Source organism: Nocardia sp. NPDC059691 (genome assembly GCF_042733915.1).
GTDB lineage: Bacteria > Actinomycetota > Actinomycetes > Mycobacteriales > Mycobacteriaceae > Nocardia > Nocardia sichangensis.
In genome coordinates this window covers 673,477-788,819 of record NZ_JBHWFB010000001.1, presented here as the reverse complement: position 1 = coordinate 788,819, position 115,343 = coordinate 673,477, and the positions used below count along the sequence as shown (strand labels likewise).

Below are 115,343 nucleotides of genomic sequence, written 5' to 3'. Positions count from 1 at the left end.
CAATGGGTAGTAGTTACCCGAAAGTGCGTTAGAGGCAGCGAGGTGCTCCCGGTGGCGACGAAGACCGCGGCGCAGCGCCGTGAGCTGGCAAAACAGCGGTACGACGCGTACATCGCCGAGTGCCCGACCCGGCAACTCCTGGACCGGATCAGCGACAAATGGGTGAGCCTCGTATTGGCCGCCCTCGCCGACGGGCCGTTGCGCTACGGCGAACTGAACCGGATCATCGCGGGCGTGAGTCCCAAGATGCTCACGCAAACGCTGCGCGGACTGGAACGCGACGGCCTGGTGGAGCGACGGATCACCGCGGAAGTCCCGGTCCGCGTCGACTACGAACTCACCCCGCTCGGCCACAGTCTTCAGCCGGTCATGAGCGCGGTCAAAGCATGGGCGGAGACACGCATGGACGACGTGATCGCCGCGCGGGCGCGCTACGACCGCACCGTCCAATAAACCGGTTGTCCGGTCTGAAAAATATGCTCCCACCTGTGGCTATGCATCGCAGGACGAATCGGGCCGCTGGCCTTAATCTGAATGCCATGACAACGGCATTCGATGAAATGGATCTGCGCGATCTTGTCGGACTGCTCAACGAAGAGGAACAACGGGAGCTGCGGCCTGCGGTGCTGCGCGTGCTCGGCCGCCTCCCTTCGCAAGAGGTGCTCCGGCGCGAGCTCGGCCTTCGGCTGAAGGTCTGAGCGCCCGGTAACGCACCGGCGACATACGGCAGGGCCGCCGCGCAGGATTCACCTGCGCGGCGGCCCTGTGTTCTGGGCACCTAGCCCGTGGCCAGCTCGCTGAACGCGACGTCGACGGGTATCGGCACGTCCACAGCCAGACGGCGAGTATGCAGACAGACCAGGTGGTAGCGACCTTCGGAGAGCCGGTACTCCTCGATCTGCTCGATTCCATCGCCGGGCTCGGTGAGGAAGACGATGAGGTAGACCGGGATACCGACCGCCGCGTATGCGGCCTTTTTCTCCACCGTATCGGTGTGGTGTGAACTGTCGGGAGAGACGATCTCGACCACGAGCACGGTGTCATCGGCATACAGTCGCGCATCGTCGTCCAGACAGCGATACACGACGACGTCCGGTCGGCGGAGGCTGAGCGGAACGTCGCTGAGCCGGACGTCCACGTCGGTCTCGACCATCAAGCACGGTTCCGGCTTGCGCGCTGCTTCCATATGCGCGGCCATGCGCCGCGCCACCCGATTATGCAGCCGTGAGGGGCTTTCGCACTTGACGATATGGCCGTCGATGACCTCGATGGTCCGGCAGAAATCAGGGGGCAGCTGTTCGTAGTCCCGCGCCGTGATCTGGTCCGGGATCCAGCGGTACCAGTCGCTGGGTGCGCTGCTCGTCATGCCCTGAGACTACCGGCCGGCTCGCGCATTTCACGGTACGGATTCGCACTGCTCAGCCCGTGCGACGATGTCCTGGATAAGGCAAAGGCCGTCGCATCCGGTCCCTGTACCGATGCGACGGCCTGGTGTTTGCCCGAAACGGATCAGAACACGCGCATACTGCCCGGCGACCAGAGGCCCGAGCGCGTCGCGGTGCCGGTGTCCAGCTTCGCCGGGACCGCGCTGCGGTCGTACTGCTCGTAGCGCTCCAGGGAGCCCCAGTCCCGCGCCCAGTCGTCCTTCAGGTAGGTGGGCACGGAGATGGACCTGGCCAGCATCTGCGTGAAGCCGAGCACGCCGCCGAACTCCTCGGCCTGCCAGGTATTCGTCGAGCTGATGGCCAGCGGGCGGTCCGGCAGGATGCGGTAGCCGGGCGCCTCGGCCACGCCGTTGCGGTGGTCGAACGGACGCTGGCATGGGAACTGCAAGCCCACCGCCCAGTCGAGCAGAATCGGCTGCTGGGAACCCAGCAGGCTGTTGAGCGTCTGCAACTTCGGCATCCGCGGCGGCGTGAACGCCAGCCACTGGTCCCCGATCAGGATCGGGTCGTTGGCGACGATGCGCACCGCGTCGGCGTCGGGCGCGATCTCGTCCAGCGGCACCCGCAGGTTGCGCCAGGACGGGAACGGGCCGATGTCACGCGGCAGGTAGGTGCCGAGCTTCTGCACGCTGCCGTCGGGCTGCCGCTTGCCGTAGTCGACGGTCAGCGACTGGCCGTACTTCATCGCGCCGGTGTCGTCGAAGGAGAGGATGCGACCGGCGGCCGAGATCACCACCAGCGGCTTGTCCGCCGAACGCGCGGGCAACTGGTACCAGCTCGAGGTGACGTTCGCGGGCTGCTGCACGCCGTTCTGGTAGCTGCCGAGGATCGGCGTGGTCGCCGGATCCAGGCCGAACGGGAGGGCGACGGTGGAGCCGTTGACGCCGCGCGCGCCCTGACCGCCGCCGGTGCCCGCGCTCTGCCCCTCCGCGAACGCCGCGCCGACCGACTGCGTGGAAGTGTTCCCGGTGCCCGGCTTCACCTCGACGCTGTCGGCGGACAGATCATTGGGCACGCCGTTGGGGTCGAAACCGACCGGATCGACACCGGCCAGCGGATCGGACGGATTCGTCGGCGGATGCGCCGGATCCATGATCGGCTCCAACTTGCCCGCGTTCGGGTCCGGCTCGACCAGCACGTCATTGGCCAGGCCGCAGGTGCTGCCGCTGAGCGCGTCGATGTTCGACCGGGCCAGCGAGTACGCCGGATACTGCGAGACCGCGCCCTTCACCAGCGAAAGCACCTCGAGCGCGACCATCAGCGCGGCGACCACGGTCAGTGGGATCGCCGCGAACCGGCGGATCCGCCTGCCACGTGCCGTCTTGGCCGACGGCTGCGGCGCGGTGTAGTCCTCCCGCAGCGCGTACCAACCGACCAATGCCAGCGCCACGCCGAACAGCACGAGCATGAGGGTGTTCGACTGGTAGCCGTGCAGCGAGACGCGCTTGTCGAACCACGGCACACCGAAGCTGGACACGTACCAGTAGCCGTTGATGCCGGAGAACGCGATCGCGAGCACGAACAGCAACCCGGCCAGGAAGATGGCCCGGTTCTTGCGGGCTCGCAGGGCGCTCGCCGAGACCGCGACCGCGGTGACCGCCGCCAGCGAACCCGCGATGCCCGCGTACGCGCCGAAGTGGTGGGTCCACTTGGTCGGGTTGAACATCATGAAGAAGATCGTCCCGAAGACCACGCCCATCAACCGCCAGGTCGGACCGCTGGAGATACCCGGCACCCGCCTGCGGCGCAGCAGCACCAGCATGGTGGTGAACAGGCACAGCAGCATCACCAGGAAGGCGAAGCGCCGCGACAGCGAGCCGTCGACGGTCTCCACGAACAGGTAGTAGTAGCGCAGGTAATCCTCGTACCAGGCCAGGTTCGGCCCGGTCACCTGGCGAACCCGGTTGGCCTCCTGGATGCCCGCGAAGGTCTGGTCGGTGTAGACGGCCGTCAGCACGAGCACGCCCGCCGCGGCGATCGGTGCGAGCAGGGGCAGCGTCGAGCCCCACCGACCGGCGCCGAGCGCGGCGAACTGCCGGTGCTTGCGTACCACGATGCGCAGCATCGGACGGATACCGGCCAGCAGCGCGGCGACGCACATCAGGCCCGTCGGCGCGGCGGCGAGAGTGAACGCCGCCACCAGGACGGCCACCGCGGCGGGCAGCAGCCGCCCGGTCGCGATGGCCCGCTCGATCGACACCCAGGTCAGCAGCGCTCCGAGCGCGACGATCGGCTCGGAGCGCAGGCCGTTGTCGAACGGCAGCCAGAACGCCAGGAACACCAGCCCGCCGGTCCACAGCGCCACCTTGCTGGTGCGCACGCCGCGACCCAGCCGGGGCACCACCTCGCGGCTGATCACCAGCCAGCACAGGATCGCGCAGGCCAGCGCAGGCAACCGCACCCAGGCGCTGGCGGTGGAGATCTCCGAGAAGACCTGGATGACGTAGTAGTACCAGCCGAACGGCGCCTCCGGCACGCCGTACCAGCGGAAGTAGTTGGCCATGTAGCCCGCGTGCGGGGCCACCCGCACCATGCTGAGGATGTAGCCGTCGTCGGAGGTGTTCGCGCCCGCGAAATGCCACAGCAGCAGCGTGCCGACCACCGCGCCGTCCGCCCAGGTCGGCTTCAGCCAGTTCGCGGGCAGGAACCGGCGGTGCCCACGCCCGTCACTGCTGTCGAGCCGGGCCAGCGCCGCCAGGGCGATCAGCGTGCACAGCACCGCCGCGATCATCGCGACCAGCTTGATCGCGGTCGGGCTGGAGGAGAAGCGGGTGTCCACCGTCATGGTGAACGACAAACCGGTCGGCGCCGCGCCCTTCAGATCGGAGAACACGCCGACCACCTGGGGCCGCAGATCGCCGCCGAGCTGCCCCTCCACCGGCACGGTGACCGACTCGTTCGCCCCGGGCGCCCCGCCCTCGATCGGCCGCTCCACCTGCCTGGTTATCCCGTTGAACACGCCGTAGGTGCTGTCGCTGTCCGAGGCGATGCTCAACGACGTGCACTCGCCCATGCGGCTGCGGTCGGCCGACACAACCACTGCGTTGCGGTCGATCACGTCCACCGAGGTCTCCGACACCCGCACGAACAGCGCCTCCAGCGCGGCCCGGTCGCCCTGCGGCGGCGCGGTGGCCAGCAGCATGCCACCGCGCTCGGGTAGCTGGGCGATCGTCTCGCACGGGATCGTCGCCTTCAGGTCGATCGGGACCTGCGACATCAGCGGCGCCTGCACGTTGCCGAGCGTCCCGCCCTGCGGCCAGTTCAGCACCGCGGTCGTCTGTGTGACCGGCAGGAACGGCGTCGCCAGCGCGAACAACGCGCCGAGCACTCCGGCCACCAGCGCGATGAGCCGGGCGGTCCGGAAATCGTTCGGGGTCACCACCGGGGCGGCGGGAGGTTTCGTGAGTACAGCGGTTGCGGCGTCGGGCACGGTTGGCAATGCTAGCTGGCTCCCCCGCCTCTCCGGGTCTTTAGGCCGTGCTAGTGGGGCGTCGCGCCATTTGCGTTCAGGCCCTGCGTCAGGTGCGACTCAGGTTCTGGACGTTCCCGGCGAGTTACCCATGTGCTCACGAAACCAGTTCGTCGGTATCGGACGCTACTGGAAAAGTACCCGTATGACGCAACCGTCTACGAAAGGATGGAAAGGTGGGTGTATGACCAAGGTGAATATCTCGACGAACTACGGATCTATCGTGCTCGAGCTGGACGATCAGAAAGCGCCGAACACCGTGCGCAATTTCGTGGACTACGCGAACGCCGGCCACTACAACGGCACCATCTTCCACCGCGTCATCCCCGGCTTCATGATCCAGGGCGGCGGGTTCGAGCCCGGGTTGCGTCAGAAGGGCACCAAAGCCCCGATCCAGAACGAAGCGAACAACGGCCTGAAGAACAACAAGTACACCGTCGCGATGGCGCGCACCAACGACCCGCACTCGGCCACCGCGCAGTTCTTCATCAATGTCTCCGACAACGACTTCCTCAACCACTCCGCTCCCACCGCGGCGGGTTGGGGCTACGCCGTCTTCGGCGCGGTGACCGAGGGCGCCGACGTGGTCGACAAGATCGCGGGTGTCCGCACCTCCTCGGCGGGCATGCATCAGGACGTGCCGGTCGACGACGTCGTCATCGAATCCGTCACCGTCAGCTGATCATTCGAGACGCCAGACGCGAATCGGGCCGCGCCCCAAGGGGTGCGGCCCGATCGTGTACCGGTTGCTACAGCGGCAGCAGGTGATGCTTACGCGGATTGCGGGCAACGGACTTGTCCCGCAAAAGCTGTAGCGCACGACGGATTTCCAGTCGGGTCGTCGACGGCTCGATGACCGCGTCGACGTATCCGCGTTCGGCGGCCACCCACGGCGTCGCCACGGTGGCGTTGTAGAAATCGATCATCTGCTGGCGAATCGCCGCCCGCTGGTCCTCGGGCGCGGCGTCGATCTGCTTGGCTCCGATCAAGCTGACCGCGCTCTCGGCGCCCATGACCGCGATCCGCGCCGTCGGCCAGGCCAGGTTCACGTCGGCGCCCAGCTGCTTGGAGCCCATCACGGCGTAACCGCCGCCATAGGACTTGCGGATCACCACGGTGACCTTCGGCACCGACGCCTCCACGTAGGAGAACAGGAACCGTCCACCGCGCTTGATGACGCCGATCTTCTCCTGTTCCACGCCGGGCAGGAACCCGGGCGTGTCCACGACGAACACCAGCGGGATCTCGAACGCGTCGCACAGACGCACGAAATGCGCCGCCTTGTCCGAGGCGCGGGCGTCCAGCGCGCCCGCGTACACCATCGGCTGGTTGGCCACCACGCCGACGCTGCGGCCGTCCACGCGGGCGAAGCCGGTGATGACGTTGCGCCCCGCCGAAGCGCCGAATTCGTGGAAGGCGCCGTCGTCGAAGATGCGCAGCAGGATCTCGTGCATGTCGTACCCGGAGTTGTCGGAGTCCGGGACGATCGAGTTCAGCTCCAGGTCGGTGTCGGTGATCTGCGGCTCCAAGCCGGGATTCACGATCGGCGCCAGCTCCTGGCAGCTGGTCGGCAGGTAGCTCAGGTAGTCGCGCACCCACTCGAACGCGGCCGATTCGTCCTTGGCCACGTGGTGGATGTTGCCGTACTCCGCCTGGCTGCGCGCGCCGCCGAGTTCCTCGAGACTCACGTCCTCGCCGGTGACCTCACGGATCACCTTCGGCCCGGTGACGAACATGTACGCCTCTTCGGTCGCCACCACCACGTCGGTGTTGATCGGGGCGTAGACGGCGCCACCGGCGCATTTGCCGAGGATCATCGAGATCTGCGGGACCAGCCCGGACAGCGGCTCCTGCCGCCGCCCCAGCTCGGCGTACCAGGCCAGTGAGGTCACCGCCTCCTGCACGCGCGCGCCGCCGGAGTCGTTGATGCCGACCACCGGGCACCCCACCTTGGCGGCGTACTCCAGGATCCCGGCCACCTTGCGGCCGAACATCTCGCCGACCGAACCGCCGTAGACGGTCTGGTCGTGCGAGAACACCGCCACTGGCCTGCCTTCGACCAAACCGTGCCCGGTGACGACGCCGTCGCCGTAGAGCGCGGCGGAGTCGCCCGGTTTGCGGACCAGCGCGCCGATTTCCACGAAGGTTCCCGGATCGAGCAGCATGTTGATCCGGTCGCGGGCGCTGGGAATACCCTTCTTCGCCCGCTTGGCCACGCCCGCTTCACCCGCCGGCTCCTGCGCTAAATCCAGGCGCTTGCGCAGGTCGGCGAGTTTCTCGGCAGTAGTGCTCACTTGGCCCCTTTCGCCTCGATCGCGGCGAGCTTCGCGGTCAGGTCGGCTCCGATCTTGCCGATCCGCGGTTCGTCGATGATCTGCAGGTGGTCGCCCGCGATGTGGACGACCTCCAAATTCGGGATGTACTCGTCCCAGCCGCCGTTCGGCACCCGGTCGGCGAAGCGTGGCTCGAGCTCGATCATCCCGTCGTGGTAGCGATCGGCGAGGTAGAGCACGACGTTGCCGTCGTAGTGGGACGGTTGGGTACGGGCGAGGTGGCGACTATCGATCCACGAGGTGCGCTGGTGTTCGAGCACGCCACCGGGAATCTTCGCGCCACTGATCTTGATCAGGTCGCTGATCATCTTGAACTGCTCTTCGTCGGATGCCGCGGCCAGTGTCTCCAACTGCTCGCGGTCCAATTCGCCGTCGACACCGTAAGTCTTCTTGGCGAAGGTTTGGTAGCGCTCGATCCGCCGCACCCGCTCCTCGGGGCTGTTGTCCTCGCCCTGCGTCGGAATGGCCAGATCGATCAGGCCGACCACGCGCACGTCCGCGCCCTCGGCCCGCAGCAGTTGCGCGGTCTGCATGGCCAGCACCGCGCCCAGCGACCAGCCGTACAGCACGAACGGCCCGTCACCCTGGAGCTTGCGCAGCTCGGGCAGGTATTGGCGGGCTCGTTCCTCGATGGAACCGTCGACCCGTTCCAAGCCGTACATCGGCGTGTCGGCGGGCAGACGCTTCAGCAGAGGCTCGTACACCAGCGTGTTTCCACCGGACGGATGGAACACGAATACCGGAACCGCGTTCGAGCCCTCCGCGCGCGCCCGAAGCGGACGCACGAAACCGTCCACATCCGCGCCGCTGTCCTGCAGGTTGCGAACAATGTCGGAGAGCTGCTCGATGGTCTCGCAATCGAGGACGTCGTCCACGGTGACCTCGGCCTTGACCCGCTCGGTCAGGCGCGCGGCCAGCTTCTCCGCGGTGTCCTCGTCGAGGATCGGCAGCGTGTTGAAGATGCCTCCGGCCGACTTGCCGGTGACCACCGCCCAGGTGGCGAAGGTCAGGCGCTCGGCGGCGTCGCGCGGCGGGACGTCGTCCTCGTCGGCGGGCTGCTGGGCAGCGCCGCCGAACACGGCTGCGGGCGCGGCAGCAGGCTGGGGGGCGGGCGCCACGGCTTCGGGCACAGCGCTTTCCGGCGGCACGGAATCCGTCGGCGCGTCAGCCGGTGCGGCCTCGGGCGCGTCGGTCGTCTTGCCGGTCACCGCCGCGACCGGGTCGGCCCCGGTGGCCAGCGCCGCGCGGGCCGTGGCGATGAAATCGGAGTCGACGGCCAGCTCGCCGGTACCGCCCGCGGCCTTGTCGGCGGCCTGCTGATCCGCCATCGCCTGCACCTCGTCGCGGTGCTCGATCGCGTACCGCAGCACCTTGCCGACCTCGTGCAGGCTCGCGTCCCGCACAGCCTGTACCTGCAACTGCGGGATGTCGAACTCGTACTCGACCCGGTTCTTGATCCGCATCGCCATCAGCGAGTCCAGACCGAGTTCCATCAGCGGGATCTCCATCGGAAGATCCTCGACCGCGTAACCCATGGACTCCGCGACGATCAGCGCGAGCCGCTCCTCGACGGTCTGCGTGCCGTTCGGATCCCACCGGTCGCCGAAGGTTTCCACGACCTCGATGTCGGCGTCGCCCTGGGGCTGCGCGGCGGGCGCCGGGACCGTCTCGGTCGCAACAGGTTCCGGCAGCGGAGTACTGGAGGTGACCACGGCGTCGAACACCAGGCGGAAGGCGCTGCCCTCCTTGGCATGCACCTGCACCGAGGCGCCGCCGGGATGCGGGGTGAGCGTGGTGGTGAGCGTGCCCGCGGCCGGGATCGGCGCGTGCGGGATGGACGCGCCCAGCGACACGTCGCTGAGCACCTGCGCCGCCGCGGCGCGCACGAGTCCGGCGAGATCGGTCACCGAGGAGGCCTGGACCTCCCAGACGTGCCTGCCGTCCGGCAGCGCGACGTGCGCACCGGGAACCCGGCCGTTGCCGCCCGAGGACAGCTGGACCTTCGGCCAGTACTCCTTGCGCACGAACGTGGTACGCGGAACGTCGGCGTACTCGCCTGCACCGAGCAGCGAGAACAGATCCACCTTGTGCCCGTGCACGTACAGCTGGGCGAGCGCGGCGATCACACCGGCGGACTCGTCTTCTTTGCGCTTGAGCGTGGGGATGAGCTGCGCGTCGTGCACGCCCGCGGCGAAGGTGGTGCCCAGCACCTGCATCAGCGCGACGGAATTCGGCGCCAGCTCCAGGAAGGTCGTGTGCCCCGCGTCCACGGCGAGCTTCACCGCGTTGGTGAAGTACACGCTATGGCGCATGTTCTTGACCCAGTAGTCCTCGTCATGGATCGGGTCGTGACCGGAGCGGAAGAACTCTTCCTTGTGCACCGTCGAGTACAGGCCGGTCTTCAGCTTGGTCGGCTCGATACCGGCCAGCTCCGCGGCCAGCTCGCCGAGCAGCGGATCCATCTGCGAGGTGTGGCCCGCACCGCGGGTCTGCAGCACCCGGGCGAACTTGCCCGCCGCCTCTACCCGGGCGACGATCGCCGCGACCTGGTCCTGCGGACCGCCGATCACCGTGTTCGTCGGCGCGGCGTACACCGCGACCTCGACGTCCGGGTATTCCGGCAGCAGGCTCGCGACGTCCTCGGCGCTGTACTCGATGAGCGCCATGTTGCGCACGTCGTCGTCACTGATCATCTGCTCGCCCTCGCCCATAAGGCGGGAACGGGCGCAGATCACGCGCACCGCGTCCTCGAGCGAGAGACCACCGGCGATGTACGCGCCGGCGACCTCGCCCATGGAATGACCCACCACCGCATCGGGTTCCGCGCCGTGCGCGCGCAGCAGCGCCGCCAGGCCGACCTGGATGGTGAAGATGCCGACCTGCGAGGTGCCGACGTTGTAGTCCTGGCTGTCGTCGAGGAACAGTTCGCGCACCGAATATCCGGCCTCGTCCTGCACCAGCTCGTCGACCTCGTCGACAGCCTTCGCGAAGATCGAGTTCTCCAGGTACAGCTGCTTGCCCATCTTGCGGTGCTGCGCGCCGAAACCGGCCAGCACCCACATCGGGCCCATGGCCGCGGGCGCGTCGGCGGTGAAGACGCCGGTCCCCGGCTTGCCCGCCGCGATGGCGCGCAGTCCGGCGATCGCCTCTTCGTGCGTCTTCGCCAGCACCACGCCGCGCGAACGCCAGTGGCTGCGCTTGGCCAGCGACCGCGCCACATCGGCGAGCGGAGTCTGCGCGCCCGCCTCGGATTCCAGCCAGTCGGCCAGCTCGGCGGCGGCACGACGACGCCGCGAAGGCAGATAACCCGACACGGGCAGGATCTGCGGCAGCGGCTCGGTGCGCTCGGCGGTCCATTCCGCGTCGGCTTCGGCCGCCTCGGCCACGGCGTCGCCTGCCGCGGATTCCGTCTCCGCGTCGACGCTCTCCGCCACCGCGTCCTCGTCCAGCCGTGCCTCGAGTTCGGAGAACGGGGCCTCGGTCTCGGTCGCGGTCGGCACGTACTCCTGGACGACGACGTGCGCGTTGGTGCCGCCGAAACCGAAGCCGGAGATGCCGATGGTGGCCTTGCCGCTGTAGCGGGGGAACTCGGTGGGCTCGTCGACGATCTTCAGGTGCGCCTGATCCCACGGGATGTACGGGTTCGGTCCGGCGTAGTTGATGTTCGGCGGAATGACGTTGTGCTGCAACGACATGATCACCTTCGCCAGGCTCGCCGCACCGGCGCCGGACTCCAGGTGACCGAAGTTGGTCTTGGCCGAACCGAGCAACGCGGGCTTGTCGGCCGCACGTCCCCGGCCGACCACCCGGCCGAGCGCGTCGGCCTCGATCGGGTCGCCGATCAGGGTGCCGGTTCCGTGCGCCTCGATGTAATCCACCGCCGACGGCGCGATGCCCGCGTCCCGGTAGGCGCGACGCAGCACTTCTGCCTGGGCGTCGGGATTCGGGGCGAGCAGACCGTTGGACCGCCCGTCGTTGTTGACCGCGGAGCCCTTGATCACGGCGTAGATCGTGTCGCCGTCGCGTTCCGCGTCGGCGAGCCGCTTCAGCACCACCAGACCGCCGCCCTCGGAGCGGACCATGCCGTCGGCGTCGCTGGAGAATGCCTTGATGTGACCGTCCTTGGCGACGCCGCCATTGGCGTCGAAACCGAGCGTGGCCATCGGCGCGAGCAACATGTTCACGCCACCGGCGAGCGCCAGATCGGCGTCACCGCTGCGCAGCGCCTGCACCGCCTCGTGCACCGCGACCAGCGTCGAGGAGCAGGCGGTGTCGACGGCCACCGACGGACCGCGGAAGTCGAAGAAGTAGGAAACCCGGTTGGGGATGATGGACGTGACGCTGCCCATGATCGCGTAGGCCTCGGCCGATACCGGCACGTTCGGATCGCGCTCGCTGCCGAGGCCGAGCGCCGCGAGCAGCATGAAGTCGTTGCCCGACGAGCCGATGAACACGCCGACCGGCTCGCCCTTGAGTTCGCTGGCCGGAATCCTGGCGTGCTCCAACGCCTCCCAGGTCAGCTCCATCATCAGGCGCTGCTGCGGATCGACCCGCTCGACCTCGACCGGCGACATGGCGAAGAACTCGGCGTCGAAACCCTTGACGACGTCCTGATCGAGATAGCCACCCCTGGTGTTGGCGTTCTCGACCGCTTCCGCCAACTGCGGCTCGGCCAGGAACTCCGACCAGCGCCCTTCTGGCCGCTCCCGGATGCCGTCACCGCGTCCGATGAGGAATTCCCACGTCGACTCCGGAGTGTCGCCCGCGCCGGGCAGCCGCGTCGACAGACCCACGATCGCGATGTCGTGTGCCTCACCCGGCGCGTAACCCGCGGTGTAGAAGGCGTCGTCGGACGACTCCGCGGGCAGCTCCGGCTCGCCGTTGATGATCCGCTCGGCCAGCGAGGCGATGGTCGGATGCTGGTACACGATCGTCGCGTTCAGCATCACGCCGGTCAGTTCCTCGATGTCCCCGCCGAGGGCGATGGCGTCCCGCGAGGCGAGCCCGAACTCCTCCATCGGCCGGTCCACGGTGATCTGCTCGATCGGTTGCCCGGTCGCCTCGGAGACCCAGCGCCGCAGCCACTCACGCAGCTCCGCCACCGACATGTCGGTCTGCGCGCCGCCCTTCGCGGACTCGGCCGGGGCCGCCGCGTCGGCGACGGTCTCCACGGGTGGGGCGTCGGTCGTCTGGGTGGGCGTGCCCTCGTTGTCAGCCATCAATTCCTCAAGCTACCTGTCTGCGTACCGGGCGTACCGGGTTTGACGCTCGGCGCTCGAGAAGCTCGGCGCCGAGCGTCGATGGTCGGTCCGAGGCCGCCCCTGGCAATTACTCTTCCGGTGCATCGGGGAAAGCCTGCTGGGTGTAACCACCCCGCAGCGTTCCCTCCAGATAGGCCGCCCGGCAGGCGCGGCGGGCGATCTTGCCGCTGGAGGTGCGCGGGATCGATCCCGCGGGCACCAGCAGCACGTCTCGAACGGTCACGCCGTGGCGCTGGGAGATCGCCGCGCGCACCGCGTCGGCGATCGGCAGCGGATCGGCCTTGCCCGCACCGGGACCGCGCTCACCCACGATGACCAGCTGCTCGGACGCGTCGTCAGCGTCGAACTGCAGGCCGGAGTGGCTGCCCTGCTCGAACACCTCGGCCGGGAGCTGGTTGGCGGGCACCGAGAACGCCGCCACGAAGCCGGGACGCAGCGCGGTGCTGGCCTCCTGCGCGGAGAACTCGAGGTCCTGCGGGTAGTGGTTGCGGCCGTCCACGATGACCAGGTCCTTGACCCGGCCGGTGATGTAGAGCTCGCCCTCGAAGTACACGCCGTAGTCGCCGGTGCGCATCCAGTTCGCGTCCGGCTCGGTGCCCTCGGCGTGACTGCCCTCGGACAGGCGCTCGGTGACCTTGTTCTGGAACGTCGCCGCCGTCTCGTCGGGACGGCCCCAGTAGCCGATGCCCATGTTGTTGCCGTGCAGCCAGATCTCGCCGACGTGCCCGTCGGGCACCTCGCGACCGCCGCCCGACTCCACCGACTCCGGATCGATGATCGTCGCCCACTGCGAGAGCGCGATGTAGCCGCAGGACACCTGCGCGATCGCGTTCTCGTGACCGGGGTCGACCTTCACCATGCGGCCCGCGTTGAGTTCCCTGCGGTCGACGTAGGTGACCTTGGCCTCGTCCTCGGCCTTGGTGGCGGAGACGAACAGCGTGGCCTCGGCCATGCCGTAGCAGGGCTTGATGGCGGTCTTGGGCAGCCCGTAGGGGGCGAACGCCTCGTTGAACTTCTTCATCGACGAGGTGGTCACCGGCTCACTGCCGTTGATCAGGCCGATGACGTTCGACAGATCCAGCGACTCGCCGTTCTTCGGCAGACCGCGCGCCGCGGCGTGCTCGAACGCGAAGTTCGGTGCGGCGGCGAAGGTTCCGGCGCCGTCGGAAACCGCGGCCAGCTCCTTGATCCACCGGTAGGGACGGCGCACGAACGCGCTCGGCGACATGATGGTGATGTACTTGCCGCCCACCGCGGGCAGGATCACCGTCAGCAGGCCCATGTCGTGGAACAGCGGCAGCCAGGTGACGCCGCGTGAGTTCCAGTCCAGGTTGATCGCGTCGACCATCTGCAGCAGGTTGGTGCCCACCGCGCGGTGCGTGATCTCCACACCCGCGGGCACCCGGGTGGACCCCGAGGTGTACTGCAGGTAGGCGATGTCGTCGATCGCGATGTCCGGGCGCACCCAGCTCTCGCCGACGCTGTCGGGAATCGCGTCCACCGCGATGATGCGCGGGCGCTGGGCGGCGGGCAGCGAGCGGAAGAACTGCCGGACCCCGGCCGCGGAGGAGCTCGCGGTCAGGATGGCCGAGGGCTCACAGTCGCCGAGCACCGCGTGCAGGCGATCGGTGTGGCCCGGCTCGTCCGGGTCGAACAGCGGGACCGAGATGGTGCCCGCGTAGATCGCGGCGAAGAAGGAGATCACGTAATCCAAGCCCTGCGGCGCGAGGATCGCGACCCGGTCACCCGGGTTGGTCACCTGCTGCAGTCGAGCGGCCACCGCGCGCAGCCGAATACCGAACTCACGCCACGTCAACTCCTGCGCCTCACCGTCGCGCTCGCGCGAGTAGTCGATGTAGCGATACGCCAGGGTGTTCGCGTCGTTCCGGGTGTGCTTCTCGACGTGATCAACCAGGGTGTGATCCTCGGGAATGCGGATGTTCCCGGTTTCGTCCAGGTAGTCGTCGAAAGTCTCTTCCATTCCTTCTTCTCCTCCGAGGCACACGCAGCAAGACGGCGAGATCGCCGCTTTTACCTGTGAGGCCCCGACTCGCTTTCGCCCGCGGGTGCTCCAAGTGCAGAGCCAGCCTGCAGATTTTGTGCGGTCTGCGCGGTGACCGCTTATCGGCTAGATGTACTCAAACCAGAGTCATGTTACAGAGAAGACCGGCTCACTCGTCCCGCAGCAGGGGAATAACGGGGGCGAACGCGTCCATCTGGGTGGGGAATACACCGACATAGGACATCGAGGTGAGCTGCCGCACACGGCGGATCTGCTCGGCGATCTCCTCGAATGTCCCGATCGCCACGTAGGGCGAGTTCAGGATGTCCTCGACGGACAGCTGCACATCGACCTCCAGGTTCGGGTGCAGTCCCCGGTCCAACGCCGACAGCGCCATCTCCGCGGTCTTCTCGCGATCGTCGGTGATCACGATGGCGGTGATGGCCCAGTTCAGCTCGATGTCGGCGAACCGGTCACCGGCGGCCTCCTTGATCAGATTCACCTTTTCCACGGCCTTCTCGATGGTGATACCGGAGAGCAGGCCCTTGCCGTTCTTGGTGGTCACGGGAACGACGGAGACGATGTCGGCGTGCTTGGCGGCCAGCCGCAGCATCTTCGGACCGCCGCCGCCGGTGCAGATCGGGGGGCGTGGGCCCTGCCGCGGGCGTGGGGTCCCCTTGACGCCGCGGACCTGGTAGTGCTTGCCCTCGAAGGTGCACTCCTGGCCGCGCAGCAGCACGTCGAGAATGGTCAACGACTCGTCCAGCTTCTCCAGCCGGACACCGGGCGACTCGTACGGGATGCCCGCGTTCTCGAACTCCTCCTTGATCCAGCCCGCGCCGACGCCGACCTCGAGCCTGCCCTTGGACAGCACGTCGATGGTCGCCAGATCCTTGGCCAGCACGACGGGGTGGCGGAAACCGTTCGCCAGCACCGACGTGCCGAGCCGGATCTTCTCGGTGGCCTGGGTCAGCGCGCCGAGCGCGGCGATCGGCCCGATCTGCTCACCGAGGTGGTCGGGCACCACGAAGGTGTCGAAGCCGTACTCCTCGGCCTGCTGAGCGGTCTGCACGAACTTCCGCGCGCCGCCCTCCTGCTTGTTTCCTTCCCCGGCCGCCGCGAAGCGGAACGGGCGCAACGGAGTGCCCAGCGCGGACAACGCAGCATCCGCGTCACGGCTCGCCGTGGTGGCCGGTGCGGCGGCTTCTGTCATGAACTCATGCTCCTGGCTGTAAGGAAAATACGGGCGCGACGCCCGCTTCGGGTCCGCGCTGGGGTGGTGCCCGGCGTCGCGATCACCAGCGCACTTTACAGCGTGCTACCCAACTCGAGTTGCGCTTGTCACGCCAATCGGGTGCGGGGTATCTCACGGGCTGTGAATTTTCACGAATGAGCCGGATGCGGCGCTGTCTCGATGAGTCCGGCCGCCCAGTTCGCCGTCCACTGCGTCGCGGTGTTGCCGTCGCCGTCGACGACGAAACTGTTGTAGAGGGTGTGCACCGGGTTTCCCGCGGCCCGGACCAGCGTGTTCACGCTGCCCAGGATGTTCAACGGACTCAGCGCCTCCCGGGGTGCGTCGCAGATCAGATCGCCGGGCGCGCACATGGTGTAGGTGCGCTCGGCCAGCGTGCCGAAGCCCCCTTGACGCGGACCGGTCATCGTGATGCCGGGCACGTTCAACCCCTTCAGCGCGACTTCGGCACCCACACCCGGCGGCGGGGTGCCGATCTGGATCGCCTGGCCCGGGCCGTTGTCGCCGGTACGGCGTCCGTCGGCGATCAACGTCACGCCCAGCACCAGATCGGCGGGCACCGGGCCCGCGCCCGCACCGATCTGCGCGGCGACGTCACCCGCGATCACCGCGCCCTGGGAGAACCCCGCGAGCACGTAGGTGGTCAGCGGGCACTCCTGGTGCCGCGCGGCCATGGCGTCGACCATCCGCTGGGTGCCCTCGGATCGGCTGTTGTTGTACGACTGCTGGCCGTCCGGCGGGATCGCGATCGGATTGGAGAACTGCGCGACGTACGGAACGGTGTACACGTCCACCCGCTCGCTCGGGAACCGCTGGGTGATCGGGCCGGAGACGTTGAGCATCAGCGACACCGGGTTGGCGGTCGGATTGTGCGGATCGTCGGCGCTGTTCGACTCCCACGTGCCGGGCACCGAGATCATCTGCACATCCGGACAGCTCGCGGGCTGCGAGGTCGGGCGTTCCGGAGGTTTCGGCCCGGGGCCGGGCGGGCGCAAACGCCCTGCGAGCAGGTACCACAGCAGCAGGACCACCAGGATGATCAGCAGGATGCCGCCGATCACGAGCAGGCATCCCGCCGGCTTGGACCGGCGGGATGTCGAACGGACGCGCGAACTCACTGGCAGTACGTGGCGCGAGCGGTGGAGATGTAGATCTGCCCGGCCTTCTCCACCGGCATCTTCGCCGGGTCGAAGGACGGATCCGAACCTGCCATGGCGTTGACGAAGGTCATCAGATCCTGATCGGACGCGCCCGCGGCGGTGCCCTGGCAGACGTACGCGCCGATGCTCAGCGCGATGTCCGGGCTCGACGGGGTGACACCCTGCTTGGCCAGCTCGTCCAGGAACTTCTTGTCCTTGTCGGTGAGCTTCGAGGTGTCCGCGGGCGGGACGGCTTCGGTCGGCACCGGCTGCGGACGCTCGGGCGCCACCGTCGTGGTGGGCTGCTCCGGCGCGGGAGCGGGCCGGCCGGTTTCGGCGGGTGTCGAAGCGACCGGCGACGTGGTCGCCGCCGCTGCCGTCGTGGTGCGGGTAGGCGATGGCGTGCTCGTCGCGGTCGAATCATTGTCGCCGCACGCGGCGAGCAGGCCGGTTGCGGCAATCGCCACAACCACGCCGAATACCTTTCCACGGGTCCGATGCATGAATTCTTGTCCTCGATCTGTCACTGAGCGGGGTCGGGTCGCCCACCAGGCTAGCTGGGTCCGATTTGCAGCGCCTGCGGCGCTGCGTGTTCGCGGCCCCTTTATGGCTCGCGTCCGAGCGACCGCCGCTGGCGACTTCGTCGCGGACGCGGCGGCCACTCGGACGCGAGCCGGGCCGCGAACGGCGCATGCTCGGTCTCGCTTCGCTCGAAACCGGGAGCTGCGCCGACGTGCTCGTATACATGTCAGCTCACCAACCGATGCATGCTTCCCGGCACTTGGCCAAGGCCCGACGCACAACTTCCATCTGGCCGGGCGGGCGACGCCGTAGCCGCCGAACTGGCCGAACCGAACCAGGTGGCGCACTCGCGGCAGCTGCCGCTGCGGCCGACACAGGTCGCAAGGCGGGTGATGGTCCGCCCGCCGACGACAGCGGAGCGAACACTGTGTGCGCTGCGCTGACCGAGCCGGGACCGGCAACCCATTCGTGCGGTCGATCCGGAAGCCGCGCACGACCTGACCGCAGGCGCATCCGCTAACACGTGGCGCGGGTCGGGCAGGTCGGGTGAGAGCGCGCGGGCTGCCGTGCACCGGTCGCACTCAAAGCGCGTGCAGTTCCGGTTTGCCGTCGCGCAGCGTGATGAAACCTCCCTGGAAGTTCTGCTGCACGCCGTCGGAGATGGGGAACTCGTCGCCGGTGGGGAAGCCGAGTTTGCCGTTCTCGTAGCCGGCGTCGCGCCAAGCATCCAGTATCGGGCCGTTGCGGACCGCCCAAGCGCCGGACACCGGGCTCCAGTAGATGGTCCCGCCTTCGAATCGGCTGAAGCGGCCCGCGTCCTTCACCGTCTGCTCTTCGGCGACCGGGAAGCCGAGCGGACTGTTCTCGAAGCCCAGCTGGGCGTACTTGCCGAGGATCAGGCCTTGGACGCGGTGCACGCCGGTGGCCTGGCTGTAGTAGAACGGACCGTTCTCGAAGGCTTGCACGGCGCCGTCGCGACTCGGTGTCTTTGCCTCCGGCGCTGTCGGGTAACCGGCGGGACCGCGTTCGAACCCCTGCTTGCCCCACTCGTCGTAAATTGCGCCACGCACCATTTGAGCTCCGGTCTGCGGCGTCCAGTACAGCGCGCCGTGCTGGAATGCCTGGAACCGGCCGCGGCCGTCTTCCAGTGCGCGTTCCTCGCCCGTCGGCAGCCCGAGCGGTCCGGTAGGTCCTCCGGCCGCCTGGTAACCGGGCCCGAATACGCCGCCGACCGGGTAAGCGCCGCTGTCCGGCGCGAAGAACACCCGGCCGCCCTTGAAGTCCTGCGCGGTGCCTCCTGCCACGGCGTACTCCCCGGTGAGGCAGTCACCGAGCCAGCCCGCCGCGGCTGCTACCGGGCCGATCGCGCCGCCCGGCTGACAGGCGGGCTTGCCCTGATCGACGCCGAGCGCGGACGCGGCCTGGGTCCAGGACTGGCGCATCTCGAAGTCCCAGTACGGCCAGGAATGGGTGCCGGACGGGCGATAGTTCACCTGCGCGGGAATGGCCAGCTTGGACAGCTTGGTCACGAAGTTCTGCGAAGTGAGCCGGGAGAGGATCTCCAATCCCATGCCCGCGATGTTGGTGCTCACCCCGGGAATGCCGAGGGCGTGGTCGTAGGGACCGATCGCGCCGCTGCCGCTGGAGACGTAGAGACTGACTCCTCGCAGCTTGTCGGCCAGCACGTACGGGTCGTGCGCCTCCCACTCCGGGTCCGTCTGCCTACCCCACATGGCGGCGGAGTCGAAGCCGCCCGCATCCCGCATGGCGAACTCGATGGCCTGCGGCATGCCCAGCGTCGTCGTGGTCAGGAAGCCCGAATACGACGCGGCGTGCCGTACGAAGCCCGGATTGCGGGCGGCGAGGAACATCGCGGCCGTGCCACCCATCGAGAGGCCTTCCACGCCCCGCACGGGTGTCGCACGCCAATGACTCTCCAGCAGCGGCGGAAGCTCCTTGGTGAGAAAAGTCTCCCACTTGTAGGTACGGCCGTTGTCCGGCTGGAGCCAGTCGGCGTAGAAGCTGGCCTGCCCACCCACCGGCAGCACCACGGTGACGTTCTTGTCGGCGAAGAAATCGACCGCCCCCGCCTCCTTCGTCCAGCCGCTCTCGTCGTCGGTCGCGCGCAGACCGTCGAGCAGGAACAGGACGGGGAATCTGGCCTCCGGGTGGGCGTTCCAGTCTCTGGCCAGCAGCAACTGGACCTGGATCGGCACTCCCATGGACGGCGAGGTCACCCACAGCGCGACGCGACGGTCGCTGAGCCACTGGACCTTCTCCAGCGCGGGCGCGGCCACGGCCGCCGTTGGCTCCGCGACGGCGGGAACCTCGACGGACACGCTCGCGGCTAGCGGGATCACCATCGTGGCGGCGAGCAGCATGAGCCGCTCGCGTGCCGAACGCGCGACGAGACGCCCGCGTATGTCACAGCTACCGCGCGTAATCCCTGCCACAAAAGCTTTGTACTCCCGTTATAGCGACGTTTACGGGAGACACGCGCTGTCCAGCAAACAATGTTCGCTGTCACGCGATCATGGCTGCCCCCGAACGCAATTCAGGCCGCACCGAATCGGTGCGGCCTGAATGCGACGAGGCGGATCAGATCACCAGGCGCCGGTGGCGTCCAGGATCATGTTGCGCGAGGCGAACAGCTGCCCCTCCCAGTACTTCCAGGAGTGGGTGCCCGCGGCCGGGAAGTCGTACCGGGCGGGGATGCCCAGCGAGTTCAGGCGAGCCTGGAACGCGCGGGTGTTCACCAGCGAGAGGGCTTCCAGCGCCATCCCGTTGCCGGTGTTGAACACGCCGACCGCCGAGTTCGGCTGGTCGAACTGGCCCGGCAGGCCGCTGGCGGCCGAGATGTACATCGGCAGGCCGCGCAGCTGCGGCGCGAAGACGAACGGGTCCATCCGCAGCCACTGCGGGCTCCACGGCGCGGCCATCGAGTCGACGTTGAAGCGGCCCGCGTCCAGCATCGCGACGCGGATCGCCTCACGCATACCCGGCGCGGAGATGTTCAGGTAGCCCGAGTAGGAGGCGGCGAACTTGAACTGGTCGCGGTGGTAGGCCGCCAGCGCCAGCGCCGCGCTACCGCCCATGGACAGGCCGACGACCGCGTTGTTGGTGCGCGAGACTCCGTAGCCCTCCAGGAAGGCGGGCAGTTCCTTGGTGAGGAAGGTCTCCCACTTGTACGTGGTCTTCTGGCCGTTCAGGTTCGACGGCGCGTACCAGTCGGTGTAGAAGCTGGACTGGCCGCCGACCGGCATCACCAGGGTGATGTTGTCGTTGCCGAACTGCTGCAGCGCGTTGGTCTCGAACGACCAGGCGTTGCGGTCGTCGCGGGCGCGCAGACCGTCGAGCAGGTACAGCGCCGCGTTGCCGCCGCGTGCGGCCCACTGCACCTGCACCTTGATCGGGCCCATGCTGGACGGGACCATCAGGTCCTCGAAGCCGCCCGCGGGCGCCCGCAACACCGGCGTGTGCACCGACGGCGCCGCTGCGGCGAGAGTCGGGGTTGCCAGGCCTGCGGCGATCGGTAGCGCCAGCGCGGCGGCACCGACAGCCAGAATTCGATTACGCCAACCGCGAGCCGCGCCTCGCCGTCCCGACTGTGTTCTCTTCGGCGCGGCCGCCCTGCCGAAACGCATGAATCCTGCTCTCTTTCTGCTGTTGTGGTGCCACTCGCCGCCCGAGGGGCGAAGCGGCACCCGTGTTGCCAACGAGACGCGCGTCACGGACATGGTCCCGACAATCCGATCCCCATGACGGCGCTACAACGATCTGGTCACACTTGCGCTCGCTGGACGATATTCGACGCCCCCCGCTTTAGCAAGATCCGGGTCTTTCCACTGGCCGAAATCCATCCGTTCACGCAAGGTAATGGTGCGGTGACCTTATCGCGTTCTCGCGGTGATGTCGTGCTGGAACGCAAGATATTCGCGCTCCTGGCGGGAACTGTCACCGACCCGAGATCTTCGCAATCCCGACACCCCCAGCGGCCTCCCCGCAGGCCTTCGGCGCCTCCGAGCGACGAGGCGGAGTCCACCGAAACCAGTGACCGAACCGTGATCGGAACCGAGATCTGCCGTGATAGCCACAGAGGCGACTTCGGGCAAACAGCACCAAGCAGTGATAACCACTCAACAGCGATCATGTAGCAAACATGAGGTGGAATGCCCCCGGACTTCCCCGCACCGGCCCCACAGACCCCCTACTACCTACCCCACTCCCCCTAAGCTGGCTCCCCCGAGAACGCGCCTCCCTGGTTCAAAACGACCACTACGCAGCCCCTACAGCCAGGAAGACAACTGCACAAACCGCAAACAAATGCCCCCGCCAATCCCGCCGCACACCAGAAAGCGCAAGTTCCCCACACACTGAACCCACTCGGGTGCGAGTCTTACGAGCGCCGTTCGCGGCCCGGCTCGCGGCAGAGTGGACGAAGCGCATGCGCCGCAGGCGCGAGTCTCGTCCGCTCTGACGCGAGCCATAGGGGGCCGCGAACACGCGGCGCCGCAGGCGCCGCCAAAAGATTCAGCCGATGTTCGCCGACATATCCGGGATCATTCGCATGGCCTCGTCAGCCCAGTTGTTCCAGGCGTGAATACCGAACGGCGGGAAGGAGTAGACGGCGTTGCCGCCACCCAAGGTCGCCATCCGGACCTGGAACGCGCGAGTGTTCGCCAGCGCCAGGCTCTCCAGCCCCATGCCGTTGAGGGTGCCGAAGCTCGGCGGGTCGCCGGCCGAGGGCAGTCCGCTGGCCGCGGCGATCCACAGGCGGGTGCCGTTGCGGATCAGGTTGGGCGCGAACACGAAGGGGTCCATCCGCAGCCACTGCGGGCTCCACGGCGGCGCCATCGCGTCGACGTTGTAGCCGCCCGCGTCCAGCATGGCGGCGCGGATCGCCTCCCGCATACCCGGCGCCGAGTTGTTCAAATAGCCGGAGAACGACCCCGCGAAGCTGAACTGATCCGGGTGGTAGGCCGCCAGGGTGAGCGCCGCGCTGCCGCCCATCGACAAGCCGAAGGCGCCGTTGCGGTTGGGGTTGAACCCCAGCCGATCGCGCAGCGCCCAGCGCAGGTTGTTGGTCAGGAAGGTCTCCCACTGATACCGGTAGCTCTTGCCGGGCCCGCCCGCGAACCCGTCCAGCCCGCCGGAACCGGTGCTGGAGCCCGCGCCCGCCGGGACGCCGAAGAACTCGCTGGGCGCGATCCAGTCGGCATAGAAGCTCGACATGCCACCGACCGGCATGACCACGTTGATGTTCTGGCTCGCCAGGACTTGCGGGATATTGGTCTCGATCTCCCAGCCGTTCAGCGTCTCCGGCGCCCGCATGCCGTCCAGCACATAGGCGACGCGATTGGTGTTGCCGTCGGCGGCACGCAGGATCCGGGTCTTGATCGGACCCATGCCGGAATCGACCCAGAAATCGAAGGCCGCGGGGTCGAACGCCGCCGACGCCGTGGCGCCCACGCCCGCGACGGTCGCCCCGAGCGGCAGCAGCATCGCCGCGGCGATGCCGAGGGCGGACCGCCGCAACCACGAACCGGCTACTCGGGGCCTCTGGGGCCAGCGCTTCCCGCGCGCACTACGCATCACATCGACCTTTCCCTCAGGCGGCCCGGTCTGGCAAACTATTAGCAATCCCAACCGGCCCCTCGTCGGGCACCAGGACGAGACGCCCACCAAGAAACCGGACGAATCGACCTTGGTGCATGCTGTTCGGGTATCAATTGGAAACGAATGCCTTCATGTTGCTGGATGGTGATCCAGACCACAACTACCGAAGCCGTTTTCTCTTCGTATTCGTTGCCGAAGTACCCGCGGACGACCGGGTAAACGCCGAAAGGCCGCTCCGCGCCGATGGCGCGAAACGGCCTTTCCTCGCTATGACCGGGCTACTACCCGATGTTCGCGGACAGATCCGGGATCATCCGATAGACCTCATCGGCCCAGTAGTTCCAGTTGTGCACACCCACGGCCGGGAAGTCGTAGGTGACATTGTTCGCGCCCAGGGTGAGCATGCGGACCTGGAAGGCGCGCGTGTTGGCCAAGGCCAGCGTTTCCAGACCCATCGCGTTGAGCGTGTTGAAGCTGATGCCGTCCGCCCCGCTGGGCAGACCGCTACCGGCGGAGACCCACAGGCGAGTGTTGTTCGCCTTCAGTCGCGGCGCGAACACGAACGGGTCCATCCGCAGCCACTGCGGGCCCCACGGCGGCGCCATCGCGTCGATGTTGTAGCCGCCCGCGTCCAGCATCGCCACGCGCAGCGCCTCACGCATACCCGGCGCGGAGATGTTCAGGTACCCGGAGTACGAACCGGCGTAACGGAACTGGTCGGGGTGGTAGGCCGCCAGAGTGAGGGCGGCGCTGCCGCCCATGGAGAGACCGAAGATGCCGTTGCCGTTCGGGTTGAACCCGAGGCGGTCGCGCAGCGCCCAGCGGAGGTTGTTGGTGAGGAAGGTTTCCCACTTGTAAGTGCTGGTCTTGCCCGGTCCGCCAGCGGAACCGGTCAGCAGGCCGGAGCCGGAGTTCGCCGAACCGGTGGAGGACGAGCCCGCGCTGCCGAGGCCGAAGAAGTCGCTCGGGCCGTTCCAGTCGGCATAGAAGCTGGACTGGCCGCCGACCGGCATGACCACGTTGATGTTCCACTTGGTCAGCTCGCGCGCGACCTCGGTATCGATCTCCCAGCCACTGAGGTCGTTGCGCGCCCGCATGCCGTCCAGCGCGTACACCACGCGGCCGGTGTTGCCATCGGCGGCGCGGAAGATGCGCGACTTGATCGGCCCCATTTCGGAGTCGACCCAGAAATCCATGCCGTCCGGATTGAACGCGGCGGACGCCGGGGCGGCAGGGCCTGCCACCGACACCCCGAGCGGTAGCAGAACTGCCAGCGAAACCAGCATGGACCGCTTGAGCCAGGAACCCGCTCTTCGAGAATTAAGACGACGCCCGATCACGCCTCGCATCAGTTTCAACCTTTCGTTTGCACAGCGACAGCGGCAAGCCGTCCACACGGTAACCCGTCGATGCCCACGACCGGTGGACGCCAGGCCGGGCATACGGTCGTAGCGTATATCGGTATCGACACGGTGGCGTTACCAAAAAGAGATAAAGCGGCGTACGCCACTTTATCTACCTCGCATAATGGGGCCATTGGGCCCACCGTGCCCGATGGGCCCAATGTGATTCACGGGATCAGCGCTGCGGCGGGAAAGGATCGACCAGTCCGCACCGCTGGATCTCGTACTTCGGGACGCGATCGATGCGGTACTTCGCGAACCGCAACGCGTTGCGCAGGTTGTGCCGGAAACGCTCGAAGGTGAGCGGATCGCGGTAGGAGATCAACAACGCCTGGGTGTCCGGGCAGGACATCGCGGTGCGCGCCTGGGCGACCCACTTCTCGTCCAGGTACCAGGGCATCCACGGTTTCTTGTCCACCATGCCGGTGTCGACGACGACCCAGTCCGGGTACAGGCTCTTGTCGTGGCCGATCCGGCCGTCGGTGAGCCGGTCGGTGTGCGCGGCCAGTGGGTAGGCCAGACCCATCGGATCGATCACGGGCACGTCCAGCGGAACGTTCATGCTGGTCATGCCGAGATTCAGGAAGTAGACCGTGTGCCCGGCGCCGCCATCCGGAATCGGCTGGGGCGGCGGAGCGATGTACCAGAACATGAACGACGGCGAGTTGAGCAGCAGACCGCCGTCCGGAGTGCCGGTGATGTCGTTGACCATCGCGCGGATGCGCGGGTAGTCCAAGTAGTCCTCGGCCAGGATCGGGTGGTCGTGCCCGGTGTTGAGCACGTAGTAGACGCGCTCGTCGACGATGCCGGTCGAAGTGATCTTGGTGCCGGTCTTGATCGCGGTGGTGTTCGCCGCGAACAGCGCCCACCCCGCGACGCCGACGAATGCCACCGCCAGCGCCGCGTAGGACCAGTCGGCGGCGGTGGCCGCGCGCACACCGCCCTGCGGCGCCCGGATCGGAATGACCGCGACCGGGAGCAGGAACAGGAACAGCTGGGGCAGCAGCATTCGGCCGTGCATGAAGTCGCCGCCGACCCGAAGCGCGTAGACGGTCAGGAGGAACCCGCTGGCCAGAACCAAAGCGACCACAGCGCCCGGCGAGCGCAACCACTCCCGGATCCGGCCGATCGACCAGCCACGCGCGTCTTCGTTTTCGGCACGCGCGTTCCGAGTCGCACCCGTGCGAGCGGCGAGCACACCGGCGATCAGCAATACCAGCAGCGGCGCCCACAGGAAGTACGGGCCGACGAGGTCCCACAGGTAGGTGAAGCCCTGCCCCCACTTGGCGCCGCCCGCGTCCTTCGCGACGGCGGTGTTCGGGTAGGGCAGGCCGTAGTAGCCCATCCGCCAGATCTGGTAGCCCAGCGGCACCAGTCCGGCCACCGCGACGATCACCGCGCGCAGCACGATCGGCCGCAGCCTGCTCTCGGGCATGGGCGCGCAGAAGATCATCAGCAGCGCGAGCGCGCCGACCAAGGTCATCTCGGGACGGATCAGGGGGGCCAGCCCGGCGAGGAAGACCAGTCCGAGCAGGCCGGGCAGGCGCACCGACTTGGCCTGGCTCCAGCGCATCAGCTGCCACCACAGCAGGCCGATCCAGCAGATCACCAAGCCGCTTTCCAGACCCGAGGTGGCGTAGTCGCGGGCCGGGGGCAGCGCGATGTAGACCAGCACGCCCGCGGGCAGCAACAGCCCGGTGCGGGTCCCGCCCCACAGGCGCGCCGAGCCGAGCATGGCGAACACGACCGCGGCCAGCGAGACGGTGAGCGCGACGCCGAGCACCACGTACTCGAGCCGCGCCTGGGTCAGCCAGCTGAAGAACCAGACCAGGTAGGTCCACGCGGTGCTGGTGTTGGTTTCGACGCGCTCGCCCTCGTTGAAGACGGGGCCGTTGCCCGCCAGCAGGTTGCGCACCGTGCGCAACACGATGAGACCGTCGTCGGCGATCCACCGCCGCTGCCAGCCCCCGACCGCGAAAAGAACAACGGTGAGCGTGATCCCACCGACGAACGTGGCTTTGGACAGACGCGCGAACCGCGACGCGGATCCGGACGACTCATCGGCCGACCGCTCCGCCGCGTATTCCGTTCGCTCCGCCACCAGCATCTCGTCAGGTGAGATAGACAGCGACACCTACCGCTCCGATCCAGGCGATTGCGAGGAACTGCAGGACGCGGTCCCCCAGCGCGATCTCTTCCGGCTCCCCGGCCTCGCCCCCATCGACGTCGACCGCGTAACGCAGGATTGCGATGGTAAACGGGACCATCGAGATCGCGAACCAGTTCGTGTCCTTGATGCCGTCCTGCTGGAACGCCCACAGCCCGTAGAAAACCACCACCGCCGTCGCGGCCAGCGTCCAGATGAAGCGCAGGTAGGTGGGCGTGTAGTACTCCAGCGACTTGCGGATCTTGGCGCCGGTGCCCAGCGCGATCTGCAGCTCCGCGTAGCGCTTGCCCGCCGCCATGAACAGCGATCCGAAGGCCATGATCAACAGGAACCACTGCGACAGCTCGATGTCGGCCGCGGCGCCACCGGCGACCGCGCGCAGCAGGAAGCCGGAGGACACGATGCAGATGTCCAGCACGGCTTGATGCTTGAGTCCGAAGCAGTAGGCCAGCTGGATGCCGATGTAGACCGTCATCACCACGGCGAGATGCCACGAGGCGAGGAACGAGCCCGCGATCGACCCGGCCAGCAGCAATGCCGACAGCAGGTAGGCCAGGTTCACCGGGACGACGCCCGCGGCGATCGGCCGGAACCGCTTGGTCGGATGCGCCCGGTCGGCCTCCACGTCGAGCGCGTCGTTCACCAGGTAGATGCCCGATGCCGCCATGCAGAACACCACGAAGGCGATGCCGACGTGCGCGAGCACGTCCACGTTGGTCGCCGTGCCCGCGGCCAGCGGAGCGGCGAGCACCAATACGTTCTTGACCCACTGCCGCGGACGGACTGCCTTGAACAGACCGCCGGCCAGCGTCTTGGGCGGGCCCTTGACTACCGCCTCGGCCAGGTCGGCGCCGGTCGGCTCTTCACTCATGTCAACGAAGGCTCTTTCTTGTGCGGTCATTGTCGAGTCTCTTTTCGGCGGCGAGCAGGGCGGCGGCGGACGCGGCGCCGAGCGCGGAACCGGCGAGCACGTCGGTGGGGTAGTGCACCCCGAGGACCACCCGCGAAAGCAGCATCGGGGGGACGAGCACCGCAGGCAAGGGTAGCCCGGTCAATCTGCCGAGCAACACGGCCGCTGCCGTCGTCGAGGTCGCGTGCGAGGACGGGAAACTGAGTTTGCTCGGCGTCCCCACGTTGACCTGCACCGACGGATCGTTCGGGCGCGGACGGCGAACGACGCGCTTGATGACGATCGAGGCCGCGTGCGCGCCGACCGCGCCGACCGCGACCCCGGCCCACTGTCTGCGCCGCGGCTTGTCCACCAGCCAGCCTGCGGCGGCGATGCCGACCCAGCCGAGCGCGTGCTCGCCGAAGTGCGACAGGCCACGCGCGGCGGACACCACGGCGGGCTTGCTACCGAGGGTGGCCTGCACCGCGTTGATGATCGCGACCTCCGGCGGCGCCTGCCCGGCAGGCGCGGGGTGCGCGGACACCGGGCCACCGTGACCGTTGGCGCTGTGCAGCGGCGACTGCACCGCCGCGTCGTCGGCGGCGCTCGCTCCGAGACTCACTGCTGCTCATCCTTCGTGTCGATGCCGAAGACCTTCTCCCACGCCGCGGTGCTGGTCAGCTGCGGGTGGGCGGCGCGGTAGCGCTGCTGCATCTCCGGGAAACGGGCGGCCAGCTCCTTGCGCAGACGCATGGCCTCCTTGAACAGGCCGAGCGCCTGGCGGGGGTCGCGCTTGCGGTAGACGACGCCGCGGCCGTCGGCCGTGGTGACGGTGACGCCGTCGACCTGCGAGAGCAGGAACCAGCGCGCGTCCAGCGTCGGCACGTTCAGCTGCGGGGTCTCGTGGTGTTCGGTGCGCGCGGAGCGGAAGTTGTGCACCACGCCCTTGGCCAGCCGCGCCACCTTGGCGATCGGATTGGCCGGCTCACCGACCGCCCCGACGCCGATGTGGCTGGCCAGCGGCAGTTCGGTGGACGAGGGCAGGATCACCGCGTCCGGATACTGCTTGCGCAGCTCGTGCACCGCCCCCAGAGCGCTGGGCAGTAGCTGGAACAGCCGTTCCGGGCCTGCGAGGAAATCGCGGATGGCGAGGTTCTGGATCGCGACCGTCGAGTACTCCAGGCACAGCAAATGCTTCAGCGTCGCCTTGATCGTGTTGACGACCATGCCGCGCCCGTTGCCCGGCAGGTGCAGCGAGGCGACGACCAGGCGATTGCGCAAGTGGAAGTACGCCTGCCAGTCGATGGCGTCGTCCTTGTCGCTCCAGGCCATGTGCCACACCGCCGCGCCGGGCAGCGTGACGGTCGGGTACCCGGCCGCGCGAGCGCGCAAGCCGTACTCCGCGTCGTCCCACTTCAGGAACAGCGGAAGCGGCTGGCCGAGCTCCTCGGCGACGCGCCGCGGGATGACACAGGTCCACCAACCGTTGAAGTCGACGTCGATGCGCCGGTGCAACAGCTTCGAGTTGTCCCGGTCCTTGAGCGGGTACTTCGAGAAATCGTGGTCGTACTCGACGTTCGGCGCCGCGGTCCACATGAAGATGCCGCGATCGACCACTTCGCCCATGACGTGCAGGTGCGAGCGCTCCTGCAGGTTGAGCATCTGACCGCCGACCAGGACCGGCGACTTCGCGAAGCGGGCGAAGGCCAGCGCGCGCAGGATGGAATCCGGCTCGATCTCGATGTCGTCGTCCATGTAGACGATGTACTCGGCGTCGGTGGTCTTCAGTGCCTCGTACATGACCCGGCTGTAGCCGCCGGACCCGCCGAGGTTGGGCTGGTCGTGGATGGAAAGGCGATCCCCGAGCGCGGCCGCCGATTCCGTGAAGCCGGGCTCGTCGACGACCTTCTTCGTGCCCTGGTCCGGGATGATGACGGCCGCGATCTTCTCCAGCACCAGCGGGTCGGAGCCGAGTGCGGCGAGCGTCTTCACCGCGTCGGTGGGCCGGTTGAAGGTGGGCATGCCGACCGCGATGCTGCCCTCTCCGGGCGCCTCGATCGGCGCGTACCAGCCGCCCGACAGCAGCGTGACCGCCGTGTCGGTGGTGATGTCGAACCAGATCCAGCCGCCGTCCTCGAACGGGCCCAGGTCGGTCTCGAATTCGACGACCACCGAGTCGGCGCCGGTCGCGACCGCGAATTCCTTGCCCTGCACGTGGATTCGCGAGCCGTCGGCCTTGGATCGGTACACGTCCACCCGGCCGTGACCGGCCAGTTCCAGCCGCAGCACCACCGAGGACAGGATGCTCCAGCGCCGCCAGTAGCTCGCGGGCAGGGCGTTGAAGTACGTGCAGAAGGAGACCTCGGACTCCGCGCCGATCGACAGCGACGTGCGGGTGGTCGCGTGCGCGCGCCTGGCGTTGGTCTGCGACTCCTCGACGTAGAGCGTGCGCACGTCCAGCGGCTCGCCCGGCCGCGGCAGGATGATGCGCTGCAACAGCGACTTGGCGCGGGTCTCGGTGGTCATGTCTTCCAAAATGGATTGGGAGGTCATTCCGCTCCTAAGCCTCCTGGTCCACGAGCGGCGCACCATCCGCCAGATGCGGGTGCAGCACGTTGTCGAACGTGCTCAGCGCGCTGCCGATCGCCATGTGCATGTCCAGGTACTGGTAGGTGCCGAGACGGCCGCCGAAGACGACCTTCGCCGTGGCGGTCTCCTGCTTGGCCAGCTCCCGGTAGGCCAGCAGTTTCGCCCGGTCCTCCGGTGTGTTGATCGGGTAGTACGGCTCGTCGCCGGTCTGCGCGAACCGGGAGTACTCCCGCATGATCACCGTCTTGTCGGTGGGGTACTCGCGCTCGGGGTGGAAGTGGCGCGGCTCGATGATGCGGGTGTAGGGAACGTCCGCGTCGTTGTAGTTCATCACCGAGGTGCCCTGGAAGTCGCCGAGCGGCAGCACCTCGGTCTCGAAATCGATGGTGCGCCAGCCCAGCTCGCCTTCGCTGTAGTCGAAGTAGCGGTCCAGCGGGCCGGTGTAGACGACCGGCGCGTCCGGGCTTTCGGCGCGCAACTGCTCGCGCACTTCGAACCAGTCGGTGTTCAGGCGCACCTCGATCAGGTCGGAGGCGGCCATGTTCTCCAGCCACTTCGTGTAGCCCTCGCGGGGCAGGCCCTCGTAGGTGTCGTTGAAGTAGCGGTTGTCGAAGGTGTAGCGGACCGGGAGGCGGGTGATGTTGCCCGCGGGCAGTTCCTTCGGGTCGGTCTGCCACTGTTTGGCGGTGTAGTCGCGGACGAACGCCTCGTAGAGCGGGCGGCCGATCAGCGAGATGGCCTTCTCCTCGAGGTTCTGCGCGTCCTTGGTCTCGATCTCCGAGGCCTGCTCCGCGATCAGCGCGCGCGCCTCTTCCGGCGAGAAGTAGCGGCCGAAGAACTGGGAGACCAGGCCGAGGCCCATCGGGAACTGGTAGGCCTGTCCCTTGTGCATCGCGAAGACGCGGTGCTGGTAGCCGGTGAACTCGGTGAACTGGGTGACGTAGTCCCACACCCGCTTGTTCGACGTGTGGAACAGGTGCGCGCCGTACTTGTGGATCTCGATCCCGGTTTCCGGATCCGGCTCGGAGTAGGCGTTGCCACCGATGTGGTGGCGCCGTTCGATCACCAGAACCCGTTTACCCAGCACGGAGGCGGCGCGTTCGGCAACGGTCAGCCCGAAGAATCCGGAGCCGACGACGATCAGATCGAACTGTGAGGCGGAATGGACGGAGGTACCCGGGGACGATGCGACGGTCACGGGAGCCCAGAGTATCGGAAGTCCCCGCCGCGTCCGGGTGGAGTCGGAACTGCGCTGAGCGAGACCACTCACCGCACCCGGTTTCACCTCCCTGACCTCAGTATTTCGCCGGATGTTTGCCCAAATGGACTTCTTCGGCAACTGACCGGTTGTTTACTGCTGCGGCCCAATGAGCGCGCACGGCTCCGGGTGCTCCCGGCCGCCGGAGCCGGTGCGCGCTCGAGTGATCTTCTCGAGACGGGTCTCAGACCGGGAAACCTACGTCGAGCTCCACCTTGTCCCGCTCGGTGTACAGCCGCCAATAGTGATCGCCGAGCTCGTCGCCGCTCATACGGACGATCTCCAGGCCCGCCGGGATCACTTCCGGATTGTCATCGATGATCTGCGCGGCTTTGCTGCCGTCGATCAGCACGCCGATGTTGAGCAAGCCGACGTAGACGCCGGTACCTCGCAGTTCCACCTCGAGCTGGCGCAGGTAACCGCGCTGCGCGGCCAGCGCGATGCCGAAGTTGGCCAGATAGGGCGCCACGTAGTGCTCGGACGAACCCGAGGAGAACAGCAGCGCGCCTTCGCCTCGCTCCACCATCTTCGGCGCGAGCGCGCGTCATCAGGATCGGCGAGTGCAGCTTCAGCGCGATGGGCGCATCGAGGGACGGGATGTCCACCGACAGGGTGTCATGGATGCGATCGCTCATGTTGCCCGCCGCGCCGTGCATGGCCGCGTCGATCGGCCCGAACGTCGCCTCGATCTTCTCGATCACCCCCGTGACCTGCGCGCCGACCGTGACATCCGCGGGAAAGGCCGCGGCCTCGATGCCTTCGGCCGTCAACTCCTCCGCGTGCCGCCGCGCCTTTTCGGGATCCCGGCCGATGACGGCCACCCGGAAGCCTTCGCGCCCGAATCGGCGTCCTGTGCCGACGCCGAGGCCGGGTCCATACCCGAAGATCGCGATGGTCTTGGACATTGCCACTCCTGTTAAGTTGAGACATGGTTCAAGTTATGCAGTCGACGGTAGCATTAAGTTGAACCAATGCTCAACATATGCGTGTTGCCCGATTTGTAGGATCGGCCCGTGGACAAGCCGTTACGCAGCGATGCCCAGCGCAATCGGGACGCGCTCGTGACCGCCGCCCGCGCCGTCTTCGAGGAACGCGGTCTCGACGCGCCGCTGAAAGAGATCGCCGCCCGCGCCGGGGTGGCCATCGGCACGCTCTACAACCGCTTCCCGACCCGCGACGACCTCATCGCGGCCGCGGTCGAGGACCGGATCGAAGCGGGCAGCCGTATCGCCGAGAACGCGCTCGCCATCGATGACCCGTGGGAGTCGTTCGTCTACCTGGTGGAGCAGGTGTGCGCTTTACAGGCCGCCGACCGGCTGCTCAGCGAACTCGCCGTGCGGGCCGCGCCCAGTCCTGCCATCGCGCAGGCCCAGGAATACGGCCACGGCCTGATGCGCCGGATCATCACCCGCGCGCAGGAAGCCGGCGCGCTGCGCGCCGACTGGGTACTCGAGGACATCGCGTTCATCACCTGGTCACACACCAGAATCGTCGAGGCGACCAGTCACATCGCCCCCGAAGCCTGGCGGCGCCACCTCGGTCTGATACTCGACGGCCTGCGCGCGGAGGCCGCCCACCCGCTTCCGGTGCCTCCGATCACGGAGCACCAATTGATGCACGCGCTCGGCCGCGACGACGAAAGTTGATCCGGCGGCCGGTACGCGCACATGCGTACCGGCCGCCGGAGAGTTGCGCTCTACAGCCGCTGCTCGGCGTAGACCTTCATCGCGTCGCGCACGAACTCGGCGGTGCCCGCGCCGTGCACGTCGTAGTTCGCCGCGAAACGCGGGTCGGCGACGTACATCTCGCCGAGGTTGACGAACGCCTCCCGCACCACCGGACGACCCTGCCAGCCGATGCCGATCCACTCGTAGTGGCGCTGGACGATGGCCTGCACCTCGTCGGCGTCGGGCGCGAGTCCGTCGGCGTGCGCTCGGCCGTAGTCGGCGGCGATGTCGAGATGGGTTTGCTGGAAGTTCTTCTTGTCCGCGTCGGACATCGAGCGCCACCAGCGGTCACCGCTCTCGTAGGCGTCCTTGCCCCAGCGTTCGATCACCTCGTCCTTGTACTTCGTGTGGTCGAAGCCGTCGAAAACTTCTGCTGCCACGAGTTGTTCACCTCTTTCCGTCTTGTGCAGCGTGGTTCGCACCGACTCGATCTGCCGCCGGATCCGATCCTGTTCCTGCCGGAGCAGTTCCAGGTGCGTACGCAACGCGGCGGCGGTTTCCTGCTCTCCGGCAAGGACTTCGGCGATGACCGGAAGGCCGAGGCCGAGTTCACGCAGCAGCAGGATGCGTTGCAACCGCACGAGGGAGTGCTGGTCGTAGTACCGGTAGCCGTTGGCTCCGATCCGGCTGGGCGGCAACAGCCCCAAATGCCCGTAATGGCGCAGCGTGCGACTGGTGGTACCAGCCGCCTTCGCCAGATCCTGGATGGACCACTCCTTGCCGCCCACGACCCGTCTTCCCTCGTGCTCTCGTCGGTGCAACCAGCTTGCAAGTTGACGTTACGTCAAAGTCAAGGCCTTCTCCGGCGAGGTTTCGGTGCCCACCGCAACGCTGGAGTCGCCAGCCGGAACGGGCGCGGGCTGAACCGGTTCCTTCGGCGCGCCGACCGCTTGGCCGAGCAGTGTGCTGCCCAGCGCGATCGCCATGCCGGCCATCTGGAGCGTGGTGAGCGCTTGCCCGAGCACGACCCATCCGATCACCGCGGCCGACACCGGGCTGAGCAATCCGAGGAAGGCCACCGAGGTGGCGGGCACTCGCGCTATGCCGCGGAACCAGAGCCAGTACGCCACCGCGGTCCCGATCACGCCGAGGTACAGATAGCCGCCGACCGCTTCCGCGTCCAGTGCGGGCGGGGCGCCTTCCACCAGCAGCGCGAGCGGAGCGATGAAGAGACCACCGGCGGTCAGCTGCCAGCCGGTGAGCGTCAGCGGGCCGACGCCGTCCGGTCGACCCCACTTCTTGGTCAGGACGGTGCCCATCGCCATCGACGCCGCGCCCGCCAACCCCGCGACCACCCCGACGACGTCGAGTTGCGCGTCGGCCCGCAGCACGACCAGCGCCACGCCGAAGACGCCGACCACCCCTGCGAACAACTTGCGCGCACCGGGATTCTCGCTCAGAGCCACGGTCGCGAAGGCGAGCGCGAACACCGGTGCGACCGCGCCGAGCACGCCCGCGACGCCCCCTGGCAGCCGGTAGGCGGCCAGGAACAGCAGCGGGAAGAACGCACCGATATTGAGCGCGCCGAGCACCGCCACCCGGCCGATCCACCGGCCGCGGGGGAGAACTCGCGTGATCGCGAGCAGCGCGAGTCCCGCGGGTAGGGCGCGCATGAGCGCGGTGAACAGCGGGCGGTCCGGCGGCAGGAACTCGGTGGTGACGGCGTAGGTGGAACCCCAGACGATCGGGGTGAGCGAGGTGAGCGCCAGGGTGGCCGCGACCGAGGCCTCGGCGGGCCCCGCGGTGCGTGTCGTCATACTTGACTCCTCATTGATAATCTCAACGTTGAAATACTTACCCGTCGAGTTGCCTCAGCGTCAAGTAGATGAACGTTGAGATTATTCCTGTAGAGAGGAGACTCATGTCCGACGCGGTGGACCTGTTCGGGCGTCAGTGGCAGCGCGAGCGCCCGGACGTCGACGTCTCGCCGATGCACGTGGTGGGCCGGATCCAACGCTTGGCGCGACTGGTCGACCAGGACCTGAAGCGGTTCTTCGGCGAGTTCGGCATGGAGTTCTGGGAATTCGACGTGCTGGCGACGCTGCGCCGCTCCGGCGCCGAAGACGGACTCACCGCGGGCGCGTTGCTCCAAGTCGCCATGGTGACCTCCGGCGCCATCACCAACCGGATCGACCGACTGGAGACCAAAGGACTGGTCGTGCGCAAACCGTGCGCGGAGGATCGCAGGGCCGTCCGGATCCACCTCACCGAGCAGGGCCGCACCCTCATCGACGACCTGCTGCCCAAGCACATGGCGAACGAACAGCGGCTGCTGGCGGCGCTCGACGCCGCCTCCCGCGAGCAACTGGCCGGATTTCTGCGCACACTGGCCGAGTCGCTCGGCGATACGCCGCCGGAGTAGCAGCCGCCCGGACACCACGACGACGCCCGGACCGGCACCCCGTCATCGAGAGGGCGCGGCAGAGGCCAGCGGTCAAGCGGGCCGAGATCCAGTGACCGGAGGCATGCCCACGGTCTCCGCAGGCGGACCGAGGGGCATCACACCGGCCGATGGCGGAGAACCGATGGCTGATGCCCCACCGTCAGGCGTGACGGCGCCGGGCCGAGCCATACCGCCCGCTTCGGGCCGAAGCGCGGCACCAGGCGCGCTGGGCGGGACCTGCTGCGCCCCAGCGACTTCCGGCACCACCTGCAACATGCGCGAATAGTCCACCACCTGCGCGCCAAGCGTGGGCGTCACGATGATCATGCCGTTGGTGTACATCCGGTAGATCCCCGCACGCTGCGGCAGGATCATCTGCGGTCCGACCGGCGCACCGAGGGAACTGTTCGCGCCGCCGATGCGGCGGTACTCGGCATCGATCGCCGACTCGGTGACCTCCGCCGCCGACTCGGTGACCGCCGCCTGCGTCCGTGGATCGCCGGCCGGAGCGGTGGTGAGCAGCTCCCCGGGCGCAGGCCCGACGTCCATGGTGTCGATATCCGCCGGTTCCCCACCGCCCGGTGCGGCGGAGTACTCCGTCCGCAGGATCCGGCCTTCGCGCACCAGTACCGCGCCCGCCGTAGCCGCGACGGCGGCCGCCGTCCGCGGGTCCTCCCGCGCGGTACCGGGATACTCCTGGCAGTCCGTCGTGTCGCACGTCTGCGCGTACGGATAACGCTGCTCGGCAAGGGCATACGAGCGGGCCGCGATCGCCTGGGCGCGCAACGCCTCGGAGGCTCCCTTGTCCGCCCAGTTGGGTGGCACCTCGGCCGGGACCACGCCGAGTAGATAGTCCTCGACATCCACCTGGTTGATGGTGCGGGCCGCGCCATCCTCGAGGGCGACGCCGAGGGCGCCGCGGTACGACGGACCACCGCACACCGTGAGATGTTCCGCTACAGGGCGATTCGGACGTGCGTCGATGGGATGAATCCAGGGGTCGTCGGTCGGCGCCTGCCACAGCACCTCACCGTCGCAGCCGACCGTCACCACCACATTCGCGCCGCCATCGGGCAGCGGCGTGAGGTGCGCGGCCTGGCCTGGCGGCAACTCTCGGCCCGCCACTCGCAGGCCGGTGGCGGCGAAGGCGTCGAGCGAGGAGCCGTCCTGTGCCGTGAGGCGGACCCGGACCGGGGTAGACGCGACGGCGCCGAGCGTCGCGCCGGGATAGTAGTGCGCGAGGATGCGATCGGCCGCCCACCCCGATCGGGCGCTTTCGAACGCGCCGACCTGGCTCAAGCCGCGGCCGTGCCCGGCTCCGGCCAGCGGGCGATACGGCGCGTCGGCCGGCCGGGCCGGAAGCGCGGCGAGGGCTCCAGCGATCACTCCGGATCCGATGAGCAACAGGGAAGCGCGCACCAGGAGGCCGATCACGCGCCGATGCGGCCGCCTGGCCAGATTCCGGCTCGTCGATATCGCCTTTACCTGCATTTTTCTGATCTCCGCATACGCGTATTACGATGCATCCGCTCACTCCCACGGTTAACAGATCCGGTAGATCCCCACCTTTTCCGCACGTTTTCCAGACGCGCTAGCAATCATCGAGCTACATTCAGGCAATCACATAATCCTCAACCAGAGGTTTAGCCATGTGACAAATGTGGCTATTGTGACCATTGATACATCAGGAAGTGACCCTTAATCACACATGATCACTGGTACGACCTGATTGGAGACGCTCGTGCGGTACCGCAAACCGAAACGCTCCTACGTGCTACCGGTTGTCACCACCCTCGCGGTAGCTGCCCCGCTCGGCACGCTCATGCTCAGCGATTCGAACGACTACCGCACCGCCACCAACAGCGAACCGGCCGCCGTCGCGGCCGGACTCGCCGAGGTCGCACTCACGCGCGCGCCCGATATCGTGTTGCCGCTGCGCGAACTCACCGGATTGAGCCTGCCTGATCTGCATCTTTCCGACCTGCGCATGCTGCCGAGCGCCGCGGGCATTCCGATTCCGGACGGGCCGCTGCCACCGGGCGCGCAGCCACCGGAAGGAATGCGACTACCCAGCTCGAATTCCGTCCAAACCTCCGGTTCGGAATTCACTCCGAGTCAAACGTCCGAAAGCGCGAATTCCCCTGGTCAGCCGATTTCCGGGGCGTCAACGAGCAGTGTGCGCTTCATCGCCGATCCCGCCCGGCTCCAGCCCGGCACCACTCCCGAAACCCCCGCGTTGTCTCCCGGTGCGGTGACCCCCGAACTGATGAGCCAGGTGGGGGCGCAGGTGAAGGAACTCTCCAGCGACACCCCGTTCAGCATGGTCGCACTCACCGCGCGCCGACTGGCGGACACCAAGGCCACGATCCGTGCCCGCCAGCCCGACGGCACCTGGGGGCCCTGGTACGACACCGAGGCGGTGGACACCTACCGCACCGATCACTCCGGTCCCGGCCCGACCGACGGCACGGAGCCGATCTACGTCGGCAACACGAACGCCGTGCAGGTCCTGGTCACCCGTAAGCAAGCAGCTCCGACGATCCAGCCGGTGGCGCAGCCCGGACCCATCGCGGACGACCAGTCGCGACCGGGCGACCCGGCTCCGCACCCCGCCGCGCGTTCCGACGACCCGGCCCAGCAGTCCGCGGACCTGACCGCCGTGCTGATCGATCCCGGTCGGGCCACCGCCGACGGCGACCTGCACAGCGTCGCCGCCGCGCTGCCCGGCGGCGGACCGAGCGTGATCACCCGCGCCCAGTGGGGCGCCGACGAATCCATCCGCTGCGACCAGCCGACCTACGACGACCACCTCGGCGGCGTCACGGTGCACCACACCGCGGGCCGCAACGACTACAGCAAGTCCGAGTCGGCCGGCATCGTCCGCGCGATCTACACCTATCACGCGAAGACGTTGGGCTGGTGCGACATCGGCTACAACGCGCTCGTCGACAAGTACGGGCAGGTCTTCGAGGGACGCTTCGGCGGCCTCGACCGCCCGGTGCAGGGCGCGCACGCGGGCGGGTTCAACGAGAACACCTCGGGCGTCGCGCTGATGGGCAACTACGAGTCCGAGCAACCGACACAGGAGGCGATCCAGGCGATCGGCGCTTTCGTCGGCTGGCGCACCAAGGTCGCCGGACTCGATCCCAAAGGCTCCACCACGATGTACTCCGAGGGCACCTCCTTCACCTCGTACGCCGAGGGTGAGGCGGTGCGATTGCCGGTCGTCTTCGCACATCGCGACGTCGGCAACACCACCTGCCCCGGCGACGCCGCGTACGCGCTGATGGACCGGATCCGCGACATCGCCGCCGGCGCGCCGGGCGCCCCCGCCACGCACGACAGCCAGGTTGCCCCGCCCGGCGAATCCGACGTGGCGGGCCTCGCCGCGCTGACCACCAAGCTGCTGAACATGGTGCAGGACAACATCATCGCCAGGCACTGGTCGCAGTCCGGTGGACCTAACGGCCCGCTCGGCGCCGCGCGGTCGGACGTGCTGCCCGCCGCGCAGGGCATGCAGTACGCGAAGTTCGCCAACGGCTACGTCTACACCGCCGAGGACGGGCAGGTCGTCGAGGTGCTCGGCACCATCCTGGACCGCTTCCTGCAACTCGGCGCCGACACGGGCGCGCTCGGACTCCCCCTGCGCAACGCCCACCCGGTCTCCGACGGCCTGCGCGCCGACTTCGAGCACGGCTCGCTGATCCTCAACCAGCTCACCGGCATCGTCACGACGATATGGAAGACCTACAACGACACCTACCAGGAGGAAGTAAGCCGGAACCCGGTCGCGGCGCAGGTGAGCGCCCCGCTCCCGCACCATGCCCCGGCTCCGGCCGCACCGGCCACCACGGCTCCGGGTAGCGCACCGATCCCGAACGGCACCCCCGCCACAGCTACACCCACACCGTCGATCGGCCCGGCGCCCGCGGCACGAACCCCACTCGCCCAGGCTCCGGCAGGCGCACCGGCATCGATCAGTCCGCCACAGCTACCCCCACAGCACCCCGCCGTACACCCGCCACACGGCCCGGCCCCAGCCGAAGCCGCGTTCCCCGCTCCACCGCGATCACCTGAGGGCTGACGCCACCACCGAGGATTGATCCCCGACAAGTTGCCCCTCTCGGAGCTCGCGCCCCGCGCGTGCTCCGAGTTGTTCAGGCACATACCCATGGCCTTGTGGGTCGGACATACCGGCAAGCCGCGGTCACTCGACCCGGCAAACCAATCGACCACCAGATTGCCCCGAACACCCCGTCGGCCCCCTCGGACCCGAACCCGCGCGCACTGTTTCCCCAGGTCGGAGACCAGCGCGCCCAGCCAACCTCAACCACGTCTTCCGAGCGAAGCGAGACCGAGCATCCGCCGTTCGCGGCCCGGCTCGCGTCCGAGCGGCCGCCGCGTAGGCGACGAAGGAGCAAGCGGCGGTCGCTCGGACGCGAGCCATAAGGGGCCGCGAACACCCAGCGCCGCAGGCGCTGGAAAAACAAACACAGCTCACACCCACCAGCGCTCGAGGACGCGCGCGACTCCGTCGTCGGTGTTCGATTCGGCGATCTCGTCGGCCGCGGCGAGGGCTTCGGGGTGGGCGTTGCGCATCGCGACACCATGGCCGGCCATGGTCAGCATGGGGACATCGTTGGGCATGTCGCCGAACGCGACGATGGTCGATTCGTCCACGCCGAGCCGCTGGGCGACCACCGCCAGCCCCGCGGCCTTGGTGATGCCAGGCGCGGACAGTTCGATGAGCCCGTGCTCGGTCGAGTAGGTGATGTCGGCGCGTTCGCCGATCAGCGGCGCGAGCACCGTGCGCATGTCCGAGCTGCGCGCACCCGGCAGCCGGATCAGCATCTTGATGGCGGGCGCGTCGATGACCTCCTCCCTGGCGACCGAGGTGTCGTCGGGATTGAGCCAGGCGTGCTCGTACTGGGGCGAGCTGACGAACTGGGGCGTCACCGCGTCGTGCGCGCTCTCGCCGACGCGTTCGGCCGCGAGGCCGCAGCCCGGCAAGGCACGTTCGGCGACATCGGCGAGCCAGGCGAGCGTCGGCACGTCCAACGTCATGCTGACCAGCACCCGGTCGGCCGCGCTGTCGTAGATCACCGCGCCGTTGCCGCACACGCACAGCGGCGCGTACCCGAGCCCCTGCACCACTGGGTCGATCCAGCGCGGCGGACGGCCCGTGGCCAGCACGAACGGCACACCGTCGGCGATCAGGGCGCCCACCGCCGCCTTCGTCCGCGCGGTCACCCGCTCGTCGTGATCGATGAGCGTGCCGTCCACATCGGTGGCGACCATCTTCGGTTTGGGGAGGTGCAGGGGCGTCACCCATTCCATCCTGCCGGACAACCTCCGGCTCGCGCCCGGCCACCGTGCTCGGCTGTGCCCCGGACATGCCCGGATGTCGTGTGGCACGCGCGCCGCGAACCACGTCCTTATGATCGGGGGCTAATACCGACGCTGGCCCGTCCAGCCGAAAGACCAGAGGACTGATGACCGGCTTCCTGCTACGACGCGCGCTCAACTATGTCGTGCTGTTGCTGCTGGCTTCGTTCCTGACGTTCAGTTTGGCGTCCCTGACGTTCCGGCCGCTGGACAGTCTCGAACAACGCAATCCGCGCCCGCCACAGGCAGTGATCGACGCCAAGGCCGAGGAGCTGCACCTCAACGACCCGATCCCGGAGCGCTACATCACCTGGCTGAAGGGCATTCCGCACGGTGACTTCGGCACGACGCTGGCCGGTCAGCCGGTCAGCGAGGAGCTGCCGCGAAGGGTCGCGGTGAGTCTGCGGCTGCTGATCGTCGGCTCCCTGGTCGGCACGGTGCTCGGCGTGCTGATCGGCGCGGCGGGGGCGATCCGGCAGTACAAGTTCAGCGACTACTTCACAACGGTGGTGTCGCTACTGATCTTGAGCACGCCGGTGTTCCTGCTCGCGACGCTGCTGAAATACGGTGCGCTGGAAGTAAACTCGCTCACCGGATCGCAGATCTTCCTCTACACCGGCGAGACGTCGGCGAACAAGATCGAAGGATTCGGGCCGCAACTGCTCGACCGCATCCAGCACCTGATCCTGCCCACCACCGCGCTGGCCCTCGGTGCGATGGCGGGCTACAGCCGCTACCAGCGCAACGCGATGCTCGACGTGCTGCAGAGCGATTTCATCCGCACCGCCCGCGCCAAGGGGCTCACCCGCAGCAAGGCGCTGTACAAGCACGGCCTGCGCACGGCGCTGATCCCGATGGCCACGCTGTTCGCCTACAGTCTCGGCGCCCTGATCACCGGCGCGACGTTCACCGAGAAGATCTTCGGCTGGCACGGCGTCGGCGAGTGGCTGGTCGACTCGATCAACGCCCAGGATCTGTACGTCGTGGTGACGGTCACCGCGTTCGCCGGCCTGGTCGTGCTGGTGTCGGGTCTGCTGTCCGACATCGTGTACGCGATTCTCGATCCAAGGGTGCGTGTGGGATGACCGAAGCCGAGATCATCGTCCAAGGCGCGCCCGAGGTCGCCGCGACCGGGCGGCGCAAGCTGGTCCTGCGGCGCTTCCTGCGCAACAAACCCGCCGTCGCGGGCGGCATCGTCCTCATCACGCTGTTCGTCGTCAGTTTCGCGCTGCCGCCCTTCCTGCCCTACGACTACCAGCAGCTGGACTACACCGCCCTGCTCAAACCGCCGAGCCCGGAACATCCGTTCGGCACCACCCAGATCGGTCAGGACGTCCTCGCGCAGACCCTGCGCGGATTGCAGAAATCCCTGGTCATCGGCCTGTGCGTGGCGCTGTTGTCCACCACGATCGCCGCCACCGCCGGTTCACTGGCCGGACTGCTCGGCGGCTGGACCGACCGGGCGATCATGTGGCTGGTCGACCTGCTGCTGGTGGTCCCGAGCTTCATCATCATCGCGCTGTTCGCGCCGCGCACCAAGGGCAGCGGTTCCATCCTGCTGCTGATCCTCCTGCTGTCCTGCTTCGGCTGGATGATCTCGGCGCGGATCGTGCGCGGCCTGACGCTGAGCCTGCGTGATCGCGAATTCGTCCGGGCCGCGCGGTACATGGGCGCGCCCACCCGCACGGTGATCCTCAGCCACGTCATCCCGAACATCGCCTCGATCCTGATCATCGACACCACCCTCACCGTCGGCTCGGCGATCATGGCCGAAACGGGCCTGAGCTTCCTGGGTTTCGGCGTGCAGCCGCCGGACGTGTCGCTCGGCTCGCTGATCGCCGCGGGGACCAAATCAGCGTTGACTTATCCCTGGCTGTTCCTGTTCGCAGGTGGTCTGCTGATCATCACCGTGCTGTGCGCCAACCTCGTCGGTGACGGACTGCGCGACGCGTTCGATCCCGGCGCGAAGCGGGCTCGGTCGAAGAAGAAGGCGAAGGCATGACGACGACGACCTCCACCGCGCCACTGCTGGAGATCACCGATCTGCGGGTCTCCTTCCCCAGCGAGGAGGGCCGCATCGACGCGGTGCGCGGCGTCGACTACACGGTCTCCGACGGCGAAGTGCTCGCCATCGTCGGTGAATCCGGTTCGGGCAAGTCGGTGTCCTCGCTGGCGGTGATGGGGTTGCTGCCGGAGCAGGCGCGGATCACCGGTTCCATCCGGTTCCGCGGACGCGAATTGCTCGGGCTGGCCGATCGCGAACTGTCCAAGCTGCGCGGCAGTTCCATCAGCATGGTGTTCCAGGACCCGCTCTCGGCGCTCACGCCGGTCTACCGGGTGGGCGATCAGATCGCCGAAGCCCTGCTGGCGCACGGCAAGGCGAGCAGAGGCGATGCCGCGAAGCGCGCGGTGGAGCTGCTCGACCTGGTCGGTATCCCGGACCCGGAAGTGCGGGCCAAGGCGTTTCCGCACGAGTTCTCCGGTGGCCAGCGCCAGCGCGTCGTCATCGCGATGGCGATCGCGAACGACCCGGCGCTGATCATCTGCGACGAGCCGACCACCGCGCTGGACGTGACGGTGCAGAAGCAGATCCTCAATCTGCTGCGCAAAGCGCGCGACATCACCGGCGCGGGCGTCATCATGATCACCCACGACATGGGCATCGCCGCGACCCTGGCCGATCGGGTCGCCGTCATGTACGCGGGCAAGATCGTCGAAACCGCCACCGCGAGCGCCCTGTTCAACGCGCCGCGGATGCCGTACACCGTTGGTCTGCTCGGCTCGATCCCGCGCATGGACGGTCCGCCGCGGCGACCGCTGATCCCGATCGTCGGCGCCCCGCCCGCCATGCACGCGCTGCCGCCGGGCTGCTCGTTCGCACCGCGCTGCCCGGTGTCGATCGGCGAATGCCGGGCGGCGGAACCGCCGCTGGAGGCAGTCGAACCGGGTCATACCGCCGCCTGCATCCGCACCGCCGAGGTCGGCACCGACGAGCTGTTCGACGCCTATCGGCGCGAGATCGCCGAGCCGGAGGCCGAAGCGCAGGTGGAGTCGGACGTGGTTTTGCGGGTTTCGGACCTGGTGAAGGTCTTCCCGATCACCTCCGGTGTGGTGCTGCGCCGCCGCAAGGGGGAGATCAGGGCGGTCGACGGCATCAGCTTCGAGGTCCGCGGCGGGCGCACCTTGGCGCTGGTCGGTGAGTCCGGCTCCGGCAAATCGACCACGCTCACCCAGATCCTCGATCTGGTCCCGCCGCAATCGGGCGCCATCGAGATCATGGGCAGCGACGTCGGATCCCTGAGCAAGGCGCGCAAACGGGAGATCCGCCGCAAGATGCAGATCGTCTTCCAGGACCCCACCGCCTCCCTCGACCCCCGCCTGCCGATCTTCGACGCCCTCGCCGAGCCGTTGCGCATCGACGGGCGGCCGCGCGCCGAGATCGCCCGCCGGGTACCGGAACTGCTCGAAAAGGTGGGTCTGCGCCCGGAACACGCCGACCGTTACCCCGGCGACTTCTCCGGCGGCCAGAAACAGCGCATCAGCATCGCCCGCGCACTCGCGCTGGACCCGGAGCTGCTGGTGCTGGACGAACCGGTCTCCTCGCTGGATGTCTCGATCCAGGCGGGCGTGCTGAACCTGCTACGCGACCTGCAGACCGAGCGCGGCCTCTCCTATCTGTTCGTCTCACACGATCTGTCCGTGGTGCGAAACCTGGCCCACGACATCGCGGTCATGTATCGCGGGAAGATCGTGGAGTACGGCCCGGCGGAGCAGATTTTCGCCGCCCCGCAACACGAGTACACGCGGGCGCTGATCGACGCGGTGCCGGTGCCGGCAGTCAGCAGATAGGTAGGAGGGCCCGATGCGGATCCGTTTCGACCGAATGCGGTGGACCGCGGGCTTGGCGGCGATCGCACTGATCGCCGCGGGCTGCGCGGCCGGCGCCGACGAATCGGCCGCGGGCCTGTCCGACGCGCTCGGCACCACCAGCGACATCAACCCGAAGAATCGCGACGAGGTGCGCGAAGGCGGCAACCTACGGCTGGCGGTCACCAGCTTCCCGGCGAACTGGAACACCCTGTCCAACGACGGGAACGACGGCGAGATCGCCGATGTCGAGCGCCCCCTCATGCCGCGCGCTTTCGACGTCGACGCGGCGGGCAATCTCACCGTGAACAAGGACTTCTTCACCGATGTCGCGCTGACGGGCACCAATCCACAACAGGTCACATACACCATCAATCCCGCAGCGGTCTGGTCCGACGGGACGCCGATCACCTGGGAGGACATCGCCGCGGAAGCGCACGCGCTCAGCGGCCGCGACAAGCGCTTCTTGATCGCGATCACCAACGGCTTCGAGTTCGTCGAGAAGGTCGAGCGCGGAGTGGACGACCGGCAGGCGGTCCTCACCTTCAACCATCCCTACGGCGAATGGCGCGGACAGTTCGCGGGCAACTCCTCGCTTTTCCCGAAGTCGGTGACGGCGAATCCCGAATCGTTCAACAAGGGACTCGTGGACCGGCTCGGCCTCAGCGCGGGTCCGTTCGTCGTCCGATCCACCGACCGCGTCCAGGGCCGGATCGTGCTCAGCCGTAATCCGAAATGGTGGGGCGAGGCACCGAAGCTGGACACCATCACCTACAGCGTGCTGGATCAGGCGGCCTGGGCGGCCGCCTTGCAGAACAACGAACTGGATCTCGTCCGGCTGACCTCGATCGACGAGGTCAAGACGGTCCGCAATACCAGCGGGCTGGTGATTCGCCGTGCGCCCGGTAATCGCTGGCGGCACATCACCTTCAACGGGGCGCCCGGCTCCATTCTCGCGGACGCGCGCGTGCGCGTGGCGATCGCGAAGGCCATCGACCGGCAGGGCATCGCGACGGCGACCCAGAACGGTCTGGTCGAGAGTCCGAAGCCCTTGAACAACCATATCTTCCTGCAGGGACAGGGCGGATACCAGGACAATTCGGCCCCGGTGGCCTACGACCCCGACCAGGCGGCACGGGAACTCGACGCGGCCGGCTGGAAGCTCAACGGTGACGTCCGCGAAAAGGACGGCCGCAAGCTGGAAATCCGCGACGTGATGTACAACGACCCACTGTGGGTGCAGATGGCGCAGATCATCCAGCAAAATCTGGCCCGGATCGGCGTGCGGCTCACCATCGACACCAAGCCAGGGGCAGGTTATTTCACCGACGTCATCATTCCCGGTGATTTCGACGCCGCACAGTTCATCTTCTCCGGTGACGCCTTCGCGATGAGCTCGATCCGGCAGATCTACTACTACGACCCGAACGACCTGCAGGGCAACTACGGCCGCATCGGTTCCCCCGAACTCAATGCCCTGATCGAGCGCACGCTGACCGAACTCGACCCGAAGAAGGCGATCGAACTGGCCAACGAGGTCGACCGGAAGGTATTCGAGGAAGGACATTCCCTGCCGTTGACCCAGTCCGACGGCAGTTTCGGAGCCCGCGCGGACCTCGCCAATATCGGCTCCCCGGGCCTGGCGTCCTACGACTACACCAAGATCGGATTTCTGAAATGAGACCAGCACAGCCCACCCGCAATCGCCGGAGGCAGGCACGCGACGTGATGGTTCGGGCGCTCACCGTCGGCACGGCGCTCGCACTGCTGGTCGGCTGTGGCGCGGGCGGCAGCGAAGTGAAGTCGGGTTCCAACGCGATCGGATCGACCAACGACATCAATCCCCGCGAGCCGAGCGAATTGCGCGACGGCGGCAACCTGCGTCTCGCCATCACCAATTTCCCCCCGACGTTCAATTCGCACCATGTCGACGCCGACGGTGACGTCGCCGAGGTGGTCGACTGGACGTTGCCCGGGCCGATCACGTCCGATGCCGCCGGAGAGTTGTCGATCGACCACAACTTCTTCACCGACATCACGCTGACCGAGACCAACCCGCAGCGGGTGGTCTACACCATCAACCCCAAGGCGGTCTGGTCCGACGGCAGCCCGATCACCTGGGAAGACCTGCGGTCCCAGGCAGAGGCGCTGAGCGGCCGCAACACGGAGTACCGGGTCTCCGCGACCCAGGGCTACAGCCGGCTGGCCAAGGTCGAGCGCGGCGTCGACGACCGTCAGGCAATCGTCACCTTCGCGCAGCACTACGCGGAGTGGCGGGGCTTGTTCAGTCAGCTGATGCCGAAGGAATCGACCGCTACGCCGCAGGCGTTCAACGAGCGCGACCGCAACGGGCTCGCCAAGTCGGCGGGACCGTTCGTGATCACCACCGTCGACCGGGCACAACAACGAATAGTGCTCAGCCGCAATCCGAAATGGTGGGGCGAGACGCCGAAGCTCGGCACTGTCACCTACAGCGTGCTCGACTATTCGGCCCGCCTCAACGCCTTGCAGAACAACGAACTCGACGCCATCGATGTCTCGGGCATCGAGGAGGTCAAGTCCGCGACCAACTCACCGGGCATCATCGTGCGGCGTGCCTCGCGTCCGTACAACTCGCACATCACGTTCAACGGCGCCCCTGGGTCGATCCTCGCGGATCCGAAGTTGCGGGTGGCGATCGCGAAGGGCATCGATCGTCAAGGCATCGTCACCGCGCTGCAGAACGGGATCGTGGAGAACCCCAAGCCGCTGAACAACCACATCTACCTGGACGGACAAAAGGGCTACCAGGACAACTCCGCGGCGATCGCCTACAACCCGGACGAGGCGGCCCGGATGCTGGACGAACTGGGCTGGAAACTCAACGGTGACGTCCGCGAGAAGGACGGACGCCAGCTGGTGATCCGCGACGTGATGTTCCAGCAGGACACCTGGGTGCAATTGGCTCAGATCATGCAGCAGAATCTCGCGCGGATCGGGGTGAAACTGCTGATCCAGACCTACCCCGGCAACGGCCTGTTCACCGATGTCATCGACCCCGGCAACTTCGATATCGCTCAGTTCAGCTGGTCACGAAGCATTTTCCCGCTCGGCGCGCTGCCCCAGATCTACGCGTACGACCCGGCGAACACGCTCAGCAACAAGGGCCGGATCGGGTCGCCCGAGCTGAACGATTTGATCGAGCAGACCATCTCCGAACTCGACCCCGAGCGGGCGATCGAGCTGGCGAACAAGGCCGACCGGATGATCTTCGACCTCGGCCACTCGGTGCCCATCGCGCAATCGCCCGGCAACGTGGCCGTCCGGGAGGGCCTGGCCAACTACGGCGCTTTCGGGCTGGCTTCCACGGATTACCTCCGGGTGGGCTTCGTGAAGTGAGCCGGTCCGTAGGACGCAACGAGCAGGAAGGATCACCATGCGGATTACCTCTGCGTGTGCCCGGCTGGCTTTGTCGCTGGTCGTCGTAGGGCTGACGCTCACGGGATGCGGCGGCGACAATGGTGTCACCGCGGGCAGCAGCACGATCGGCACCACCAACGACATCAATCCGAGGGACCCGAGCGACCTGCGCGACGGCGGGAACCTGCGGCTGGCACTCACCAACCTCCCGGAGAACTTCAACTATTTGCATGTGGACGGCGGAACGGAGACCGTCTTCTCCATAGTCGAAGCGACGATGCCCACCACTTTCGTCAGCGATGCGGCAGGACAGTTGAGCATCGCGCACGACTTCTTCACCGACATCAAATTGATCGGAACCAATCCGCAGCAGGTGGAGTACACCATCAATCCGAAGGCCGTGTGGTCCGACGGCTCGCCGATCACCTGGGAAGATCTCCGGTCTCAGGCGAATGCACTGAGCGGCAAGGACAACGCGTTCCTCGTCTCGGCCACCGGCGGTTTCGAACGGGTGGGCAAGGTCGAGCGCGGCGCCGATGACCGGCAGGCCGTGGTGACCTTCGACCAGCCGTATGGCGAATGGCAAGGGCTGTTCAACCCGCTGTACCCGAAGTCGGTCACGGCGACGCCCGACACCTTCACCAACGCGGCCAAGAACGAGCTGCCGCTCAGCGCCGGGCCCTTCGTGATCACCTCCATCGATCGCAGCCAGAATCGCATCGTGCTGGGGCGCAATCCCCGATGGTGGGGCGAGACCCCGAAGCTGGATTCCGTCACCTTCAGCGTCCTGGACCACTCGGCCTGGCTGCCCGCGATCCAGAACAACGAACTCGACATCGCCTACATGTCCGGCATCGAGAACGTCAGCGCGGCGCGCAATGCCGCGAACGTGGTCATCCGCCGCACGCCGGAATCGACCTGGTCCCACATCACATTCAATGGGGCACCCGGTTCCCTGCTCGCGGACCCACAGTTGCGGATCGCCATCTCGAAGGCGATCGATCGGCAGGGAGTGGTCACCGCCTCCCAGCACGGCGTCGTGGATGATCCCAAGCCACTGAACAATCACGTCTTCGTGGCGGGGCAGAAGGGCTACCAGGACAATGCCGCGCCGATCGCCTACGACCCGGACGAGGCCGCCCGGATGCTGGACGCGCTCGGCTGGAAGCTCAACGGCGATGTCCGCGAGAAGGACGGCCGTAAGCTCGAACTCCGCGACGTGATGTACCAGCAGGACCAGTGGGTGCAGACCGCGCAGATCGTGCAGCAGAATCTCGCGAGAGTCGGGGTGAAGCTGATCATCCAGACGGTGCCGGGCACCGGCCTGTTCACCAATGTCATCGACCCGGGCAATTTCGACTTGGCCCAGTTCAGCTGGGGCGGTAGCGTTCTGCCGCTCAGCGGTTTGCGGCAGATCTACTACTACGATCCCGCCAACCTGCAGAGCAACAAGGCGCGCATCGGCACTCCTGAACTCAACGCGCTGATCGACCAGACCGTCGCCGAACTGGACCCCGACAAGGCCATTCAGCTGGCCAACCAATGCGATCGGATGATCTTCGAGGAGGGTTACTCCGTCCCGCTGCACCAGGCGGCGGGCACCTATGCCGCCCGGACCGACCTGGCGAACTACGGTGCGTTCGGCCTCGCCTCGCGCGACTACACCAAGGTCGGTTTCCTGAAGTGAGTTCCGGACGGGGCCATCCGCTGGCCTATCCGATCACCGTGACGATCGGCGCCCTCGCGGTCTGTGCCGCTTGGGCGCCGTTCGGCACTCTGGATCAGGTGGCGGCGATCGCGGCCGTCGCGCTCGGCGTCTGCGGGTACACCGGATATCGGCTCGCCCTCGCCTTCGGTATACTCCGATTCCGTCCTCCCTCCACCTCGCCGACCGTTCGGGTTGCCCGCATCCGTCAGCAGCATCGCTTGGTCGGCCGGTCGTGGTTGGAGGTGGGCGGCACAGGTCGCCCGCGGTGGGTTCCGGTGTACTTCGATCCCGCGCTGGTCACTCTCACCGAAACCGAAGGGGAACTCACCGACCGCACGATTCACGTCGCGGGACGACGCCTCTACCCGTCCGGCCGCATGCGCGACGTCGAACCGCCCGGCCGTCTCATCGATAACCCCAGCCGCCCCGACCCCGGCGCACCCGCCCACATCGCGAAGGCCACCCGCCTGCGGCGCCGCCTCCTGCTCGACTCCCAATCCACCGTCGCCGCCCCCATCGCCGCCCTCCTGTGGGTCTACCTCGACGGTGGCGGCTTCTCGGTCTTCCTGGCCGCCACCACCATTGCCGCCGCCTGCACGATCTGGCTCTCCGCCGTGCAGGGCTCCGACCCCACCTGACCGCCCGACCACGAGCACCGCAGCGCCGATTGTTCGCACTCGTAGGAGTGCACGTCCGTCCGTGCGACCGCACACCCGCGTCGCGAGAGTGAGGTTGTGCATGGCGCGCATCGACGATCACCGATAGACCACCGTGCCCGAGACCGGCGGTGGGACGAATCCTGCGACGCCCACCGCCGGTACGGTCAGGCCGACAGTACTAGTCGATGCCGAACGGCGCGGCGTAGCGAACCGTGCCGCGCGGTGGCGAGTGCGCCGGGTCCAGCGTCAGCGCCATCAACGCCTCATCCGGCACCTCGATACTCAGACCGATGCCGTACTCGGACGCCCGGTCGAAGCCGAAGCGCGGGTAGTACGTCGGATGACCGAGCACGATGACGAAAAGCTCGTTCATCCGCGCGGCAGCCGCGAGTCCGGCTCGGATCGCGGCGGAACCGGCGCCGGTTTTCTGGTAGCCGGGCAGCACCGCGCACGGGCCCAGGCAGAGCGCGGGCGTGGCGTCCACGTGGCAGCGGGTCAGCAGCACGAAGCCGACCGGCGTGCCGTCCGGCAGCGTGCTGACGATCGACAGGCCGTCGATCCACGCCGGGTCGTCGCGCAGTGCGTCGACCAGCTCGGCCTCCTCGGCTCGCTCGAAGGCCGCGACGTTGATCTCGTGGATCGCGGGGATATCGGCGTCGGTTTCGGCGCGCACGCGCCAATCGATGGTGGAACTCAACTCGGATTCTCCGTGTTCATGATGGCCGAGCCCGGTCGCGGGCACAGCACCACCGTCACAGGAGCCCAAGGGCTCGGCACAAACGCCGGACGAAAAGGATCAGACCGGGACCCGGGACGAATGGACAGTCCGGGCGTCGTGCGTGACGGCGGTCTTCGGCGCGGTCATCCCGCCCCACCTCCTCGTGAACTCCACCTTCGAATACGGCCGAGTGATGCTAGCTCGCCAGGTGACACGCGGGCCACCGAATTGGGACCGCCGCCCCGGCAGTAGACGCGGACTGTTCCGAACGTCGCCGCCCCGCTCAGAACCGGCGTTCTGCGGGCCGGAAGATATCGCTCAGCCTGTCATAGGCGTCGCGCACGTTACCCGGAATGTTCTCCTGGACGCAGTGGCCTTCGCGGGGGTACTCGTCGAGCCGTTTGATCTCGCCCATGGTGATGGCGACAATGGACTTCGGATGCGGCGCTGTATCGGCGTCGGGCCGGTTCCCGTATTTCATATAGTTCTCGAGCGAGACGTCCGCGGCGGAGATGGAGACGTGTTCGACGTCTGGGCATTGTTTCACGAGGGTTCCCCACACCCGTCGTGAGTGGAACGGGGTGCAGACACCGATCACCGATGAGACATCGCGACCGTGCGCTTGCAGCATGTCCACGGAGTAGACCGCGTTCTGGCCGGTGTTCTGAGCGAATGGTTCTTCGATGATTTGGTTCGGGTTCAGATTCAGCTTCTCCGCCGCCAGCCGGAATTTGGCTGCCTCGCCGCGATATCCGGAGAACACCACGGGCACGTCATCGAGGCCGCGATCGCGAACCAGGTTCGCGATCACCGAGGCTCCGCCGATGTCTCGGCTGCCGAAGAAAATGATGCCCCCGTAGTCGCGTTCTGGATCGAATGCCCACTTGGGGTCGAAACGCAGGTAGTCCCAGACCGTCTCCAGATCCGACATCGCCCGGTCGGTGTCGACCCCACGGCCACGGAGCTCTCCGAGCCATTCCGTGTAGGCGGTCTCATTGCGACCTCCGTACACCGCGTTATCACGAATCAGCGCTCGACCAGCAGAATCGAGCGGAATCGCGCCGGCGTGGTCCTGGTAAAGCAAACCTCTGACAGAGGCTCGCGTCGCGTCCGCCACTTCGTGCTGTCGCCGGCTGATTTGTGAGGAACCGGCGGTCAGTGCCCGCGCGATCCGTTGCGCCCCTTGACGGGCCACTTCCGCCGGTCCACCCGCACCCGGTATGTCTGCGCCCCTCATCCGCCTTCCCGGCTCGGCCCTCGGAACTCGAGAAGTATGTCCGATCTCGGCAAAGATTCCGAACCTCCGGACCGGGCAGGACATAGACCGCACGTATCTGGTCTGACCACTTGACCTCCTGACCACCGAGGCGCACAGTAGACGCATGGCGTTGCAACCTGTGGTCAAGCGGTCGGTGTCGGCGGACGTGTTCGAGCAGATCGCCGCGGACGTGCTCAGCGGTGAGCTGGCGCCCGGGGCGACATTGCCCAGTGAGCGACAGTTGGCGGAGGCGCTCGGGGTGTCCCGGCCCGCGGTGCGGGAAGCCTTGCAGCGGCTGGCCGCGGCCGGGCTGGTGTCGGTGCGCCAAGGAGACGCGACGACCGTGCTGGACTATCGGCGCGGCGCGGGGCTCGAGGTTCTGCCCAGGCTGCTGGTGCAGGCCGGGGAACTGGACCCCGCGGTCGCACGCAGCATTCTGGAGGCCCGCTTGCACAACGGGCCGAAGGTGGCGGAGCTGGCCGCTCGCCGGGTCGGCGCGATCGGCGCGGGCGAGGTTCGTCCCCTGCTGGAGGCTTCCCTCGAAGCGCTTGCCGCCGAACAGGATCCGATCGCGCAGCAACGGCATGCGATGGAGTTCTGGGATCACGTCGTGGACGCGGCCGACTCGATCGTGTTCCGGCTGATGTTCAACATGTTGCGCGCCGCATATGAACCGGCGCTCGCGGCGCTGGCCCCGATCATGTCCGCCGAGGTGGGCAACGTCGAGGCATACCGCGAACTGGCCGCCGCCATCGTCGCGGGCCGGCCGCAGAAGGCCGTCGGCACTGCTCGGGCGCTGCTCGAGCCGGCGACCACCGCCCTGATCGAGGTCCTCGGCGGACCGCCGGTCACGCACAGCTAGGAACGATCATGACCAAACCGAAAGCATCCGAACACGCTTCGATCGACACGGACGCACGGGCGCGGGTACGCAGGGATGAGCGGTCGCTGCGGCGCGGACTCACCCTCGGCCGGGCATTCGAAGAATTCCTCCGGCACCCCTCGCCGTGGATGATCGGGACCACGCTGGTGGGCGCGCTGATCGCTCGCGTCGTCGTCGGCGATTGGCAGCTCACCGATCTGCTGGTCCCCGCCGTGCTGCTGACGGTGTTCCCGGTGTTCGAGTGGATCGTGCACGTCACGGTGTTGCATTGGCGGCCACGGCGGCTCGGCCCGATCGCACTCGACAGCGAACTGGCCCGCAAGCACCGCGAGCATCACGTGGATCCGCGCGACATCCCGCTGATCTTCATCCCGACGAAAACGCTGGCGGTGCTGGTCGTGGTGTTGATCGCGCTGGCGGCCTTCGCCTTCCCCCGTTCGGGCCTCGGCCTGACCTTTCTGATCACCATCACACTGCTCGGCCTGGGCTACGAGTGGACGCACTACCTGATCCACACCGACTACAAGCCGAAAGGTTCGCTCTACCGGGCGGTTTGGCGCAACCATCGCCACCACCACTACAAGAACGAGCACTACTGGTTCACGGTCACCAGTTCCGGCACCGCCGACCGCCTCTTCGGCACCTACCCCGACCCGGCCACGACCGAGACCTCACCTACGGCACGTAATCTGCACTCCGCCTGATCCGAGCAGGTGCCGCCCCGCGATAAGTCAGCCGGGGCGGCACCCGGCGTGCACACCCACGACCGCACTACCCGCACCGGGCATTCGGACCGCTGCGCGACCAAGGCGGTCCGGCGACGACTCCAGCGGGTGGCACGCCGGTGAGCTCGCCCCAACGGCCGCAGTCGCCACGACGCCGACAGCGACGGGTCCGCGATGACTACCCCGGGCGCCGCTCAGCGATCCGGGTGGCGCTTCGTCACAACGCCGACCGTCTCGCGACGAGTTCATGAAGCAAACAGGTCCGTAGCCAAGAAGCGGGTACACGCCACGGGCCCGATCACCGCGAGCGAGTAGACCCCGCATGCAAATCGGCGGTAGTACGCCAACTCTCACCGCGTCGCGAGCAAACGCTCCGCGATCGTGCGCGCACGATGGGCCGCCTCCGGAGTTCCCTCACGGACCGCGGTGACGATCGCTCCGTCGACCAGCAGCGCGAGTTCGGCGGCCAGCACCTCGGCGTCGGATCGCCCCGCTTCGGTGAGCAGTTCGTTCAGGTATTCGATCACGCGGCGCTTGTGCCGATCGGCGACCTGATGGGCAGCACTCTCGCGATCGGCCACCTCGACCATGGTGTTGATGAACGCGCAGCCGCGAAAGTCGTCGCGGGCGAACCGTTCGGCCAGAGCGTCGAAGACCGCGAGCGGGCGGGCGGCGGGGTCGACGGTCTGTTCGACCGATTCGCGCAGCCAGTCCAGCCACCGGCGGTCGCGATCCTCCAGCACAGCGACGACCAAGTCGTCCTTGCTCGCGAAGTGGCGATAGAAGGAAGCCCGGCCGACGCCGGACTCCTGGAGCAGGCGATCGATGCCTACGGCACGAATGCCTTCGGCATAGAACAGTTCTTCCGCCGTGGTGAGCAAACGTTGCTTGGCCTGGGTTGGCATAACCCCACGGTAGCAGAACGGAACTGATCAGTACCATCCGACTTGACCGATACGGAAACAATCGGTACCGTCTTAATTCGGAACCGATCGGTACCATCTTGTACGAGCTGGAGGCTTCGATGTCCCGCCTGCCCCTTGTGTCCACCGACTCCGCCGACGCCGAGCAGGCCGATCTGCTCGCCGAGGTACAGCGCCAGTTGGGCCGGGTCCCGAATCTCTACGCCGCCATGGCGAACAGCCCCGCCACCCTGCGCGGCTACCTGAACCTGCGCGACGCGCTGACCAAGGGAAAGCTCTCCGCCCGGGTGCGCGAGCAACTCGCCCTGCTGGTCGCCAGCGAGAACGGCTGCGACTACTGCACCGCCGCGCACACCATGCGCGCCGACCGGATGGGTTTCACCGAGCAGGCGATCGTCGACACCCGCGCGGCGCGCGCCGACGACCCGCACGCCGACGCGATCCTGCGCGTCGCCCGTGACGTGCTCCGCTCCCGCAGCCGGCTCGACGACGCCACGCTCGCCTCGGCGCGCGCCCGTGGCGTCAGCGACGCCGAACTGAGCGAGGTCGTCGGCCATGTCGCACTGAACGTCTTGTCCAACTACTTCAACCATGTCGCCGAGCCGGAACTCGACTTCCCGCCCACGGCACCGACGAAAGGCACGGCAATGGAAGCGAAATGGCGGCCCGCGAGCAAGGTTGTCCTGGTCGAGGGTTACTCCCTGGTGGACCGTGAGGGCCGGGCCGCACGCACCGTCGATGACGTCCACATCGCGATCGAGGGCGGATTCCTGCACGTCAAGGTGTCGGACTCCGCCGATGTGCAAGTGGTCTCGGCACCCGCCGTCGCGCTGGTGACCTACCGCTGATCCCGACCCACACAGCCCGGTCCGCGACTCGTCGCGGGCCGGGCTTTCGTCTGCTCCGGACTTGACATCTAAATACCCTAGGGGGGTAGGGTAGAAATCAAGAAGCAGACGTACCAGCAGGAGGACACCGACCATGAGCACCACCACCGTGACCGTCACCGGCATGACCTGCGGCGGCTGCGCCGCATCGGTCCGCACCGAAATCGGCCGCATCTCCGGCGTCGAGTCGGTGGCCGTCGACCTCGCCGACGGACTGGTGACCGTCGATAGCGCGACCCCGATCGAACGCGCCGAACTCGCCGCGGCGGTGGTTCGCGCCGGCTACGCGGTCGCAGGCTGACGGACGGAGCACTCCGATGAACGCGACCATCAAATTCGGCGGTTTCGCCCTCGGCCTCGCCGCGGTCTTCGGGATCGCCCTCGCGGCCGGTGCGACCATCGGGCCGGAGCCCACCGAACCCGCCGCCCACGACTCGAACGCACACGGCACCGCCCAAGGCGAGGACCACGCACTACCTGGAGGAATGATGGCGACCGACCGCGGCTACACCTTGCGGCTGGACACCACCCGAGCCACCGCCGCGGCGAACGTACCGCTGCGCTTCACCATCCTCGACCGGGACGGAAAGCCCGTCACCCGCTACGTGCGCAGTCACGAGAAGGATCTGCACCTGATCGTCGTGCGCCGTGATATGGCCGCCTTCCAGCACGTCCACCCGGTGCTCGGCGCCGACGGCACCTGGAGCGTCCCACTCGACCTCAGCCGCGCCGGTGACTATCGCGTGTTCGCCGACTTCACTCCGCAGGGCGGCGAGAACCTGACCCTCGGCGCGGACCTGCTGGTGGCGGGCGTCTACGACCCACAGCAGCTGCCCGCGGCGACCTCCACCACCAACGTCGGCGACTACACCGTCACGCTGGACGGCACCGTAGTTCCCGGGCGGGCTTCCAAGGTGACGCTGTCGGTGAGCCGCGCGGGCAAGCCGGTGACCGACCTACAGCCCTACCTCGGCGCTTACGGCCATCTGGTGGCCCTGCGCGCCGCCGACCTGGGCTATCTGCACGTCCACCCGGAAGGCCACCCCGGCGACGGCGTGACCGCGGCCGGACCGGGCATCACCTTTGCCGTCACGGCGCCGAGCGCGGGCGACTACCGCCTGTTCCTCGACTTCCAGCACGAGGGCGTGGTCCGCACCGCCGAATTCACCTTGGCCGTCGCGCCGGGTACCCCCGCCGTAGACGCCTCGAGCCACAACGAACACACTGGTCAGCAGCAGGCGCCGGACGGACACGTGCACTGACCCGCCGACCGCCGCACAGAACGGAGCACCCACGATGACCACCGCGACACAACCGCAGCCCTCCGGGCAGGTCGAACTCGTGATCGGTGGAATGACCTGCGCGTCCTGCGCCGCCCGGATCGAGAAGAAACTCAACAAGCTCGACGGCGTCACCGCGACCGTGAACTACGCCACCGAGAAGGCCCGGGTGGACGTCACCGGTGACGTCTCGCCCGACGACCTGATCGCCACCGTCGAACAAGCGGGCTACACCGCCGCCCTGCCCGCGCCCCCGAAGCCACAAGAAATCGCCGCCGAGGAAGATCCCGCGGCGAGCCTGCGCACCCGCCTGCTGATCTCGGTGGCGCTGTCGGTGCCGGTGATCGCCATGGCGATGATCCCGGCCTTGCAGTTCACCAACTGGCAGTGGCTGTCACTGACCTTGGCCGCGCCGGTCGTGGTGTGGGGCGCGCTGCCGTTCCACCGCGCGGCGTGGACCAATCTGCGCCACGGCGCCGCGACCATGGACACCCTGATCTCGATGGGGACGCTGGCCGCACTGGGCTGGTCGCTGTACGCCTTGTTCTGGGGCACCGCGGGCAGGCCGGGCATGACGCACCCGTTCGAGTTCACCATCTCGCGGATGGACGGCACCGGCAGCATCTACCTGGAGGCCGCGGCGGGTGTCACCACGTTCATCCTGGCCGGACGTTTCTTCGAGGCGCGCGCCAAACGGCGGGCGGGTGCGGCGCTGCGTGCCCTGCTCGAGCTGGGGGCCAAGGAGGTGTCGGTTCTGCGCAACGGAACCGAGCTGCGCATTCCGGTGGAGCAGCTGACGGTCGGCGACCGGTTCGTGGTGCGGCCGGGCGAGAAGATCGCCACCGATGGCGTCGTGGTGGAAGGTTCCTCGGCCGTCGACGCCTCGATGCTCACCGGCGAGTCGGTGCCGGTGGAGGTCGGCACGGACGACGCCGTGGTCGGCGCGACCGTCAACGTGGGTGGCCGGATCGTGGTGCGCGCCACCAGGATCGGTTCCGACACCCAGCTGGCGCAGATGGCGAAGCTCGTCGAGGACGCGCAGACCGGGAAGGCGCAGGCGCAACGGCTGGCCGACCGGATCTCCGGGATCTTCGTGCCGATCGTCATCGCGCTGTCGGTCGCGACGCTCGGATTCTGGCTCGGCACCGGCGGTTCGGTGGCCGCGGCGTTCACCGCCGCGGTTGCGGTGCTGATCATCGCCTGCCCGTGCGCGCTCGGACTGGCCACGCCGACCGCGCTGATGGTCGGCACGGGACGCGGCGCGCAGCTGGGCATCCTGATCAAGGGTCCCGAGGTGCTGGAGTCGACCCGGCGGGTGGACACGATCGTGCTGGACAAGACCGGCACCGTCACCGCGGGCAAGATGACGCTGCTCGATGTCGTCGCGGCCGAGGGTGAGCAGGTCGAACGGATTCTGGAACTGGCCGGGGCGCTGGAGGATTCCTCCGAGCACCCGATCGCCCAGGCCATCGCCAAGGGCGCCCGCGAGCGGGTGGGTGAGCTGAAGCCGGTCGAGGATTTCGCGAACGTCGAGGGCCTGGGCGTGCAGGGCACGATTGACGGGCACGCGGTGGTCGTCGGCCGCGCGCGGCTGCTCGCCGACTGGTCACAGCATCTCGACGACGACCTGTCCCGGGCGATGCGCGCGGCCGAAGCCGAAGGAAAGACCGCCGTCGCGGTCGGCTGGGACGGCGAGGCGCGCGGCGTGCTCGTGGTGGCCGACGCGGTGAAACCCACCTCGGCCGAGGCGATTTCCCAGCTGCGCGCCCTCGGGCTCACCCCGATCATGCTGACCGGCGACAACCGGGCCGCCGCCGACGCGATCGCCGCGCAAGTCGGCATCGACGAGGTGATCGCGGAGGTGCTGCCGCAGGACAAGGTCGACACCGTCAAACGGTTGCAGGCCGAGGGCAAAGTGGTCGCGATGGTCGGCGACGGTGTGAACGACGCCGCGGCACTGGCCCAGGCCGACCTGGGCCTGGCCATGGGCACCGGCACCGACGTGGCCATCGAGGCGGGCGATCTGACCTTGGTCCGCGGCGACCTGCGGGCTGCGGCGGACGCGATCCGCCTGTCCCGCCGCACCCTCACGACGATCAAAGGCAACCTGTTCTGGGCCTTCGCCTACAACGTGGCCGCGATCCCGCTGGCCATGGCGGGATTGCTGAACCCGATGCTCGCGGGCGCCGCGATGGCGTTCTCCTCGGTCTTCGTGGTCAGCAACAGCCTGCGGTTGCGTGGCTTCCGCTCGACAGCCCGATAGCACGGAACCGGAGGACCGGTGAGCGACAACGCTACCGAGAGCGAGCCGCTACGCGGATTCGCCAGCGACAACAACGCCTCCGTACACCCGGAGATCATGGCGGCGCTGGCCGCCGCCAACGAGGGACATCAGCCGGCCTACGGCGAGGACGTCCACACCGCCCGGCTACGCGAGCTGATCAAAGGGCATTTCGGCGAGCGTGCCGAGGTCTATCCGGTCTTCAACGGCAGCGGCGCGAATGTGGTCGGGTTGCAGGCGATGTGCGACCGGTGGAGCGCCGTGATCTGCCCGGAGTCCGCGCACATCCACCTGGACGAGTGCGGCGCACCCGAGAAGGTGGCCGGGCTGAAAGTGATCCCGGTGCCAACTCCGGACGGCAAGCTGACGCCGGAGTTGCTCGACCGGTACGCATGGGGCTTCGGCGATCAGCACCACGCCCAGCCCAAGGTGGTCTCCATCACCCAGAGCACCGAACTCGGCACCCTCTACACGCCCGGTGAGATCGCGGCGATCGGCGCGCTGGCGCGTGAGCGCGGCATGCTGCTGCACGTGGACGGCGCCCGGCTGGCCAACGCGGCCGCCGCGCTCGACCTGCCGCCGCGCGCGTTCACCACTGACGCCGGGGTGGACGTCCTGTCGTTCGGCGGCACCAAGAACGGCCTGATGCTCGGTGAGGCGATCGTGGTGCTCGACCCGGACGCGGTGCGCGGCGTGCAGTACCTGCGCAAGGCCGCGTTGCAGCTGGCCTCCAAGATGCGGTACGTGTCGGCGCAGTTCGTCGCGCTGCTGGAAGGTGACCTGTGGCTACGCAACGCGCGGCACGCCAACGCGATGGCGGCCCGGCTGGCCACGGCCGTCGCCCGGGTGCCGGGTGTCGAGATCGTACGGCCGGTCCAGGCCAACGCCGTCTTCGCCATACTGCCTCGGGAGGTCACCGAGCGGCTGCGGAAACGCTTCCGCTTCCACACCTGGGACGAGCGCACCGGCGAGGTCCGTTGGATGTGCTCGTTCGACACCACCGAAGCCGACGTGGACGCCTTCGCGACGGCGATCGCCCAGGAAATGGCCGCTCAGGACGCGTTCCCGGAAACCGCGGGCAACCGAGCACGATGATGAAACACCGGACGGGACGGCACACGTAGTGTCGTCCCGTCCGGGCATCCGCCAGGAGGTCTCATGCGCATAACGCCATGGGCGAGCATACCTCTGGCACACCGAATTCCGAAACGAAAAAAGCTCAGCCGCGCAGCGTGGTGACCGTGACCAGCGACGGTTGGATGAATGCCCCATAGACCTCGATCGACACCCCGCCGGTCGGGGTTTCGGCGGCCCATTGGGCGTGCTCGGTGATCCCCTCGCCGAGAAGCGCTTTCGCTCCGGGCGACCATGCGACGGCCACCTGGCTCAGCACCGGTCCGAGGTTCAGATTCGCGATCGCCGCGGATTCACCGTTGTCGAAGTAGACCTCCGTGCCACCGGGGAACGGATTCACCGCGACCGCCGAGGCACTCGCCCCGCCGAACGCAGCTGCCGAACCTCCCGCTACGAGCGCGACCAAGACCGTCATGACCCGTCGACGCATGCGAATCCCCTTTTCGTGTAAACGCACTGACCACGCGGCCAGTCATGTCACCCTTGCCGAGCAGGCAGCGTTCGGCAATTCGATGTGAGGCCAATCACATATACCCTATGACGTGCGCACCGCGGCATCGAATGCCCGCACATTGTCGGCAGCCCATTCGGCGAAAGTTCGCGCCCGTCCGAGTATCCGCCGCACGTCGTCGGTGACGATCGCGTTGTGTCCCGCACGCACATAGGCTTGCCCCGCAAGCGCACCGTCCGCGAATTCGGCGGACATTCCGGAGGCCAGCATGTGTTGCCGCGCTTCGTTTTCCGGAATGTCGGCAACCTCCACCGTGCGGCCGGTCACGGTAGCCAAAGTGGCGGCCAAATCGTGCGTGGTGAGCAATTCCGGCCCGGTGAGGGTGTAGATCCGGCCCGCGTGCTCGGCGGAGACCAGCGCTTCGGCGGCGACACCGGCGACGTCGCGGGGATCGATCACACCCTGTGCGGCGGAGCCGGTCATATTCGGCACCGGCTGCCCGGCATGAATCGCGGCGGCCCAGCTCAGGGTGTTGGAGGCAAAAGAGCTGGGGCGCAGAATAGTCCAGTCGACTCCGCTCTCGCGTGCGGCTTGCTCACCGGGCAAATGCCAGGTTCCGACCCGGCCGAGTCCGGCATCGCCGGTGCCGATGGCGGAAAGTTTGACGATCCTGGCAACTTTCGCGTCCCGCGCGGTGGCGATGAGTGCCCGGTCGGCCTCCACATATTCCGGGCCCAGCACGCCGACGACGAACGCGGCCTCCGCACCGGCCATCGCCTTCGTCATTGACGCGAGGTCGGTGTAATCGCCGCGCACCACTTCGACGCCTGCGGGAACCTCCGCCCGGTCCGGGTTTCGGGTGACTGCGCGAACCGATATCCCCCGCTCGCTCAACTGCCGGACGATTTCACTGCCGATGGTGCCGGTCGCACCCGTGATCACGATCATGTGGACCACGGTGCCGGGCGTTCGCGCAGGTCTCTAGGAAATTCCGGCACACCTGGCGTGGCCGCGACTGCCTACAGTGGATCCGGTGATCACCCTGCCGCGCGTCGTGACCGCCGATCTGGTCGAGACGTCCGAACCCGCACCGGAGTCGCTGCGGCCGTGGCTGGTCGAACTCGGCCGCATCCCCACCGTGCTCGACCTCTCCGAGCCGTTCGCGCACATTCCGCAGACGGCCACCACGATCGTGCTGCGCGCCGAACACGGAGATGCCGGTGCCACCCGCGCCGCGCTCGTCGTCGGCCCGCAGACGAAGGCCAGCTACTCGCGCGCGAGTAAACCCGCAGGTTGCGTGCGCCTTCGACTCGCGCCGGGCGCCGTCCCCGCCCTGCTCGGAGTCCCTGCGGCGGACCTCACCGATCGCGTAGCGCGACTGGACGACCTACCCGGCCCGGTCGCGCACCTCGCCGCCGAGCTGATCGAACTCGAGCACGACGAGGTCGTGCCGTACCTGGAGAACGAACTGCCGCGCCGCATCCCCGACGATCCGGCCCACCGCGCCCACCGCCGACTGCTCGCCACCGCCGTAGCCACCATCGCCGCCGCCCACCCGCTCCCCGTCCCGGAACTCGCCACACGCCTCTCCGTCAGCGAACGCCAGCTCCGCAACCTGTTCACCACCGGAATCGGCGTCTCCCCGAAACACTTCGCCCGCATCGACCGCGTCCGGCGCGTCTTGTCCCGAGCCGAAGACACACCGTGGGCCGACCTCGCGGCAGGCGCCGGCTACTACGACCAGTCCCACATGACAGCCGATTTCCGCAGCCTGATGGGCGTGCCGCCGGCCTCGTTCCTCCGAGGTGAGGTGCCCGCCCCGTCCCCGTGCCGCGCACTCACCCGCTTCCGTTGATCGGGCGCGAACGATCGCAATACAAGCGTTCACAAGGGAGGCGGGGGAAGCCGTGTGCGCCGTCCGGGAGGATCTCCACCGCGTCGGGGTAATGGGTGTGCCGCCATTCCCGCGCGAAGGTCATCGCCGCCGTGGCGCATGCGGCGAAATCCATTCGCAGTCCGTGTAGGAATACGCTCACGTGAACGTCGTTCGATGGGTTCATGAATGAATCGCCACACATCACGCACCTGATCCCGGTGTGGACGTCGCGCACTCGCTCTCGACTCCTGCGGCATTCGTTTCGGTGCGGCGGAAGTATCGGTAGTCCTCGCGGCTGGCTATCACCGCCGCGACGAGCGTCGCGCACGATGAGTAGTCGCATTCGTAGTGCAGTTCCAGCGCCTTTCTGGCATTCGCGGGGCTGGATACCGGCCAGTGTGGGTTGTCATGCGCGCGCCGGAACCGCAAATCATCGACGCGGAGGAACCGCCTCGTGCGCAATTCGTCATCCGACATGAGTTGTCCCCGACCTGTGCCGAGTACGCGGCATCTGGTCTGCCCACGCCCGGACGGCTTCGACTACGAACCTGCCTGACGGGCGGAAGGCGGTGCGCGGCGGCACTATCCAGTGCCTGATCGCGCCTACCGCAGCGGTTGGCGAAGGCAGGGCGATCGTCGCTCCCGTCCGCGCGACCGCCACGTCCAGCCGGAACAGTTCGGCGAACAACCGCACGTCATCGGGCAGATCGGGCTGGATGAGAAAGGTCCAGCGCCCCGAACGCGGATGTCCCACAATCGGTCCCAACGGGACGCTTCTGTTGTGCATGTGCGCCTTCACCGCCTGCCCGAGGCGAATAGGCATCGTCATCGCCCACACCGACCCGGCCCGCATCACGATCCGCCCGAGTTCCGGCGGGTCGACCACAGCGGGCAGACCGCACTCCTGCCGATAGAACAGGCATCGCGACAACGGTGTATCTCCGCGCGTTTCCATCTGTAACCCCCAACTCCCACACGATTCGGACCGGCCTCCACCAGGCGCTGCGTAGTAGTCTCGGGTGAATAGGTCAGGCGCGGAATCGGTTTGCAGTCCACAAGCGTCCACAGAAGCGGGGGTGCGTCGGCTCGATGGAGAATCCAGGATTTCTGCTCAGAACGGCCCGGCTGAGCCGAGGCGTCAGCCTTGCCGCACTCGCGGCGAAGACCAACTACAGTAAGTCGCTGCTCGGAATGTTGGAGAACGGGCAACGCGATGTGAAGCAAGAGCACATCATCGGCTACTCGCGAGCACTGAATATTCCGATAAGCGCTCTCATGGCACCGTCACCGGACCCGATCCGAGTCGCACACGAATGGCTGGTGGGCGATTCTGCACCCGAGACGCATTCCTCCACTGGTCGGCGCATCGGGAATGCACTGGCGACCGACATGGAACGGCGTGTGGTCGAGCTGCGACATCTGGATGACAAGGTGGGTGGCGAGGACTTGTTCCCGCTGGTATTGCGGGAGTTCGAAAGCGCGCGAAAAGTCATCGCGGAATGCAGCTATTCCGAACGAGTGGGCAAGCGGCTCTTGACAGTCGCGGGTGAACTCGCACAACTCGCTGGGTGGGTAGCCAGCGACGCAGGTAGGTACGGCGACGCACAACGTCTGTATCTGAGCGGCGCGTCGGCCGCCGACGACGCCGGAGACCGCGTGTTGACGGCGCAACTTCTGTCGAGCCTGAGCTATCAAATCGCCAATGTCGGAAATCCCAGCGAGGCAACGTTGCTCGCGCGTACCGCCGTAAAGGGAGCAGCAGACGCACCTCCAGTAGTCCGGTCGTTGCTCACGGATCGCTTGGCGTGGGCATGCGCACGGTCGCGTGATCGCGAAGGAGCCGAACGAGCGCTCGATGCGGTCGACGAGTCGTATGAGCGCAGGTCATCGGACATTCTTGAGCCGGAGTGGGTGTATTGGATGGACCGTACCGAGATAGACGTGATGGCAGGCAGGTGCTTCGTCGAGCTGGGCGAACCAGCCAAAGCGAGCCCACTGTTGTCCCGCGCGATCGGGCAACTCTCGGCCGACCGAACCCGCGAAGTGGCCCTCTACCGCACCTGGCTCGCGGAGTCTTTCCTGAGGAAGCGTGAACTGGACGCGGCGCGCGCAACCATCCGGCAGGCGGAGAAGGCTGCCGCCACCGCGCACTCGGCACGGCTGGATCGGCGGATTGCCGAAGTACGGGGAATGCTGACCTGAATGAGCACTCGCGGGATCGCGCTGGCTAGGAGCCGAATCTCAACTGATCGCGTCGATCAGCAGTTTCGCAGCCACCGCCGCCCCGTCCGAGCGGATCATGCCGCCCACTTCGTTCGCGCGCGCTCGGGTGGTAGACGCCAATGCGATGTCGAGAGCGGCAGACAATGACGCTGCGCTGGGGTCGGCTTCCGTACACGCCGCGCCGATGCCGAGGTCGACCACCCGGCGTGCCCAGTACGGCTGGTCCATCATCTGGGGTACCACGACTTGTGGGACGCCCGCCCGGGCGGCGGCGGTCGTCGTGCCCGCGCCGCCGTGGTGGATGACGGCGGCGACCCGAGCGAACAGCGCCTGGTGGTTGACCTCGTCGATGGCCATGCAGTCGGGCAGATCGTCGATCAGGGCCAGCTCGGCCCAGCCACTGGAAAGGAGGACTCGGCGGTCGTGGGCGCGGATCGCCTCGATTGCCGCACGGGCGATTCCGCTGCGCATCGGCATACTGCCGAACCCGACATACACCGGGGGTGTGCCCGCGTCCAGGAACGCCGACAAGTCGGTGGGCAAGGCGCGTTCGTCGGGGACGATCCAGGCACCCGTCTGTACCACGTTCAGTCGCGGCGATTGGGGCCATGGACCCAGCACCGGGTCCGCGGCCAGCCACGGACTCTCGGTGATGACGTGGTCGCGTACGTCGGTTACCGGCCCTAGCCCGAGCGCCGCCCGGCCGGTATCGAGCGCGTGGCCGAACTGCGCGTTCCAACCGTGGGTGTCGATTTCCCACAGCAACCGGTTGTCGATCGCCTCCGGTGCGGGTCGATCGCCCGGCAGCGGCATCGGCGGGTGATGTGGCGAGGGCAGACTGGTCGGCTGATAGCTCACATACTGGTAGTGGATGCCGAGCTTCTCGGCGACGGACCGGGCCGCGACCTGGGTCACGCCGGCGGCGACCACAACGTCGCATTCTGCGGCCGCTGTGGCGATCGTGTCGAATTGGATTCTGGGCCAGTCCGTCACATACCGCGACAGCTCGGCCCGCGACGGCCTCCCGGCTCGCGAACCGGCCTTCAGCGGCCCGAGCGGCACTATCGGCACCCCCGAGTCAGCGCAACGCTGGGCGATATCCGGTGGCGCGCACACCCGCACCCGCGCCCCGAATTCCCGCAACCACAGCGCGAGCCCCAACATCGGCTCGCTGTCGCCGCGCGACCCACTCGCCGTCAACAGCACCCGCACGGGTCACCGACGCTCTACGGCTGGAGGCACACTGATGCGCCTGGCCCGAACGAAGTCGACGATGCCGCCCATACCGACCATCATCGGCCCGGAACACCTGCCGCCCAGCGCATCCGTTCCCATCCCGGGGAACCGGTGATACGTCACGGCAGCCGGTGCTACGACCGGCTCGACGAGTGAGCAGACGCGCTCGACCATGCGGCCAGGCAGATCACGCTCGCCGAGCAAACAGCGTTCGGCACTTCGCTGGGCGGCCGCTTACTGAGCGACGCACGCGGCCATCCGTGCCCGAAACGCGGTTGGTGCGAACGTTTCCGCGTGGGCGCGGACGATGCGCGGGTCGTAGCGGGCGGCGTCGAAGTCGGCCATCGCCGCGGCCAGACGGGTGACGACGTCGGGATCGGCGCCCGGAGCGATGTGTTCGCCGGTCGTGCCCGGTCGTACCGTGTCGAGCGCGCCGCCCGCGCCGATGGCGATCACCGGAGTACCGCAGGCCATGGCTTCGACCGGGACGATGCCGAAGTCTTCCACGCCGGGCATGAGCAGGGCGCGGCAGCGTTGGTACATGTCCCGCAGGATGTCGGTAGAGGTGGCGCCCAGAAAAGTTGTCTCGGGTCCGGCGAGGGCTTCGAGCTGAGGCCGGAAACGACCGGCGCCCAGCACGACCAGCCGCACGCCGGCGAGTTGCGCGGCTCGTATGGCGAGGTCGGCGCGTTTGTAGGGAACGAGGCGACCGGCGCAGAGAAAGAAGTCCTCCCGGGCACGTGTGGGATCGGGGGTGAAACGGTCGACATCGACGGGGGGATTGATCACGGTGGCGGTCAGGCCCCACCAGTCGCGGATCCGGTCGGCGACGGCGGTCGAGTTGGCGATCACCTGGGTCAGGCGCGGCGCGGCTCGCAGTTCGGTGCGGCGGGCCAGTGCGCCCAGGGCGCCGAGGGCGAACTGGCCGGTCCGTCCGCCGGCTTCGCGGATGCGGAACTCTCGATCCCAGGCCCATCGCGCGGGGCTGTGCACATAGGCGATCACGGGCGCGTCGGTGGCCAACGCGGCCTGAGTGGCGAACGAGTGGTGGCTGACGACCACGGCGTCATAGCCCCGCAATGGCATACGACGCAGGGAACGGGGGACGAACGGCAGCAGCGGAGCGTGCCGACCGCGGGTCACCGTGTGGGCGCGGGAGAGCCAGGTGTCGTGGACATGCCGGACGGGCAGGCGGATTCCGTCCGGCGTGACGATCGGGGCGTAGATGTCGGCACCGGGCCAGGTGCGGGCGAATTCGCCCACGACGGCTTCGGATCCGCCGAATTCGGTGAACCGTTCGTGGACGATGGCGATGCGGGGTGTGGTCATCGAGATGTGCTCGTTTCGATCTGCCGCGGCGCGGCGGTGCGGCGAATCGCGGGAGCGACCGATCGTCCGCGCAGCAGTCCATCGACGGTGCCGCGTTCGAGAGCGGTCCGGTACACCTGGGCCGCGGCCGCGCAAGCCGACAGGGTGGCGGCGATCGCGTCGTGGTCGTGTGCCGCCGAGGTGACGAAGGATTGCCCGAGTACTCCGCGTTGCAGCAGTTCTTGCAGGAACAACGTGCGGAACGCCTGGCATGGGTTCCCGTGGGAATCGAGGGTTTCGAAGATCAGGCAGGAGGAGCGACCGCGGACCCGGAGGTGGTCGCCGATGCCGAGTTCGGTTACCAGCGCGGTGAACCCGGTCGCCAGTGCGGCGCCGGCCGCTTCCATTCGGGCGATCGGATCGCCGGTCCGGTAGGCCGCGGCGACCGCGCGGAAGGCCGCCAGCCCACTGGTTTCCGGCCCGTGCGTGGTGGACAGCAGGAACACGCGGTCGGCGTCGGTGCGCAGACCGCCCCGTTCCAGGTACTCGCGCCGTCCAGCGAGCGCCGATATGGGGAATCCGTTACCCATGGCCTTGCCCCAGCAGGACAGGTCGGGAGTTACGCCGTAGACGGACTGCGCGCCGCCTGCGGCCCAGCGAAATCCGGTGATCATCTCGTCGAACACCAGCAGGGTGCCGTGCCGATCGCACAGGGCGCGCACGGCTTGGAGATAGCCGGGCTCGGGTTCCGCGGTCGCGGTGGCCGCCTCCATGACGACCGCGGCCACGGTGTCGCCCGCCAGGACCGCGGCGAGGGCGTCGACGTCGTTGTAGGGAAACCGGACGGTTTCGGCGCCGACCTGAGCGGGGATGCCCGCCGACATCGGTGTCGTCGCGATGAACCAGTCGTCGACCGAGAAGAACGGCTGCTCGCAGACGGCGATCCGCTGGCGACCGGACACGGCCCTGGCCAGCCGGACGGCGGCGGTGGTGGCATCGGAGCCGTTCTTGGCGAACTTGACCATGTCCGCACCGGGGACCAGGTCCAGGAAGTCCTCGGCCGCGAGCAGTTCCAGTTCGGTCGGCCTGCTGAAGTTCACTCCGTCGGCGATCGTGGTCGTCACGGCGTCGAGAACCGGTGCACAAGCATGGCCGAGGGTGACCGAACGCAGTCCCATCCCGTATTCGACGTACTGGTTGCCGTCGGCATCCCAGACTCGGCATCCGTTGCCGCGCACCAATATCGGCGCCATCTGCTCGGGGTATTGATCGGCTCCGCGGGCGTAGGTGTGCGCGCCGCCCGGCACCAGCTCGTGCAGCCGACGCTGCAGCGCATTGCTGCGGGCGAACCCGTGGTGCGGTGGGAGGTCGGGGGGCAGAGTCATCTGGTGCTCCGTATGCGGTGCGGGCAGGATACCGGCGGAAGCCGGTACAGCAGAGCGGTGCCGGTGAAGTGCCGGGCGGGGATACGCTCCGGCGTCGAGGAGGTCGTGGGACGGCCGGAGGTGTTGTGGTCGTGCGCCGCGGCGCGCCCGGTCGCCGAACTCACGGGACCGGCTCCCCACGGGCCGGCGCGTCATCCGGGGCAGCCGTGCGGGCCGGATGACTGTACGCCCAGAGGTCGTGATCGCCGCGGGGCCCGAAGACATCGAGGTGCCCGCGCATCCGCCCCTCCTCGGCGAACCCGGCCGCGGCGACCGCAGCCGCCGCGGCGACGTCGGATACGGGGATCGCGATGGCGACGCGGAGAATCTCGAGCCGTTCGGTCGCATGGCGCACCAGCAGGCGGAGCACGCTCGCGCGGGTTTCCGGACGAACCGACGCGTCGGTCCAGACGCTGAGCCGGACATTGCGATCGAACATGTCCAGCCCGTGCAGCCGGGCTTCCCCGACGAATCGGCCGTCGTCGAGAATCGTCAGCGTCAGCCCAGGCCCGGAACGCAGGCCTGCCCTGGCTTCGGCGAGTTCGGCCAGCCAGTGGCGCAGGGAATGTCGGCGCAGCCACGCGGCGGGTGACATGTGCGGATCACGTGCCAGCGTCGCCCGGTTGCGGATACGGGCCGCGCGGCGCTGCCGGAAATCGGAGACACGGCGTGACCGCACCAGCACCCCGCCGCGGTCATCGGAGTCGGAGAGGGCGACGGCGGCGCTGCCCCGCAACCACCTGAACACCCGGCGCAATCGGGAAAGCTGGTACCGCAGACGCGCGGCTGCGATGCTCACGCGGGGCGGCCCGTGCGGGACGGCGGGGGCGGCGGGCAGTTGCGTCGTCATCGGGTGGAGGCGCTGCCGGGCCAGGTAGACGGCGGTGAAGCCGAGGTCGGGCCGATCGGGGCGGGTCACCGCCCACAGCTCGTGGTCGCGGCGTGCGCCACCGGCATCGAAATAGGTGGTCATCCGGGCTTCGTACCGCAGGCCCGCCGTGGCCGCGGCCTTGGCCGCGGCGATGTTGCCGGGTGCGATCGGTGCGGTGATTCGCATGAGGCCGAGACTGTCGAAACCGAAGTCCGTCATCATGGTCAAGGCAAGAGCGCCGATACCGCCGCGCGCGACGGCGGAGCTGATCCAGATGCCGAGTTCGGCGCTGCCCGCCGCCGCATCGATCGAGGCCAGTTCGATCTGTCCGGCGAACCGCCCGGCCACCTCGATGACCATGCTCACCCGCCGCACGGCGCGTGCCTCGGCCCAGTTGTCCAGGCATTCCCGCACCCAGTGGCGTGCGGTGTGGCGGTCGGGCCAGTCCTGCTCCGAGCTGACCCAGTAGGGCTCCATGATCGCGCGGTCACGGAGCCGGATCCGCCGCCACGCAGCGAAATCGTCGAAGCGCGGCGGCCGCAACCGCACCGGCGTTCCGAGTGGACCGGTGATGGTCGGCTGCGCTTCGATACGGCGGTACTGGCGTCGGGTCATCCGCCGGGACGCTTCCTGCCGAGCGCGACCGTGCCCAGCTTTCCGTCGTCGGAGACCGTGAGCCGCCAGTAGCCGCCGTCGGGCGCCTTGAGCACTGGACCGTTGTCGGCGTGCTCGCAGACCCAGGTTCCGTCGGCGGTCACCGCGGCGCGGACGGCGCCGTCGCTGCTCTGTGCCTGGAACACGTCCGCGCCGTGCGGCCCCGCTTGGGATACCACGGTGCCGGTGAACCGCGGAGTGCGCATGCCCTTGCGGCCGATGACGTTCCAGCCGCCCGGAAACGTCTCGACGGGAATGTCGTCGGTGATCCCCGAGATCAATCCGAGCGCGGTGCCTTCCGGACAGCCGACCGGATCCACCCGCACCGGGATGCCCGGCGGCTGCGACTCCGCGTCGAAGATCACGTTCGCCAGATACGGCTGTCGGCAGTAGTTCAGTTCGAGCCCGACCGAACGGGCCGCGACCTTCGCGTTGACCATGCCGAACTGCGCGGGCCCGCCGCGCCCGTTCTCGCCGACCGACACGGCGACGTCGGCTCCTTCGAACCACACGTTGGTCAGCCACCAGTCGTTGGCGGCGCCGTCGACCCGCAGGTGCCGGTGGGTGGTGAGCGGGTTCTGGTCGGAGACGAATTCGACGTTGGTCAGCGCCAGCCCGGCGTTGTGGTCGTTGCCGGTGCCGAGGACGCCGGTGTGATTACTGGTGAACTTCGAGGAGGTGACGTAGTTCTGGATACAGGATGTGGTCAGTCCGATCCCGAAGTTGTTGATGTCGCAGTTGATGAAGGCGGTGCCGCCGGTGTTGTCGCGCAACACGACTCCGCGCTGGGTCAGGTACCGGGGATGGTTGTCGGCGAGGTGGTTGCCGCGCAGTACCACCGCGTCGAAGGAGCAGCGAAAGCATTCCGACAGGTCGACCGCCGTCGAGCCGGGACCTGTCGTGTAGATGCCCAGCCTGGCGAAACGGACCCGGCTGCGCTTGCGCAGCCGCACCAGAGTGCCCTCGCCCGCGTAGACGATCGTGGTGACGTCGGCGCCGTCACCGAGAATCGTGGCGTAGTCCGGCAGATCGGGCATCGACTCGACCCGGTAGTGCCCGGCGGGCAGGTAGAGCACCAGCGGCTCATCCGGGTCCTTGGCCACGGCTGCGGCCAAAGCCTTGGTGTCGTCGGCGATACCGTCTCCGACGGCTCCGAAGTCCCGGACGTTACGTGCCGCGGGCGCATCGGTGGTCGGCGACCGGAACTGCGGGTCGTCCGGCTCGGCTGTGGTGCAGGCGGCGGTGATCGGAAGTACCGCCGCCGCACCCAAAGTCGCGGCGAGCAAGCGGCGCCGCCGGAGAATGTCGTCGCTCATACCCTCAACCATCCCACCAGTCGGTCCGCCGCCGATCCGGGCGCGTGGTAGCCGACCACGCCGGTCGGCCCGGACGTGCCGAACGCGGTCAGGGCGGTACGCAGCCGCGGTTCGGTGAGTCTGCCGAGATCGGCGACGCCGAGGATGGCATCGGACAACGGCGCGACGGCGACCGCGTCGGCGGCACGACTGACCGGTGCGGTCTCGATGATCACGCGGTAATAGCGCTCGCGCAGATCGGCGATGAGATGGGCGAAGTGTTCCGAGGCGATCAGGTCGGACGTATCCGGCTCGATGTGCCCGATCGGCAGCACCGCGACCCCGGTCCCGCCCCAGTCCTCGGTGATCGCCCGGTCCAGCGGTACACCGCCGCGCAGCAGCGTCGTGAGGCCTGGACCGGGCACCGTGCCGGAGCTTCCGTCGCCGGAGGTGTCGGCGTCGACGAGGATCACCGGATGACCGGCATCGGCGAAGGCCAGCGCCAGGGTGTTCGCCACCTTTGATTGTGATCGGTCGGTGAGGCTGGTGCATTCGATGATCTGGGCGCCCCGCAGGTGATTACGCAGTCGCCGGGCCGCCTCGGAGGTGGATTCTCCCTGGTCGAAGGCGGCGACCACCGGGACCGGCGCGACCTCGGCGAGGTTGCTACTGGTGCGAATACGCCGGTCGGTGCGTTCGCGCAGAAATGCGGCCGCGAAGCCGAGCAGCAGTCCACCGAACAAGCCCATGGCGACGAACCGGCTCGTGCCGGGGCCTGCCGGAGCGGCCGGTAGCCGGGCACGGTCGACGACCGAGACGCGGGCGGCGGGAGCAGCGCCTGTTTCGATGGACTCGAGACTGTCGACCAGAGCCCGGAACTGAGCGACCGTGGCGTCGGTGAGATCACGCGCCCGCTGCGCGGTGGGCGCGGAGACCGCGATCTCCAGGATCGTGCTCGCGGGCGGCGACGAGGCGGTGATCCGGCCGCGGAACTCGTCCGGCGATTCCGTCAGCCCTTGGTCGTGGACGACCCGCTCAGCGACCGCGGCGCTGGTGGCCAGTTCGAGATAGGACCGCACGCGCTGCTGGGCCGCCAGACCGCCCTGGTAGGAGTCGTTGACCGAGGTGCCGGTGGCCATCGAGACGTACATCGTGCTGCTGGCCACGTACGTCACGGCGCGGGAGGAGGCGTACCAGACGCCGGCCACCGTGACGGTCAGCGCGATGGCGGCGATCAGCATCCACCGCCGCCGGACGATATGCCAGATATCGATCAAACCCATGAACTGCGACCTCATGTCTTGGTAACTGCTGAAGCGTGCGCCGGTGACGGGAGCGGCGTCGGGCGGCGGCGGAATTCCGTGACGATCAGATGGACGAACCAGGCGAGCACGGCCGACTGGGCGAACTTGCCGAGATTCTCGAAACTGCCGAGAATCCCGCGTTCGAACAGGGTGGAGGCGCCGGTGATCGCGAGCCCCAGCACCAGGACCGGGAAGAACCGCGAATACAGTGCGCGCTCCCACGCGAGCAACAGCCCGAAGGTGAACACGACGGCGACGAGCACGCCGACCTCACCGCCGAGCAGATAGCCTTCGTTCACGTTGCCCTCCGCGAGGGACACCGACACGGTGCTCATATCCACCGACGCGCCACGCACGTCGTTCGCCCAGGCCGTACCGGATTGGAGCTTCTCGATACCGAGTACCTGCGCCGGGATCAGGCTCAGGCTCGCGTGGTGGAGAACCTCGCCGGGCGACAGCCAGCCCCCGGGACCGACGAAGTACGCGTCGGTGGCGGCTTCGAGCAGGTCGAAGCGCCGCAGGATACTCAGGAACGGCCGGACGTTCTCCGGGTAGCGGGAGTCGACGAGGGCCGCGTCGAGCGCGGCCGTGCCGGAGTTCTTGAACGACTGCAGCCAGCCGAATCCGGCGACGCCGAGCACGCCGATCAGCACCACGCCGATCGTGGTGCGCCGGTTCCAGCCGAGCATCGAAAACCGCACGGCCAGCGCGAGTGCGGCGGCGAGGATCGGTGTCTTGGACTGCACGGCCGACGACCAGTACAGCTCGCCCGTGAACAGCGCGCCGAGCGCCAGCGCCGTGGTCTGCGGCCGTGCAGGCCGGAGGAAGACGATCATTCCGAGCGCCGCGATCCCTGCGAACGTGGCGACGAAGCTGAGCAGGGGGTTGCCGCTGCTGACCTCACCGGCCGCGCCCAGCGATCCGGTGGCCACCGATGCCGCCCGGCCCAACAGTCCGAGCCCGTAGAGCACGATCAGCGTGGGCATCACGTCGGGGTCTTCGACCGCGGCCGGGACGGTGCTCGGGGGGTGCCGCCGCCGCCAGAGCGCGTAACCGATCACCAGTAGCGCGTAACACCACAAGCCGAACACCACGTGGTCGAGCACCAGACCGATCCCGCGGTCGTATCCCAGTCCGGCCAGCCGGGGGTCGGAGATGTTGTCGCCGTAGTGCGGATCGGGCAGCACCGCGAGCAGCACCAGCGGCCGCGCCACGTAGGACAGCGACCAGAACAGGGCCTGCGCGATGAAGAACACGCGGGCGATGCCGGGAACCCACAGCGCGGCCGCCGCAACCGTGACCAGTGCAGCCGCGACGGCGGCTATATCGGTGTAGGCGTTCAGTTCCCGACCTCCGCGGCGAGGCCGACGATCTGCCGGGCGCGATCCACGTAACGATGCCCCTCGGCGGTGATCCGCCGGTGCCCGGCCGCCGCGACCTCGGCCGCGCGCTCCGGGTGGGCGGCCACCCAATCGAGAATCGTGACCAGTTCTTCGGTGCCGTCGAACAGGAAGCACTCGACGGTGTCGCGCAACAGCTCGGCGTGTTCGCCGGTGCGTTCACCGACGAACAATCCACCGGCCGCGGGCACCTCGAAGGTACGGCAGGTGTGGGTGTCGCGGTTGCCGGAGTTGAGCAGCACCAGATTGGCTGTCACCTCGGCGACCGCCGCGGAGTATTCCGGACCGTACACCGCGCCGCCGACGACGGCGCGGGTGGCGCGCAACTCAGGAACCCGGCGCCAGCCGGGGCCGCGGACCAGCAGGCGCGGTCCGTAGCGGCGTGCCAGCGACACCAGTTCGGCGCGTCGGTCGGGTCGGCAGACTCCGATGAAACCGACCAGATGATCACCGGTGCCTCGGCGCGCCGCCGGATGATGCCAGGCCGGGTCGTAGGCGCTGAGCACGAAGCCCGCGGCACGGGCGCCACGCGCCAGCAACTCCGGCACGTTGTGCTGTTTGGTGGTGACGATGAGGTCCCAGCCGGGTTCGGCGGCCAGGTAGGCATCGGTCAGGTTCTCGGGATTGGACACGTCGTCAGGGCTGTAGTGCACATGCAACGCGGCGGGCACGTCGAGCAGTCGCTGCTGGTCCAGATGGATTCCCTTGAACACGAACAGCATCTCGGGCCGGAATGCGGCAGCGTTTCGTTCGATCTCGGCGTGTACCCGTTCGACTGTGCGCCGGTCGCGTCGGCCGGTCGCCTTCGCGTACACCCACGGCGGCGACAGCCTGGCCGGAAGAGTCACCGGTGTGGAGTCGACCACGAGCACGTCGTGGCCGGCCTGACGAAAGCCGTCGGCCAGCGAACGCGCGTTGCTGCCGAGCCAGTCGTCGCCGACGAACAGAATTCTCATGGTCGGATTTCCTTCCGGGGCACGATCGGCAGCGGCACGGTGTCGGCTTCGGCCCGATCCCGGCGCGTCAGGAAGCGCACCCGCAGCAAATGCCAGGTGGCGACGGTGATTTCGGCCACCAGCAGGCCGTAGACCAGGGTGTGCACCGAGCGGGTCCGCACGGTCAGCACCAGTGCGCCCGCGGCGACGAGAGTCCCCAGCAGCGCGCCGATCAGGACGCCGGTGGTGTCCTGGCGCACCGGCAGGATGGCCGTGGTGATGAAGGAGGTGACCGTCGTGGCGGGCAGAATCAGCACCTCGATCCGCAACAGGCCGGTGGACGCGGCGAACTCGGTACCGAAGACCAGCCGGATGAGCAGTGGCGCGGCCAGCCAGATGCCGACCGAGGCGAGTGCGGCGACGGCGACGGTCACGGCCAGCGCTTGCAGGCTGTGCCGCCAGAACCCGTGGTCGTCGCCGCGCCGGGCCATCCGTGGCAGCAGCGCGAAGCCGATGGCGTCGAGCAGGGATTGGACCGCGCGCACCAGGCGGTCGCCCGCCGAGTACAGCCCCAGCGAGATGGCGTCGAGCACGGTCGAATACAGCGTCGCCGCGCCCTGACCGTAGCCGGTGACCAGCAACCGGGAGACGAACACCGGAACGCTGCGGCGCAGCACGACGCCGTAGTAGCGAGGACGAGCAGGCGACCCGTACCGGCGCCAGGCGTCCCACCATGTCAACGCCACCGTCGGCACGGAGGACAGCAGTAAGCACAGCAGGGCGATGTGCGAGTTCGGCAGCTGGGGAAGCAAGCCGACCAGCAGTCCGAGATAGCACAGCCGGCCGATGGTCTGATACGCGGTGGAGGTGCCGAATCGTCCCTCACCGATCAGCAGCCAGTCCTCCGACAGGGACCAGAAGCCACCGACGAACAGCCCGAGCAGCACCATCTGCGCTGCTTCCGGCACGCGCACGGCCGAGGCTACGGCGAGCGCGGCACCGAACAGCGTCGCCGTGGTGAGCCGGATGGCCAGATAGTCGCCGCGCAGCTGGTTGATCTCCCGCAAGCGGGTGTCTTTGCGCGCGTTGATTTCCGGCACGCGGGCGGACAGGAACTGCGTGACTCCCAGATCCACGACGAGCGAACCGATGAAGTAGGCCGACATGCCGATGGCGAGCAGGCCGAGACCGTTGGCGCCGAGCACCCGGGCGATCAACGGCACGGTCACGACCGTGACGATGTACTGACCGTATCTGCCGAAGCTCACCAGGGCGATATCGCCGAGCACCTCGAACCGGCTCGGCTTGCTGTGCGCGCCACCACCTCCCGGCCCGCGCGCCCCGTCGGCGCGCCGGTGCACCCCGCGGGGGCGCGGGGGCAGTTCGACGCGGGGGAAGACGTCGGTGGTGAGCGTGGCCAGGTAATCGGGTTCGGTCACGGCGGCGCCACCTCGTCGAGGAAGCGGGTGACCACATGTGCCGTGGCGCGGATGTCGAAGTCGCGCGCGCGGTCGGCGCCCGCGGCGGCGATCCGGGCGCGTGCGGCCGGATCGCCGAGCAGTTCGGTGAGAGCCGCGGTGAGGGCGGCTTCGTCACCGGCAGGAACCAATCGGCCGGTACGCCCGTCGTCGATGATCTCGGCCGGGCCGCCGGGCACCGTAGCGATCACCGCGCAGCCCGCGGCCATACCCTCCACGACCACCTGCCCGAACGGCTCGGGCAGCACCGAGCAGTGCACGAGCACGTCGGCCTCGGCGAGGTACCGGCCGGGGTCGTCGACGTGACCGGTGAAGGTCACGGCCAGACCGAGTTCGTCGGCGAGTCGTTCCAAGTACTGCCGAAACGGCTGTTCGTCGAAGAACGTGCCGCCGACGAGGTACACCGCAGCAGGCCGGGTCGGCACCGCCGCCAGGGCTCGCAGGAATACGTCCTGGCCTTTCCAGGGGCTCAACCGTCCCACGACGACAACGACCGCGTCGGCGGCCGCGCGGCCGCGCGGCGACGGCGGCGCGGCAGGCAGGGCGACGCCCGGATAGGCGACGGCCGCCGGGACACGCGCGGGCAGCGTGGCACGGGTGCCGTGACTGTTGGCGAGCAGTCCCCGGCAGACCAGGGCGGCCAGCAGCCGGATCGTGGTGGCCGGGAGCAAGCCGAAGTAGTCCCGGGACACTCGGTCGTGGACCTGCCAGACGAGCGGCACCCGCGCGCGGCGGGCCGCGACCGCCCCCAGCACGAGCGCTTTGCTGCTCTCCGCGACCAATACCCGAGCGCGCAGCTCGCGGACCGCTCCACCGACCGTCCAGCCCAGCCGCAGCAGCGCGAGAAACCCGGTGATCAGCCGCAACGGACCGGATGCGGTGGTCATCGCCCGGCTGTCGAATCGGCCTGTCACGACACGAGTCCCGATCCCCGCGTCGCGGGCACGGGCCATCACCGGACCGTCCTCGGTGCACACCAGCGCCACTTCGGTGCCCTGCGCCCGCAGCGTGCGCAGCAGCCGCAGGGTGGCCAATTCGGCTCCGGAGGGCGCGGCGGTGTGGCCGAGGAAGACGGCGGGTCCGCTCATACGAGCTCCCGGTACAGCGCCGCGTGCCGCCGGGCGGCGACATGCCAGCTGAAAGTCTCCGCGTGGGCGCGGCATTGCGCCGGCGTGGGCCGACGGCCAGCGATCGCCGCGCTGATCCGAGCCGCGAGCGCGGTGGGGTCGCCGGGCGGCACGATCAGCGACGGATCCAGGCCCTGTACGGCGTCGGGCAAACCACCGCACCGGGTGACCACCGGTGCCCGGCCCGCGGCGAGCGACTCGAGGGCGATCAGGCCGAATCCCTCCAGGGCTACGGTCGGCACCACCGTGAGTGCGGCGGAGGTATAGCGGGCGGCCAACTCATGGTCGGGAATCCGGCCGGTGAACTCGACGCTGCCGTCGAGCCCACCCTCGGTGGCTCCGCGCCGGAGATCCGCCTCGGCGCTGCCGGTTCCGACGATGACCAGACGAGCCTCCGGGTGTTCGGCGAGCACCCCGGGCCAGGCGCGCAGCAACACATCGATCCCCATCCGGCGCTCCAGCCGACGCACACAGAGCACGACCGGCGCAGACGCGGGGACGGGGGCGGGGCGGAACCGGGTGAGATCGACCCCGGGCGCGATCACTTCGATGCGATCGGGCGCGATGCGGTAATCGTCACACAGCACGTTGCGGAAGTGTTCCGAGAGCACAACGAAATGATCCGCGCAAACGTATCGCATACGTTCGATGAGGTATTTGGCGAAGGCTGCGACGGGATGCTGTCCGTGCATTCGACTTTCCGCCGCCCACGGGCCGTGGAAATGCACGACGAGTGGTAGCGGGCGACCACGCCGGTCCCTGGCGGCCGGGCCGTAGAGGCAGAAGTGGCGATCCACGATCGTGCCGGGGTCCAATGCGTCGCGAGCGCAGAACGCGGTGCGGGCGCGGCGCAGGGTCGACCCGCCGACCGGCCCCCAGGATCGGGCCCCGGCATGCGTCCGGTCAGGCAGGCCGAATGCGGCGGCCGACATCGAAATCCCTGGTACATCCGATAAAGCGCCGTGCAAGTCCGTGAAATATCGGCCCAGGCCGCCGGGCGCGGCGCCGAACCATTCCGATCCGGTCATGTGCACCTTCACCGCGCCGGACGCACTCGTCATGACCCGATCCCTTCGTCCCGTTCGCCGCACCGTGAAGTCGTCTGCCGAACTCGTTCACGGCCGGAAAGTATAAGGCCGCGCAGCGGATTCATCCTGGTCGCGCAGAGGCGGGGCAACTGATATCCAGCGCTGGGAATTCCGAATGCAGATGCCAACTCGCGGTGAAATGTGGCATAGTTTCGGCAATTACGAGGCAATGTACGATCGCGATTCTGACAAAGGGGCGGCTTGGGATGCGGAAACTGTCGGTGTGCGTGCCGGCCTACAACGCGGAACGAACTCTGTCCGCGACCCTGGACTCGGTGCTGGCCCAAGATCTCGATTTCGAAGTCGTGATCCTCGACAACGCGAGCACCGACCGCACCGGTGACATCGCGCGAGCGCGGCGCGATCCGCGCGTACGTGTGCTGCGCAACGATCGGGTACTGCCGATCGGCGCCAATTGGGACCGGGCGATCCGGGAATCCACCGGGGACCTCGTGAAGGTGGTCTGCGCCGACGACATCCTGCGTCCCGGCGCCCTCACCGCGCAGTCGGCGGAGTTCGACGACGACGCGATCGCGTTGTGCGCGGGCAGGTTCGACGTGATCGACGAGTCCGGCGACATGCTCGAGACTGGGCTTGGGCTGCCGCAGCTGGTCGGCAGGCACGGCAGCCGCCATCTGGCCCGGATGATCGTGCGCCGCGGACCGGCCGACTTCGGCCCGACCGCGGCCGCCATGTTCCGGCGTACCGACTACGACGCCGTCGGCGGACTGCGCGGCGACCTGGTGTTTCCGATGGATGTGGACCTGTTCGCCCGCGTCGGCAGCCGCGGCGCTTTCGTCGGGCTCGGTGACATCGTTGCCGCGTGGCGGAACTCCTCGTTCAACCTGTGCAGTCGCACCTCGACCCGTAGCAAGCTCACCGAGCAGCTGCGATTCCATCATCGCCTGGGCGCCGATCACCCGGATCTCGTGCGTCCGGCCGACGTGCTGGCCGGTGATCTGCGCCTGGTCCGGGCGTTGGGGACGCGGCTGCGGGTGCGCGCGCGGGCCACGGTAGGCCGCTGAGCACGATCGCGGTCGCTTCTGTCCGGTAGGGTCCACTGTCGATCACACCGTCGAGCTCGTGCCGTCGACAGCGGCGGTGCCGCCGCACATCGGCAAGACAGCCACGATCATCAGCGCCGTGGCCGGTGCGACCGAGTGAGTGGGCCAGTGCAGCCGCTGTCGGCGCATCCGAAGGGTGGTGTTCATCGGTACGGCTGTCCTTCGCTCGTGAACTGCTGGCCGGGGGCGGCCCGGGCGGTGTGGCGGTCGTCCACACCTCCTTTTCTGGGTCCGCGGGGATCGTCGAGGAACCAGCGACCGTCGAGTTCCGGAAGTCCGGCCGACACTTCACCCAGCAGGTCGGGCAGCGTCAACAGCACCCGGTCGGGTGCTGCCGCGATCAGCTCCCGTGGGCTGATGATCGGGATGTCGGTGCCGGGCATTCGGCGTCCCTGCTTGGCGGGCGCGACGTCGGCGACGCCTGCGACAAGCCCCTGGTGCGCACCAGCCAGCGACAGCAGGGCAACTGCCCGGGACGCCGCCCCGTAGGCATAGACTCGCTGCCCGGCTGCGGCCGCATCGATCAGCCAGGTCCGCAGCGCGCGCACGTGATCGTCCACGAACCGCTGTAGCCGGCGCAGCGATTCCGAGGTGATGAGCTCTCCTTCGCGGGACAGGATCTCGCGCACGGTGTGGTCGGGCGCTGCGGGGCCGCGCCGAGCTGCCACCAGCACCGTCCCGCCGTAGAGGTCGAACTCCCACGCGGTGGTCACGCCCATGCCCGCGCCGGTGAGCGCCAGGCTCAGCGCATGCAGGGAGTAGTACGCGAAATGCCCGTGGCGCAACGCGTTCCACTGCCGCTGTGCCACGATGGCGGCGAGCGAGTGGTACTGCAACAGCAACAATCCGCCTGGGGCGACGGCCGCGGCGCGGGCGGCGAAGGCTGCACGCTGGTCGGGTTCGTGCATGATGCCGAAACAGTCCAGAACCAGGTCCGCCCGCGCCGCGTCGGCTTCCGCGCAGCCACGCTCGGCCAGCAACGGCAGCCACGAACCACCGTGCGGACTGCCGAATTCGATGACCGTGTTGCCGCGCAGCAGGCCGGCCGCGTCGACCCGCGCAATCGCGTCAGCGGCCTGATCACGGAGAGCCTGCGGCTCCACTCCACGGGGTTCGGACGCCACGGTGTCGTCTTCGGCGAGTTGTGCCAGCTCGCATCGCGCACACCGCACCATCCGCAGTGGATGCGTGGTCTCCGCCGGCGTCACCGGTCGTGCCGCGGGCGGGAAATCATCGGCCGCGGGCACCGTCCCGAGATCCAGGACGGTGTGCAGAACGGCGCCGGAGCAGGCGCGGCAGCGGCCGGTCATGACACGATGCCGGTGTGCGTATCGAGCAGACCGACCTGGCCGACGTGGTGGTGCTGATCCCAGCGCCCGTCCGGGACGACCGGGGCCTTTTCACCCGGACCTTCGATGCCGCCGAATTCGACTCCCACCTGGGGATTCCGGGAATTTCCGCCAGTTTTGTGCAGGACTCGCAGTCCCGGTCGCGCCGGGGGGTGGTGCGCGGCATGCACGGCCGATCCGGGCGCGGCGAGGCCAAGCTGGTCCGCTGCGCACACGGCGCGGTGCACGACGTGCTGGTCGATATCCGGCCGTCGTCGCCGACGTTCGGCCGGACGCAGGCGTTCCGGCTCGACGACGAGGAGTTCCGGCACCTGTACGTGCCGCCGGGATTCCTGCACGGATTCCAAGCGCTCACCGACACCGCCGACGTGTGCTACCGCATCGATCGGCCGCACGATCCCGCCGAGGATCTCGGCGTCGCCTTCGATGATCCGGACTTGGCGATCGCCTGGCCCCTGCCGGTGACGGTGGTGTCGGATCGCGACGCGAACGCGGGACGATGGGAGCATCTGCGGGCTACCCTGTCGCCGGCGCGGTGACCGCACACAGCCGCGGGTCCAGCGCGCCGGACGCGCGCAGCCGCTGGAGCCACGTGAGTCGCGTGAATCGCTGGAAGAAGGCGTCCTGGGTGAGGCCGCGTTCGGTGTACTCACGGTAGAGTTCGGCGGCGCCGTCGGGCACCGACCACTGCGCCTCGAACCCGAGCACCGCGCGAGCGGCGGAGAAGTCGACCCGGTAGGAGCGTGGGTCGGCCCCGGTCTCGCCGGTGACCAGCAGCCGCGACCCCGGCACGGTGGCCACCACCGACTCGGCGATCTCGGCAACGGTGAGGTTGTTTCGCTCGGTCCCGATGTTGAACGCCCGGCCGGCGACGGCCGATGCCGGTGCGGTGAGGCAGCGTTCGAAGGCTGCCGCGATGTCGCGGGCGTGGACCAGCGGCCGCCAGGGCGTGCCGTCGGAGAGCACCTTGACCACACCGGTGAGGACGGCGTGACCGACGAGATTGTTGAGCACGATGTCAGCGCGGGGGCGAGGCGAGAATCCGAACGCGGTGGCGTTGCGCAGGAACACCGGAACGAAGTGGTCGTCGGCCAGCGCCGCGACGTCGTCTTCGACCCGCACCTTCGACTCGGCGTACGGGGTGATCGGCCGCAGCGGCGCCGACTCGGTCACCAGCTCGTCTCCGGCGGCCCCGTACACCGAGCAGGTGGATGCGTACAGGAACCGTGACACACCGGCTTCTTTCGCGAGCCGAGCCAGACGCACCGAGGCGCGATGGTTGATCTCATGGGTGACTTCCGGCGCGAGCGCGCCCAGAGGATCATTGGACAGCGCGGCGAGATGGACGACCGCATCGATGCCGCGGAGGTCTTCGATCCCCACCGATCGCAGATCGAGGCGCAGGCCCACCGGGTCACCGGCGAACTCGCCGAGTAGGCAGTCGGCGAACCAACCGGCGTCGAGCCCGATGACCTCGTGCCCGGCGGCCCGCAGTATCGGGACCATGACGGTGCCCAGGTATCCCTGATGCCCGGTGACCAGGACTCGCATCGTTGTCACTGCTTCTCCCATCGAATGACGGCCTTGTTCACCACGAAGGCTTCGGCGTACTCGGTGCGGCACTGCACGCCGCGGATCCGCGCGGAGGCGAGGAACGCGGTTTCGTCGAACCAGTCGCGACCGGTCTGGGACGGGTAATGCCGGTGCAGCAGTTCCGATTTCCGCTGGACCAGCTCCGCGTCGACCGGGTGGAACACGGTCGGCGCCGGTGTGTCGACCTCTGCCTTGAGGATCTCGTAGCCGAGGATCAGGTGGTCGCGGAACTCGGTCGGCACCAGCTCCGCGAGCGTGCGGTGATCTTGGTGCGCGTCGCCCGGTTGCGGGGCGAACACCAGGTCCGGTTCACCCGCCCGGCGAAACTCCGCTACGGCCGTCTTGATCCGATCCCAGTGCGCCGGTGCTCGTCCGTCCGGGACGTCGAGCACCGTCAACTCCGGTGTCCGTCCGGCGCAGAAGGCGGTGAGCGCCGCCCGTTCCTCCTCTTCGCGCTCGGTGCCCGCACCGGAGAGGACCAGCACGCGCACCCGCATACCCGGATGGTCGCGGGTCAGCGACAACAGCGTGGCGCCCATGCCGATCGGGATGTCATCGCAGTGCGCGCCGAGCAGGGCGATCTCGGCGGGCCGCGGGGGAAGCAGCGCGATCACGGCTCCCACACCATCCATGGCCGGTGTCCGCTGCGGTAGGCCGCGTCGAGCTCGGCGCGCTCCTTGAATGTATCCGCCGGCTTCCAGAATCCGTCGTGGCGGTAACCGAACAACCGGCCCTGGCCTGCGAGCGCTCCGCAGGCGTCCTCCACCAGATCTCCACCGGGTGGCAGCAGGTCGAAGATCTCCCGGCCGAGTACGAAATAGCCGCCGTTCTCCCACAATGGCATATTCGCCACGGGAACGATGTCCTTGACCTCGCCGGTAGGGCTGAGGTCCACACAGTGGAACGACGATTGCGGCGGCACCACCATGAGAGATGCCGCCGCCCCCGAAGCGTGGAACTGGGTGATCATCTCGTCCAGGGGAGCGTCGGTGAGGACGTCGGCGTAGTTGGCCAGGAAGTGCTCGTCGTCGCCGAGATGCTCGCGCACCCGGCGCAGGCGCTCCCCGATGGCCGACTCCACGCCGGTATCGACCAAGGTGATCGTCCAGTCATCGATGTCGCTGCCGAGCAACTCGACCCGGCCGTTGCGGATCACGAAGTCGTTGGACGCCGACTCCCGGTAGGTGAGGAAGAAATTCTTGATGTGCTCGGCGCCGTATCCGAGGCACAAGATGAATTCGGTGTGGCCGTAGTGCGCGTAGTACCGCATCACATGCCAGAGCAAGGGCCGCGGGCCGACGAGTTGCAGCGGCTTGGGCACCATGTCATCGCTGCCTCCGCGCATGCGCATGCCGTAGCCACCGCAGAACAAGACGACTTTCATCGGCGCCGGTTTCCTTTCGACTCGGCTCCGGCCTGCACCGGGCGGGCCGGAAACGCCGGGTCGATCACGTGCAGCTCGGGCAAGGGATAGGCGAGCCGACCGCCCCACTCGGCGACATGCCGCAACTGTGCGGTGATCTCGGACTCGAGATTCCAAGGCAGCACCACGATCACGTCCGGGCGATCGGCGTCGAGCCGGGCCGGCGGGTGGATCGGGATTCGCGTTCCCGGTGTGAATCTGCCGTGTTTGTAGGGGTTGCGGTCGACGGTGTACTCGAGCAGGTCAGGTCGGATCCCGCAGTAGTTGAGCAGTGTGTTGCCCTTGCCCGGTGCACCGTATCCGGCGACGCGTTTGCGCTGGCGCCTGCAGTCGAGCAGGAACCGAAGCAATTCATGCCGCGCCGACTCGGCACGCTCCCGCAGCGATGTGTAGCCGGCCACCGAGTGCAGTCCGGCGGCGCGCTCGAGGTCGAGCACCACCCGCACCCGGTCGCTCACCGCCTCCGCGGCGGCATCGGGGCGCACCCACAGCCGGATCGATCCGCCGTGCGTCGGTAGCCGATCGACATCTACCACGGTCAATCCGGCGACAGCGAGCGCACGCTGCGCCGACAGCACGGTGTAGTACTGGAAATGCTCGTGGTAGATGGTGTCGAACTGACCGGACTCGACCAAGTTCAGCGCATGGTGGACTTCGATGGTCAGCATGCCGTCATCCGCCAGCAGGATGCGCAGCGCACGAGTGAACCCGCGCAGATCCGGGATGTGGGCGTAGACGTTGTTCGCGATCACCAGATCCGCGGGGCCGTGTTCGGCACGGACGCGGCGTGCGGAATCCTCGTCGAGGAAGGCGGTTTCGGTGGGCACGCCCGACTCGCGAGCCGCTGCTCCGACGTTGGCCGATGGCTCGATGCCCAGGCATCGGATGTCGCGGTCGACGACGTGGCGCAATAGGTAGCCGTCGTTGCTGGCGACCTCTACCACGAAGGAGTTCCTGCCCAGCCCCAGCCGTGCGGTCGCGGTGTCGACGAACTCGCCCGCGTGCCGGACCCAGCTGTCGGAGTAGGAGGAGAAGTAGGCGTATTCGGTGAAGGTGTCCTCCGGCGTGATCAGCGCCGGAATCTGCAGTAGCAGGCAGTCGGCGCACACCCGGAGGTGCAAGGGATAGGTCGGCTCGGGCAGGTCGAGCTGATCGGCGGTGAGGAACGATTCGCACGGCGGCGTGGCGCCGAGGTCCAGAATGCTGGACAGCCTGTCGGAGTCACAGAGTCGACAGCGCACAGATCCGATCCTTTGCTCGAAACGCCCCGGCCCGCCGGAACGCCTGTCGCGGCACACGGAAGCAGAAGCTGCCCGGCGTATCACGAGATGCGCGCGACGAGAACGTCATTCGTGGTACCGACCGCACCTGTTGCGACCTTCAGCGTACCGACGGCAATATCGGCCGGGTTACACATCCGCGTTACTAACTGTGATATAGGGCACATTACGTATTCGCATTCGTGGTGTTATTCCAAACACGCATCACAATGGGTCGCTGGGTGGATTCGCATCAGTTAACATCCCGATCACGCTGCCTCGCGCACACCTTCTGACCGGCGAGAAATGTTGTGACACTTGCCGATCAAGTGCCGAGGAAGCGCTCGGTAGAGGCGGTCGGGACGCTGCCGGGACAGCCGATCCTCGGATCGGGTAGCAATTCCACCGTTGCCCCAGGAGGGGTGTTCTCTTGATGAAATCCAAGGCTGTCCCGGAATGGCATGGGACCGCCGAAATCCCACGATCCTTCACGGTTACCCCGGCTACCGTCTCGACCCGTAAGGCTTGGCGATCGGAGTACGTACGCCGCCTCGCCATCACCGATTTCGCCGCCGTATCCATCGCTGTGGGGAGTGCGCAGCTGATCCGTTTCAATGAGGGCGGCGCCCCGCCGCTGGCCTGGGAAGGGCCGTACCGGGTCGGTTACACGATGGTATCCGGGGCGCTGGTTGCGGGCTGGTTCGCGATCCTCGGTAGTGCGGGCAGCCGTGCGCCGCAGCTGGTCGGCAGCGGCGTCGAGGAATTCCGGCGGCTGATGTCGGCGACGATGCACCTGTTCGGCGTACTGGCATTCACGTCACTGGCACTCGAAATCAAGTTCGCCCGAGGGTATCTCGCGATCGCCTTTCCGGCGGGCGTACTCGCGGTGGTCGGCGGACGACTGTGGTGGCGCCACCAGCTTGCCAGGGCACGCCGCCGGGGACGCTATCGTTCGGCCGTACTCGTGGTCGGTACGGCCGAAGCGGCCGCGGCGATATCCGCGGCGTTCGCCACAGACCCGGGCGCCGGGTACAACGTTGTCGGCGCCTGCGTGCCGGGTGGGCAATCAGGGGACGCGCCGCTGGCGTTCACCGGCGGCACGGTCGCGGTCGTCGGCGACGACAGCGCCGTGCTGCGGGCGGTCCTGCACACCCACGCCGACACCGTCGCCATCGGTCCGACCCGGCATCTCGGTCCGACCGAGTTGCGCAGGCTCGCCTGGGAACTGGATGCGCTGGGAGTCGAGTTCATGCTGGCGCCAGGGGCGGTCGACATCGCCATATCCCGGCTCACCAATCGGCAGGTCGCGGGAATGCCGATGATGCACATCGCCGAACCGCAGTACGAGCGGGCTCGGTCGGTCAGCAAAACGGCCTTCGACATCGTCTTCGCGACGATGTGCCTGCTACTGCTGCTACCGGTGTTCCTCGTGATCGCGATCGCGGTGAAGACCACCAGCCGCGGCCCGGTCTTCTACCTGTCCGAACGCATCGGCCGATACGGCCTGCCCTTCCGCATGATCAAGTTTCGCAGTATGCACGACGATGCCGACCGATATGCCGAAGCTTTGATCGCACAGCAGGGTGCAAATCCGGTCTTCTTCAAGATGAAGATCGATCCCCGCGTCACGCCGGTGGGACGATTCCTGCGCAAGTACAGTCTCGACGAGCTGCCGCAGTTCCTCAACGTGCTGCGCGGCGACATGAGCGTGGTCGGGCCGCGACCGCAAGTGCGGCGGGAAGTCGACACCTACGACCACATGATGCGCCGACGCCTGCTGGTGAAGCCGGGGCTGACCGGCTTGTGGCAGGTCAGTGGCCGGTCGGACCTTCCGCTCGAAGACGCCGTGCGGCTCGATCTGTCCTACGTGGAGAACGTGTCCATGCGGATGGACCTGCGGCTGATCGCGCGCACGGTCGGTGTGGTGGCCCGGGGTGACGGAGCGTACTGAAGACCCTGCGGACCGGGCGGTAGTCGGATGTTCCGACCGCCGCTCGCGTAGGGCGGTCGAGAACGCACCCGATTCGGGCTGAGCACAACCGCCGCCGCGAAACACGGTGTCAGTGGCCGTGTCAGGCGGGTGTCAGGGCAGTGTCAGCCCGGACGCCGAGAGTTGTTGCCATGAAGAAGAACAGCAACCCGGCCCGCGCTTCGAAGTGGACCGGCACGGTGCCGGTGGACGATACCGCCCTGGCGGTCACCGACACCGGCGGTCCCGGTATCCCCGTGATCTACTGCAATGGCCAGTTCGCCACTCAGGGCTACTGGCGGCGGGTCATCGCCGAGCTCGGCCCCGGCTACCGGCACATCACCTTCGACGAGCGCGCCCGCGGCAAATCCCGGCGTTCGGCGGACTATTCCTTCGAGGCCGCCGTCCGGGACGTCGATGCGGTCTCGGCGGCCAGAGGCGTGCACCGGGCGCTGTTGGTGGGCTGGTCCTACGGGGCAGTCGTCGCGGCGCACTGGGCCGACCGGAATCCGGACCGTGCCATGGGCGCGGTGCTGGTCGACGGCGCGTTCCCGTACGACTGGCTCGACGAGGCCATGGAGCAGCGGATCCGCAAGCTGTTCAAGCGGCTGAGCTGGTTCACGCCGCTGCTGCGCCCGACCGGTCTGACCCCGCGGATGACCGCCGAACAGATGGCCGAGAGCAACATCGAGCTCGGCAAGCTCTCCCGCGAGCGTGAATTGGGTCCCCTGCTGGACCGCAGCACTGTTCCGGTGCGGTATGTGGTTGCTTCGGGGACGTCGTTCGGAAGCCGTGGCGACGAGCAAGAGCGAATCCGCACCAGCCTCGACGGCGTGTGCGCCCGCAATCCGAACATCCGGATCGGCGCGAAGGTCGCCGGCAACCACGGCGCGATCCTGCGCAAGGACTTCCGCGCCATCGCCGATGCCGTCCGCCAGACCGCACCGGCCGGAGACCAGCACGGCTCGCCGAGCCACTGACCGGCCCGCCGACCCCCCACATTTCGAAGGAGCACACCACCATGTCCATCACCCTGACCGACCAGGACAAGGCCACCGTCCGCACCGCCGCCTACGGCGCCGTATCGCTCATGGCCGCCGCCGACGCCACCGGCTCACCCCACAAGGCCGCCACGCACGGCAGCATCGCCCTGTCGTCGGCAACCGGCCTGGTCGGGCACGTACTCGCCGCGAAGTCCAAGGACATCACCCTGAACGGCAAGAACGTCGCCGAACTCGCCGACCATGTGCTGCCTGCCCTGACCGCGGCGATGAGGCTGCTCGCGAATCAGGACCCGGCCGAGGCCGACAACTTCCGCAGCACCGTCCTCGTCGCCATCGACGCAGCAGCCGGATCCCACAAGGGCGCGCCCGGCCCCGTCCTGGTCGAGATGGTCCGCAAGATCACCGCAGCGCTCGACGCGGCCTGATCGAGTGCCGCCCTACGACGTGTCACGAGGTCCTTGCCCGACCTCGTGACACGGCAGCGTGGCGGGTACAGCGCCGTCACCGCGCCTTCGCGCGCCGCCGCCTCTCCATCTCCTCGCGTTCCAGCACAGCCGCCTCCGCGAGAGTCGGGGCGGTTCCACCGAGCCGTGCGGGGACCCAGCGGGCGCCTTCCACCATCGGATAGTCGCGTTGAGCGAGATCCAAAAGCTCACTCATCCGCGTCCGCAAGGTGGCGGTGAGTTTCTCGGCCGGTTCATCGGGTGGGATCGGTGCGCCGATCCGGATGGTGACCGGAAAATTATGGCGGCCCAACTGCTTGGGGATGTCCTTGGTCCAGATCCGATGAGCGCCCCAGATGACCAGGGGAACGATCGGGACCCCGGCTTCGACCGCCATGCGCGCCGCACCGGACTTGAATTCCTTCAACTCGAAGCTGCGGCTGATCGTCGCCTCGGGATAGACCACGACCACCTCGCCCGCGCGCAAGGCGGTCACCGCGCGGGCGTACGACTCGGCTCCGGCCGTGCGATCGACGCCGATCGCCTTGCAGTGCTTCATGAGAAAGCCGACGATGCCGTGTTCCAGTTCGGCCTTCATCATGAACCGGACGTTGCGGCCGGACTTGCGCCCGACCAGTCCGACTTCCATGAAATCCAGATAAGCCGTGTGATTCACCGCCAGCACCGCGCCGCCGGAACGCGGAATGTGCTGCCTGCCCTGGATATCGAGGCGCAGACCCTGCGCGAAGAAGATGGCGCGGGCCAATCCGGTGAGAATGTCGTAAACCGGTTCGCGCGCCATCACGCCTCCCGCTACTGCCCCGCCGCGTTCTTGCGCGCGGCCTTCGCCTCGGCTTCGGCGGCGTCCATCGCGTCCGCCTCTTCCAGGGTAGGAGCGCTGCCGCCGAGCCGGGCCGGAACCCAGTACGCACCGGGCTCGTGCACATAGTCCTTCTGCAGGTCGGCCAGCATTTCCTGCATGGTCGAGCGGAGCTTGGCGGTGAGTTCGGCGGCGGGCTCGAACGGCTGGATCGGCTCGCCGACCGCGATCGAGATGGGCGTGTTGGTGCGGCCCAGCCGCTTCGGGAACCCCTTCGTCCAGACCCGCTGCGCGCCCCAGATGACGATCGGAATGATCGGCACCTCCGCCTCGATGGCCATGCGCGCCGCGCCGGACTTGAATTCCTTGATCTCGAAACTGCGGCTGATCGTCGCCTCGGGGTACACGCCGACCAGCTCGCCACGGCGCAGATAGTCCACAGCGGCCTTGTAGGAATCCGCGCCCGCCGAACGGTCGACGGGGATGTGCTTGAGCGCGCGCATGATCGGGCCGGAGATCTTGTCGTCGAAGACCTCCTTCTTGGCCATGAACCGGACGTAGCGCTTCGGGGTGCGCACCGGCAGGCCCGCGTAGGTGAAGTCCATGTAGCCGGTGTGGTTCACCGCCAGCACGGCGCCACCTCGGGCGGGAATGTGTTCATCGCCCTTGACGGTGAACTTCAGACCTTCGATGAAGAAGACGGTACGGGCGAGGCCGATGATCGTCCGGTAGACGGGTTCCACAAGTCCGCTAGCGTAGTCGCTGCTCGTCCCCATCGGCAGTTCGCCGCCGCCGCGCGCCGCGCCGGAGCGAGGACGCATGAGCAGCCCCGACCGCACGTCCGGAGAGAAGAGGATCGTCGAAGTGGAACGCGCCCGATCGGTACCGCGCGAGTACGACCGCAGTGCAGCACGCGAGCGGAACCGGGCCGGGCGAGCGACCCGCGCCGCGCTGGCCTGCGGCTCCGCCCTGATCGCTGCGATCGCGCTGACCGGATGCGATTCCGTCGTCGGCATTCCGGAGGAGACCCCGCCGCAGGCGGCCGTTCGCACGACACCGCCGGCCGCCGTCCCGGCCACGCCCCCGCCGAGCACCTCCGCGCTTCCGCCGGTTCCCGCCGACGCTCCGCCGGTCGGCGCGGTCGCGGGGGTGCCTGCCGCCGCCCCGGCGATGCGGCGCTGGGCGGCCGACCTGCGCTCGCACACCATCGCCGAGATGCAGGACAAGTGCTGGACCATCGCGCCCAGGAACGTCGCCGAGATGTACGGAGACCAGCAGGCCGTCCTCACCGCGTTGGCCCAGCCCGGCACGGCGGGCGAGGACGCCGTCGTCTGGAAGAGCCCGACCACCACCGTCGCCGTCCAGCGCGCCGAGATCGAGACCGGCTACGCCTGCCCGCGCGTCGCGACGGCCGGTGCGGAGATCGCCTACAACGACGCCGACGCCCGGCACACCGTGCGCCGGTACCTCTCCCGCTTCGTCGGCACTCCGCTCGACCCCGCCGACAAAGAAGGCGACTACCCTCTGATCTGTAAGGCGTCCCCGGCGTCCTGGGATCCCAAGGGCACCGGGCGTCCGAGCCCCGCGCCGCTGGCGAACAACCAGGGCGTGCTCACCGGGGCCACCGAGTTCGCCGACCAGCAGATCCGGTCGGAGCAGGTGAACACCGACTACATCGCGGTGCTCGTGCCGGTGACCAACTCCTCCGGTGTGACGCAGACCCGCACCTTCACCTTGCGCTCCGGGACGGACGGCTACTGCATCGGCGATGTCTCGCCGTAACCACTACCCTGGTTGGCTGGTAAACAGCAGGAGGAGCAGCTAGTGCAGATCACCAGCGTCGGACACGCCGGATTCCACATCCGCACCGCGGCCGGGTCGATCCTTTGCGATCCCTGGGTGAACCCCGCGTACTTCGGTTCCTGGTTCCCGTTCCCCGACAACACCCAGCTGGACTGGGACGAGCTGGGCGCATGCGACTTCCTGTACGTCTCGCACCTGCACCGCGACCATTTCGACGCGAAGACGCTGGCCGAGCACGTGAACAAGGACGCGACCGTGCTGCTGCCGGACTATCCCGTGCCGGATCTGCGCCGGGAGCTCGAGCAGCTGGGCTTCCACAAGTTCTTCGAGACCGAGGACTCGGTCAAGCACACGGTGACCGGCCCCGGCGGGGACCTGGACGTCATGATCATCGCGCTGCGCGCGCCCGCCGACGGCCCGATCGGCGACTCCGGGCTCGTGGTCTCCGACGGCGAGACCACCTGCTTCAACATGAACGACGCCCGCCCGGTCGACATGGACGTGCTGCAGGACGCCTTCGGCCATGTCGACATCCACCTGCTGCAGTACTCGGGCGCGATCTGGTACCCGATGGTCTACGACATCCCGGCCCGCACCAAGTCGAACTTCGGCAAGCAGAAGCGTCAGCGCGGCATGGACCGGGCCCGCAGCTACATCGAGCAGGTCGGCGCGACTTGGGTGGTGCCGTCGGCGGGTCCGCCGGTGTTCCTGGACGACGAGTTGCGCTACCTCAACGACGATCGCGGTGACGAAGGCAACATCTTCCCCGACCAGAAGGTGTTCCTGGAGCAGATGGAGATCCACGGCAACGGGGGCGGGATCCTGATGATCCCCGGCTCGGTCGCGGACGTGCGCGGCGCCGAGCTGACCCTGACCCACCCGAGCGACCCCGCCGAGATCTACGACAACAAGGCCGAGTACATCGAACGGATGGCCCAGCGCCTCGCCCCGGTACTGGAGGCCGAGAAGGCGACCTGGGAGCGCGGCGACGGCTCGCTGCTGGAGCCGCTGCGCAAAGTGTTCGAGCCGATCATGGCCCAGAGCGACGTGATCTGCGACGGCATCGGCTACCCGGTCGGCTTGGTGATCGGCGAGGAGACCGTCGTGCTGGACTTCCCCAAGCGCACGGTGCGCGAGCCGATCGAAGGCGAGGGGCGCTACCGCTACGGCTTCCGCATCGCGCCGGAGCTGGTGCGCACGGTGCTGCGCGACCGGGAGCCCGACTGGGTGAACACCATCTTCCTGTCCACCCGCTTCCAGGCCTGGCGCATCGGCGGATACAACGAGTTCCTCTACACCTTCTTCAAGTGCCTCACCGACGAGCGGATCGCCTACGCCGACGGCTGGTTCTCCGAGGCGCACGACGACTCCGCCTCCACCGAACTCAGCGGCTGGGAGGTGCAGCGGCGGTGCCCGCACCTGAAGGCGGACCTGTCGAAGTTCGGCGTGGTCGAAGGCAACACGCTGACCTGCAACCTGCACGGCTGGCAGTGGGACCTGGAGTCGGGACGGTGCAAGACGTCCAAGGGCCACGAATTGCGCTCGCGCAAGTTGGACTGAATCCGAGACTTCCGGCCGGCGTTCACACGCCGGCCGGAAGCGTTTGCCAACCGATTACCGGTCGGCGACCTCGCGGGTCAGCTTCGACGACCACGGACACCAGAAGCAGCCCGGCAGAAACGCGCCGCACGCCTCGTCCAGGTGATCGTTCACGTACATGATGCTGGCGTCGCAGACTTCGATCGCCATGGTGAAGAAGGTGATGGTGTCGGGGTCCAGATGGAAGTCCCAACCCGGGTTGTAGGGGGCGGGCATCTTCCGGATCCGGCCCATGACGTGGACGGACATCTGCTCGTCACCCGACAGGATGCGGCGTGCTTCGGCGATCCGCTGCTCGTTGGTCAGCTGGATGACGAACTCTTTGCCGGAGTAGTCGGTGAATGCGAAGAGCGCCATGTCTTCCCCTCTTGTCGATGGGTCGTGTTGGTTGGATGGCGAATTCCGCACCGGTGCGGTTCGATCCTATCGGCGCATCACCGTAGATTTGCTAGAAATTTGCTAACCAGTAGATAACCGGACTCGGGTCGGTCTCGGCGGCAGAAAAGAGGTACGCCCCGAAACTAACGCGCGGCCCCGGCCGGGATCTTGTCGCGCGCCGGTTTGCGCGGCGTTGCCCGCACCGTGCTGATCAACTCGCGGATCGCGATGCCCCCTCTGGCCACCGGCGCGGCGACACGTCCCTCGGGATCGATCAGCACGGCGGACGGCGTACCGCGCACCCGGTAACGCAGGGCCGCCTCGTTGCCCTGCTGCACGAGCGAGGGAATGTCGCCCAACCCGTGCTCGGCTCCCCACGCGGCCTGCTCGGCGGCATCGCCGTTGCCGACCGCGACGATCGCGAGGGCGTCTCCGGTTCGCGCACGCCAGCGGGGCAGTTCCCGTGCCAGCGCCGCGCACAGCTCGCAGCCGGGGTGCACGAAGACCAGCAGCACCGACCTCGCCGAGGCCAAGAGATCCTCGAGCGTGGTCTTCGTTCCCTCGGCGCCGAACAGTTCGAACTCCGGCGCCACCGCACCGACGGGCAAGCCCTCAGCGCCCAGCGTGGACAACGCCTGCTCGTCCACTCGGCGGCGCAGGACACGCAGCTGGCCGGTCAACCAGACCAGCACCGCGACCACTGCGGCGACAACCGCGCAGCCGACCGCGTTGTCGGCGGGCAGGCCCATCGGAACGCGCGGATGCGTCTGCGCGCCGATGCCGACAACCACGGCGAGCGCCGCGAGAAGAGCATTGCGCACCAGCGTCCTCGGTCCGATCGGCGCCGCGCTCGCAGCACCGAAACAGGAACAGGAAGGATGCTCACCCCGCCGCAGCAAGCGCGTGATCGCCACGGTGAACACGGCGAGCAGCACCAGCGCCGCCAGCGCCGCCGGGCCGCAAACCCATGGAAACAGCACACCGACCGCGATCATCGCCTCGGCGATCGGCAACCCCCAGGCCGCCGCGGGCGCCCAGCGCAGCGGCACCCCGAAATCGCTCACCGCCTGCCGTGCCGCGCCGCGATCGGTCAGCTTGCCCCAGGCCGACAGCGCGAAGACGGCAGTCAGTCCCAGCCGCGAAACCCACACCCCGTATTCGATCAGCATGAGCGCACCCTCCCACATTCATGCACTTCGAACATGAATGTCGGGCGAGTGTCCTCAGGACTGCGACCGAGTCGCGATGGCGACCGCGACCAACGTCAGCACACAGCCGACGATCGCGGTGGCGGACAAGCCCGCGCTGGTCGGGGTGAGCGCGTCGAGGACCAGGGAGGCCAGCAACTGTCCCGCCACCGAGGTGAGCCCGAGCAGCAGCACGCCGATCCACCGCACCGCCATGGCGGCGAGGGCGATGAAGGCGACGCCGATGAAACCGCCGGTGTAGAGCCAAGGCTCGGTCGGGAATGCGGCCGGGCCGCCCGAAGTCGCGATGACCGCGACCTCGATGACGAGCAGCGCGGCCAGGCCGACGCAGAAATTGACCATCGCCGCCGACATGGCTCCGCCGACCGCGCCCACCTTGCCGTTCACCGCTTGCTGCCAAGCCAGGCCGATGCCCGCCAGCGCGGGCAGCGCGATCAACAACACGGTCGGCGTGCCGCGCAGCGCGTCGGGCACGGAGAGACCACCGGTAGCGCGGTGGTGCCCGAATCCGGCTACCAGCACCGCCGCCACCCCGAGCGCCGCACCCACGAGACGCACCCCGGTGACGGGCGTCCGCCCACTCGGACCGAGCCCGAGCCGGTCGACGGCCAGGCTGCTGAGCAACTGCCCCGCGACGGTCGCAACGGTGAACGCGGTGACGCCGATCGCGGCGACCGTCAGCCCCTGGCACGCGACGAAGAACGCGCCGCACAGCCCGCCGAGCAACTGCCACGGCCGCAGTCCACCCTCGGCCAGAGCCAGCCGCACCCGCCGCCCACCGTCCCGCAGCCGCCCGCTCACCGCGAACGCCACGCCCAACACGACCAGTCCCACCCCGAAACTGATCGTGGCCGCGGCGATCCCATCCTCCAATCGCGCCCCCAACGCGCCATTGATCCGCCCCTGCACCGCCACCCCGGCACCGATCCCGAACCCCGCAAACAGCCCCAACCGCACTCCCGCACGCTACCCAATCGTCGAGTGGCACATCACTTCGGCATTTCGCGAGAAGCGCTCTCGATGGTGTGCCACTCGTGGTCAGTGGCGGGGTGGGAGCCAGCGGGGAATGAGGGCGGCGATGGCGAGGATGGAAGCGCCGAGGATGGCCAAGAGGGTGGACATGGCGGCGTGGAGGGTCAGGAGGGCGGCGAATCCGAAGACCGCTAGGGCGATCACCTCGCCCAGGAGACCGGAGACCGAGGTGACGGTCGCTCGGGCGGGACCCTCGATGGCGTCTTGGAGGCGGGCGGCCGCGACGATGCCCGCGTTGTAGACGATGCCGTAGGAGATTCCGATCGACGCGAAGCCGAGGGTGGTCAGCAAGTACACCGCGTTCGGACGACCGGTCGCGAGACCGGCTATCAGCGCGCCGCCGAGGAAGAGCACGCCCGCGACACCCACCGCGATCGACATCGTCCGGCCCGCCATTCCTTCGGTGCGCCCCGCCAGCACCGACCCCGTCAGCGAACCGAGCACAGTGAGGCCGACCAGCAGCGGCACGACGGCCGTCGATACGCCCGCCTCCTCCGCCAGCAAGGCGAAATACTCGTCGAACGCCGTGATCCCGAACAGCAGCGCCTCCAGCAGCACGCCGTAGCGCACCATCCGCACGCGAAGGGCCTCGCCCACACCGGCATTCAGCATGGTGAGGTAGCGCGCGAACGCTCCCGATCTTCTCGTGACGTCCGCCTGATCATCCCGAGTCTCGTCATAGCCCTCGATCACCGAGACGGACCCGCGTACATCCGCATTCGAACCCGCGGAGCCGCCCGTCTCACCGGCCACCACGGAAGGTGACGCGAAAGATGCCGACTCGTCCTCTTCGAGATCATCGACGTTCGCCGCGGACACCGCCTTCGGCGCGGTGGGCAGCGAGAGCGCGACCAGCGTGTGCACGGCGGCCAGAGCGACACTGGCCCAGCCGACGAGGGCATAGCCACCGATGAGATACAACGGCGTCGCGGCGACGATCGCGATGACGACGGCGGTTTCCGCACCGGCCCGGGTGTAACCGAGGATGCGCGGATATGTCGACGACGCACCGCGGGCGGCGAGATCGTCGTACAGCAACGCTTCGAAGGTGCCGGAGGCCAGAGCGCCCGAGGTACCCCACAGCACGAACCCGGCGGCGAAGCCCGTGAAGGAGGGCGCCGCCGTCCACAGCGCGAAGCCCGCCGTCAGCAGAACACCGCTGAGCACGAGCAGTCCGCGCCGCGAAACCGTGTCGGCCCACGCACCGGAGGGCACCTCGAGCAGGAACGAGGTCATCGACCAAATGGCGAACAGCAAGGAGATCTGCCCCGTGCTCATGCCGTGGTCGGCGAACAGCAGGGCATACAGCGCGTACAGCGGAATCAGTTCACCGGTGCTCTTGAAGAGCACCGCCCGAACCGTCAGCGAGCGCAGACTGAAAGTACGCGCGCTACCCGCCCGACGGGCGCGCGGCGATCCAGCGAATCAATAGGCGTAGACGAGCAACCGCATGCCGATCAGCATGGCCACCCCTGCCTCGCGGCGTCAAGGGAATTACCGCTCGGGCGCGTCGAAGGGAATCGGTCGCCGCGCGAATCAGGGCAACGGCACCCAGCCGTTCGCCGGAACCGAATCTCCGTCGCCCAGCTCCCGGTCGGTGACGCCTTGGCCGATCCGGCCCTTGTTCTCGTTGAGGTCGCTGATCAGCTCCGAGACCGGATGCGAATCGCTGTAGTGATACCCCTGCGCGAGCGCGAAGCCCAGTTCGGTGAGCACGGCGGCCTGATATTCGGTCTCCACGCCCTCGGCGATGACCTGCAGGTCCAGCGCGTTGGAGAGCGCGGCGATCACGCCGAGCAAGGGCGGCGCGGGCGAATCCGAGCGGATCGCGGCGACGAAGGACTGATCGACCTTGAGAATGTCGCTCGGCAGCGTGGCCAGTCGGCTGAGCGAGGAGTATCCCGTGCCGAAGTCGTCGATGGCGATGCGCACGCCACGGTCGCGCAGGGTGTGCAGATTCTCGATCGCGGTCTGGGATTCGGCGGCCAGCTCACTTTCGGTCACTTCGAGCACCAGCTGGTCGGCGGGCCACCCCGTGGCGGCGAGGATGCCCGCCACCCGGTCGGCGTAACCGGTCTCGGCCAGCTCCAGCCCGCTGACGTTCACGTTCAGTGTGAGATCCAGCTGGGCGAAGGTTTCCTGCAATCGGGCGGCGTCCGCGCAGGCCCGGCGCAGCACCAGTTCGTCCAGATCGGCGATGAGGTCGTATTCCTCGGCGACGCGGATCAAGCCCTCGGTGGTGACATCCGGTTGCGCGCTCGACGACCAGCGCAGCAGCGCCTCCACACCGACGGCCTTGCCGCCGCCTTCGGTCAGGCTGACGATCGGCTGGTAGTGCACGTCGAGGGCGCCCCGGTCGATCGCCTCGCGCAGTTCCACCGCCAGCGGCAGCTGCCGCGAGGACTCCAGCACCGTCCGGTTGCGTCCGGCCTGCTTGGCCCGGTACAGGCCGACGTCAGCGCGGCTGACCAGCAGCGACCCCGATTCGCCCGGCTGCCAGGAGGTCACGCCTGCCGAGCAGCCGGTGGTCACCGCGGCGCGCAGCTGTTCGGTGAGCAGGATCGCGGCCTGCTCGGTGGTGTTCGGCAGCAGCAAGGCGAACGCGTCCCCGCCGTAACGCGCCAGGCGCTGATCGGGAGCCAGAAGTTTCGACCAGGTGTCGGCCACCCGCTGCAGAACGGCGTCACCGGCGCGGTGCCCGAGATGGTCGTTGATCTTCTGGAAGCGGTCCAGGTCGACCAGCACCAGCGCGAGTCCGTGCCCGGATCTGGTGGCCTGCTGGATCGCGGTGTTCAGCGCCCGGTCGAAACCACGCCGGTTGAGCAGACCGGTGAGCACGTCGATGTCGGCTTCGGACGCCATCCTGGTCAGGATCCCGACGACGACGCCGACACCGAAGGTCACGCCGGCCGGGATCAGGCCCGACCACCACGGCAACCCGGGCGTCACCGGCCGCGCGGGCAGCACCCACAGGCACAGCGCCAAGGCGAACGCGATATGGGCGGCGGCCTGCGACCAGGCGAAGAACAGGGCCGCGTCGCACGCGATGAAGACGTAGAACGCCGCGAGGCTGATCGCGCCCACCGTGTTCGGGAACGAATGCACCGCGATCGTCACCAACACCGTCGCGATCGCGACATAGACGTGATGAATCGAATGCGGCAGCCGTGGACCCCAAGCGAGCAGCGTGAGACCGAGCACCAGCGCCACCGCTGCCGCCCCGCCTACCAGCGGACGATTACCCTCTTCACCAGGGGCGATGGCGGTGATCAGCAGACCGAGCACCCCGCCCATGACGTAGAACGCCCCGGTGGTCCGAGCCATGACCATAGCCGTCGCCAACGCAGACGCGGCCCGCACCCGGGTTCGGGTATCGCCGCGAGACCCGATTCCTCGCACGACGAATAGCCTAGACATAAGGAATCCCCCTGGTTGCCACATCCCGGGAATACGGCATGGCGAACCAGTAGCTATTTACCTGAACGTCATTCGTCCGTTGTCAATTCGTCGGTCGGAGCACGTCGGTACCGACGAACGGGACCAGGGCGGACGGCACCCGGACCGACCCGTCGGCTTGCTGGTGGTTCTCCAGAATGGCCACGATCCAGCGGGTGGTGGCGAGCGTGCCGTTCAAGGTCGCGGCGATCTGCGGCCTTCCGTTCTCGTCTCGATAGCGGACGGCCAGCCGCCGCGCCTGGTACGTGGTGCAGTTGGAGGTCGAGGTGAGCTCCCGGTAGGTCTGCTGCGTGGGCACCCACGCCTCGCAGTCGAACTTGCGCGCGGCGGAGCTGCCGAGATCACCGGCCGCGACGTCGATCACCCGGTAGGGCACCTCGATCGCCGCGAGCATCTCCTGTTCCCAGGCGAGCAGACGCTGATGTTCGGCGTCGGCCTGGTCGGGCGTGGTGAAGACGAACATCTCCACCTTGTCGAACTGGTGCACCCGGATGATGCCGCGGGTGTCCTTGCCGTAGCTGCCCGCCTCCCGGCGGAAACACGACGACCAGCCCGCATAGCGCTTGGGGCCGTCGCTCAAGTCGAGGATCTCGTCCGAGTGGTAGCCCGCCAGCGGCACCTCCGAGGTGCCGACCAAGTAGAGGTCGTCGTCGGCGAGGTGGTAGACCTCCGCCGCGTGCTGGCCGAGGAACCCCGTGCCCGCCATGACCTCCGGGCGCACCAGCACCGGCGGAATCATCATGGTGAAGCCGTTGGCCACCGCCTTCTGCGCGGCCAGCTGCAGCATTCCCAGCTGGAGCAGCGCGCCGTAGCCGGTCAGGAAGTAGAACCGGGCGCCGGAGACCTTCGCGCCGCGCTCCATGTCGATCAGGCCGAGCGACTCGCCGAGCTCCAGGTGGTCCTTCGGCTCGAAGTCGAACTCCCGCGGCGTGCCGACCGTTTGCAGCACGACGAAATCGGCCTCGCCACCCGCGGGTGCGCCGTCCTGCACCACATTGGAGATGGCGCGGTGCGCGGTGTCCAGATCCACGTCTGCGGCGTGCTGGGCGGCCTCGGCCTCTTTGACCTTGACCGACATCTCCGACGCCTGCGCCAGCAGCGCGGACCGCTCGTCCTTGCTCGCCTTACCGATCAGCTTGCCCATCGCCTTGTGCTCGGCGCGCAGGTTGTCCGCGGTGGCCACCGCGGCACGCCGCGCCGCGTCCGCCTCGAGCAGCGCGTCGACGAGAACGGGGTCTTCGCCGCGGGCGCGCTGCGAGGCGCGGACCGCGTCCGGGTTGTCCCGCAGGAATCGGAGGTCGATCATGGGCCATCAGCCTAGTAGTCGGTGTGTTGCGCTTTCACGCCGATATCCCAGGATGCGGACCATCCACCCCGGATCGCGCGCATAGTGGGTTTGTGGGCACCCCATTCGACGAGACGGCCATCGACAACGCGCTGGCCGATCTCGCGGCGGGCGAGAAAGTGTGGGCCGCGACGTCGCTGCGCCGCCGCCGCGCGCTGCTCGACGAGATCCACGCCAGGACCGGCCGCCTCGCGGAGGACTGGGTGCGCGCGGCGTGCGTCGTCAAGGATCTCGGCGAGCACTCCGCGCTGGTCGGTGAGGAGTGGATGTCCGGGCCGCTCACGCTGCTGCAAGCCACGGCCGCGCTGTCGGCGACCCTGGCCGCGCTGGAGACCGGGCGAAGTCCACTGGCGGGCATCACGCTGCGGGAGGCGCCTGGCGGGCGGTTGGCGGTGCCGGTATTCCCGTTCGGCGTCTACGATCGCTTGCTGCTCAACGGTTTCCGCGGCGAGGTGTGGCTGCGTCCCGGCGTCGACGCCGACGCCGCCCGTCGGCGAGCCGGACTCGCCCAGCTCGATCCCACCGCGACCGGCGGGATCGGCGCCGTGCTCGGCGCTGGCAACATCACCTCGATTCCGCCGCTGGACGCGCTGTACGAGCTGTTCGCGCACAACCGGGTGGTCGCGCTGAAGCTCAACCCGATCACCGACCCGCTGTTCACCGTGTTCGAGATGGTGTTCGAACCGCTGCTGGAGATCGGCGCGCTGCGAATCCTCACCGGCGGCGCGCAGCAGGGCGGTTACCTGGTGCGTCATCCGGACGTCGCGCACGTGCACATGACCGGCAGCGCGCAGACCCACGACGCCATCGTGTGGGGCCCTGGCGCCGAGGGCGCGGAACGCAAGCAGCACAACCGGCCACTGCTGGACAAGCCGATCAGCAGCGAACTGGGCGGCGTCTCGCCGACCATCGTGGTGCCCGGCGACTGGTCCGACGCCGATCTGCGCTATCAGGCCGAGCACGTGGCCACCCAACGGCTGCACAACGGCGGCTACAACTGCGTGGCCGCGCAGGCGGTGGTGATCGGCTCCGAGTGGGACCGCAAGGACGAGTTCCTCGCCGAACTCCGCCTGGCCATGGAGCGGGCGCCACAGCGCACGGCCTACTACCCGGGCAGCGACGCGCGGGTCGCCGACGCGCTGGCCTCGTACCCGGAGGCCGAGCGTCTCGGCGCGGGACGGGTGCTGGTCGGCGGACTGCCGCGCACCGGCTCGCCGCTGCTGCGCACGGAGTACTTCTCCCCCGTGCTGGGCGTGGTGGAGTTGCCCTACACGGGCGGCGAGTTCTTGCAACGCGCGGTGGACTTCGCCAACGCCGAGCTGACCGGCACGCTCGGCGCGAACCTGATCGCCGATCCGACGACCATCCGCAGGCTCGGTGTCGCCTTCGACCGCGCGATCGAACGGCTGCGCTACGGCGCGATCGCGGTGAACAGCTGGACCGGTCTGGCCTTCCTCGCGCCGCGTGCCGCCTGGGGAGCATTCCCTGGGCACACCCTCGACGACGTGCAGAGCGGTATCGGCGTGGTGCACAACGCCCTGCTGCTCGACGATGTGGAGCGCACCGTGGTGCACGGCCCGTTCCGGCCGGTGCCGCGCTCGCTGCTGGGCGGCGAACTCGCCCTCTCTCCGAAGCCGCCGTGGTTCGTCGGCAACGCCACCGCAGCGACCACCGGGCGCAGGCTCACCGAGTTCTACGCCGACGCCAACCCCGCCCGATTGCCCGGCGTCTTCCTTTCGGCCCTGCGCGGCTGAATCGCTCGTGGCCCGTGCCGCGCCGATCGGGGCAGGTCGTGGCACCGCGGCACCGACACTGCCATGATGGACCGCGATGTCATCCGAACGCATGTCCCGGTCCCCGCAGGCGCCCAAGCGCGGCGCTTCGTCGCGCGCCGACTCGGTACGGCGCTCGTTCGACTCGGCCAGAGCCGCCCTCGCCGACGGCGAGCTGCGCGATCTGCATCTGTCGGCCCCCACCTTGCGCTGGGGCCTGCTCGCGGTGGCCGTCGGCGCCGTGGTGGCGGCCCTGGTGACGCTGTTCGTCACCGGCTTCGACAACGAGAAGGGCCTGGAGGCGCACAATCCCGGCGCCCCGGCGCAGCCGGTGCTGGAGAAGGAGTTCGGCACCGCGGCGAAGGGCGACTGCCTGAGCTGGACCAAGCCGGACCGATCGGACCTGGCCAAGGTGAACTGCTCGAGCAAGCACATGTTCGAGGTCGCGGCCGACATCGACATGAGCAGGTATCCGGGCAAGGAGTTCGGTCCCGGCTCGCGGTTCCCGGACTCGTTGCGCCTGACCGAGTTGAAAGAGGAGCACTGCGTGCCCGCGGTGCAGAAGTACATGTCGGGCCGGTTCGATCCGCGCGGCAAGTACATCGTCGGGCTGATGTATCCGAGCCCGGACGGCTGGCAGCACGGTGACCGCACCCTGCGCTGCGGCCTGCAGATCGCGGCCAGCGTCGGCACCCCGCCGTCGGTCGGCAGCGCCACCGAGCACGATCAGTCCAAGGTGTACGAGGCGGGCGTGTGCCTCGGCATCAACCAGAACCTGCCCACCGATCCGGTGGACTGCGCCCAGCCGCACGCCGTGGAGATCGTCTCCACCGTCGATCTGGCCGCCCACTTCAACGGGGGCCCGCCCGCGAAGGACGACCAGGACAAGTTCGTCGAGGAGGAGTGCACCCGCACGTCGACCGACTACCTGGGCGGGCCGGACGTCATCCGGAACAAGACGCTCACGCTGTTCTTCGACTACATCGATGCCCGCAGTTGGATGGCGGGCAGCCGCAAGCTGGACTGCATGATCGGCAAGGGAGCCGATCGGGAGGGCTTCGCGCCGATCACCGGGTCGGCCAAGGGCGAGATCCTGATCAACGGCCAGGCTCCGGTGCCGCCGCCGAACAACGGACGTTCCACGCCCGCACCGCTGCCGGGCGCCGCGCCCCTGCCGCCGCAGCCCCAGCCGAGGTAGCCGAGCGCCGATGCCCGTGACGATGTCCGCCGACCGGTTCGAGGAATTGGTCGGCGACGCACTGGATCTCATCCCGCCCGAGCTGACCCGCGCGATCGACAACGTGGTCGTGCTGATCGAGCCGCGCGATCCGGAGAATCCACATCTGCTCGGTCTGTATCACGGCATCGCCCTCACCGAGCGTGGCAGTCATTACGGCGGAGCGCTTCCCGACACCGTGACCATCTACCGCGAGGCGATCCTCGAACACTGCGCCGACGAGTCCGAAGTGGTGGAAGAGGTGGCGATCACCGTGATCCACGAGATCGCACACTATTTCGGCATTGACGAAGACCGCCTGCATCAGCTGGGATGGGGATAGTCTGAACCGAGCTGTATTGCGCACCACCAGCGGTGGGTGTGTAATCGGCACGGAGATCGAAAAATTGGGGATTCGATGGAACCGATCGCGTTGCTGTCGCGTCCTATCACTCGAAGGGGGAATTCTCGTGGTTCCGCCCCACAGCCACTAGAAGGAGTCGAGTCATGGTTGGACATGTACTGATCGCACCCGAAGCCATTCTCGCCGCCGCGGCCGAACTCGACCTCGTCGCCGAACGTCTGGCCGCCGCCGCGGCGATCACCGCGCCCGCGACGCACGTGCTGCCCTCCGGGGCGGAGGAAGTCTCCTTCCTCAGCGCGAGCCATTTCAATCAGGGGGCGATGTCGCACGATCGCGCGATCGCGCAGGCGATTCTGGAATGCCACCACGCCGCGGCGACGCTGCGCATGCAGCTGGCCCAGCACGTCGCGGGCGACGTGGTCCGCGCCGCCGGCATCAGCGCCATCCAGGTGTAGTTCCGCAAGCGAGATCCATCAGCAACGCTTTTAAGCAGGGGAGAAGTCAGACATGGTTGCAGGAGTCACCGGGGTGATCTGGGCGGCGCGCCCGTCGGAGATCAATTCGGCCACACTTCACGCGGGCGCGCACGCGATTCCGATCTCGGCCGCCGCCACCGCATGGGGCGGGCTCACCGCCGCCTGGATCGACGCGACGACGACGGTCGCCAGGGTGATGGCCGAACTCGGCGTCGGAATGCAGGGCATCAACGGCATCGCCGCACTGGGCAAGCTCACCGGCTTCCTCGGCTGGTCCGAGCAGCAGGGCGTGCAGGCGGCCGCGATGGGCGCCAAGGCCGCGGCGAACGCCACCGCCTACACCGTCGCCGCGCTGGCGATGCCGAGCCCGCCCGAGATCGCGGCCGTCAACACCGCTTTGGCCGCGTCGGCGAACCCGCCGGGCGTGTTGAGCGGTGCGTTCGAAGCCGCCGAAGTCGCCAGGAACGCGATGGACATCCGTGCCGCGCTGGTCATGGAGACCTATGAGGCCGCGACCAGCGCCATGGTCGCCACGCCCGCCGAGTTCCTGTTGCCGCCGGCGATCGCCAAGGGCGCGGGGACGGCAAGTCCCGAGCAGGCGGCGGACACGACCACCGAGGTCCCGGCCGATCCGATCCAGGCTGCCGTGGCCGCCACCCAGGCGTTCCTGAGCAACCCCGGGGTGGCGAGCGCTGCCACCCAGGCCGCTCAGGCCGTCGGCTCGATCGCCACCACCGGTGTCTCCACCGTCGGAAATGTCGCGGGCAGCGCGATCGCAGCGGCCACCACCAGCTCCGCGCCCTCCTTCTCCGGCATGGCTCCCATGGCCATGGGTATCGGTGCGGCAGCCACGGCTACCGGTGCGGCGACGCGTGCCGTGTCGTTCTCCGGTCTCGGATCGGCGGCGGGCATCAGCAGCGGCTCGCTCAAGCTTCCTGAAGGCTGGGGCTCCAACGGCACGATCGGTGGCAGCACGGCTCCGGTGCAGGAGAGCGTCGCGGTCAAGGGCGTCGAGGCGGCGCCGGTCCGGCCCGCCAACACCGGCAACGGCAACCCCTTGCTCGGTAACCAGGCGCGCAGCGACGAGGACGACGAGACCGAACACGACGGCCGGGACTACCTGCGGTCGACCGAGCACTTCAACGACGGCCGCTTCACCGCCGATGGGGTCATCGGCGGTGACCTCACCGGGACGGTTAGGTGACCGTACTCGGTGCGGGCCGCAGCCCGTCGACGCTCGACGCGGTCGTCCTGTCGCTCGACGAAATGCAGTTCCTCGTAGAGAAACTGCAGATCGAGGTTCCCGTCGTCCTGAACGCGAGGGCACGGTACGACAATCTGACCGACCACAAAGCGGCGATGGACGCGGCCGCCGAGTCGCTCGCCCAGCGGGAACTCCTGATCGACGATGTGCTGCATCGTGATCTGGAGAATCGGCTCCGCGCGCTACACCGGCCCCACTGGATCATCGCGCTGCGGTTGGTCGTCGATGGTTGGGTGAGCCGCTTCTGTCTGGCGAAGGGCGTCGACCTCCCGGTCGTCGCCCTTCGGGGACAGGACTCCTACGTCATCGACGAGGCGGGAAACGACTTGCCCGGAACGGTTCTCGCGGCACTCGGCTATGCCGAGCCGCTCGAGCTGTACGGCATGAACGCCCCGACCGAAGAGCTGGCCACGATCTTCGGCGACACCGGCGACGCCGCGGCCACCGCGGAACGGCTGGCGAAGGTGGGCAACCCGGCCCAGGACGCGAAGACCTTGGCCGCGGCTCTGGTCGAGATCCACTCGTATGCCGAGATCGTCGGTGTGATCTACGGCGATGGCACCCGAGACGCGGCCGACAACCACATCGCCGTCTTCAACACGCGCGCGGGCCGATTCATCGCGACCGCGAGCAGGTCCGACGACGGTGTGAAGTGGACGTCGCTCAGCAGCGGGACTCCCGCGCGACTGCGCACGGCCGTGCAGGATCTGATCAACTTCCTACCGGAACGCGAAGAGTTCCCGCGGAATCCGAAGCTGTCCTGAAGCACCGAGCGAGCGTCGCTAACCCATGGGATCGTCCGAAGTCGGTGCGACCTCGTAGCCGAATGGCGGCGTGAATCGTCCCCACCGAATGCACTCCCACCCGCCGTCCGGCATCGGTACCAGTTCGATGGTCTCGGTGTTGTCCAAGTGGTTGTTCGTGGTGAACGGCGGACGCACATCCGAGAGCGTGCGGCCGACGAGCCGCATGGCCGCACCGTGACTGACCACCATCACGTCACCGTGCGCGGCGTCATTCGGTGACAGATACGTATTCCGCAGCTCCTCGATCGCGGGCAGGTACCGATCCAGCACATCCTGGGCGGATTCGCCGCCGGGCACCCGCAGCGTGAGATCGCCCTCGTGCCAGGCACGGTAGATCCGCTGGAAGGTCTGGTGCGCCTCCTCGCTGTGTTCTCCCTCCAGGTCGCCGGCCTGTACCTCGTGCAGTCCGTCGAGCACCATGGCGGCGACACCGGTCGCCGCCTCGATGTAGCTCGCGGTCTGGCGCGCGCGCAGCGCCGCCGAGGAGAACAGCACCTGCGGCGGGCGGAGCAGGCCCTCACCGAACGTCTTCGCTTGTGCCGCACCGCGTTCGGTCAGGGGCAACCCGGGAATCCGGGTGTCCAGCAGCTTGGCGACATTGCCCTCGGTCTCGCCGTGCCGGACCAGAATCAACCTCCCGGTCATAGGTCGGCCATCCCCTTTCTCAGCTGGATCAACCACTCCGCGGACGCTTCGTCCGACGGTGGTGGCGTACCGGTCGCGGAAGTCGCCGGCCAAGATCCGAGAAAGCGGATCCGCGCGGTGCGGTGCAGCGCCTTGAGCGCCTCGGCCACCGCGGTGTCGTCGATGTGCCCGACGCAGTCCAGATAGAAACGGTAGGTGCCCATGCCCGTTCGGGTGGGCCGGGACTCGATCCTGGTCAGATCGATACCGCGCGTGGCGAACTCGGCGAAGGCGCGCATCAGCGAGCCCGGTACGTTCGGCAGCTCGAGCACGATCGAGGTGCGGTCGGCGCCGGTGGCGTGCGGCGCCGCGGTGGGCCGGGTGCACAGCACGAACCGCGTGATCGCCTGCTCGTGATCGGCCACCCCGGAGGCCAGCGCGATCAATCCCAGCCGCTCTCCGGCCAGGGCGGTCGACACGGCCGCGTCCGCGTGGCCCGCCACCACGTCCTCGGCGGCGGCGGCGTTGGACGCCGAGGTGTAGGGCTGCGCCTGCGGCAGATGCCGCGCCACCCACAGCCGGACCTGCGCGGCGGCCACGGGGTATGCGGCGAGAGTGCGCACGTCGGGTAACGCCGTGCCCGGCTTGCCGAGGATCGTGAAACTCACTTCGAGTTCGGTCTCGGCGACGATCTGCAGGCGCGGACCGATTGCCAGGGAGTCGAGCGTCGCCGAGATCGACCCCTCCACGGAACTCTCGATCGGCACCACCGCGCCATCCACGTCACCGGAGCGGATCAGGTCGAGCGCGGCGCCTTGGCTGGGCGCGGCGATCCGCTCGACGGGCCCGGCGAAGGCTCCCGAGGATTCCAATTGAGCGAGGGCCATCTCGGTGAACGTTCCGGACGGCCCGAAGTACGCGATTCGCGGCACGGTTACGAGATTACTTGCGCGCTCGCCCGGCTCCCCACCAATCGCGAAGGGCCTGCCGGTCCCGGTCATCTGTTCCAGGACCGCCCTAGTGGTGTTCAACCTCCGTTGAGCACGCGCAATGCGGCGTTCACCCGGTCCGCGGCCTCGGTCTCGATGGCGCGCAGGACCGAACGGACCGCCTCGACGGCCGGCGGTTTCAGCGAGGTCAGGAAGGCGATGTCGGGGGCGCACAGGGCCGCGACGATGTCCTCGCCGCACAGGGCGGCGGCTGTGGCGGCGACGATGGCCAGCGCCCGTTCCCCCGAGGAAGTGCGCGCGACGAAGCCGGTATCGGAGTGGGCCACGTGTGCGAGGAAGTCGGCGATCCCGGTGTCGGGCGCGTCCAGCTCCAGCGTCGGCGCGGCGGGACTTGCGCCGATGTTGCGGACCAGCCCGTCGACCAGACTGCGCCGCGGCGGCGTCGACAACGTCACCAGCACCGGTTCTGCGAATTCCGTCCCTTCCGACACGCCCTCACCGTAACAACCCGGTTCGACCGGAACCGATCCAGTTCGCTGCGATCAGCCGGATCGGAACGCTTGCGGAACCCCGCCTCGTCACTTAGCTTAGGGTAACCTAATCAACAGTCAAGCGCGCCACGCTCCACGGAGGTTTGTATGCCGCGTCCGTCCTCGACCTTCGCACCGTCCACCGCCGAGCGAGTGCGCAGCGCATGCGCGCACGCGGAGCAAGCGGTGCTGGCCATGCCGGGCATCGATCCGACGCCCGCGTCCGTGCACCACGTACGGCAGTGCGGCGATGCCGTGATCGCGGTGCCGACGGCCTCGGTCGCCGCGATCCTGGCGGGCAACTCCGGAGACCACGGCGCGCCCGCGGTGCTGGAGCTCACCGACCACGCCCCGCTGCCGCTGCGCGAGCCGGTGCGCGCGTTGGTCTGGCTGCGCGGTTGGGTACGGGCGGTGCCCACCCAGGCGCAGCGCGCCCTGGCCGCCGAGGTGGCCAAGGATTACCCGCATCCGGGCCTGCTCGACATCGGCTTCGGTGCCACCCTGCTGCGGCTGGTGATCGACTCCGCGGTGGTGGCCGACTCGACCGGCGCGGAATCGGTGCGCAGCGACGAACTGCGCCTGGCACAGCCGGATCCGTTCTGCGCCATGGAATCCGCGTGGCTGCAGCACATGCAGGCCGATCACGCCGACGTCGTCGCCCAGCTGGCCAGGCATCTGCCGCCACACCTGCGGCGCGGCATCGTGCACCCGCTGGCCATCGACCGGTACGGGCTCACGCTGCGGGTGGAAGGACACGACGGCGACCACGACTTCCGCTTGCCGTTCAGCGCACCGGCGCACGACATCGAGGGGCTCAGCCGCGCCGTACGCACGCTGGCGGGCTGCCCGTTCCTCAATGGATTGCGCCGGATCTGACCCGCCGCACGATCAAGACGATCTTCAGCGGCATCGGGCCGGCGAACGGAAGTACCAAGGCGAAGAACGGGATGACCGGCCCGAGAAGACGGACGAGATAGCGTTCCATGGCCCCTGCCCGCAGATGTTGTGGACAACCGCCGCAGTTGACCACGCTGCGCAGCGGAGCGCCGGACTCGACGACCCGCGCGACGGCCGCGCTGACCGCGTTGCTGGTGACAGCGGCGGAATGAGGGTGAGAGACGGGCGGCGCATCGGCTGGGCGCACGCATTCCCGACGCACGGTTGGCTGCTCGGCTGACACGCACACCAACGCGGCGAACGACAATCGCACCGATTCGTTCAACGCGGGCAGACGACGGACGTCAACCACGCCGATTCGTTCGATCCCGACCTGTGGCGAATCCGCGGTGAGCGGTCCGGCTGCCTCGAGCGCATCGTGCCCGGGCTGATCCAGCGCCGCTTGGTCGCACCCTCCTTCGGTGAACCGTCGTTTGGACGGATGCTCCGGTGAGCCGGAGGCGGCTGCTCGCCGCAGCGCGCGCAGACCCGATGTCCGAGCTCGACCGAGTGGCGGGCCGGGTTGGGACACCAGGCCCGGAAGCATGCGCCGCAGCGGAGACGCCGACGACGCACCAGGCAGTTCACATACCGACGCGCCGCACGCCGCGGCGGACGAGCGCAATAGATTCGACCCATGCGTGCGGAGTCCAGAGCCGAGTGGGACGAGGCCGAGCCGACCGATCGGGAGCGGCTGGCGATCAAACTCGAGATCGCCGTGGTGCTGCTGGTCACGTTCGGGCTCAGCGGGCTCAGCGCCGCGCTCTCGCTGGTGGAGAGCGCGCTCGCCCCGGGCGGGATCGGCGGACGGACCGTCGCGCTGAATCCGTCGCGAGCCACGCAGTCCACCATCGACCTGCTGTTCCAGCTGCTCAGCGTGCTGCGGCTGTTCGGCTGGGCCGCGCTCGGCCTATATCTGCTGTGGCGCGGGGGCATCGGCCCGCGACTGATCGGGCTGGCGAACCGGCTCCGTTGGCGCGCCGACGTGCTACCCGGCTTGACGCTGGCCGCGATCATCGGGTTGCCGGGACTCGGGCTGTATCTCGCCGCGCACGCACTCGGCGTCAGCGTGACGATCGTCCCCGCCTCGCTCGGCGACTACTGGTGGCGACTGCCCGCGCTCGTCCTCTCGGCCTGCGCGAACGCCTTGGCCGAAGAGGTCATCGTGGTCGCGTTCCTGCTCACCCGGCTGCGCAGGCTCGGATGGTCGGCGAACTCGGCTCTGCTGGCCTCGGCTGTGCTGCGGGGCAGCTATCACTTGTACCAAGGAATCGGCGGCGGGCTCGGAAACTTTGTGATGGGCGTCATATTCGGCCGCTATTGGCAGCGCACGAATCGGCTGTGGCCGCTGGTCCTCGCCCATGCGACCATCGATGCGGTCGCCTACATCGGCTACACCGTTCTGCGCGGCCATGTTTCGTGGCTGCCGTGACGCAACTGTGCCCTCGGCAGCGCTAACAACCTGGTGCCGCCTGCGAATTACGGAACAGCGCCGCTTCCGCGTGCGCCCGCGTCCGCATGCGGCACGTCACAACCGCCCGATAAGTAGAGTTCCAGTGATGAACGGCGACGACCCCCAGCGCAACGCGCATACGCGCCGGATGCCGCCGCCCGGCAGACCCGGTGAACCTCCGATGCGCCGTCGAATGCCGCCTCCGGGGTCCGGCGGTCCGCCGCCGATCGAGCCCACGCAGGTCGTGCGCCGTGATGGAACCGCCGACCCCCACGCACAGCCGCTGGCGTATTCGCAGGTCCCGCCCGAACAGGCGCGTCGAATGCCGCCGCCTCCCCCGGCCCGCAGGCACGCCCCCACGCAGCGCCCGGTGCCGCATCACGAAGTTCCGCCGCACGCGCCGACACAGCGGCCGGTTCCGTATCACGAAGGTCCGCCGCACACGCCGCCCCGGAAACCGAGGCCGTTCCGCGAAGGCCCCCCACCGGTGCCGCCACGCGGCGGGCGTCCGCCGCGGGCTCCACGACCGCGCCGCAAGCGCCACCCTTTCCGCTGGTTCCTGGTGATCCTGCTGGTCCTGGTGCTCGCCGCCGTCGGCGCCGTCATCAAGTTGGACAACTCGCTCAACCGCATCCCCGCGCTGGCGAACTACGCCAAGCGCGTCGGCGACACACCCGGCACGAACTGGCTGTTGGTCGGGTCCGACGGCCGTGGCGGACTGACTGCCGAGCAGGAGCGGGAACTCGCCACCGGCGGTGAGGTGGGCCCCGAGCGCACCGACACGATCATGCTCGTGCACGTGCCGCAGTCGGGGAAGACCACGCTGGTCAGCCTGCCGCGCGACTCGTACGTCAGCATCCCGGGCCAGGGCAAGGACAAACTGAACGCCGCGTTCGCCATCGGCGGCCCCGCGCTGCTGGTCCAGACCGTGGAGATCGCCACCGGCCTGCGGATCGATCACTACGCGCAGATCGGCTTCGGCGGCTTCGCCAGCGTGGTCGATACGCTCGGCGGCATCGACGTGTGCGTGCCCAAACCGATCGACGACCCCCTCGCCGGCATCGACCTGCCCGCGGGCTGCCAGCGACTCAACGGACCACAGGCGTTGGGTTTCGTCCGCAGTCGCGCGACCGCGCTCGCCGACCTGGACCGGATGAACAACCAGCGGATCTTCATGGCCGCCCTGCTGAAGAAGGCGACCAGTGGGGCCACGCTGGCCAATCCGTTCAAGCTCTGGCCGCTGGCCACCGACACCGCCAAGTCGCTGAAGGTCGACAACGGCGACCACATCTGGGATCTGGGCGGCCTGGGCTGGGCGCTGCGTGGCGACACCATTGCCACGGCGGTACCGGTCGGCGGATTCGAGGACACCGACAGCGGCAACGTCCTGCTATGGGACAAGGCCAAAGCGGGCCGGTTCTTCGACGCGCTCGCCGGCGACCGTCCGATCCCGGAGGACCTGCTGACGCGGTAGCGTCGATGCCATGCCGGACATCGACGAGGCCGACGAGTCCTTTCCCGACTTGCTGCGCACCCAGATCCGTCACGGATTCACCACTGCCCAGCAATATCTCGCGGCCGCCGTGTACTTCGACTCACGCAGACTGCCACAGTTGGCCGGACACGCCTACGACCGGTCACGCGAGCACTACGGCAATTCGCTGCGCATGGTGCAGTACCTGCTGGACCGGGATCTCCCGGTGCAGATCGGCGGCTTGGACGAGATCGAGTCCACCTTCGAAAGCCCGCGCGGCGCGGTCGCTTCGCTGCTGGAGATCGAGCAGGTCCGCAGCGCCCGGATCAGCGATCTGGCCCACACTGCCCGCACCTCCGGCGATTATCTCGGCGAACGCTTCATCGGGTGGTTCCTCGCCGATCAGGTGAAGAACGTCGCCGGGATGAGCACGTTGCTGGCCGTGATCGACCGTGCCGACGGGCAGTTGTTCGACGTCGAGGAGTTCGTCGCCCGGGAGACACGGCCGCGGCCGCGCACCGATATCCCGGCGCCGAAAATGGCTGGAGCGGCGAAGAATTAATTAGGCAACACTAGCCTCAATAAGGCTGCACTTGGATGACATGGGTCTTGACCAGCGCTAATGTCGATGCCATGTCAAGCCATCCGGAATCACCCCGCAGCAAATTTCACAGCCTGTTGCACGATCAGATCCGGCACGAATTCAATGCCGAGCATCAGTACATCGCGATTGCGGTGTGGTTCGACAATGCCGATCTCCCGCAGCTGGCCAAGCGGTTCTACAAGCAGGCCGTCGAGGAACGCAATCACGCGATGATGATCGTGCAGTACTTCCTGGACCGGGATATCAGCGTCGATATTTCCGGCATCGATGCCGCGAAATCGCGGTTCGAGAACGCCAGGGAGCCGATCGCGCTCGCACTGACCCAGGAGAAGACGGTCACCGAGCAGATCATCCAGCTGGCGAGCACCGCCCGCGAAGAGGGCGACTACCTGGGCGAACAGTTCATGCAGTGGTTCCTCAAGGAGCAAGTCGAGGAAGTCGCGAACATGACCACCCTGCTCACCATCGCCGATCGCGCCGGGTCGAACCTGTTCGACCTGGAGGAATTCGTCGCCCGGGAAATGAGCGGCCCGAGCGACGCCTCCGGCGCGCCTTCGGCGGCGGGCGGCTCCGTCTGACGGCGTTCGCCGAATAGGTGAAACAGGCCCGGTTCCGTATCAGGAACCGGGCCTGTCGCTGTTGAGCGTTCTATCGGACGGCGAGTCGGAATGTCGGCGTAAACGACGGTTCCACCACATTTCGCAGTGGTTTGGTGAGTCTTTCCTATATTCCCAGCCGCACCGGCGGCAACCGGAAAACACGGCCGCCGAAAAAGAGCGTTTCCGCCGAAGTCTCCCGATATCCGGGCTCAGCGCAAGGTGACCTGACGCGACCGCAGGCCGTCGCGGGAGCGCCGCTCGTCGGAGGTCAACGGGGCGTCGACGGCCAGCGCCTCGGACAGGCGAGCGCCGAATTCCGTTGCGGGCTCGACCCATTCGTCGGGGTGCCGCTCGCGGTCCAGGTCGAAGACCGGGACCAGCACTCCATGCGTGCGGAACGACCCCGCGAATCGGGAACCTTCGCCGAGGTGCAGACCGCCGGAGGCGTGCAACCGGGCCAGCGCCAGCATGAGCGCGTCCTCGTCCTCCGGCCGCACCCAGCGGATATGCGCCTTCTCGCCCGCGTCCACCCACCAGGCGGCACCGATCGTGTCGGCGGCGAGCCCGAGCCGCGCCGAGGGCATGATCGCCTGTTTGGCCTGCTCGATGGTGGCGGCGACCTGCGGGTCCGGCTCGACCCCTGCGGGCACCCACCAGTCGAAGTCCTGGTGCACGGTCAAGTCCAGGCTCGCGGCGGGATCGATGACATCGGCCAGCCGCGGGCCTCCCGCGACGCTTTCCACCGAGGTCAGCGAATCACCGGGCTCGGCGGACTGGGTCCATAGGATCGCCGCGGCCAGATCGGCGGCCGGATCCGCGCCCTGGAACTGCACCTGCGCGCCGACGTAACCGCTGGGCTCGTCACCGGCGCGCACCAACGCGGCCACCGCGCCGGGCAGCACCGTTGCGAGCACGACCGGCCGCTCCGCCGCGACCTCGGCCGCCAGCGTCAACCGGGCGGTGGCCGAGGGAACGAATTCGCGCAGCGCGACCAGATCGCACTCCGCGGCCAGGCCCTCGAACGGACGGGTGACGACTTGTGCCGCCTGCTCCTGCGCCGCCCGCCGCTCGGCGAGACGCTGCGCCCGGTTCCCACCGGGCTTAGGACTGTTGCGCTTGCTTTTACCCACGAGGGGTCAACCTACCGTGTTTTTCGGCTGTGTTTGTTTTTCCAGCGCCTGCGGCGCTGGGTGTTCGCGGCCCATTGATAGCGAACTTCCAGGCAACGACGCAAGAGCCAAATAGCCGCGAGCCCGCGCCCTAACCCCCCCAGCGCGGCCGCGAACACCGCCACATGG

The 115,343-nt window shown here is 68.1% G+C and carries 100 protein-coding genes and 1 pseudogene; 40 read left to right on the top strand and 61 right to left on the bottom strand.

Annotated features, from left to right (window positions below; all coding sequences use genetic code 11):
* The first annotated feature begins 51 nt into the window (after window positions 1–51).
* Window positions 52–453 (top strand): helix-turn-helix domain-containing protein, encoded by a 402-nt coding sequence (locus ACFV2O_RS03500; protein WP_355073117.1) that lies wholly within the window; start codon window positions 52–54, stop codon window positions 451–453.
* An 86-nt stretch (window positions 454–539) separates the two neighbouring features.
* Entirely contained in the window at window positions 540–698 is a 159-nt protein-coding gene (locus ACFV2O_RS03495; RefSeq protein WP_169332658.1) for a hypothetical protein, read from the top strand.
* Between the two features lie 80 nt (window positions 699–778).
* Here the strand turns inward: ACFV2O_RS03495 and ACFV2O_RS03490 are convergent, their stop codons facing one another.
* Entirely contained in the window at window positions 779–1,366 is a 588-nt protein-coding gene (locus ACFV2O_RS03490; protein WP_355073120.1) for a Uma2 family endonuclease, read from the bottom strand.
* A gap of 143 nt (window positions 1,367–1,509) precedes the next feature.
* Window positions 1,510–4,875: an arabinosyltransferase domain-containing protein gene (locus ACFV2O_RS03485; protein ID WP_379249882.1), complete on the bottom strand. Its 3,366-nt coding sequence runs from the start codon at window positions 4,873–4,875 to the stop codon at window positions 1,510–1,512.
* 223 nt (window positions 4,876–5,098) lie between these two features.
* On the opposite strand from ACFV2O_RS03485, the gene ACFV2O_RS03480 reads away from it, so the two are divergent.
* On the top strand, window positions 5,099–5,596 hold the full coding sequence (locus ACFV2O_RS03480; protein WP_379249880.1) for a peptidylprolyl isomerase: 498 nt from the start codon (window positions 5,099–5,101) through the stop codon (window positions 5,594–5,596).
* 67 nt (window positions 5,597–5,663) lie between these two features.
* On the opposite strand, the gene ACFV2O_RS03475 is transcribed toward ACFV2O_RS03480, so the two are convergent.
* The 17 genes and pseudogenes from ACFV2O_RS03475 to ACFV2O_RS03395 all read right to left on the bottom strand — a co-directional run.
* The gene (locus tag ACFV2O_RS03475; RefSeq protein WP_379249878.1) at window positions 5,664–7,208 is read right to left on the bottom strand and encodes an acyl-CoA carboxylase subunit beta; all 1,545 of its coding nucleotides are present in this window, start codon (window positions 7,206–7,208) and stop codon (window positions 5,664–5,666) included.
* On the bottom strand, window positions 7,205–12,466 hold the full coding sequence (gene pks13, locus ACFV2O_RS03470; RefSeq protein ID WP_379249876.1) for a polyketide synthase Pks13: 5,262 nt from the start codon (window positions 12,464–12,466) through the stop codon (window positions 7,205–7,207). Before pks13 ends, ACFV2O_RS03475 begins: the two co-directional genes overlap by 4 nt.
* 109 nt (window positions 12,467–12,575) lie before the next feature.
* A complete protein-coding gene (fadD32, locus tag ACFV2O_RS03465; protein WP_355073128.1) occupies window positions 12,576–14,489 on the bottom strand; it encodes a long-chain-fatty-acid--AMP ligase FadD32 in 1,914 nt (637 codons plus the stop codon).
* 190 nt (window positions 14,490–14,679) lie between these two features.
* Window positions 14,680–15,723 carry an LLM class F420-dependent oxidoreductase gene (locus ACFV2O_RS03460; protein ID WP_356963344.1) on the bottom strand — a complete coding sequence of 348 codons (1,044 nt, stop codon included), beginning with the start codon at window positions 15,721–15,723 and terminating at the stop codon, window positions 14,680–14,682.
* A gap of 170 nt (window positions 15,724–15,893) precedes the next feature.
* On the bottom strand, window positions 15,894–16,886 hold the full coding sequence (locus ACFV2O_RS03455) for a cutinase family protein (protein ID WP_379250133.1): 993 nt from the start codon (window positions 16,884–16,886) through the stop codon (window positions 15,894–15,896).
* Window positions 16,877–17,374: a DUF732 domain-containing protein gene (locus ACFV2O_RS03450; RefSeq protein WP_379249873.1), complete on the bottom strand. Its 498-nt coding sequence runs from the start codon at window positions 17,372–17,374 to the stop codon at window positions 16,877–16,879. Before ACFV2O_RS03450 ends, ACFV2O_RS03455 begins: the two co-directional genes overlap by 10 nt.
* Window positions 17,375–18,004: 630 nt before the next feature.
* A complete protein-coding gene (locus ACFV2O_RS03445; protein WP_379250131.1) occupies window positions 18,005–19,804 on the bottom strand; it encodes an alpha/beta hydrolase-fold protein in 1,800 nt (599 codons plus the stop codon).
* Window positions 19,805–20,026: 222 nt separating this feature from the next.
* Window positions 20,027–21,067: an alpha/beta hydrolase family protein gene (locus tag ACFV2O_RS03440; RefSeq protein ID WP_355073137.1), complete on the bottom strand. Its 1,041-nt coding sequence runs from the start codon at window positions 21,065–21,067 to the stop codon at window positions 20,027–20,029.
* 886 nt (window positions 21,068–21,953) lie between these two features.
* A complete protein-coding gene (locus ACFV2O_RS03435; protein ID WP_364432894.1) occupies window positions 21,954–23,015 on the bottom strand; it encodes an alpha/beta hydrolase family protein in 1,062 nt (353 codons plus the stop codon).
* A gap of 305 nt (window positions 23,016–23,320) precedes the next feature.
* The gene (locus ACFV2O_RS03430) at window positions 23,321–24,388 is read right to left on the bottom strand and encodes an alpha/beta hydrolase family protein (protein ID WP_355073141.1); all 1,068 of its coding nucleotides are present in this window, start codon (window positions 24,386–24,388) and stop codon (window positions 23,321–23,323) included.
* A gap of 229 nt (window positions 24,389–24,617) precedes the next feature.
* A complete protein-coding gene (gene zomB, locus ACFV2O_RS03425; RefSeq protein ID WP_379250129.1) occupies window positions 24,618–26,549 on the bottom strand; it encodes a flagellar motor control protein ZomB in 1,932 nt (643 codons plus the stop codon).
* Window positions 26,550–26,553: 4 nt separating this feature from the next.
* Complete coding sequence (locus ACFV2O_RS03420; RefSeq protein ID WP_355073143.1) at window positions 26,554–27,480, bottom strand: decaprenyl-phosphate phosphoribosyltransferase; 927 nt, start codon at window positions 27,478–27,480, stop codon at window positions 26,554–26,556.
* A gap of 1 nt (window position 27,481) precedes the next feature.
* Window positions 27,482–28,042, bottom strand: a complete 561-nt coding sequence (locus ACFV2O_RS03415) for a phosphatase PAP2 family protein (RefSeq protein WP_355073744.1) — start codon at window positions 28,040–28,042, stop codon at window positions 27,482–27,484.
* 74 nt (window positions 28,043–28,116) lie between these two features.
* Entirely contained in the window at window positions 28,117–30,051 is a 1,935-nt protein-coding gene (locus ACFV2O_RS03410; protein ID WP_356963503.1) for a glycosyltransferase, read from the bottom strand.
* A gap of 7 nt (window positions 30,052–30,058) precedes the next feature.
* Window positions 30,059–31,285, bottom strand: coding sequence for a UDP-galactopyranose mutase (gene glf, locus ACFV2O_RS03405; protein ID WP_356963340.1), 1,227 nt, complete (start codon window positions 31,283–31,285; stop codon window positions 30,059–30,061).
* Between the two features lie 244 nt (window positions 31,286–31,529).
* Window positions 31,530–31,871 (bottom strand): hypothetical protein, encoded by a 342-nt coding sequence (locus tag ACFV2O_RS03400; RefSeq protein WP_379250158.1) that lies wholly within the window; start codon window positions 31,869–31,871, stop codon window positions 31,530–31,532.
* Window positions 31,870–32,250 (bottom strand): annotated as a pseudogene (locus tag ACFV2O_RS03395) (SDR family NAD(P)-dependent oxidoreductase); the annotation flags it as partial. The pseudogene ACFV2O_RS03395 and the gene ACFV2O_RS03400, both read right to left, overlap by 2 nt.
* A 108-nt stretch (window positions 32,251–32,358) precedes the next feature.
* Between ACFV2O_RS03395 and ACFV2O_RS03390 the strand changes: the two are divergent.
* On the top strand, window positions 32,359–32,991 hold the full coding sequence (locus ACFV2O_RS03390; RefSeq protein WP_355073149.1) for a helix-turn-helix domain-containing protein: 633 nt from the start codon (window positions 32,359–32,361) through the stop codon (window positions 32,989–32,991).
* A 50-nt stretch (window positions 32,992–33,041) separates the two neighbouring features.
* On the opposite strand, the gene ACFV2O_RS03385 is transcribed toward ACFV2O_RS03390, so the two are convergent.
* Together ACFV2O_RS03385 and ACFV2O_RS03380 are read right to left on the bottom strand one after the other, a co-directional pair.
* Complete coding sequence (locus tag ACFV2O_RS03385) at window positions 33,042–33,800, bottom strand: MerR family transcriptional regulator (protein WP_379249869.1); 759 nt, start codon at window positions 33,798–33,800, stop codon at window positions 33,042–33,044.
* Window positions 33,801–33,851: 51 nt separating this feature from the next.
* Complete coding sequence (locus ACFV2O_RS03380; RefSeq protein WP_379249867.1) at window positions 33,852–34,829, bottom strand: EamA family transporter; 978 nt, start codon at window positions 34,827–34,829, stop codon at window positions 33,852–33,854.
* 104 nt (window positions 34,830–34,933) lie between these two features.
* Between ACFV2O_RS03380 and ACFV2O_RS03375 the strand changes: the two genes are divergently transcribed.
* A complete protein-coding gene (locus tag ACFV2O_RS03375; RefSeq protein ID WP_364432878.1) occupies window positions 34,934–35,434 on the top strand; it encodes a MarR family transcriptional regulator in 501 nt (166 codons plus the stop codon).
* Window positions 35,435–35,506: 72 nt separating this feature from the next.
* Here ACFV2O_RS03375 and ACFV2O_RS03370 read toward each other — a convergent pair whose 3' ends face one another.
* Complete coding sequence (locus ACFV2O_RS03370; RefSeq protein WP_379249865.1) at window positions 35,507–36,889, bottom strand: SpoIID/LytB domain-containing protein; 1,383 nt, start codon at window positions 36,887–36,889, stop codon at window positions 35,507–35,509.
* Between the two features lie 307 nt (window positions 36,890–37,196).
* On the opposite strand from ACFV2O_RS03370, the gene ACFV2O_RS03365 reads away from it, so the two are divergent.
* Window positions 37,197–39,539 (top strand): N-acetylmuramoyl-L-alanine amidase, encoded by a 2,343-nt coding sequence (locus tag ACFV2O_RS03365; protein WP_379249863.1) that lies wholly within the window; start codon window positions 37,197–37,199, stop codon window positions 39,537–39,539.
* 413 nt (window positions 39,540–39,952) lie between these two features.
* Here ACFV2O_RS03365 and ACFV2O_RS03360 read toward each other — a convergent pair whose 3' ends face one another.
* Window positions 39,953–40,792, bottom strand: a complete 840-nt coding sequence (locus tag ACFV2O_RS03360; protein WP_355073162.1) for an HAD family hydrolase — start codon at window positions 40,790–40,792, stop codon at window positions 39,953–39,955.
* 155 nt (window positions 40,793–40,947) lie between these two features.
* Between ACFV2O_RS03360 and ACFV2O_RS03355 the strand changes: the two genes are divergently transcribed.
* Genes ACFV2O_RS03355 through ACFV2O_RS03325 form a run of 7 tightly spaced genes read left to right on the top strand, consistent with a single transcriptional unit; the run spans window position 40,948 to window position 50,452 of the window.
* Window positions 40,948–41,925 carry an ABC transporter permease gene (locus tag ACFV2O_RS03355; protein WP_355073164.1) on the top strand — a complete coding sequence of 326 codons (978 nt, stop codon included), beginning with the start codon at window positions 40,948–40,950 and terminating at the stop codon, window positions 41,923–41,925.
* Window positions 41,922–42,842 carry an ABC transporter permease gene (locus ACFV2O_RS03350; protein ID WP_355073166.1) on the top strand — a complete coding sequence of 307 codons (921 nt, stop codon included), beginning with the start codon at window positions 41,922–41,924 and terminating at the stop codon, window positions 42,840–42,842. The genes ACFV2O_RS03355 and ACFV2O_RS03350 overlap by 4 nt, the downstream gene beginning before the upstream one ends.
* On the top strand, window positions 42,839–44,689 hold the full coding sequence (locus ACFV2O_RS03345; protein WP_379249860.1) for an ABC transporter ATP-binding protein: 1,851 nt from the start codon (window positions 42,839–42,841) through the stop codon (window positions 44,687–44,689). The genes ACFV2O_RS03350 and ACFV2O_RS03345 overlap by 4 nt, the downstream gene beginning before the upstream one ends.
* 13 nt (window positions 44,690–44,702) lie before the next feature.
* Window positions 44,703–46,388 carry an ABC transporter family substrate-binding protein gene (locus tag ACFV2O_RS03340; protein ID WP_379249858.1) on the top strand — a complete coding sequence of 562 codons (1,686 nt, stop codon included), beginning with the start codon at window positions 44,703–44,705 and terminating at the stop codon, window positions 46,386–46,388.
* A complete protein-coding gene (locus ACFV2O_RS03335; protein WP_379249856.1) occupies window positions 46,385–48,085 on the top strand; it encodes an ABC transporter family substrate-binding protein in 1,701 nt (566 codons plus the stop codon). Before ACFV2O_RS03340 ends, ACFV2O_RS03335 begins: the two co-directional genes overlap by 4 nt.
* A 37-nt stretch (window positions 48,086–48,122) precedes the next feature.
* Window positions 48,123–49,793 carry an ABC transporter family substrate-binding protein gene (locus ACFV2O_RS03330; protein ID WP_379249854.1) on the top strand — a complete coding sequence of 557 codons (1,671 nt, stop codon included), beginning with the start codon at window positions 48,123–48,125 and terminating at the stop codon, window positions 49,791–49,793.
* Window positions 49,790–50,452, top strand: coding sequence for a hypothetical protein (locus tag ACFV2O_RS03325; RefSeq protein ID WP_379249852.1), 663 nt, complete (start codon window positions 49,790–49,792; stop codon window positions 50,450–50,452). The genes ACFV2O_RS03330 and ACFV2O_RS03325 overlap by 4 nt, the downstream gene beginning before the upstream one ends.
* 199 nt (window positions 50,453–50,651) lie before the next feature.
* Here ACFV2O_RS03325 and ACFV2O_RS03320 read toward each other — a convergent pair whose 3' ends face one another.
* Both ACFV2O_RS03320 and ACFV2O_RS03315 read right to left on the bottom strand, forming a co-directional pair.
* On the bottom strand, window positions 50,652–51,170 hold the full coding sequence (locus ACFV2O_RS03320) for a GNAT family N-acetyltransferase (protein WP_379249850.1): 519 nt from the start codon (window positions 51,168–51,170) through the stop codon (window positions 50,652–50,654).
* A 304-nt stretch (window positions 51,171–51,474) separates the two neighbouring features.
* A complete protein-coding gene (locus ACFV2O_RS03315) occupies window positions 51,475–52,275 on the bottom strand; it encodes a YdcF family protein (RefSeq protein ID WP_379249848.1) in 801 nt (266 codons plus the stop codon).
* A 298-nt stretch (window positions 52,276–52,573) separates the two neighbouring features.
* Here ACFV2O_RS03315 and ACFV2O_RS03310 point away from each other — a divergent pair, with 298 nt between their 5' ends.
* Together ACFV2O_RS03310 and ACFV2O_RS03305 are read left to right on the top strand one after the other, a co-directional pair.
* Entirely contained in the window at window positions 52,574–53,311 is a 738-nt protein-coding gene (locus ACFV2O_RS03310; RefSeq protein WP_379249846.1) for a FadR/GntR family transcriptional regulator, read from the top strand.
* A gap of 8 nt (window positions 53,312–53,319) precedes the next feature.
* The gene (locus ACFV2O_RS03305; RefSeq protein WP_379249844.1) at window positions 53,320–54,036 is read left to right on the top strand and encodes a sterol desaturase family protein; all 717 of its coding nucleotides are present in this window, start codon (window positions 53,320–53,322) and stop codon (window positions 54,034–54,036) included.
* 371 nt (window positions 54,037–54,407) lie between these two features.
* Here the strand turns inward: ACFV2O_RS03305 and ACFV2O_RS03300 are convergent, their stop codons facing one another.
* Window positions 54,408–54,962: a TetR/AcrR family transcriptional regulator gene (locus tag ACFV2O_RS03300; RefSeq protein ID WP_379249842.1), complete on the bottom strand. Its 555-nt coding sequence runs from the start codon at window positions 54,960–54,962 to the stop codon at window positions 54,408–54,410.
* Window positions 54,963–55,081: 119 nt separating this feature from the next.
* Here ACFV2O_RS03300 and ACFV2O_RS03295 point away from each other — a divergent pair, with 119 nt between their 5' ends.
* The 5 genes from ACFV2O_RS03295 to ACFV2O_RS03275 all read left to right on the top strand — a co-directional run bounded on the left by ACFV2O_RS03295 (window position 55,082) and on the right by ACFV2O_RS03275 (window position 60,523).
* On the top strand, window positions 55,082–55,828 hold the full coding sequence (locus ACFV2O_RS03295; RefSeq protein ID WP_379249840.1) for a carboxymuconolactone decarboxylase family protein: 747 nt from the start codon (window positions 55,082–55,084) through the stop codon (window positions 55,826–55,828).
* 133 nt (window positions 55,829–55,961) lie between these two features.
* On the top strand, window positions 55,962–56,168 hold the full coding sequence (locus ACFV2O_RS03290; protein WP_356963323.1) for a heavy metal-associated domain-containing protein: 207 nt from the start codon (window positions 55,962–55,964) through the stop codon (window positions 56,166–56,168).
* 16 nt (window positions 56,169–56,184) lie between these two features.
* Window positions 56,185–57,129: a hypothetical protein gene (locus ACFV2O_RS03285; protein WP_356963322.1), complete on the top strand. Its 945-nt coding sequence runs from the start codon at window positions 56,185–56,187 to the stop codon at window positions 57,127–57,129.
* A 34-nt stretch (window positions 57,130–57,163) separates the two neighbouring features.
* Window positions 57,164–59,410, top strand: a complete 2,247-nt coding sequence (locus ACFV2O_RS03280; protein WP_379249838.1) for a heavy metal translocating P-type ATPase — start codon at window positions 57,164–57,166, stop codon at window positions 59,408–59,410.
* A gap of 18 nt (window positions 59,411–59,428) precedes the next feature.
* Window positions 59,429–60,523, top strand: a complete 1,095-nt coding sequence (locus tag ACFV2O_RS03275; RefSeq protein WP_379249836.1) for a threonine aldolase family protein — start codon at window positions 59,429–59,431, stop codon at window positions 60,521–60,523.
* A gap of 124 nt (window positions 60,524–60,647) precedes the next feature.
* Here the strand turns inward: ACFV2O_RS03275 and ACFV2O_RS03270 are convergent, their stop codons facing one another.
* Complete coding sequence (locus tag ACFV2O_RS03270) at window positions 60,648–60,992, bottom strand: hypothetical protein (protein ID WP_355073219.1); 345 nt, start codon at window positions 60,990–60,992, stop codon at window positions 60,648–60,650.
* A gap of 105 nt (window positions 60,993–61,097) precedes the next feature.
* Window positions 61,098–61,961: an SDR family NAD(P)-dependent oxidoreductase gene (locus ACFV2O_RS03265; RefSeq protein ID WP_379249834.1), complete on the bottom strand. Its 864-nt coding sequence runs from the start codon at window positions 61,959–61,961 to the stop codon at window positions 61,098–61,100.
* 85 nt (window positions 61,962–62,046) lie between these two features.
* Between ACFV2O_RS03265 and ACFV2O_RS03260 the strand changes: the two genes are divergently transcribed.
* On the top strand, window positions 62,047–62,868 hold the full coding sequence (locus ACFV2O_RS03260) for a helix-turn-helix domain-containing protein (protein WP_379249832.1): 822 nt from the start codon (window positions 62,047–62,049) through the stop codon (window positions 62,866–62,868).
* Here the strand turns inward: ACFV2O_RS03260 and ACFV2O_RS03255 are convergent.
* Together ACFV2O_RS03255 and ACFV2O_RS03250 are read right to left on the bottom strand one after the other, a co-directional pair.
* Window positions 62,852–63,049, bottom strand: coding sequence for a hypothetical protein (locus ACFV2O_RS03255; protein WP_379249830.1), 198 nt, complete (start codon window positions 63,047–63,049; stop codon window positions 62,852–62,854). The two genes, ACFV2O_RS03260 and ACFV2O_RS03255, sit on opposite strands and share 17 nt — an antisense overlap.
* 306 nt (window positions 63,050–63,355) lie before the next feature.
* Window positions 63,356–63,844: a DNA-directed RNA polymerase subunit beta gene (locus ACFV2O_RS03250; RefSeq protein WP_379249828.1), complete on the bottom strand. Its 489-nt coding sequence runs from the start codon at window positions 63,842–63,844 to the stop codon at window positions 63,356–63,358.
* A gap of 134 nt (window positions 63,845–63,978) precedes the next feature.
* On the opposite strand from ACFV2O_RS03250, the gene ACFV2O_RS03245 reads away from it, so the two are divergent.
* Window positions 63,979–65,091, top strand: a complete 1,113-nt coding sequence (locus tag ACFV2O_RS03245) for a helix-turn-helix domain-containing protein (protein WP_379249826.1) — start codon at window positions 63,979–63,981, stop codon at window positions 65,089–65,091.
* 39 nt (window positions 65,092–65,130) lie between these two features.
* On the opposite strand, the gene ACFV2O_RS03240 is transcribed toward ACFV2O_RS03245, so the two are convergent.
* From ACFV2O_RS03240 to ACFV2O_RS03185, 12 genes are all read right to left on the bottom strand, one after another.
* On the bottom strand, window positions 65,131–66,324 hold the full coding sequence (locus ACFV2O_RS03240) for a glycosyltransferase (protein ID WP_379249824.1): 1,194 nt from the start codon (window positions 66,322–66,324) through the stop codon (window positions 65,131–65,133).
* Window positions 66,325–66,582: 258 nt separating this feature from the next.
* Window positions 66,583–67,677 carry a glycosyltransferase gene (locus ACFV2O_RS03235; protein WP_379249822.1) on the bottom strand — a complete coding sequence of 365 codons (1,095 nt, stop codon included), beginning with the start codon at window positions 67,675–67,677 and terminating at the stop codon, window positions 66,583–66,585.
* Entirely contained in the window at window positions 67,674–69,041 is a 1,368-nt protein-coding gene (locus tag ACFV2O_RS03230) for a glutamate-1-semialdehyde 2,1-aminomutase (RefSeq protein WP_379249820.1), read from the bottom strand. The genes ACFV2O_RS03235 and ACFV2O_RS03230 overlap by 4 nt, the downstream gene beginning before the upstream one ends.
* Window positions 69,038–69,205: a hypothetical protein gene (locus ACFV2O_RS03225; RefSeq protein WP_379249818.1), complete on the bottom strand. Its 168-nt coding sequence runs from the start codon at window positions 69,203–69,205 to the stop codon at window positions 69,038–69,040. Before ACFV2O_RS03225 ends, ACFV2O_RS03230 begins: the two co-directional genes overlap by 4 nt.
* Window positions 69,202–70,566, bottom strand: coding sequence for a GNAT family N-acetyltransferase (locus tag ACFV2O_RS03220; protein WP_379249816.1), 1,365 nt, complete (start codon window positions 70,564–70,566; stop codon window positions 69,202–69,204). The genes ACFV2O_RS03225 and ACFV2O_RS03220 overlap by 4 nt, the downstream gene beginning before the upstream one ends.
* On the bottom strand, window positions 70,563–71,921 hold the full coding sequence (locus ACFV2O_RS03215) for a glycosyl hydrolase family 28-related protein (RefSeq protein ID WP_355073235.1): 1,359 nt from the start codon (window positions 71,919–71,921) through the stop codon (window positions 70,563–70,565). Before ACFV2O_RS03215 ends, ACFV2O_RS03220 begins: the two co-directional genes overlap by 4 nt.
* Window positions 71,918–73,183: a Wzz/FepE/Etk N-terminal domain-containing protein gene (locus tag ACFV2O_RS03210; protein ID WP_379249814.1), complete on the bottom strand. Its 1,266-nt coding sequence runs from the start codon at window positions 73,181–73,183 to the stop codon at window positions 71,918–71,920. Before ACFV2O_RS03210 ends, ACFV2O_RS03215 begins: the two co-directional genes overlap by 4 nt.
* Before the next feature lie 11 nt (window positions 73,184–73,194).
* Entirely contained in the window at window positions 73,195–74,460 is a 1,266-nt protein-coding gene (locus ACFV2O_RS03205) for a hypothetical protein (RefSeq protein WP_379249812.1), read from the bottom strand.
* An 83-nt stretch (window positions 74,461–74,543) separates the two neighbouring features.
* The gene (locus tag ACFV2O_RS03200; RefSeq protein ID WP_379249810.1) at window positions 74,544–75,560 is read right to left on the bottom strand and encodes a glycosyltransferase; all 1,017 of its coding nucleotides are present in this window, start codon (window positions 75,558–75,560) and stop codon (window positions 74,544–74,546) included.
* Complete coding sequence (locus ACFV2O_RS03195; RefSeq protein ID WP_356963501.1) at window positions 75,557–76,828, bottom strand: lipopolysaccharide biosynthesis protein; 1,272 nt, start codon at window positions 76,826–76,828, stop codon at window positions 75,557–75,559. The genes ACFV2O_RS03200 and ACFV2O_RS03195 overlap by 4 nt, the downstream gene beginning before the upstream one ends.
* A gap of 146 nt (window positions 76,829–76,974) precedes the next feature.
* Entirely contained in the window at window positions 76,975–78,105 is a 1,131-nt protein-coding gene (locus ACFV2O_RS03190) for a glycosyltransferase family 4 protein (RefSeq protein WP_379249808.1), read from the bottom strand.
* Window positions 78,102–79,178 (bottom strand): glycosyltransferase family 4 protein, encoded by a 1,077-nt coding sequence (locus ACFV2O_RS03185; RefSeq protein WP_379250127.1) that lies wholly within the window; start codon window positions 79,176–79,178, stop codon window positions 78,102–78,104. Before ACFV2O_RS03185 ends, ACFV2O_RS03190 begins: the two co-directional genes overlap by 4 nt.
* 260 nt (window positions 79,179–79,438) lie before the next feature.
* Between ACFV2O_RS03185 and ACFV2O_RS03180 the strand changes: the two genes are divergently transcribed.
* Window positions 79,439–80,257 (top strand): glycosyltransferase family 2 protein, encoded by an 819-nt coding sequence (locus ACFV2O_RS03180; protein ID WP_355073243.1) that lies wholly within the window; start codon window positions 79,439–79,441, stop codon window positions 80,255–80,257.
* A 42-nt stretch (window positions 80,258–80,299) separates the two neighbouring features.
* Here ACFV2O_RS03180 and ACFV2O_RS03175 read toward each other — a convergent pair whose 3' ends face one another.
* The gene (locus ACFV2O_RS03175; RefSeq protein ID WP_379249806.1) at window positions 80,300–80,443 is read right to left on the bottom strand and encodes a hypothetical protein; all 144 of its coding nucleotides are present in this window, start codon (window positions 80,441–80,443) and stop codon (window positions 80,300–80,302) included.
* On the bottom strand, window positions 80,440–81,606 hold the full coding sequence (locus tag ACFV2O_RS03170) for a class I SAM-dependent methyltransferase (RefSeq protein WP_379249804.1): 1,167 nt from the start codon (window positions 81,604–81,606) through the stop codon (window positions 80,440–80,442). Before ACFV2O_RS03170 ends, ACFV2O_RS03175 begins: the two co-directional genes overlap by 4 nt.
* Window positions 81,607–81,620: 14 nt before the next feature.
* Here ACFV2O_RS03170 and rfbC point away from each other — a divergent pair, with 14 nt between their 5' ends.
* Entirely contained in the window at window positions 81,621–82,184 is a 564-nt protein-coding gene (gene rfbC, locus ACFV2O_RS03165; RefSeq protein ID WP_379249802.1) for a dTDP-4-dehydrorhamnose 3,5-epimerase, read from the top strand.
* Here the strand turns inward: rfbC and ACFV2O_RS03160 are convergent.
* The 4 genes from ACFV2O_RS03160 to ACFV2O_RS03145 are packed head-to-tail and all read right to left on the bottom strand — an operon-like array spanning window position 82,162 to window position 85,902.
* A complete protein-coding gene (locus ACFV2O_RS03160) occupies window positions 82,162–83,196 on the bottom strand; it encodes an NAD-dependent epimerase/dehydratase family protein (RefSeq protein ID WP_379250125.1) in 1,035 nt (344 codons plus the stop codon). The two genes, rfbC and ACFV2O_RS03160, sit on opposite strands and share 23 nt — an antisense overlap.
* Window positions 83,197–83,201: 5 nt before the next feature.
* Window positions 83,202–83,870 (bottom strand): PIG-L deacetylase family protein, encoded by a 669-nt coding sequence (locus ACFV2O_RS03155; RefSeq protein ID WP_379249800.1) that lies wholly within the window; start codon window positions 83,868–83,870, stop codon window positions 83,202–83,204.
* Window positions 83,849–84,622, bottom strand: coding sequence for a glucose-1-phosphate cytidylyltransferase (locus ACFV2O_RS03150; RefSeq protein ID WP_355073250.1), 774 nt, complete (start codon window positions 84,620–84,622; stop codon window positions 83,849–83,851). Before ACFV2O_RS03150 ends, ACFV2O_RS03155 begins: the two co-directional genes overlap by 22 nt.
* Entirely contained in the window at window positions 84,619–85,902 is a 1,284-nt protein-coding gene (locus ACFV2O_RS03145) for a methyltransferase domain-containing protein (protein WP_379249799.1), read from the bottom strand. Before ACFV2O_RS03145 ends, ACFV2O_RS03150 begins: the two co-directional genes overlap by 4 nt.
* 451 nt (window positions 85,903–86,353) lie before the next feature.
* Between ACFV2O_RS03145 and ACFV2O_RS03140 the strand changes: the two genes are divergently transcribed.
* The 3 genes from ACFV2O_RS03140 to ACFV2O_RS03130 all read left to right on the top strand — a co-directional run bounded on the left by ACFV2O_RS03140 (window position 86,354) and on the right by ACFV2O_RS03130 (window position 89,318).
* Window positions 86,354–87,871, top strand: a complete 1,518-nt coding sequence (locus ACFV2O_RS03140; protein WP_379249797.1) for a sugar transferase — start codon at window positions 86,354–86,356, stop codon at window positions 87,869–87,871.
* Between the two features lie 170 nt (window positions 87,872–88,041).
* A complete protein-coding gene (locus ACFV2O_RS03135; protein ID WP_379249795.1) occupies window positions 88,042–88,869 on the top strand; it encodes an alpha/beta fold hydrolase in 828 nt (275 codons plus the stop codon).
* Window positions 88,870–88,910: 41 nt separating this feature from the next.
* A complete protein-coding gene (locus tag ACFV2O_RS03130; RefSeq protein ID WP_379249793.1) occupies window positions 88,911–89,318 on the top strand; it encodes a hypothetical protein in 408 nt (135 codons plus the stop codon).
* Between the two features lie 76 nt (window positions 89,319–89,394).
* On the opposite strand, the gene ACFV2O_RS03125 is transcribed toward ACFV2O_RS03130, so the two are convergent.
* Window positions 89,395–90,138 (bottom strand): lysophospholipid acyltransferase family protein, encoded by a 744-nt coding sequence (locus ACFV2O_RS03125; RefSeq protein ID WP_379249791.1) that lies wholly within the window; start codon window positions 90,136–90,138, stop codon window positions 89,395–89,397.
* 11 nt (window positions 90,139–90,149) lie between these two features.
* Window positions 90,150–90,899 (bottom strand): lysophospholipid acyltransferase family protein, encoded by a 750-nt coding sequence (locus ACFV2O_RS03120; protein WP_356963299.1) that lies wholly within the window; start codon window positions 90,897–90,899, stop codon window positions 90,150–90,152.
* 76 nt (window positions 90,900–90,975) lie between these two features.
* On the opposite strand from ACFV2O_RS03120, the gene ACFV2O_RS03115 reads away from it, so the two are divergent.
* Entirely contained in the window at window positions 90,976–91,938 is a 963-nt protein-coding gene (locus ACFV2O_RS03115; RefSeq protein ID WP_379249789.1) for a hypothetical protein, read from the top strand.
* Between the two features lie 42 nt (window positions 91,939–91,980).
* Window positions 91,981–93,519 carry a Rieske 2Fe-2S domain-containing protein gene (locus ACFV2O_RS03110; RefSeq protein ID WP_356963297.1) on the top strand — a complete coding sequence of 513 codons (1,539 nt, stop codon included), beginning with the start codon at window positions 91,981–91,983 and terminating at the stop codon, window positions 93,517–93,519.
* Window positions 93,520–93,573: 54 nt separating this feature from the next.
* Here ACFV2O_RS03110 and ACFV2O_RS03105 read toward each other — a convergent pair whose 3' ends face one another.
* The 6 genes from ACFV2O_RS03105 to serS form a co-directional block, all read right to left on the bottom strand.
* Complete coding sequence (locus tag ACFV2O_RS03105; RefSeq protein WP_379249787.1) at window positions 93,574–93,915, bottom strand: calmodulin; 342 nt, start codon at window positions 93,913–93,915, stop codon at window positions 93,574–93,576.
* 164 nt (window positions 93,916–94,079) lie between these two features.
* Window positions 94,080–95,105, bottom strand: a complete 1,026-nt coding sequence (locus ACFV2O_RS03100) for a peroxiredoxin family protein (protein WP_379249785.1) — start codon at window positions 95,103–95,105, stop codon at window positions 94,080–94,082.
* Between the two features lie 54 nt (window positions 95,106–95,159).
* Window positions 95,160–96,101 (bottom strand): DMT family transporter, encoded by a 942-nt coding sequence (locus ACFV2O_RS03095; protein WP_379249783.1) that lies wholly within the window; start codon window positions 96,099–96,101, stop codon window positions 95,160–95,162.
* Window positions 96,102–96,182: 81 nt separating this feature from the next.
* A complete protein-coding gene (locus ACFV2O_RS03090) occupies window positions 96,183–97,526 on the bottom strand; it encodes an MFS transporter (protein ID WP_379249781.1) in 1,344 nt (447 codons plus the stop codon).
* A gap of 186 nt (window positions 97,527–97,712) precedes the next feature.
* The gene (locus tag ACFV2O_RS03085) at window positions 97,713–99,500 is read right to left on the bottom strand and encodes a bifunctional diguanylate cyclase/phosphodiesterase (protein ID WP_355073270.1); all 1,788 of its coding nucleotides are present in this window, start codon (window positions 99,498–99,500) and stop codon (window positions 97,713–97,715) included.
* A gap of 175 nt (window positions 99,501–99,675) precedes the next feature.
* Window positions 99,676–100,938, bottom strand: a complete 1,263-nt coding sequence (serS, locus tag ACFV2O_RS03080) for a serine--tRNA ligase (protein ID WP_355073272.1) — start codon at window positions 100,936–100,938, stop codon at window positions 99,676–99,678.
* A 92-nt stretch (window positions 100,939–101,030) separates the two neighbouring features.
* Between serS and ACFV2O_RS03075 the strand changes: the two genes are divergently transcribed.
* The 6 genes from ACFV2O_RS03075 (at window position 101,031) to ACFV2O_RS03050 (ending at window position 106,833) form a co-directional block, all read left to right on the top strand.
* Complete coding sequence (locus ACFV2O_RS03075; protein WP_355073273.1) at window positions 101,031–102,731, top strand: aldehyde dehydrogenase family protein; 1,701 nt, start codon at window positions 101,031–101,033, stop codon at window positions 102,729–102,731.
* A 76-nt stretch (window positions 102,732–102,807) separates the two neighbouring features.
* On the top strand, window positions 102,808–103,947 hold the full coding sequence (locus ACFV2O_RS03070; protein ID WP_379249779.1) for a septum formation family protein: 1,140 nt from the start codon (window positions 102,808–102,810) through the stop codon (window positions 103,945–103,947).
* Between the two features lie 10 nt (window positions 103,948–103,957).
* Entirely contained in the window at window positions 103,958–104,308 is a 351-nt protein-coding gene (locus tag ACFV2O_RS03065) for a metallopeptidase family protein (protein ID WP_379249777.1), read from the top strand.
* Between the two features lie 164 nt (window positions 104,309–104,472).
* The gene (locus ACFV2O_RS03060) at window positions 104,473–104,784 is read left to right on the top strand and encodes a PE domain-containing protein (RefSeq protein ID WP_159849106.1); all 312 of its coding nucleotides are present in this window, start codon (window positions 104,473–104,475) and stop codon (window positions 104,782–104,784) included.
* A gap of 52 nt (window positions 104,785–104,836) precedes the next feature.
* On the top strand, window positions 104,837–106,009 hold the full coding sequence (locus ACFV2O_RS03055; RefSeq protein ID WP_379249775.1) for a PPE family protein: 1,173 nt from the start codon (window positions 104,837–104,839) through the stop codon (window positions 106,007–106,009).
* Window positions 106,006–106,833: an ESX secretion-associated protein EspG gene (locus ACFV2O_RS03050; RefSeq protein ID WP_356963291.1), complete on the top strand. Its 828-nt coding sequence runs from the start codon at window positions 106,006–106,008 to the stop codon at window positions 106,831–106,833. Before ACFV2O_RS03055 ends, ACFV2O_RS03050 begins: the two co-directional genes overlap by 4 nt.
* A gap of 18 nt (window positions 106,834–106,851) precedes the next feature.
* Here ACFV2O_RS03050 and ACFV2O_RS03045 read toward each other — a convergent pair whose 3' ends face one another.
* From ACFV2O_RS03045 to ACFV2O_RS03035, 3 genes are all read right to left on the bottom strand, one after another.
* Complete coding sequence (locus ACFV2O_RS03045) at window positions 106,852–107,520, bottom strand: histidine phosphatase family protein (protein WP_379249773.1); 669 nt, start codon at window positions 107,518–107,520, stop codon at window positions 106,852–106,854.
* Window positions 107,517–108,431, bottom strand: a complete 915-nt coding sequence (gene pheA, locus ACFV2O_RS03040) for a prephenate dehydratase (protein ID WP_379249771.1) — start codon at window positions 108,429–108,431, stop codon at window positions 107,517–107,519. Before pheA ends, ACFV2O_RS03045 begins: the two co-directional genes overlap by 4 nt.
* A 95-nt stretch (window positions 108,432–108,526) precedes the next feature.
* Window positions 108,527–108,940 carry a hypothetical protein gene (locus ACFV2O_RS03035; protein ID WP_379249769.1) on the bottom strand — a complete coding sequence of 138 codons (414 nt, stop codon included), beginning with the start codon at window positions 108,938–108,940 and terminating at the stop codon, window positions 108,527–108,529.
* 147 nt (window positions 108,941–109,087) lie between these two features.
* Between ACFV2O_RS03035 and ACFV2O_RS03030 the strand changes: the two genes are divergently transcribed.
* Entirely contained in the window at window positions 109,088–109,855 is a 768-nt protein-coding gene (locus ACFV2O_RS03030) for a DUF2470 domain-containing protein (RefSeq protein WP_379249767.1), read from the top strand.
* Here ACFV2O_RS03030 and ACFV2O_RS03025 read toward each other — a convergent pair.
* Entirely contained in the window at window positions 109,833–110,228 is a 396-nt protein-coding gene (locus ACFV2O_RS03025) for a hypothetical protein (RefSeq protein WP_379249765.1), read from the bottom strand. The two genes, ACFV2O_RS03030 and ACFV2O_RS03025, sit on opposite strands and share 23 nt — an antisense overlap.
* Before the next feature lie 324 nt (window positions 110,229–110,552).
* Here ACFV2O_RS03025 and ACFV2O_RS03020 point away from each other — a divergent pair, with 324 nt between their 5' ends.
* The 4 genes from ACFV2O_RS03020 to ACFV2O_RS03005 all read left to right on the top strand — a co-directional run bounded on the left by ACFV2O_RS03020 (window position 110,553) and on the right by ACFV2O_RS03005 (window position 114,024).
* Entirely contained in the window at window positions 110,553–111,347 is a 795-nt protein-coding gene (locus ACFV2O_RS03020; protein WP_379249763.1) for a CPBP family intramembrane glutamic endopeptidase, read from the top strand.
* A gap of 127 nt (window positions 111,348–111,474) precedes the next feature.
* Entirely contained in the window at window positions 111,475–112,842 is a 1,368-nt protein-coding gene (locus tag ACFV2O_RS03015) for an LCP family protein (protein WP_379249761.1), read from the top strand.
* Between the two features lie 10 nt (window positions 112,843–112,852).
* Window positions 112,853–113,404 carry a ferritin-like domain-containing protein gene (locus tag ACFV2O_RS03010; RefSeq protein ID WP_355073291.1) on the top strand — a complete coding sequence of 184 codons (552 nt, stop codon included), beginning with the start codon at window positions 112,853–112,855 and terminating at the stop codon, window positions 113,402–113,404.
* Between the two features lie 71 nt (window positions 113,405–113,475).
* Window positions 113,476–114,024 (top strand): ferritin, encoded by a 549-nt coding sequence (locus ACFV2O_RS03005; protein WP_355073293.1) that lies wholly within the window; start codon window positions 113,476–113,478, stop codon window positions 114,022–114,024.
* A 230-nt stretch (window positions 114,025–114,254) separates the two neighbouring features.
* On the opposite strand, the gene ACFV2O_RS03000 is transcribed toward ACFV2O_RS03005, so the two are convergent.
* Entirely contained in the window at window positions 114,255–115,175 is a 921-nt protein-coding gene (locus ACFV2O_RS03000; protein WP_379249759.1) for a DUF5926 family protein, read from the bottom strand.
* Window positions 115,176–115,343: the final 168 nt, after the last annotated feature.

What these genes read in the sequence shown, in the direction of transcription:
- ACFV2O_RS03055 (WP_379249775.1), top strand. Translation starts at nt 104,837, where the DNA reads ATGGTTGCAGGAGTCACCGGGGTGATCTGGGCGGCGCGCCCGTCGGAG.
- ACFV2O_RS03330 (WP_379249854.1), top strand. Translation starts at nt 48,123, where the DNA reads ATGCGGATTACCTCTGCGTGTGCCCGGCTGGCTTTGTCGCTGGTCGTC.
- ACFV2O_RS03100 (WP_379249785.1), bottom strand. Translation starts at nt 95,105, where the DNA reads ATGCTGATCGAATACGGGGTGTGGGTTTCGCGGCTGGGACTGACTGCC.
- ACFV2O_RS03270 (WP_355073219.1), bottom strand. Translation starts at nt 60,992, where the DNA reads ATGCGTCGACGGGTCATGACGGTCTTGGTCGCGCTCGTAGCGGGAGGT.
- ACFV2O_RS03345 (WP_379249860.1), top strand. Translation starts at nt 42,839, where the DNA reads ATGACGACGACGACCTCCACCGCGCCACTGCTGGAGATCACCGATCTG.
- ACFV2O_RS03105 (WP_379249787.1), bottom strand. Translation starts at nt 93,915, where the DNA reads ATGGCGCTCTTCGCATTCACCGACTACTCCGGCAAAGAGTTCGTCATC.
- ACFV2O_RS03435 (WP_364432894.1), bottom strand. Translation starts at nt 23,015, where the DNA reads ATGCGTAGTGCGCGCGGGAAGCGCTGGCCCCAGAGGCCCCGAGTAGCC.
- fadD32 (WP_355073128.1), bottom strand. Translation starts at nt 14,489, where the DNA reads ATGGAAGAGACTTTCGACGACTACCTGGACGAAACCGGGAACATCCGC.
- ACFV2O_RS03295 (WP_379249840.1), top strand. Translation starts at nt 55,082, where the DNA reads ATGTCCCGCCTGCCCCTTGTGTCCACCGACTCCGCCGACGCCGAGCAG.
- ACFV2O_RS03235 (WP_379249822.1), bottom strand. Translation starts at nt 67,677, where the DNA reads ATGACCACACCCCGCATCGCCATCGTCCACGAACGGTTCACCGAATTC.
- pks13 (WP_379249876.1), bottom strand. Translation starts at nt 12,466, where the DNA reads ATGGCTGACAACGAGGGCACGCCCACCCAGACGACCGACGCCCCACCC.
- ACFV2O_RS03375 (WP_364432878.1), top strand. Translation starts at nt 34,934, where the DNA reads ATGTCCGACGCGGTGGACCTGTTCGGGCGTCAGTGGCAGCGCGAGCGC.
- ACFV2O_RS03155 (WP_379249800.1), bottom strand. Translation starts at nt 83,870, where the DNA reads ATGGATGGTGTGGGAGCCGTGATCGCGCTGCTTCCCCCGCGGCCCGCC.
- ACFV2O_RS03005 (WP_355073293.1), top strand. Translation starts at nt 113,476, where the DNA reads ATGTCAAGCCATCCGGAATCACCCCGCAGCAAATTTCACAGCCTGTTG.
- ACFV2O_RS03280 (WP_379249838.1), top strand. Translation starts at nt 57,164, where the DNA reads ATGACCACCGCGACACAACCGCAGCCCTCCGGGCAGGTCGAACTCGTG.
- ACFV2O_RS03010 (WP_355073291.1), top strand. Translation starts at nt 112,853, where the DNA reads ATGCCGGACATCGACGAGGCCGACGAGTCCTTTCCCGACTTGCTGCGC.
- ACFV2O_RS03020 (WP_379249763.1), top strand. Translation starts at nt 110,553, where the DNA reads ATGCGTGCGGAGTCCAGAGCCGAGTGGGACGAGGCCGAGCCGACCGAT.
- ACFV2O_RS03445 (WP_379250131.1), bottom strand. Translation starts at nt 19,804, where the DNA reads ATGCTGCTCGCCGCCACGATGGTGATCCCGCTAGCCGCGAGCGTGTCC.
- ACFV2O_RS03220 (WP_379249816.1), bottom strand. Translation starts at nt 70,566, where the DNA reads ATGACCCGACGCCAGTACCGCCGTATCGAAGCGCAGCCGACCATCACC.
- ACFV2O_RS03135 (WP_379249795.1), top strand. Translation starts at nt 88,042, where the DNA reads ATGAAGAAGAACAGCAACCCGGCCCGCGCTTCGAAGTGGACCGGCACG.
- ACFV2O_RS03285 (WP_356963322.1), top strand. Translation starts at nt 56,185, where the DNA reads ATGAACGCGACCATCAAATTCGGCGGTTTCGCCCTCGGCCTCGCCGCG.
- ACFV2O_RS03245 (WP_379249826.1), top strand. Translation starts at nt 63,979, where the DNA reads ATGGAGAATCCAGGATTTCTGCTCAGAACGGCCCGGCTGAGCCGAGGC.
- ACFV2O_RS03340 (WP_379249858.1), top strand. Translation starts at nt 44,703, where the DNA reads ATGCGGATCCGTTTCGACCGAATGCGGTGGACCGCGGGCTTGGCGGCG.
- ACFV2O_RS03170 (WP_379249804.1), bottom strand. Translation starts at nt 81,606, where the DNA reads ATGACCGGCCGCTGCCGCGCCTGCTCCGGCGCCGTTCTGCACACCGTC.
- zomB (WP_379250129.1), bottom strand. Translation starts at nt 26,549, where the DNA reads ATGCTGGTGGCGGAGCGAACGGAATACGCGGCGGAGCGGTCGGCCGAT.
- ACFV2O_RS03440 (WP_355073137.1), bottom strand. Translation starts at nt 21,067, where the DNA reads ATGCGTTTCGGCAGGGCGGCCGCGCCGAAGAGAACACAGTCGGGACGG.
- ACFV2O_RS03115 (WP_379249789.1), top strand. Translation starts at nt 90,976, where the DNA reads ATGAGCAGCCCCGACCGCACGTCCGGAGAGAAGAGGATCGTCGAAGTG.
- ACFV2O_RS03460 (WP_356963344.1), bottom strand. Translation starts at nt 15,723, where the DNA reads ATGACAGAAGCCGCCGCACCGGCCACCACGGCGAGCCGTGACGCGGAT.
- ACFV2O_RS03085 (WP_355073270.1), bottom strand. Translation starts at nt 99,500, where the DNA reads ATGGCTCGGACCACCGGGGCGTTCTACGTCATGGGCGGGGTGCTCGGT.
- ACFV2O_RS03355 (WP_355073164.1), top strand. Translation starts at nt 40,948, where the DNA reads ATGACCGGCTTCCTGCTACGACGCGCGCTCAACTATGTCGTGCTGTTG.
- ACFV2O_RS03420 (WP_355073143.1), bottom strand. Translation starts at nt 27,480, where the DNA reads ATGAGTGAAGAGCCGACCGGCGCCGACCTGGCCGAGGCGGTAGTCAAG.
- ACFV2O_RS03230 (WP_379249820.1), bottom strand. Translation starts at nt 69,041, where the DNA reads ATGACTCTGCCCCCCGACCTCCCACCGCACCACGGGTTCGCCCGCAGC.
- ACFV2O_RS03210 (WP_379249814.1), bottom strand. Translation starts at nt 73,183, where the DNA reads ATGGGTTTGATCGATATCTGGCATATCGTCCGGCGGCGGTGGATGCTG.
- ACFV2O_RS03180 (WP_355073243.1), top strand. Translation starts at nt 79,439, where the DNA reads ATGCGGAAACTGTCGGTGTGCGTGCCGGCCTACAACGCGGAACGAACT.
- ACFV2O_RS03480 (WP_379249880.1), top strand. Translation starts at nt 5,099, where the DNA reads ATGACCAAGGTGAATATCTCGACGAACTACGGATCTATCGTGCTCGAG.
- ACFV2O_RS03030 (WP_379249767.1), top strand. Translation starts at nt 109,088, where the DNA reads ATGCCGCGTCCGTCCTCGACCTTCGCACCGTCCACCGCCGAGCGAGTG.
- ACFV2O_RS03045 (WP_379249773.1), bottom strand. Translation starts at nt 107,520, where the DNA reads ATGACCGGGAGGTTGATTCTGGTCCGGCACGGCGAGACCGAGGGCAAT.
- ACFV2O_RS03290 (WP_356963323.1), top strand. Translation starts at nt 55,962, where the DNA reads ATGAGCACCACCACCGTGACCGTCACCGGCATGACCTGCGGCGGCTGC.
- ACFV2O_RS03200 (WP_379249810.1), bottom strand. Translation starts at nt 75,560, where the DNA reads ATGAGAATTCTGTTCGTCGGCGACGACTGGCTCGGCAGCAACGCGCGT.
- ACFV2O_RS03305 (WP_379249844.1), top strand. Translation starts at nt 53,320, where the DNA reads ATGACCAAACCGAAAGCATCCGAACACGCTTCGATCGACACGGACGCA.
- ACFV2O_RS03300 (WP_379249842.1), bottom strand. Translation starts at nt 54,962, where the DNA reads ATGCCAACCCAGGCCAAGCAACGTTTGCTCACCACGGCGGAAGAACTG.
- ACFV2O_RS03380 (WP_379249867.1), bottom strand. Translation starts at nt 34,829, where the DNA reads ATGACGACACGCACCGCGGGGCCCGCCGAGGCCTCGGTCGCGGCCACC.
- ACFV2O_RS03125 (WP_379249791.1), bottom strand. Translation starts at nt 90,138, where the DNA reads ATGGCGCGCGAACCGGTTTACGACATTCTCACCGGATTGGCCCGCGCC.
- ACFV2O_RS03130 (WP_379249793.1), top strand. Translation starts at nt 88,911, where the DNA reads ATGTCCATCACCCTGACCGACCAGGACAAGGCCACCGTCCGCACCGCC.
- ACFV2O_RS03490 (WP_355073120.1), bottom strand. Translation starts at nt 1,366, where the DNA reads ATGACGAGCAGCGCACCCAGCGACTGGTACCGCTGGATCCCGGACCAG.
- ACFV2O_RS03350 (WP_355073166.1), top strand. Translation starts at nt 41,922, where the DNA reads ATGACCGAAGCCGAGATCATCGTCCAAGGCGCGCCCGAGGTCGCCGCG.
- ACFV2O_RS03335 (WP_379249856.1), top strand. Translation starts at nt 46,385, where the DNA reads ATGAGACCAGCACAGCCCACCCGCAATCGCCGGAGGCAGGCACGCGAC.
- ACFV2O_RS03410 (WP_356963503.1), bottom strand. Translation starts at nt 30,051, where the DNA reads ATGACCTCCCAATCCATTTTGGAAGACATGACCACCGAGACCCGCGCC.
- ACFV2O_RS03430 (WP_355073141.1), bottom strand. Translation starts at nt 24,388, where the DNA reads ATGCGAGGCGTGATCGGGCGTCGTCTTAATTCTCGAAGAGCGGGTTCC.
- ACFV2O_RS03360 (WP_355073162.1), bottom strand. Translation starts at nt 40,792, where the DNA reads ATGGAATGGGTGACGCCCCTGCACCTCCCCAAACCGAAGATGGTCGCC.
- ACFV2O_RS03400 (WP_379250158.1), bottom strand. Translation starts at nt 31,871, where the DNA reads ATGGTGGAGCGAGGCGAAGGCGCGCTGCTGTTCTCCTCGGGTTCGTCC.
- ACFV2O_RS03015 (WP_379249761.1), top strand. Translation starts at nt 111,475, where the DNA reads ATGAACGGCGACGACCCCCAGCGCAACGCGCATACGCGCCGGATGCCG.
- ACFV2O_RS03150 (WP_355073250.1), bottom strand. Translation starts at nt 84,622, where the DNA reads ATGAAAGTCGTCTTGTTCTGCGGTGGCTACGGCATGCGCATGCGCGGA.
- ACFV2O_RS03070 (WP_379249779.1), top strand. Translation starts at nt 102,808, where the DNA reads ATGTCATCCGAACGCATGTCCCGGTCCCCGCAGGCGCCCAAGCGCGGC.
- ACFV2O_RS03190 (WP_379249808.1), bottom strand. Translation starts at nt 78,105, where the DNA reads ATGAGCGGACCCGCCGTCTTCCTCGGCCACACCGCCGCGCCCTCCGGA.
- ACFV2O_RS03265 (WP_379249834.1), bottom strand. Translation starts at nt 61,961, where the DNA reads ATGATCGTGATCACGGGTGCGACCGGCACCATCGGCAGTGAAATCGTC.
- ACFV2O_RS03060 (WP_159849106.1), top strand. Translation starts at nt 104,473, where the DNA reads ATGGTTGGACATGTACTGATCGCACCCGAAGCCATTCTCGCCGCCGCG.
- ACFV2O_RS03310 (WP_379249846.1), top strand. Translation starts at nt 52,574, where the DNA reads ATGGCGTTGCAACCTGTGGTCAAGCGGTCGGTGTCGGCGGACGTGTTC.
- ACFV2O_RS03175 (WP_379249806.1), bottom strand. Translation starts at nt 80,443, where the DNA reads ATGAACACCACCCTTCGGATGCGCCGACAGCGGCTGCACTGGCCCACT.
- ACFV2O_RS03065 (WP_379249777.1), top strand. Translation starts at nt 103,958, where the DNA reads ATGCCCGTGACGATGTCCGCCGACCGGTTCGAGGAATTGGTCGGCGAC.
- ACFV2O_RS03250 (WP_379249828.1), bottom strand. Translation starts at nt 63,844, where the DNA reads ATGGAAACGCGCGGAGATACACCGTTGTCGCGATGCCTGTTCTATCGG.
- ACFV2O_RS03495 (WP_169332658.1), top strand. Translation starts at nt 540, where the DNA reads ATGACAACGGCATTCGATGAAATGGATCTGCGCGATCTTGTCGGACTG.
- ACFV2O_RS03160 (WP_379250125.1), bottom strand. Translation starts at nt 83,196, where the DNA reads ATGCGAGTCCTGGTCACCGGGCATCAGGGATACCTGGGCACCGTCATG.
- ACFV2O_RS03215 (WP_355073235.1), bottom strand. Translation starts at nt 71,921, where the DNA reads ATGAGCGACGACATTCTCCGGCGGCGCCGCTTGCTCGCCGCGACTTTG.
- ACFV2O_RS03140 (WP_379249797.1), top strand. Translation starts at nt 86,354, where the DNA reads ATGAAATCCAAGGCTGTCCCGGAATGGCATGGGACCGCCGAAATCCCA.
- serS (WP_355073272.1), bottom strand. Translation starts at nt 100,938, where the DNA reads ATGATCGACCTCCGATTCCTGCGGGACAACCCGGACGCGGTCCGCGCC.